We start from the raw sequence: 115343 nt of genomic DNA, 5'->3' as shown, positions 1-115343 counted from the left end.
CCCGGTCAGGCGCTGTCCCGGCAGCAGCTGCTGCGGCTGGTGTGGGAGCACGACTATCTCGGTGACTCGCGGCTCGTGGACGCCTGTGTGCAGCGGCTGCGCGCCAAGGTGGAGGACGTGCCCTCGTCCCCGACCCTGATCCGTACCGTCCGTGGTGTCGGCTACCGCCTGGACGCTCCTCAGTGACCGATACGCAAGGGGGGCTGCGCGGCTGGGCCGCGGGGCGCAAGGGAAATCTGTCACGTCTGCGGTTCACCAGCCTGAGGCTGCGGCTGGTGCTCGTCTTCGGGCTGGTCGCGCTGACCGCCGCGGTGTCCGCGTCGGGCATCGCCTACTGGCTGAACCGGGAGGCGGTGCTCACCCGCGCCCAGGACGCGGTGCTGCGCGACTTCCGGCAGGAGATGCAGAACCGGGCCGGCGCGCTGCCCGCGCACCCCACGCAGGACGAACTGCAGCGCACGGCGGGCCAGATGGCGGGCAGCAGCCAGCGCTTCAGCGTGCTGCTGGTCGGCCAGGACCCCGACGGCAAGACGGTGTACGGCAACTCGGGCGGCATCAACGGCTTCTCGCTGGAGGACGTGCCGAAGTCCTTGCGGGCCGCGGTGGACAAGCGGCAGAAGGTGACCGACGGCAACACGTCGTCGTACCACCTGTACTGGCAGCGGGTCGTCGACCACGGCACGCCCTATCTGGTGGCCGGTACGAAGGTGATCGGCGGTGGTCCGACCGGCTACATGGCCAAGTCGCTGGAGCCGGAGGCGAAGGACCTCAACTCGCTGGCCTGGTCGCTGGGGATCGCCACGGGGCTCGCGCTGATCGGTTCGGCGCTGCTCGCGCAGGCCGCCGCCACAACCGTGCTGAAGCCGGTGCACCGGCTCGGGGTGGCCGCACGACGGCTCGGCGAGGGCAAGCTGGACACCCGGCTCAGGGTGTCCGGGACCGATGAACTCGCCGATCTGTCACGGACGTTCAACAACGCGGCCGAGGCGCTGGAGAAGCGGGTCGCCGACATGGCCGCCCGGGACGACGCCTCCCGCCGCTTCGTGGCCGACATGTCGCACGAGCTGCGTACCCCGCTGACCGCCATCACCGCCGTGACGGAGGTGCTGGAGGAGGAGCTGGAGTCGGAGGCCGGCGGCATCGACCCGATGATCGAGCCGGCGGTCCGGCTGGTGGTCAGCGAGACGCGGCGGCTGAACGACCTGGTCGAGAACCTGATGGAGGTCACCCGCTTCGACGCGGGCACCGCCCGGCTGGTCCTGGACGACGTCGACATCGCCGACCAGATCACCGCCTGCATCGACGCCCGCGCCTGGCTGGACGCCGTCGAACTGGACGCCGAGCGCGGCATCCACGCCCGGCTCGACCCGCGCCGCCTGGACGTCATACTCGCCAACCTGATCGGCAACGCGCTCAAGCACGGCGGGTCGCCGGTGCGGGTGTCGGTGCGCATCGACGGGGAGGACCTGGTGATCGCGGTGCGCGACCATGGGCCCGGCATCCCCGAGGACGTCCTGCCGCACGTCTTCGACCGGTTCTACAAGGCCAGCGCCTCCCGGCCGCGCTCCGAGGGCAGCGGCCTGGGCCTGTCCATCGCGATGGAGAACGCCCATATCCACGGCGGCGGGATCACCGCGGCCAACTCGCCCGACGGTGGCGCGGTGTTCACGCTGCGACTGCCGCGGGACGCCTCACGGCTGACGGAGCCGGAGGGCGGCGCGAACGAGAAGGACGATCCGGCCGGCGGGGCCGGGAGCTGTGGAAAGGAGGGGTCATGAACGCACGGGCGGCACGATGGCTGCTGGCGCTGCCCCTCCTGGGCGCGCTCTTCACCGGATGCGGCATCCGGGCCACCGAGGTGCCGACGGACTTCGGCGCGGCGCCCTCGCGGGTGCCGTGCTCGCTGGCCGGGCCCGATCTGTCGACGCAGTCCTCGCGCGGGGTGCCCGTGCAGGTCTTCCTGCTGTGCGGCGCGTCCCTGGTGACCGTCGACCGCACGGTACGCGTCCCGGAGGGCACCCCGGACGCCAAGCGCCGGGTCATGGTCGCGCAGGGCCTCCTCGACCAGCTCGCCGCCTCACCCTCGGCCCCGGAGCGGGCGGCCGGCTACCGGACGTACGTGCCGGGCGGCATGACCGTCGCCGGTCCGGGCCGCACCGACCCGGAGGAGGCGCTGCGCCTGAGCACCGCTCCGGACCGCCTCACCTCCTACGCCCTCGCCCAGGTCGTGTGCACCCTGTCCGACTCCGCCGCGGCGGAAGGGGACGGCTCGGTCGTCCTCGGCGGCCCCGCCCCCTCCGCTCTGCGCCGCTACGAGTGCACCGACGACGTCCGCACCCGCCCGGGCAGCTCCGAACCGCCCGCCAGTGACATCGGGGCGGCCGGCTGACCCGTCGGGAGGCGATTCCTGTGACGGATGCGGAACCGTTCGTGCACAGGGCCGCGTCTACGACGGCGTGCAGCGTCAAGGCTCCATCGGCGGCAGCGCCGCGATCCGTATCCGGGTGACAGGGGGTGTCCTCCTCGTCGCACACCTCGCGCTCGTCGCCTGGCTGATGCTGCGACCCCTGGACGTGCCCTGGGTGATGCCCGCCAACCTGCACCCGCTGGCCGGCATCCGTGCCGACCTGGCGCTGGGCTGGCCGGCGGCGGCCAGACCCCTCGGTGAGGGGCTGGCGCTGCTCGCGCCGCTGGGCGTGCTGCTGCCGGCGGTGCACGGCAGGCTCGCCGTCTCCCCGCTCGCCTCCCTGGCCCGTACGGCGGCCGCGGGCGCCCTGATCTCGCTGGGCATCGCCCTGCTGCAGACCGGTGTGCCCGGTCGCGTCGTGGACGTCGACTCGCTGCTGCTGAACACCGTGGGCGTGGCCCTGGCCCACGTGGCCGTCGTCCCGGCGGGCCGCGCCTGGCTGCGGCGCCGGGAGGGGCGCGGTGACCTCGAGACCGAGTCGGTCGCCGTGCAGGAGGAGCCCTCTCAGGGGCGGACCCCGACGATTCCCAGGGTCGGGATCGCCCCGTAGAGCGACGCTTCGCCCCCTTCGTCTCCGTACCGTGGACAACAGATGGGGGCCGGCCGCTCGGGCCGCCCCGGACACCGGCTCGGGAGCGAGCCGACGACGACGGAGGAGCCGACATGACCGCCCTTGCCCGCCCCACCCACGGCCGCATGATCGGCGGCGTGTGCGCCGCGCTGGCACGGCGCTTCGGCACGTCCGCGACGACGATGCGGGTGATCTTCCTGCTGTCCTGCCTGCTGCCGGGCCCCCAGTTCCTGATCTACATAGCGCTGTGGATCCTGCTGCCGTCCGAGGACAAGGCCCGCTCCACCGTCTGGTGAGGCGCGAGCGAGCGCGAACGCCGCTGGGGCGCCCCGGACTGTCCGGGGCGCCCCAGCGGCGTCGTACGGAGTGCGGCCTCAGCCGAGCGGGATCCCGTTCACCGGAACGCCGTGCGTGGGCAGGCCCTGCAGCGGCAGCCCGCCGAGCAGTCCGGCGACCGGCGCGGTCGGCCCCTCGGCGAGGACCTTCTGCACGACGGGCTGCGCGGCGGCCACCCCGGTGCCGGCGGCACCCTGACCCTGGGCGAGCGCCTCACCGGCGCCGGGCACCGCGTGGGCCACGTTGGCGGCCGGCAGCGTCGAGGTGACCGTGTCCAGGGCCTGGGTGGCCTGCGTGGCGTCCGGGACGGCCGGGGCCGCGTTGGCCGCGCCCGCGCCGACGGCGGCGAAGGCGGCACCGAGGGCGGCGACACCGAGGGTCTTGGCAGCAGACTGCTTCATCGTGAATGCGTCCTTGAATGCGGAGACGGAGATCAACAACGATCCGAGCGGTCCTCGACCGTAAACATGCCGGACCACCGCCCGCAAACACCGAAATGCGGACGGCTTGTGAAAACGTGTCCGCATTTCGTGCTTTCGAACGAGCCTTCGCTACCCCTCCGAACGGGAAGAACCGCTGGTGGAGGCGGTCTGCCGGAACAGCCATTCGGATTTGAGTTCGGCATATCCGGGTTTGATGACGTCATTGATCATGGCAAGTCGTTCATCGAAAGGAATGAACGCTGATTTCATCGCATTGACGGAGAACCACTGCAGGTCGTCGAGCGTATAACCGAATACCTCGACAAGGTGCTCGAATTCCCGGCTCATGCTGGTGTGTGACATCAGCCGGTTGTCCGTGTTGACCGTCACCCGGAAGTGCAGCCGCCGCAGCAGCCCGATGGGGTGCTCCGCGTACGAGGCGGCGGCCCCGGTCTGCAGATTGGAGCTGGGGCACAGCTCCAGCGGGATGCGCTTGTCCCGGACGTACGACGCCAGCCGGCCGAGCCGCACCGAGCCGTCCTCGGCGACCTCGATGTCGTCGATGATCCGCACCCCGTGCCCCAGCCGGTCGGCCCCGCACCACTGCAGCGCCTGCCAGATGGACGGCAGCCCGAAGGCCTCGCCGGCATGGATGGTGAAGTGGTTGTTCTCGCGCTTGAGGTACTCGAAGGCGTCCAGGTGCCGGGTGGGCGGGTAGCCGGCCTCGGCGCCGGCGATGTCGAAGCCGACCACGCCCGAGTCGCGGTAGCGGTTGGCGAGTTCGGCGATCTCCAGGGCGCGGGCCGCGTGCCGCATCGCGGTCAGCAGGGCGCCGATCCGGATGCGGTGGCCCTTCTCCCGGGCGAGCCGCTCGCCCTCCCGGAAGCCCTCGTTGACCGCCTCGACGACCTCTTCGAGGCTCAGCCCGCCCTCCAGGTGCTGCTCGGGCGCGTACCGCACCTCGGCGTAGACGACCCCGTCCTCGGCGAGGTCCTCGGCGCACTCGCGGGCGACCCGGACGAGGGACTCCCGGGTCTGCATCACGCCGACGGTGTGCGAGAAGGTCTCCAGATACCGCTCCAGCGAGCCGGAATCGGCCGCCTCGCGGAACCAGATGCCCAGCTTCTCGGGGTCGGTCTCGGGGAGGTGGGAGTAGCCCGTCTCCCGGGCGAGGTCGACGACGGTCCCGGGGCGGAGCCCGCCGTCGAGATGATCGTGCAGCAGAACCTTGGGCGCCCGGCGGATCTGGTCCGGCGTCGGTACGGTCACCGCCACATTCGTCTGGACGGTCCCGGTCGGTGCAGTCTGGCTCGTCATTTCCGCACTGTAACGCCTACGCGCGTAGAGAACCGTCGGTATTCCGAGGTGCGGGGTGCACTTTTCCGTCGATACGTAACGGTGACCACGGGGAAGGGTTTCGTACACCATCCCTTCTGACACTGTTCTGCCATGGGACAGCAAGCGACGCCGGTCCGAACGGCCGGGCTGGGCAAGGCAGTCGGCCCCGAGCCGACGGCGGTGAGCGGAGCGGTCCTGCTGCTCCCCGGCGGCGAGGAGGTGTCCGCCCGCCGGCCGTCCCCCGTCCGGGCGACATCCCTCCTCCGCTCCCTCGGCCGCAGGCTCGCGCGCGCGGGCCAGGCGGAGGGGCTGGCCGTGCACACCGTCCGCTACCGCTACCGGGGCTGGAACGGCAGCGAGGCCCATCTGGCCGGGGACGCGACCTGGGCCGCCGAGGAGGTCGTACGACGGTACGGGGATGTTCCCGTGTGCCTGGTGGGGCTGGACATGGGTGGGCGTGCGGCACTGCGGGCGGGCGGGCACGAGGCGGTCAACTCCATTGTCGCGCTCGCCCCTTGGCTGCCCGAGGACGACGTGGCCGCACCCGTTGAGCCGGTCAAGCAGCTGGTCGGCCGGCGGGTGCTGATCGTGCACGGCACGACCGACGAGCGGACCGATCCCGAGCTGTCGTTCCGGCTGGCGGCCCGGGCGAAGAAGGTGAACCGGGAGGTGTGCCGGTTCGAGGTGCACTCCGACGGTCACGGATTGCATCAGCACCGGGACGAAGTGCTGTGTCTCGCGGTGGACTTCGTGATGGGGGCGCTGTTCGGGTGCGTGATGTCGCGGCCGGTCGAGGACGCGCTTGCCGCTCCGCCGCCGATCGGGCTTCGGATGCCGTTGGCCGCGGGGTTCGGCAAGTCGTTGCGGCGGTAGAGCCCCCTAAGCAGGCAGCAGGTTCCCCCTTCTCGACAGGAGGAACTTCTTGAAGGCCGCCACCGGGGGTGTGTCCGGGCGGTCGGCGAGCCAGGCGACGCCGATCTCCCGTACCGCTCTCGGGGCCGTCACCGTCAGTTCCACGACGCCCGGACGCGGGACCGTCGGCGGGGGCAGGAGAGCGACTCCCAGGCCCGCCGCCACCAGGCCCCGCAGTGTCTCCGCCTCCTCGCCCTCGAAGGCGACCCGGGGGCGGAAGCCCGCCTCGCGGCAGAGGTCGTCGGTGATGCGGCGCAGGCCGTAGCCGGGTTCGAGGGTGACGAACGTTTCCTCGGCGGCCTCGGCGAGGCGGATGCGGCGGCGGGAGGCCAGGCGGTGGTCGGCGGGGACGACCAGGCGGAGCTTCTGTTCGTCGAGGCGGCGGGCGACCAGGTCGGGGGCGTCGGGCACGGGGGAGGTCAGGCAGAGGTCGAGTTCGCCCGCGCGCAGCCGCTCCAGCATCGCCTCGCCGTAGTTCTGGACGAGGCTGAAGCGGACGCGCGGGTGGTCGGCGCGGAAGGCGTGCAAGAGGCCGGGCACGGTCTCGGCGCCCATGGTGTGCAGGAAGCCGAAGGCGACCTTGCCGGTGGCCGGGTCGGCGTCGGCGCGGACCTCCTCCACGGCGCGCCCGACCTCGGCGAGGGCACGCTCGACGGAGGCGAGGAAGGTGCGGCCCGCGGTGGTGAGGGAGACCGCGCGGCCGTGCCGGGCGAACAGGTCGACGCCCAGGTCCTGCTCCAGGCGGGCCATCGCGCGGGAGAGGGTGGACTGCGGGACGCTCATCTCGTGCGCGGCCCTGGTGACGTGCTCGGTGCGGGCCACGCCGGCGAAGTACGCGAGGCGGGGCGCGAGCAACAGCGCCATGTCTTCTGTGTCACTGGACGGTGACAGTCGATCCTGTGAGCTTTGCTGATGCGCCATGGGAACGATTATGGCCATTCCATGCATTGGACGGATGAGCGGGCGCGTCCGTAGCGTCGAAGCATGAATCCCGCCAGTACCGGGGCGTCCACTCGCGTGGGCGCCTGCACGCCCGTCCCCCGCTCCGACACCGCCGATTCCCGGATGGCTCCGGGCGGCCCCGGCTACCGCCGGATGAGCTTCGCCCTCTTCCTCGCGGGTGTCGCGACCTTCGCCCTCCTCTACTCGACGCAGGCCCTGCTGCCGCTGATCTCCGGCGAGTTCGGGGTCGCGGCCGGGGAGGCGAGCTGGACGGTGGCGGCCGCGACCGGCGGTCTGGCGCTGTTCGTGCTGCCGATGAGCGCTCTGTCGGAGCGGTTCGGCCGCCGTACGGTGATGACGGCCTCGCTGGCGGTCGCGGTGGGCGTCGGCCTGCTGGTGCCGTTCGCGCCGTCGATCGGCGCGCTGGTGGTGCTGCGCGCGGTGCAGGGCGCCGCGCTGGCCGGGCTTCCGGCCTCGGCGACGGCGTACCTGGCCGAGGAGGTCCGGCCGAAGGCGCTGGTCACCGCGATCGGGCTGTTCGTGGCGGGCAACAGCGTCGGCGGGATGAGCGGCCGGGTGATCACCGGCTGGGTCGCGCAGGAGTGGGGCTGGCGGGTCGCCGTCGGGGCCATCGGCGTGATCGCGGTGGCCTGCGCGGTGGCGTTCCGGCTGCTGCTTCCGGCGCCGCGGCACTTCACGGCGGGCTCCCTGCGCCCTGGTGTCCTGCTCGGCACGGTCCGCGACCACCTCTCCGACCCGCTGCTGCGTCGCCTGTACGCGATCGGCGCGCTGTTCATGACGGTGTTCGGCGGCGTGTACACGGTGATCGGCTACCGCCTGACGGAGGCGCCGTTCTCGCTCCCGCAGGGCATCATCGGCTCGATCTTCCTGGTGTACCTGGTGGGCACGGTGTCCGCGTCCACGGCGGGCCGGCTGGTGGGCCGCCTCGGCCGCCGGGGCGCCCTGTACCTGGCGGGCGGTACGACGGCCGCGGGCCTGCTGCTCTCCCTGGCCGACTCGCTCCCCCTGGTGCTGCTCGGCCTGGTACTGATCACGGCCGGGTTCTTCGCGGGCCACGCGGTCGCCTCCTCGGCGGTCAGCAAGACGGCCACCCACGGCCGCGCCCAGGCCTCGGCCCTGTACCAGTCCGCGTACTACATCGGCTCCAGCGCCGGCAGCACGGCGGGCGCGACCGCCTTCCACGCGGGCGGCTGGGCCGGCACGGTCCTCGTCGGCGTCCTCGCGGTCATCGGTGTCGTCACGATCACGGTGCTCGGCTCGCGAGCGGCCCGGGTGGCGGCCCGCCGGGAGCCGGTGCCCGCGCACTGAGTCCGGCGTTCCCCCTGCTCAGCGCCCGTTGTCAGTGGTCACGGATAGCTTCCGTGGATCAACTGGACGGTCGAGCAGGGGGTTTGCCGAATGGAGTTCCGGATCGAGCGTGGTGATCTCGCCGAGGCGGTGGCGTGGGCGGCGCGGGCGTTGCCGGCCCGGACGCCCGTGCCGGTGCTGGGCGGCCTGCTGCTGACGGCCGAGGCGGGCCGGCTGACGGTGTCGGGGTTCGACTTCGAGACGGCGGCCCGGGTCGAGACGGACGCCGAGGTGGCGGTGGCCGGCCGGGTCCTGGTCCTCGGACGCAGACTGCTGGACATCTGCCGGGTGCTGCCGGACGGGCCGGTGAGCTGCGTGCTGGAGGGGTCGCGGTTCGGCGTGGAGGCCGGGGGCACGCGGTTCGGGCTGTCGACGCTGCCGTACGAGGAGTATCCGGCGCCACCCGAGGCGCCCCCGGTGCACGGGGGTGTGGACGCGGCGGCGTTCGCGACGGCCGTCGGACAGGTGGCCGTCGCGGCGGGCCGGGACGACACGCTGCCGATGCTCACCGGGGTCCAGCTGCGCCTGGACGGCGAGGAGATGACCCTGTCGGCGTGCGACCGGTACCGCTATGCGGTCCGGCGACTGGAGTGGAAGCCGGAGGCGGGGGCCGCGGGAGAGGCGGTGGAGGTGCTGCTGCCCGCGCGGCGGCTGGTGGACGTGGCGCGGTCGCTGGCCCGCTGCGGGACCGTGCGCCTGGGGCTCGATCCGGCCGAGGGGGCCGGTGTGGTCGGGTTCGAGGGCGGGCGGACGTGGACGGTGGTGCGGCGGCTGGAGGGGCGGCTGCCGGGGTACGGGTCGCTGTTCGAGCTGGCGGGGGCGGCGGTCGCCGAGGTGGAGTGCGGGGCGCTGGCGGAGGCGGTGCGCCGGGTCGCGGTGGTGGCGGAGGCGAACAGTCCGGTGCGGCTGGATTTCTCGGCCGGTGAGGGCTCGCTGCTGGTGCGGGCCGGGTACGGGGACGACGTGGCGGCGCAGCGGCTGCCGGTGGTGCTGCGCGGGGCCGAGGAGGTCACGGTCGCCTTCAACCCGGCGTACCTGCTGGACGCGCTGGCCTCCTTCGAGGAGCCCGGGCTTCGGCTGGAGCTGCTGGGGTCGGGGCAGCGGGTGCTGATCGGCGGGGGCGAGGCGGCTGTCGGCGCGGACGGGCCGGCGGTCGGCGGAGGTGGGGCGGCGGCCCGGCACCGGCATTTGCTCATGTCCGTAAAACAACTGGTCTGAGCTGGGCTCTTTCGCACTCCGGGGGCCATTGTCAGTGGGCTGCTGTAGCTTCCGAAGTGCTGGAGCGCGATGGAGCGCGGACGAAACGGCCACAGGGGTGGGTGGACGATGGGCAACGGCACGGCGACGGCGGACCTGGACGTCGCACTGGAGAAGCACCGGACCGAGCTGACCGGGTACTGCTACCGCATGCTGGGTTCCTCCTTCGAGGCCGAGGACGCGGTGCAGGACACCCTGGTGCGGGCCTGGCGGAGCTACGAGAAGTTCGAGGGCCGCTCCAGCCTCCGCTCGTGGCTGTACCGGATCGCGACGAACGTGTGCCTGGACATGCTGACGGCGGGGAACAAGCGGGCGAGGCCGATGGACCTGACCGAGTCGACCCCGCTCGCGCAGGCGGCGCTCTCCCCGCGCCCGGACAACACCTGGCTGGAGCCGGTGCCGGACGGGCGGGTGCTGCCGACGGTCGACGATCCGGCGGAGGCGGCGGTGGCCAAGGAGTCGATCCGGCTGGCGTTCATGGCGGCCCTCCAGCAGTTGCCGCCCAAGCAGCGGGCGGTGCTGATCCTGCGTGAGGTGCTGGCCTGGAAGGCGAGCGAGGTCGCCGAGTTGCTGGGCACCTCGGTCGCCTCGGTCAACAGCGCGCTGCAGCGGGCGCGGGCGACGCTCGCCGAGCGGGAGCAGACCGGCGCCGACGCGGCGGTCTCCGACCCGCTCGACGAGGAGCAGCAGAAGCTCCTGGAGCGCTATGTGCAGGCGTTCGAGGGCTACGACATGACGGCGCTCACGGCGTTGCTGCACGAGGACGCCATCATGACGATGCCGCCGTTCGACCTGTGGCTGACCGGCCACGACGACATCACCGGCTTCATGACCACCTTGGGCGCCTCCTGCGCGGGCTCCCGGCTGGTGCCGGTGCACGCCAACGGCCTGCCGGCCTTCGCGCACTACAAGCCGGACGAGGAGAAGGGCGGTTTCAGCCCCTGGGCGGTGCAGGTGCTGGAGATCTCAGACGGCCGGATCACCGGCTTCCATTTCTTCCTCGACACCCAGCGCTGGTTCCCGCTGTTCGAGCTGCCCCTCCACCTGGAAGCCGAGGCCGACGAGGTCGAGGAGGGCGAGTAGCGAGGGGTCGGGACCCCGCAGCCGTATCCGCCCACCGGCCCGGCGCGCGGCCAGCTCCAGCCGCGCGAGCAGGTCGACGGTCCCGAGCCCCGGGGGTCCCAGTGCACCCACGTCACACACGACGACCCCACCCCCACTGACCTCCAGCAGCGCCCGCACGTCGTCGCACAGCCCCGCCACCTCGTCCCGGGTGACGGGGCCGCGGAGCACGAGCACGGCCGTTGTCTTGTCGTCCACGTGCGATAGACCGGCGGGGCGGCCGTAACTCATCGCGGCCCCGACACGGCGTCGCGGCCCGACGCCCGGCCGCCCCCGGGCGGAGATCACATTGACCGGTTCCCCGTCTCCCCCTGAGGGTTGGACCCTGTGCAGGGGGTACTGAGCGGGTTCGCGGTGATCGCCGTCGTCATCGGGGTGGGCTATCTGCTCGGCAGGCGCGGCTCGCTCGGGGAGCAGGGCCGGGAGGTGCTGACCGCGCTGGCCTTCACCGTGGCCGGCCCCGCCCTCCTGTTCACCACCCTCGCCAAGGCCGATCTTTCGGTCCTCTTCTCCGCCCGCCTGCTGGTGACGGCCCTGAGCACGGCCGCGGCCTGCGGCGTCTTCGTCGCGGTCGGTGCGCTACGGCACTGGGGCGTGGGCCGCACGACCATAGGCGCGCTGGCCTCCGGCTACGTGAACTCGGGCAACCTCGGCATCCCGATCGCCGCGTACGTCCTGGGCGACGCCTCCCTGGTGGCCCCGGTGCTGCTCTTCCAGGTCGTCCTCGTCACCCCCGTCGCCCTGACGATCCTGGACCTGTCCGGCATGGGCGAGAAGGGCCCGGTGTGGCAGCGCCTGCTGACCCCCCTGCGGAACCCGATCGCCGTGGGTTCCCTGTCCGGTGTCGTGGTGTCAGCGGCCGGCTGGCGGATCCCCGGCCCGGTCCTGGAGCCCCTCACCCTGATCGGCCACATGTCCGTCCCGGCGGCCCTGCTCGCCTTCGGTCTGTCCCTGCCCGGCAGCGCACCCCCCGGCCGGGGCCGGGACCGTCACCTGGTGCTGCTGTCGGTCGCGCTGAAAGCACTGGGCCAGCCGGCGGCCGCCTGGGCCCTGGCCCGCTACGTCTTCGGCCTGCACGGCGCACCCCTGCTGGACGTGGTGGTCACGTCGGCCCTCCCCGCCGCCCAGAACCTGTTCACCTACGCCAGCCGCTACCGGGTCGCCGAGACCCTGGCCCGGGAGTCCATCCTGCTGTCGACGGTCGTCTCGGTGCCGGTGCTGGTGGGGGTGGCGGCGGTGCTGGGGTGAACGGCGAACGGGACCGGCGCGGGTGCGCCGGTCCCGTTCGCTCGCAGGGGCCGTGACATCAGCGGCCTCCGGCCGCCGGCTCTGATCAGGCGATGCGCTCCAGCACCACGGGCGACGGCGTGAAGTCCGTGCCCGGGGCCGCGATGTCGTAGGAGCCCTCGACCGCCTGGAGTGCGTACTCGAAGCGTTCGGGGGTGTCCGTGTGGAGGGTCAGGAGGGGCTGGCCCTCGGTGACGGTGTCGCCCGGCTTGGCGTGCATCTCGACGCCCGCCGCCGCCTGCACCGGGTCCTCCTTGCGGGCGCGGCCGGCGCCGAGGCGCCAGGCGGCGATGCCGATGTCGTAGGCGTCGAGGCGGGTGAGGACGCCCGAGGACGGGGCCTTGACGACGTGCTGCTCCTTGGACGTGGGGAGCGCGGCGTCCGGGTCGCCGCCCTGGGCCGCGATCATGCGGCGCCAGACGTCCATCGCCGAACCGTCGGCCAGGGCCTTGGCCGGGTCGGCGTCCTTGATGCCGGCCGCGTCGAGCATCTCACGGGCCAGGGCGAGGGTGAGTTCCACGACGTCCGCGGGGCCGCCACCGGCCAGGACCTCGACCGACTCGCGGACCTCCAGGGCGTTGCCCGCGGTGAGGCCCAGCGGGGTCGACATGTCCGTCAGGAGCGCGACGGTCTTCACGCCGTGGTCGGTGCCGAGGCCGACCATCGTGGCGGCCAGCTCGCGGGCGTCGTCCAGGGTCTTCATGAAGGCGCCCGTGCCGACCTTGACGTCCAGGACGAGCGAGCCGGTGCCCTCGGCGATCTTCTTCGACATGATCGAGGAGGCGATCAGCGGGATCGCCTCGACCGTGCCGGTGACGTCGCGCAGGGCGTAGAGCTTCTTGTCGGCGGGGGCCAGGCCGTCGCCGGCCGCGCAGATGACCGCGCCGGTGGTGTCGAGGACGTGCAGCATCTCCTCGTTGGAGAGCAGGGCGCGCCAGCCGGGGATCGACTCCAGCTTGTCCAGGGTGCCGCCGGTGTGGCCGAGGCCGCGGCCGGACAGCTGGGGGACGGCCGCGCCGCAGGCCGCGACCAGCGGGGCCAGGGGAAGCGTGATCTTGTCGCCGACGCCGCCCGTGGAGTGCTTGTCCGCCGTGGGGCGGGACAGCGAGGAGAAGTCCATGCGCTCCCCGGAGGCGATCATGGCCGCCGTCCAGCGGGCGATCTCGCGGCGGTCCATGCCGTTGAGCAGGATCGCCATGTTGAGCGCGGCCATCTGGTAGTCGGCGACCTCGCCGCGAGTGTACGCGTCGATGACCCAGTCGATCTGCTCGTCGGTCAGCTCACCGCGGTCCCGCTTGGTGCGGATGACGGAGACGGCGTCCATGGCCATGGCTGATGGCTTCCTTCCGGGAGGTGCGAAGTGTGCGGCCCCCCTGCGAGCGGGGCAGGGGGGCCGTACGGGACTTACTTGGTGAGATGGTCCGGGCCGAAGGCCTGGGGCAGCATCTCGGCGAGCGGGAGGACGCCCGCGGGGGTGTCCAGCAGCAGGTCGGGACCGCCGAACTCGTACAGCAGCTGGCGGCAGCGGCCGCACGGCACGAGCAGGTTGCCCGTGCCGTCCACGCAGGTGAAGTGGGTCAGCCGGCCGCCGCCCGTGCGCTGCAGCTGCGAGACCAGCCCGCACTCGGCGCACAGGCCGAGCCCGTACGAGGCGTTCTCGACGTTGCAGCCGGTGACCGTGCGGCCGTCGTCGACCAGCGCGGCCACGCCGACCGGGAATCCCGAGTAGGGGGCGTAGGCGTGGGACATGGCCTCCCGCGCCTCGGCGCGCAGCGCCTCCCAGTCGAAGTCGACGGCCGCGTCGGTCACTTGCCCTGTCCCTTCCGGTACCGCATGCCGTCGGCCTTGGGCATCCGCAGGCGCTGTGCGGACAGCGACAGCACGAGCAGGGTGACGACGTACGGCGTCGCGCCCACGAAGTCGCTCGGGACCTCGTCGGTGAGCAGGTACCAGACCAGCACGAGGCCGGCCATGGCGGCACTGATCACGCCCTGCCACAGGGCCTTCTTGTACAGCTTCCAGCCGGCCAGCAGCGCGAGCAACACGACGAGCAGGAGCAGCAGGGCGTGCACGGTGACGCCGCCGTTGCGCAGCTGGAGCGCGTCGGAGTAGCCGAACAGGCCCGCGCCCATCGCAAGGCCGCCGGGACGCCAGTTGCCGAAGATCATCGCCGCGAGGCCGATGTAGCCGCGGCCTCCGGTCTGGCCCTCCAGGTAGGTGTGCGAGGTGACCAGCGCGAGGAAGGCACCGCCGAGGCCGGCGAGGCCGCCGGAGACGGCGACGGCCGCGTACTTGTAGGTGTACACGTTGACGCCGAGCGACTCCGCGGCGATCGGGTTCTCACCGCAGGAGCGCAGCCGCAGGCCGAACGGGGTGCGCCACAGCAGCCACCAGGTGCCGACGAACAGCAGCACGGCCAGGATCGTGATCACGGACAGGTTGGTGACCAGGCCGCCGATGATGCCGGCGAGGTCGGAGACCAGGAACCAGTGGTGCTTCTCGATCGACGCGAGGCCGTCCGAGAGTCCGGGAATGGTGACGTCGGGCAGCGAGTCCACGGGCGGGGACTGCTTGGGGTTGCCGCCCGCCTCGGCGGCCTTGCCCTCGGCGAAGAACAGCTTGGCGAGGTACTGGGTGGCGCCGAGCGCGAGCAGGTTGACGGCGACACCGGAGACGATGTGGTCGACGCCGAAGGTGATGGTGGCGACGGCGTGCACGAGGCCGCCGAGGACACCGAAGGCGATGCCCATCAGCAGGCCGAGCCAGGGGTTGGTCTGCCAGCCGATCCAGCCGGCGCCGAAGGTGCCGAGGATCATCATGCCTTCGAGGCCGATGTTGACGACACCGGCGCGCTCGGACCACAGACCGGCGAGGCCGGCGAGGCCGATCGGCACGGCGAGGCCGAGGGCGGCGCTGACCTGTCCGGCGGAGTCGAGCTGGTTCGAGCCGGTGATCATGCGGACCGCGGCGACGAGCAGCAGCGCTCCGGCCACGAGCATCAGGATCTGGCCGAGGGAGCGGCCCGTACGCCGGGCTGCCGCGCCCTCCGCCTTGGGCGCCGCGGGCGGCGGCGTGTCGGTCATCGTGGCAGTCATCACGCCACCTCCTGCTTCTTCGTCGTGGCGGCGGCCTGGGCGGCGAGTTCGGCGCCGACCTTCTGCTGCTGGCGCTTGAGGCCGTAGCGGCGCACGATCTCGTAGGCGATCACGACGCAGAGCACGATGACGCCCTGGATGACGCCGAGGATCTCCTTGTCGTAGCCCTGGAACTCCAGGTGGTTGGTGGTGCGCTCCAGGAAGCCCCAGAGCAGGGCGCCGAGCGCGATGCCGACCGGGCTGTTGCGGCCGAGCAGCGCGATGGCGATACCGGTGAAGCCGATGCCCACCGGGAAGTCGTTGCTGAACTGGTGGCTGTCGTTGAGCAGGGTCGGCATGCCGATGAGACCGGCCACCGCACCCGAGATGATCATGCTGGTGGCGACCATCTTCTTCACCGACACACCGCTCGCGGTGGCCGCGCTCTCGGACTGGCCGACCGTGCGCAGGTCGAAGCCGAACCGGGTGCGGCCGAGCACGAACCAGTACGCGATGCCGACGATCACGGCGACGAAGATGAAGCCCCACAGCGTGCCGGCCGGGCCCATGTCGAGCGAGAAGAAGTACGAGGACGACGGCAGCGGCTTGGTGGAGACCAGGGTGCCGCCCTGCTGCAGCTCGGCGAGACGTCCGGGCTGGAGCAGGTAGGCGATGATCGCGGTGGCGATCGAGTTCAGCATGATCGTCGAGATGACCTCGCTGACGCCGCGGGTCACCTTGAGGATGCCCGCGATGGCCGCCCACAGGGCGCCGGTCGCCATGGCGCAGATCAGGATCAGAGGTATCGCGATCCAGCCGGGCACGGTCAGCGCGCCGCCGAGGACGGCGGCCATGAACGCGGCGAGCCGGTACTGGCCGTCGACACCGATGTTGAACAGGTTCATGCGGAAGCCGATGGCCACCGCGACACCCGCGAGGTAGTACGTCGTCGCCTTGTTCAGGATGTAGACCTGGCTGTCGCTGGCGAAGCCGTAGGTCACCATGTCGCTGAACGCGTCACCGGGGTTCTTGCCGGTCGCGAGGATCACCAGGGTGGTGACGACGAGCGCGGCGACGATCGCCAGCAGTGGTGCCGCGATCCCGAGGAGCAGCCGCTCCTTGTCGATGCGTGAGGTCAGCTTGTTCATCGCTCGTCGTCCTCTGTGTGCTCCAGGTGGCCGCTGGCGGCACCCGTCATGGCGGAGCCCAGCTCTTCGGGGGTGATGGTGGCGGGGTCGGCGTCGGCGACCAGGCGGCCGCGGTACATCACCCGCAGGGTGTCGGAGAGCCCGATCAGCTCGTCCAGGTCGGCGGAGATCAGCAGCACGGCCAGGCCCTCGCGGCGGGCCTCGCGGATGTAGTCCCAGATGGCCGCCTGCGCGCCGACGTCCACACCGCGGGTGGGGTGGGCGGCGATGAGCAGCTTGGGGTTGTGGCTCATCTCGCGGCCGACGATCAGCTTCTGCTGGTTGCCGCCGGACAGCGAGGCCGCGGTCACGTCGATGCCGGGGGTGCGGACGTCGTAGGCCTGGACGATGCGCTCGGTGTCGGCGCGGGCCGCCTTGGGGTCGAGCAGTCCGCCGCGCGAGTTCGGCTTCTCGGTGACGTGGCCGAGGATGCGGTTCTCCCACAGCGGCGCTTCCAGGAGCAGGCCGTGGCGGTGGCGGTCCTCGGGGATGTAGCCGATGCCGGCCTCGCGGCGGTGGCGGGTGGGCGCCTGGGAGATGTCGACGTCGTCCAGGGTGACGACACCGACGTCCGGGTGGCGCATGCCCATGATCGCCTCGACCAGCTCGGACTGGCCGTTGCCCTCCACACCGGCGATGCCGAGGACCTCGCCCTTGTGGATGGTGAAGGAGATCTGGTCCAGGATGATCCGCTCGATGCCTTCGAGGTCGGTCTGCGCGAGGTGCAGACCCTCCACCTTCAGCATCGGGACGTCCGTGACGGTGGACTCCTGGGTCTCCGGCGTGGGCAGTTCGCTGCCGACCATCAGCTCGGCGAGCTGCTTGGAGGTCGTCGTGCGCGGCTCGGCCGTGCCGACGGTGGTGCCCCGGCGGATGACGGTGATCTCGTCGGCGACCGACAGCACCTCGCCCAGCTTGTGGGAGATGAAGATGACGGTGAGGCCCTCGGCCTTGAGCTCGCGGAGGTTGTCGAAGAGTGCGTCGACCTCCTGCGGCACGAGCACGGCGGTGGGCTCGTCCAGGATGAGGGTCTTGGCGCCCCGGTAGAGGACCTTGAGGATCTCCACGCGCTGGCGGTCGGCGACGCCGAGCTCCTCGACGAGGACGTCGGGGCGGACGTTCAGGCCGTACGCGTCGGAGATCTCCTTGATCTTCGCGCGGGCCTTGGCGCCGATGCCGTACAGCTTCTCCGCGCCGAGGACGACGTTCTCCAGCACGGTGAGGTTGTCGGCCAGCATGAAGTGCTGGTGCACCATGCCGATGCCGCGGGCGATGGCGTCGGCGGGGTTGTTGAAGGTGACCGTCTCGCCGTTCACGGTGATGGTGCCCTCGTCCGGCTGCTGCATGCCGTAGAGGATCTTCATCAGGGTGGACTTGCCGGCGCCGTTCTCACCGCAGAGGGCGTGGACGGTGCCCGTGCGGACCGTGATGTCGATGTCGCGGTTGGCGACGACGCCGGGGAAACGCTTGGTGATGCCGCGCAGTTCGACGGCAGCGGGAGGGCTGGACGCGTTGATGGCGCACTCTCCTCGGGGAAAGGGGCTGCTAAGGGGAGGGCAGGCGTCGGCGACGCTAGCGCGGCAACTCCATGCTACACGCGTAGAGTTGACACATTGTTATGGCTCGGCGGGGGGTGCGGAGGGCTCCCCCACGCCGAGCCGGGGTCCGACGGGACCCGTCAGGTCACGGGGTGGTCTTGACCTTGACCGAGCCGTCGACGATCTGCTTCTTCGCCGCGTCCAGCTTGGCCTGGATGTCGGCGATGAAGCCACCGCTGGTGGCCAGCGAGACGCCGCCCTTCTCCAGGGAGTAGGTGTTGACGCCGGTCAGCGGCTTGCCGTCGTGCACGGACTTGATGAAGTCGTAGACACCGACGTCGACGTTCTTGACCATCGAGGTCAGGATCGCGTTCTTGTACTTGGACAGACCCGGGATGTTGTACTGGTCCGAGTCCACGCCGATGGCCCAGGTGCCCTTCTTGCCGCTGATGGCCTCGATGGCACCGTTGCCGGAGGAGCCGGCCGCCGAGTAGATCACGTCGGCGCCGTTGTCCAGCATGCCCTGCGCGGCCTCCTTGCCCTTGTCGGGGCTGGCGAAGCCGGAGAAGTCCGAGCCGTGGCTCAGGTACTGGGTGTCGACCTTGATCTTCGGGTCGGTGGCCTTGGCGCCCTGGACGTAACCCGCCTCGAACTTCTTGATCAGCGGGACGTCGACGCCGCCGATGAAGCCGATGTGGTGCGCCTTGGACTTCAGCGCGGCCGCGACACCGGCCAGGTAGGAGCCCTGCTCCTCGGTGAAGGTGATGCTGTCGACGTTCTTGGCGTCCACGACCGAGTCGACGATGCCGAAGCTCGTCTTCGGGTACTTCGCGGCGACCTTGGACATCGACGTGGCGTAGGAGAAGCCGACACCGATGATCGGGTTGTAGCCGGCCTCGGCCAGGTCCGACAGGCGCTGCTCGCGGTCGGCCTCGGTGTCCGAGGTCTTCGCGGTCAGCTCCTTGATGTCGCCGCCGAACTCGCTCTTGGCCTTGTCGGCACCACGCGCGGCGGAGTCGTTGAAGGAACGGTCACCACGGCCGCCGACGTCGAAGGCGAGACCGATCTTGACACCCTTGCCGTCACCCGAGGAGGACGACGAGGCGTTGTTGTCGGAGGAGGTGCTGCCACAGGCAGTGGCAGTGAGGGCGAGTGCCGCGGTCGCGGCACACGCGGCGGAAAGCTTTGCTACCCGGCGCACGGGAGGCTCCTTCACCTGACCTGAGCGCCACCATTGGCGCTTGATGTGAGCACCATGCCAGTGCTCGAGCCGAGACGCCCCGGCGGCGTCGGCTTCGCGGCATCGTAACGCGCGTAGATGTCAGAAAAACACCTCTCGCGAAGCCGTTATCGATTCGAGGCAAACAGTGCTTGAACACGGTCTACCGGCTCCGTCGGAGCCTTGTCGCACACTGCGCACACTTGGCTGGCAAGTATGTTGCGCCGGGCGGGAGGCGGCCCCCTCAGGACCGCCTCCTGTCGCCTACTTCACACCTCGAACGCCTCACACCTCGGGCCCTTGATCGGCCCCTGGTCAGACCTCCACGGCCTCCAGCAGAGCGGCCGCTGTGAACAGTTCGACACCGACCGTGATCGCGTGCTCGTCGGCGTCGAAGTCGCCCTGGTGAAGATCGCGCACCGTGCGGTCGCCGGGCCGGCGGACCCCGAGGCGGGCCATGGCGCCCGAGACGTTCTCCAGGTACCAGGAGAAGTCCTCGCCGCCCAGGCTCTGCTCGGTGCTCTCGACGGAGTCCAGGCCCCGGCGGGCGACCATGGCCCGGCGCAGCAGCTCGGTGGACTCCCGGTCGTTGACGACGGGCGGCACGCCCCGCACGTAGGTGATCTCCGACTTGGCCCGGTGCAGCGTGGCGACCTCGTCGATGGCGGCGTGCACGATGTCGGGCGCCTCCCGCCAGGCGTCCAGGTCCAGGCAGCGGACGGTGCCGGACAGCTCGGCGTGCTGCGGGATCACGTTCGGGGCGTGGCCCGACTCGATCCGGCCCCAGGTCACGGCGAGGCCGCCGCGGGTGTCCACGCGCCGGGCGATCACCGCGGGCACGTCGGCGGCGACACGGGCGACGGCGGTGACCAGGTCGGTGGTCAGGTGCGGGCGGGCGGTGTGACCGCCGGGGCCGTCGAGGGCGATCTCCAGCCGGTCGCAGGCGCTGGTGATGGGCCCGTGCCGCAGCCCGATCCGGCCGGCGTCGACCTTGGGGTCGCAGTGCAGGGCGAGGATCCGCCCGACCCCCTCCAGCACGCCGTCCTCGATGGCGCCGAGGGCACCGCCGGGCATGACCTCCTCGGCGGGCTGGAAGAGCAGCCGCACCGGCCGGGTCAGCAGACCCTTCTCATGCAGGTCGGCGAGGACCAGACCGGCGCCCAGCACCACGCTGGTGTGCACGTCGTGGCCGCAGGCGTGGGCGCGGTCGGGCACGGTCGACCGGTACGGGCAGTCGGTCTTGGTGTCCGGGATGGGCAGGCCGTCGATGTCGGCGCGCAGGGCGAGCAGCGGAATCCGGGGCCGCTCCCCCTCGGCGAGCCCGATGTCACAGACGAGTCCGGTTCCGGTGGCCAGGACGCGGGGGCGCAGCCCCGCCCGCTCCAGCCGCTCCTTGATCGCGGCGGTCGTACGGAACTCCTGGTTGCCCAGCTCGGGGTGCATGTGCAAGTCGCGGCGGAAGGCGACGAGTTCGGCGTGCAGGGGTTCGCTGAGCACGCCGGGGAGCACATCCCCGGGGAGATCGGCCTCGGACTCTCGGGACATCAATCGGTTCACCCTCTGAAGGGTAGGACGCCCACCCGGTCAACTGACCCTCGATCAACAAAAGTTCAGCCCGTTAGGGGAAGAAAATCTGACCGTCGGACGCATGGCGGCTGGCTCTGCTGGGTAGAACCCGTCTTTCTTCTTCTTTCTCCTTCCAACGGATACCACGCCTCCTCGGTTCACGCTCGGCTTGTCCACGGACCGGACCCGTGGCCGGATCCGCGCTCGGGCGCCCGTGAACCGGCCCCGGGGGCCGGTCCGCGCCGATAGGGTGCGGCGGCGTGAGCGACATCGACGCGGACTTCCTGCAGACCACCCGCTCCTCCTACGACACCATCGCCAAGGAGTACACGGCCGCCCATCCGAGCAGCCTCCACCATCCCCTGGACCTGTCGCTGCTCGACGCCTTCGCCGCGCTGGTCACGGCGAACGGCCCGGCCCCCGTGGCCGACCTGGGCAGCGGACCGGGCCATGTCACCGCCCGCCTGAACGAACGGGGCGTCCCGGCCTTCGGGGTGGACGTCTCCCCCGCCATGGTGGGCCTCGCCCGCCAGGCGCACCCCCAACTGCGCTTCCATGTGGGTTCGATGACGGGCCTGGACCTCCCGGACGCCACCCTCGGCGGCATCCTCGCCCTGTACTCCACCATCCACGTCCCCGACGACCACCTGCCGACGGCCTTCGCCGAGTTCCACCGCACCCTGGTCCCCGGCGCCCCCGTCCTGCTCGCCTTCCAGTCCGCCCCCGACCCCGGCCACCTCCATCTGGCGGAACGCTTCGGCCACGAGATCGACCTGCACTACTACTGGCGCACCCCGGACCAGATGACCGCCCTGCTCACGAAGGCGGGCCTGGAACCGACGGCCACGGTCGTCCGCGAACCGGCTGGCGAGGAGAAGTACACCCGCTCGTTCGTCCTGGCCCGCAGGCCGCACTGAGCCCTGCCGGCTAGTTGTCGGTCGCCGGTACGGCGTCACGCCAGACGCTGATGTCCAGGGTGACGTACCGGCTGGCACTGCTGCTCGGCGACTGGCCCTCGAACGTCACGAGGGCAACGATGCCGCTCTCGGTGAACGCGCACAGCTGTCTGCCCTTGGAGAACCGGCTCACCGCGACCTCCTGGGGCAGGTAGCGGGTGTCCTGCTTGCAGGCGTCCAGTGAGCCCTTCACGCCCTGGTCGAGCAGGACGAGTTTGGTGTTGTAGGAGCCGAAGTCGCAGCCGTTGATCATGTCGCAGAGGAAGTACAGGTCGTCGTAGTTGGACTCGTGCGGCACCAGGGGCTGGTCACTGAACTCGAGGTGGAAGCCGTCGCTCAGGTTGAAGTTCTTGTAGACGGTGGGTTTGGGCGCCCTGGGCTTGGGCGTACCACCGGCCTTCGCGCCGCCCGTGGACTGTGCAGCGGAGGTCTTTCCGCCGGAGGCGGCCGCGCCGCCGTCTCCCTTCGCGTCGTCGCCCTTGCCGAGGTAGCCGATGACGGCGGCCACGAGCACGAAGGCTCCTACGACACAGCCGACGACGACCCCGGTCCGGCGGCGCTGGGCGGGCCCTCCGACGCCCGGGTGCGGGGCCACGGGGTACCCCCCGTACCCCCCGGTCACCGGCTGGAAGGGCTGGGCGGGTGAATAGGGCTGAGCGGGTGAATAGGGCTGAGCGGGCCCGGTGGGCTGGATGGGCCCGGTGGGCTGTGTGGGTTGCACCGGCTGGGCGGTCTGCGTCGGCGCGTAAGAGGCGTGCGGGGGCTGCGGCACCGGAGCCTGCGGGGCTGGCGCACCGGGCACGACGGTCGGCTGGTGATGCGCGGCGGGCGTCCCGGACAGGGCCGTCGGCTGGTACTGAGCGGGTCCTCCGGACGCGGCCGTCGGCTGGTACTGAGCCGGTTCCCCGGCCGTCCCCTCCTGGGCCACCGGTGCCTGCTGGGCCGACGCGGGCGACGGCGCGTTGTAGCGGTCGGCGATGGCCGTGGTGACCGCGCCCGGCAGCCAGTCCTCGGGGCGGCGCAGCTGGGTGGCGTCGGAGGCGGCGCTGCACAGGGCGAGGACCTCGGCGAGCGAGGGGCGTGCGTCGGGGTCCTTGGCCAGACACCGCTGCACGAGTTCGGTGAGTTCGGCGGGCAGTCCGGTGAGGTCGGCCTCCTCGTGCACGATCCGGTAGAGCACCGCGTGCGAGGGGCCCTCTCCGTGCGCGGCCCTGCCGAGGGCCGCGAAGGCGGCGACCTGGCCGAGGGCGAACAGGTCGGAGCGGGGACCCACGGGCCGGCCGGCCGCCTGTTCGGGTGACATGAAGGCGGGGGTGCCGACCGTGACCCCGCTGCCGGTCAGCGCGGTGGTGTCGGCGGCGCGGGCGATGCCGAAGTCGATCACGCGCGGGCCGTCGGCGGCCAGCAGCACGTTGGACGGCTTCAGGTCGCGGTGCACGATGCCCGCGCCGTGCACGACCTGGAGGGCCTCGGCCACCCCGGCGGTGAGCAGCAGGACGGTGGAGGCGGGCAGCGGCCCGTGCTCGGCGACCGCGGCGGCGAGCGTGGGGCCGGAGACGTAGGCCGTGGCCAGCCAGGGGTGGGGGCCGTCGGTGTCGCTGTCGATGACCGGGGCCGTGTACAGGCCCTGCACTCGCTCGGCGGCGCGCACCTCCTGCGCGAACCGCCGCCGGAACTCGGGGTCCTCGGCGAACTCGGGCCGGATCACCTTGATGGCGACGGGGCGTCCGCCCGGCGTGTGGGAGAGGTAGACCTTGCCCATGCCTCCGGCGCCGAGCCGGGCGGCCAGACGATATCCGGCGATCTGCCGCGGATCGTCCTCCGCCAGCGGCTGGAAGGCTCCCTCGGGCGTGCCCGTGCCGTTCATCGATCCCCCCGTGTCGTGCAACTCGTCCGCAGTGCGGCTCGGCGCCGGAGGCCCAGCCACGCATCCGTTGCCGCGTGGTCCGCAGGGCGACGGCCCCACGGGTCCGCCCGCGTGCACCGGGCGGACACGGTATCAACTCCGAGGCCCTGTAACCCCTCGGCAGGGGTTACAGGGCCTCGGTATATCAAGAGCCCGGACCGCTCACAACAGCCCCGAGAGGCCTTCGACTCCGAGCGCCAGGAGCGCCGCTACGGCCACCAGCGTCACCAGCGAACCGGCCCACGCGGCGGACTGCCGCTCGCTCACCGGCGCTGGGTCCGCCTGCCCCGGGGCCTCCCGGCGCAGGCGCTCCAGCTCGTCCTTCACCTGGTCGTGGCGGCCCAGCGTCGGCCAGACGCTGAACGCCTCGAGGCAGATGTGAGTGCCGTCGGTGAGCACGACGCTCAGCCGACCGCTCTGCCCGTTCCAGTCGAACCTCTTCACCCGGCCCCAGGGGACGGTGTACTCGGTCCTCGCGTTCCGGACGACGATCCGCTCCCGGTCGCAGTCGACCGAGGGCCGGATCAGCGTCCGGTAGGCGAGGGAGCTCACCACGAGCAGCACCAGGAACACGGGAGCGAGCTGCCAGAACCCGGGGTCGGAGACCCGCGCCATCTCCAGCCCCGCGAACGCGGCGAGACAGGCCATGACGCAGGAGCCCACGACTCTGCGGTCGATCCAGTACCCGGTCACCACCGCATCACCCGCCCGAGGAGAAGAGACTGTTCCAGCCGGACTTGATCCAGCCGCCGGCCGCCTTGGCGCCCTGCCAGGTCTTCACTCCGGCGGTGGCGACGGCCCGGCCGACCTGCGCGTCCTCGATCACCTTAGCGCCGGTCAGGGTACCGAGGACGCCGGTGGTGCAGCTGCCCCAGTCCTTCTGCATGCAGGCGTCGATCGCCACGCCGGCGCTGAGCACCACGCCGATGCCGGTGTACACGGCAGCCGCGCCGCCCATGCAGACCGCGACTCCGGCGCCCGCCGTCTCGGCACCGGTGGCGGCCGAGCAGTACGCCCCGACCGCCAGGGCGGTGTATCCGGCGGCCGTCATGGCCTCCGTCGTGTCGTCGTCGAAGATGCCGCCGTCGTCCTCGTCCTCCTTGGCCTTCTTCGCGGCCGCCTTGGCCTTCGCGAGATCCACCAGGCTGTGTTTGGCCTCGGTGATGCAGCTCTTGATCGTGTCGCCGCCCTTCCAGCAGCCCCAGAACTGCTCGACGACCTTCCGCTGCCCGGGATCGTCGAGGCCCTGCCGCCAGGCCTGGTACTGGCCCTGGTTCAGGTACACGGTGCCGTTGTAGCCGAGGTTCTTGTGCAGCCACTGGTACTGCTTCTTGGTGACCGCCGGCTTCTTCGTGTATTTGCTGCCCTTGATCGAGCAGTCGCCGATCGCACAGCCCCTGTGGTAGTCCGAGGTGCCCGTCTTCGGGTCGTAGCCGACCTGGTCCCACGTCTCCTGGTCGCACAGGGAGATGTCGTACATGCACGTGCCCTGCGTGCCGGGCGGGTCCATGCCCGACGGGTCGCTGAAGTTGACCGGGTTGTTCAGCGAGTACGTGTACGCGTTGAGCGACTGCGGCGAGTACGGGTGGCTCACCGGGTCGGCCGACAGGAACCGGCCGAGCGCCGGGTCGTACATCCGCGCGCCGAGGATGGACAGGCCCGTGGAGTCGTCCTCGGGCTTGCCGAGGAAGCCGCGGTCCGTCGAGGACGGCAGTGCGTCGGCCGTGGAGCGCGGGGCGCCGAACGGGGTGTAGCGGCGCCGGGTCACCGTGCCGCCCACCGCGGCGATCATCAGCTGGGTGGAGGACTGGGCGTCGCTGAACAGCCAGGTCAGGACGCCGTTGCCGCCATTGGCGGTGCGCATCGCCACCGTCGCGCCGTCAGCCGTGTAGTAGCGGGTGGCCAGCACCGACGGCCCGCTCTTACGGACCTCGTGGCCCTCCAGGTACAGCACCGACTCCGTCGGCGACTTGCGTACCAGCACGTTGCCGTCGGGACCGTAGACGTAGTCGGTCGTGTTCGTGCCTGTCTTGACGGAGGTCACGCGGTGCGTCGGCGACCAGGTGAGGTCGGACTTGACGCCGTCGACGGTGCGGGACTTCAGCTGGCCCACGCTGTCGTAGGAGTAGGTGTCCGTGCCGGTCGGCTTGACGATGCTCGCCACCCCGTGCGGCTGAGCCGCGCCCGGCGTGTAGCTCTGCTGGTCGGCCGAGTAGCCGGGGTAGACATAGTCGCGCACGGTCGAGCCGCTCGCCGTGGTGCGGGTCTCCTTCTGCAGGTTACCGATGCCGTCATAGGTGTATGCCAGCTGGTACGGGTCGTTGGCGCTGGTCAGGTCCGGCACGATGGGCCCTTCACAGCTGGCCATCGCGGTGGTCCACGCCTGGGTGAGCCGGTTCAGCTCGTCGTACGTGAAGCACTCGTTCTGCTGCGTCAGGTTGTCGGTGGTCTTGGTGATCTGGCCGCCGGCGTCCCGGGTGAAGGTGTCGTTCTGAACCGTGCTGGTCGCGCCTGCCTTGGTCCGCGTGGTGGTGATGTTCTGCAGCCAGCCGCTTCCGTCGGCGTCCTCGTAGCCGTAGGAACGGCGCGCCGTGTAGGGGGTGTTGGTGGTGTCCGACGTGCTGCCGTAGTTCCGGCCCACCAGCCGGCCCAGGTCGTCGTAGTCCGTGGCGTCGACGTAGGTCGCCAGCGGGCTGCTCAGCTTGTAGAACCGACCGAGGCCGTCGTAGCTGGACGTGACCGTCTCGGCGGGCAGACCGCCGATGGGCGGGTAGTCGACCGCGGTCAGCTTGTCCGCGGTGTTGTAGTGATAGCCGAACTTGTAACTGCCGCCCAGCCCCGCGGCGTCGCCCGCGTCGGGGATGGTCGTCGTGCTGCTCTGCGGCCGACCGTCGGCGTCGTAGCTGTCCACGGCATGTGCGAAGGCGTTGCCCGCACTGTCGTAGGACGTGGCGGAGGCCAGCTGGCCCCTGCCGCCGGGTGCGGTGTCGTACTTGTTCTCACTGAGCAGCGTGCTGCCCTGCTTGACCGTGGTGGCCCGGCCGAGGTTGTCGTAGCCGTAGGTCAGCACCGTGCCGTTGGCGTCGGTGGTGGTGTCGGTCAGGCCGAGCTTGTTGTACGTGGTGGACGAGTTGCCCGTGTCGGGATCATTGCTGGTCATGCGCTGACCGAGCCAGTTGTAGGTGTAGCTGGTCACGTTGCCCTTGGCGTCCGTGATCTTCGACAGCTGGCCGGAACGGGTGTACTCGTACTTCGTGTGGTACGTCGACGGGCCGAACTCCACGACCTCGGTGACCTGTCCGAACACGTCGTAGTAGGTGTTCGTGCGCTCGCCGGAGGGCGGCACCGTGGTGGTGTAGTCGCCGTTGTAGTTGGTCTTCTCCTGCTGCTGCAGCTGGGGATCGCCGTTGACGAGGGTCCGCGACTCGTAGGTGCGGCCCGCGTAGTCGATCAGCAGGTCGGTGTACGACGGAATGGTGTCGACCGTCGGGAGCACCATCCCGGAACCCGCCGCCTGGTCGGTGTGGAAGGCGGAGGAGACGCCAGTGATGTCGCCGGACGTGTCGTAGCGGGTCGAGGTCACGGTCGCGCCGCCGGAGGTGGCGGGCGTCTGCAGTTCACGCACCCGGCCCAGGCCGTCGGCGTACGAGTAGGCCGGGACGTAGAACGAACTGCCCATGAGCATCTTGGTGGTGGTGAGCGGCGGCCCGTTGGCGAGCGTGGGCACACCCTCGGGGTTGGTCCAGGTGGGGATCGTGTAGTCGAACGTCATCGACGCGTTGCCGTCGGGATAGTTCGCGATCTCCGTGGGCTTGAAGACCTGCGAGATGCGGCCCACGGAGTCATCCACGATGCGGGTCGTGTTTCCGTTCGGGTCGACGATCTTGTAGGGGTTGCCCCACAGCCGCGAGTACCAGGTGGTGGTGGTCAGCGGGGTGCCCGAGCCGCCGTCGTCCGGGTCGGGGCTGCTGACGGTGACGCCGTCGGTGGGCCAGGATGCGTTCGGCGAGTTGTACGTCGTCGTGCTGATCTTGCCGTTGGCGTCCTTGGTGGTCTTCACCCGGCCGGCTTCGTCGTACGTGTAGTCCGTCTCGCGTGCGGTGGAGGCGTCCGCGTACCCCAGGACCTTGGTCGCGTTGCCGTCGGTGGGCACGTTGCCCGCCACATCGGTGGCGCCGTCGTACAACGTCACCTCATAACCGTCCTGCTTGCTCTGCAGTGCCTGGTCGGCGCAGTCCGCGGCGTAGTGCTTGGTCTCGTCGGGCAGCACCATCCAGCGCTGGATCGACGTGCCGGGGAAGAGGGCGCTGGTGTTGTAGGCGCGGCCGTAGGTCGTGCACCGGTTGTCGTCGGTGTTGATCTGACCCCAGTCGTTCGTACGCATCGGCAGGCCGTACTTCGTGCTGGCCGCCTGGTCGTTGTCGTACTGGTCCTCGACGACCCGCTCCCGCCACAGGCCGCCGGAGACCAGTTCGTCGGTGGTTGTCTTGGCGTCGCGTACGAACCGGGCGTCGGGCAGGCCCGCGTACTGGGCGGTGTCCCACACCCAGTAGGTGTGGAAGACGCGCTGGTGCGACTGGCCGGACCCGTCGCGCTGGCTGCTCTCGATCACCTTGCCGTTCAGCCAGGCGCTGTCGGGGTACGGGTTGCCCTGGCCGTCGGTGACGCTGACGCTGCGCGTCTGCGAGGGGTTGTCCTTCGACGTGCGGTCGCCGTCCATGCCGCGGTAGAGCCAGTAGTAGGTGGAGGCGGCGTTGGCCTTGGTGCCGGAGTGGATCTCGACCTGCTGGTAGCCGCGCCAGTCGGTCCACGACTCCTTGTCGTCAGGCGTGAGCGGGTCGTTCGGGTAGGCCCAGGCGGGCTTGCCGTTGTAGTCGTACGTGGTGGTCATGACCGGGTCGCCGTCGTCGCTTGCGCCCTTGCCCACGCCCGGGTCCACATCGACCTGCTTGACCAGGTACTTCTTGAACCAGCCCGAGTGCTCGGTGGTGTCGTTCTCCGGTGTCCAGCTCTGCTTGAAGCAGTCCATGTCGTTGTTGGACTCGCTGGGCAGGTTGGTGGAGTCGCAGGCGTTGGCGAAGCCGTAGGTGACGTTGACGAACGAGCCCAGGTCTCCGTGCACCTGGTTGACCCGGCGGAAGTTCAGGATCGAGCTGCCGATCTGGTTGTCCAGCCACTCGCCGTTGAAGTTGATCGTCGGCAGAGTGATGTCGGGGCCGTCGCCGTAGCCCTTGCGCTGCACGTAGTCCAGCCAAAGCTGGTTGCCGATGCTGCCGGAGGGGTCCGGCAGCCCGTACTTCATCTGGTACTGCATCGCCGGATCCCACGTCATCTGCGACTGCACCGTGTTGGTGTCGCTGCCGCGCACGTAGGTCTTGATGTCCCACAGCATGTCGGTGGAGAAGAACGTCGGTGAGGCCGTCTGCCCGGTGATCGACTTGCAGTCGTCACCCGTGTTGCACATCAGGTCCGTCGGCACGTCCGGGTACGAGGACGGCTTGGTCCATATCGAGGGGCAGGCACCGGGGTCATGGGCCAGCGGGTCGTCGGTCATCCGCTCCACGCAGCGGCCGACGTGGGTGAGCTCGACCTTGGCGGGCAACTGGGCGCCGGGAAGCTGTGAGGCCCAGCCGTACTCTATGCGCACCAGGTAGGAGGAGGCGTCGTAGTCGCGGGCCTTGTCGGTGTTGATCCACGAGCGGTAGCGGTTCGCCTGCTTCTCGTAGAAGTACGTCGACTCCACCTCGTTGGCGTCGACGACCCGGTCGAGGTTCCAGCGCCAGGCCTGGTCGCACGGCTCGGGGAACTGGGCGTGGCAGGGCTCGCCCGTGTCGTTGCCCGCGACCGGCACGGTGAGCACGGAGTGGGTGTACACGTCCGAGTTGTTCTGGACCTTGTCGCGCTCGCTGCGGCCCCAGCCGAAGTAGTAGCGGGTGCCGTCCTGGGCGGAGATCACCCAGAACTCGTCGTCGGCGCCGTGTCCGCCGGTCAGGTGCTGCACCCGCCAGCCCGGGTCGTCCTGGAGGTGGTACCAGCCGGTGCCGTCGTTGTCCTGCACCAGGGTCGAGCTGTGGCCGTTGAGGTTGATCGTGTAGATCGCGCCGTCCGGCTCCGTCGTCGAGTTGGGCGAGTCCCAGCACAGGTCGCCGACCGTGGGGATGCCGTCGGAGGCGCAGGGGCGGTAACGGCGCTCGATGAACCCGGCGCTCATGTCCCAGCCGAGGCCCTCCTGGCCCGCCTGGGTGTTCTCCGCCGAGGTCAGCGCGTCGACCGACTGCGAGTTGTAGGTCAGGGACAGGCTCGGTGCGCTGCCCGTCGGCGGCGCGGGCACCTGGATCGGCAGGGAGTACGTGAACGCGCCCGAGCCCTGCGAGACGTTCCACGACCCGGACGGGCGCAGCGGCGTCGCCCGGTAGTCGCCGGCGTCCGAGGAGGAGCCGGCTGCCACCACGTAGGTGCTCGCCGTGTCCGCGGACTGCGCGGAGAGCATCAGCGGGGTGTTCGTCGCAGAGCCCGGGGTGTTCTGCGTCGTGCCGGAGGCGTCGCCGCCGACCGGCACCGTGGCGGTGAGAGTGCCCTTGGCCGGGTCGTTCTTCGCCGCCACGAACTGCGGCTTGCCCGGCTTGCAGTCCTTCGGCCGCGGTGACTCGACGGCGCACGCGGGCACCTTCATCAGCCGAAGCCGCGCACCGAAGTCGCCGCCGTGGGCGTGCTGGAAGCCGGAGTAGTCCAGCGAGACCTGCACCTTGCCCGCGGTGGCGACCTTGTCGGTACGGGTCAGCTGCACACCCAGCCCCACGCCGCCCGCCCGGGCGGCCGCGGACTTGTCCAGGACATGTACGTCCACGCCGGCCGGCGCGGGCGCCAGCCCGACCCAGTCCAGTGCCTTGGCCGGCGCCGGAGCGACGGCGACCACGGCATCCTTGCCCGCCGCGCGTTCGTCGACGACCGTGCCGGAAGGTGTGATCGCCCGGGCCTCGCCCGCTTTGCGGCCGGTCAGGTCCACGACCGCGTGCGCGGCCTTCGGCCACACCACCTTGGCGGGCTTGACCGGGGTCGGGTCGGCCCGGTCTTTCGCCACGGGAGCAGCGTGCTGCGCATGCACCGTCTGCGTGTGCTTGGGCGCCGGGGCCGCGAGCGCCGCCGCGACTGCCGGCGCCGGGCCGGACAGCATCGTCAGCACGAGCGCGCCTGTCGCGGTCGCCGTCACGGTGCGCGCGCGCACCACACCCGAGAACCTCACGAAGTGTCTCCCCACCCAACTGCCCCGCCGGCGCCACCGGCCCTGCGTGCGTCAGACGCTGGCTGTGCCACCGTGACAGTGATCAGGTCGCGGCAGCGACCGAGAGGCAGTGACCAAGTAGCCAGGGGCAGCGGGACAGTAATGGCCGCCCGGTCCGCGCGGATAGCTCGGAGAAACCGGTCAAGTGGAACGCAACAATCCAACTGCCGCTCAAGTTCACCGTGACCTTCGTCACAATTAACCTGGAGTTTCAATCCCTGGCAAATTCCGGGGGGTTGGGTCTGGCGCCGGGGATCACCGGGGTGCTTCAATCCCCCGATTTCACTGGATCTTCCGGAGGGGCGGCCCCGCCATGAACGCCGAGATGCGCGAACCGAGCCGACGGCAGCTGCTGAAGTGGGGCGGCGGCCTCGTCGGCGTCGGCGCGTTCGGCTCTGTGATGCTGACGTCCTCCTCGGCGAGCGCCGCCGCCGTCACCTCCTCCAAGCACTTCGACCTGACCGCCGCCTCCACCATGTTCCTGCGGGAGATCGACCTGCAGGAGACCCGGGTGCTGCAGTCCTTCGCCTTCGACAACACCAACAAGCACCTGTACACGGCGCAGTTGGTGCAGGGCGGTCGCGAGCTGCCCGGAGAGACGCAGTTCTACGACGGCGCCGCGCGCGCCGCGCAGGGCGACCTGTGCATCACCCGGCTCGACTGGGACGGCAACGAGATCGGGCGCATGTACCTGAAGGGCTTCGGGCACGGTGTCTCCATCGCCGTCGAGCCCTCGGGCAACAGCGCGTACCTGTGGACCGAGTGCGATGTCGACATGACGAAGAACCCGGACGGCTCCGGAAATCGCTACGGCACGAAGATCGCCCGGTTCAAGTTCGCCAACGGCGCCGTCCTCACGACCGCCTCCGCGGCGCTCACGAAGTACACCCCCGTCGCCGGCTCCACGAACACCACCGTGGCCATCGACCCGGCCAACAGCCGCATAGCCCACCGCTACAACCTCAACGGCACCTGGAAGTACGCCCTGTACGACCTCGCCACCTTCAAGTCCGGCGGCTCACCCCTGACCACGATCACCCAGGTCTCCGACCTGACCGGGGTCATCTTCCAGGGCTACACGACCTACGGCCAGTACCTGTACACGATCGACGGAACCGCGTACGGCAACCCCGGCAGCGTCGAGGGGACCGGCAACACGTACATCACCTGCGTCGACTGGAACACCGGGACGAAGGTGGACCGCCAGCTGACCAAGGCCGGCGTCAGCCTCTCCTACCGCGAGCCCGAGGGCCTGGCCATCCAGATCCCCGACACGTCCAACATGGCAGCCGTGCGGCTGCACATGGGCTTCGCGTCGGGCGCCGACGCCAGCGCGCCGAAGCAGGCCAGCCTCTACTACAAGGACGTGCTGATCTGACGCACGCCGTGGACTCCACCGGTGGGCTGTCGCCAACGCGCCCTAGATCAGCCCCGCCAACGCGCCCTAGGCCAGCCCCACCGCCGCCAGCCGGTGTACGTCCCTCGCCGTGCCCGTGACGCCCGAGAGGAAGCCCTGGGCGCGGGGGGAGGCGGTTTCGGTGAGCCAGCTGGGGTCGATGTCGCAGACCGCCACCCGAACCCCCGTACCTGCCAGGGCGAGGGGCAGGGTGTGCACGACCGTCGACGGGAAGCTGAGGACGGTGCGGCCGATGGGGCCCCGGCGGGCGATCAGTTCCAGGGGGAGGTCGGGGCGGACGATCTCCAGGCCCGTCTGGGCGGCCAGCCGGTGCAGCTTGTCCGTACTCTCGCGGCGGTGCGCGAAGTAGCGGGTGGCGCCGTGGGTCCTGGCCAGGTGGGCGACGGCTTCCAGGTAGCGGTCGCCGTCCACGACCCCGGTTTCCACCAGGGACGTGCCGACCATGTCGGCGCCCTTGGTGATGCGCGGCGGGCCGAAGCGGGCGCGGGTCCAGGCGAAGTCGTTGGCGGTGACCGTGACGCCCTCGGGGGTCTCCGTCACCGGCATGGAGGAGAAGACCTCGACGCGGCGGCGGGCGCTCGGGGTCAGCCGGCGGCGGGCCGAGGAGGAGACGGGGGCGAAGAGCAGGTCGCGGGCCCCGGGGCGGCCGCCCTTGCGGTGCCAGCGGACCAGGCGTTCGCCGCGGGCCAGTTGGGCGACGAACTCCATCGTCGCGGTGCCGTCGTCGACCACGACGAGGTCACGGGCCCGGGTGATGGTCAGCAGAAGTTGTACGTAGCGGGAGAAGGGGTCGCCCATGACGATGCGGTCGGCCCGGCGGAGCGAGCCCGCCAGGCCGCCGATCGTGTGGAAGGGCGCGGTCGTACCGCCCCGCGCCTCCTCCCAGCGCACCCGGTACCCCTCGTCCCGGGCCAGGTCGGCCATGCGGCGCAGCTGGCCCCGGGTCATGGGGTCGGTCGGGGACAGGACGACGACGGTGAGCTCCGCGTCGGCAGGGCGCCCGGCACCGGCCGGTATCCGCCGGGCCTGCGCGGGCACGGAGAGCCGGGCCGGCTCGGCGGCGCCGCGCAGGCCGTGCAGGTGCGCCCACTCCAGTACGTTCAGCAGCTGTACCGGGCTCTCCACGAAGGCGAGCGTGTGCGCGGGGTGGCCGGCCTGGCCGGCGCGGGGGCTCATCGTCGTACGACCGTCCCGTCGTAAGTGACCTGGAATCACACCGAGACCGGCTCGCCCGCCGCCGCGGCGATCTCCGCCTCGGCGACGACGCCGGCGACGCGGCGCAGCTTCTTCATCGGGCCGAGCTCCGAGTCGTAGACCTTCTTGACGCCGTCACCGAGGGAGGCCTCGATGGTGCGGATGTCGCGCACCAGGCGCTGCAGGCCACCCGGCTCGACGGAGGCGGCCTGGTCGGAGCCCCACATGGCGCGGTCGAGGGTGATGTGGCGCTCGACGAAGGTGGCACCCAGGGCGACGGCGGCCAGCGTGGTCTGCAGGCCCGTCTCGTGGCCGGAGTAGCCGATCGGGACGTTCGGGAACTCCTTCTCCAGCGTGTTGATCACGCGGAGGTTCAGCTCGTCGGCCTTCGCGGGGTACGTCGACGTGGCGTGGCACATCAGGATGTTGTCCGAGCCGAGGACCTCGACCGCGTGGCGGATCTGCTTCGGCGTCGACATGCCGGTGGAGAGGATGACGGCGCGGCCGGTGGCGCGCAGGGCGCGGAGCAGCTCGTCGTCGGTCAGGGAGGCGGAGGCCACCTTGTGGGCGGGGACGTCGAACTTCTCCAGGAAGGCGACGGCCTCGGTGTCCCACGGGGAGGCGAACCAGTCGATCCCCTTCTCCTTGCAGTACTCGTCGATCTGGCGGTACTCGTCCTCACCGAACTCCACGCGGTGGCGGTAGTCGATGTAGGTCATCCGGCCCCAGGGGGTGTCGCGCTCGATGTCCCACTGGTCGCGCGGGGTGCAGATCTCCGGGGTGCGCTTCTGGAACTTGACGGCGTCGCAGCCGGCCTCGGCGGCCACGTCGATCAGCTTGAACGCGTTCTCCAGCTCACCGTTGTGGTTGATGCCGATCTCGCCGCAGATGTAGACGGGACGGCCCGGGCCGACCTCGCGGGAACCGAACGTGCGCAGACGGGAGTTGGTGCTCATCAGGGGGTGTCCTTACTTGGGGAGGGAATCGAGAGAGGGGCCGAGGATCCAGCTGGCGATCTCTCGGATCGCGCCGTCACCGCCGGGGAGGGTGGTGACCGCGCGTGCGGCGCCGCGTACGACGTCGTGGGCGCTCGCGACCGCGACGGGCCAGCCGACGAGGGCGAAGCACGGCAGGTCGTTGACGTCGTTGCCCACGTAGAGCACGCGCTCCGGCGCGATGCCCTGCTCCTCGCACCACTGCTTGAGGGCGAGGTCCTTGCGGTCGATGCCGTGCAGCACCGGGAGCTTGAGCTTCCGGGCGCGGGCGGCGACCACCGGGTTCTGTTCCGTGGACAGGATCAGCATCTTCAGCCCGCTCCTGCGCAGGGCGGCGATGCCGAGCCCGTCTCCGCGGTGCACGGAGACGAACTCCCGTCCGTCGGAGTCGATCAGCACCCGGTCGTCTGTCTGGGTGCCGTCGAAGTCGAGTACGACCGCGTCCACGTCGGCGGCGGTCGGCAGCGCACCGGGGCGGTCCGCGTCGAACAGCGGAGCCAGCGCCCGGGCGCGGGCCAGGTCGTGCGGGTCGTCGATCTCCAGCACGCGGGCCGGGTCGGTGCGGACCAGCTCGGTGTGGCCGAAGAAGCGGTGCCGATGCTCGCGGAAGCCGGCCGCGTCCATCGCGTAGGCGGCGCCGGTCTCCAGGAAGTCCTGGGGGCGGTCCTGGCGGCGCGGGCGGTAGGACTTGTCGTGGTTGACGCCCACCCCGCCCGCGGCCTCCGCGCCGGCTCCGGCGTCGACGTCGGCCTCGCGCCAGACGAAGCCGTGGAAGGGGGCCACCGTCACCGCGGTGTCCGCGCCGTTCTCCACGACCGCGCCGGCCACCCCGTCGATGTCCTCGCGGACGATGAACGGGCTGGTGCACTGGACGAGGAGGACCACGTCGACCGCCGCGCCGTGCAGCGCCTCGTGGGTGTCCATGGCGTGCAGGACCGCGGCCTCGGAGGTCGCCGTGTCCCCGGCGATGGCGGCGGGCCGCAGCACGACCTCGGCGCCGGCCTCCCGGGCGGCGGCGGCGATGGCCTGGTCGTCGGTGGAGACGACGACGTCGGTCACCAGCCGGGTGGCCCGGCACTCGCGGACCGCGCGGGCCACCAGCGGGATGCCGCCGACGGGCGCGAGGTTCTTGGCGGGTACGCCCTTGGAGCCGCCGCGCGCGGGGATCACCGCGAGCACCCGGCGCATCGAGGCGCCCGGGCCCGCTTCCGAGTGGGACATGGGCTCTTCTCCTTGAGGTGGGATCCGGTCGCTCACAGCTCCCCCATGCGTCGGATCACGGGGGCCACGCGCTGCACGCCGTGGCGGTAGGCGCCGCGCGCGGCCCGGCGCACGATCTGGCGGACCGGTCCCGGCTCCTTGTCGGTGGCGGGTGCGCCGGGCAGCGGGGCGCCGTCGGGGCCGAGGTGGTGACGGGCGAGGATGCCGGGCAGGTAGCCGGGCGCGGTCTCGGTCGTGTAGTAGGGGTTCAGGGGCGGCAGGCCGCCGGGGCGGTCCAGCAGCTTCGCGATGCGCTCGCGGGCCGCGTCGAAGGCGGTGGCGTACGAGCCGTCGGCGGCGACGCCCTGCCGGGCCACCCACTCCTCGTTCGGCGCCGGGCGGTGGCCGGCGTCGAGCTGGTCCCAGGAGGCGAGGCACCCGGAGCCGGTGAAGTGGTGGTTGCCGAGCACCTCGCGCACCCCGAGGTCGGTCAGGACGACCGTCGGGACGCGCCGGTGCAGGGCTTCGAGGGCGGCCGTGGAGCTGACCGTGACCAGCAGGTCGGTGCGGTCCAGCACCTCGCCCATGTGGCCGTACACCAGGCGGAAGTTGGCCGGCAGGTCCTTGCCCTGGACCAGCTTCTGGTACGGCAGCTCCTCGATGTGCGTGGTGTGTTCGCCGGGCTTGGAGCGCAGCTTCAGCAGCACCTCGCGCTCGGGGTGCTTACGGGCGTGCTCGATCAGCCGGCCCAGCAGGTACGTACGGTCCTTGCGGCTGTCCGGGACGGACGGCTGGGCCGCGAACACCACGGTGTACGGCTCGTGTTCACCGGTGTACGGCTCCCCGCCGAGGAACGGCAGCGCGACCTCGGTGACCGAGGAGGCGTCGGCGCCCACACCCTCGTACACGGCCCGGAAACGGTCCGCGTCGTGGGCGGAGTTGGCGAGGACGAGGTCCGCGCCGTGCCGCAGCAGCAGGCCGTCGGCGAGCTTCTCGTAGACGACACCGACGTAGCCGGTGACGACGACGGGACGCTTCCCGGAGCCCCAGGCGTTGCGCAGTCCGTGCAGCATCGCCTGCACCCCGCCGCCGACCAGCGCGAGGACGAGGATGTCGTACGACTCCTCGGTCATGGCGCGCAGGAACTCGATGCCGGTGACCTCGCGGAGGGAGTCCGCGCGGACGCCGACTTCCGCGAGCTGGCGGGCGGTGGGGGTGGCTCGTCCCCGCAGGAGGTAGCCGTCGAGCCGGAATCCGGCGCCCGAGGGGGCGACGCGCTGCGCGGTGAGCGCGCCCCACTTCCATCGGGTGTCGGAATCCGCGAGAACGGCGACCCGCAGGGACTTCGTTGCACTGGCTGGCACGTCGAAGACGCTAGGAAGGCATTCCGAGGAACCGCCCAACCCGAATGCAACAAACGGTTAACAGCACATCGCCGAATGGCGAATCGGGCCGCGATCGGGCGCGGAAAAATCCTGGTTCACAGCTTCGCCACGCGTCGTTCACCTGGTATCAAGGAAACGGTCAAGACGAATGACGGGCTGCCCCCTACCGTCCCTGACGTGGTCAAGCTCTCCGTCATCGTGCCGTTCTACAACGTGCAGCAATATGCGCCCGACACGCTCAGGAGCCTGAAGGCGAACGCGCGTGAGGACTTCGAATTCATTCTCGTCGACGACTGTTCCCGCGACGGGACACCAGACATTCTCGCGCGCGCGGAGCGCGAGCTGCCAGGCGCGGTCCTCGTCAGACACGAGGAGAACGGAGGGCTGGCGACGGCCCGCAACACCGGCATCGACCGGGCGCGCGGCGAGTACCTGACCTTCCTGGACGGCGACGACTGGCTCGCCCCCGGCTACTACACCGAGCTGGTCGACGCCATCGAGGCGCTGGGCTGCGACTTCCTGCGCACCGACCACGTCCAGTGCACGGCCCGGGCACGCACCGTGCACCGGGTGCCGGTCGGCCGGCGGAACGTCGTGCTGGATCCGCGCGCGGCGATCCTGCCCGCCCACCGCTCGACCTCGGTGGACTACGCGTACGCCTGGGCGGGCGTCTACCACCGCCGGCTGGTGGACAAGGGGCTGCTGCACTTCACCGACGGACTGCGCACGGCCGAGGACCGGCCGTGGATCTGGAAGCTGCACCGCGAGGCGGAGTCCTTCGCCGCGGTCAGCCTGCTCGGGGTGTTCTACCGGCGCGGAGTCGCCTCGTCCCTCACCCAGATCGGTGATGTGCGCCAGCTCGATTTCATTCGCGCGTTCGACCAGGTCATCGCGGAGGCCGCCGGGGACCAGGAGGCCGACGCCCTGCTGCCGAAGGCTGTCCGCACCTATTGCGCGATCATTTCCCATCACCTGGGATCCATCGAAAGGTTCGAGCCCGCGGTGGCGAAGAAACTGAAATCCATGAGTGCCGCCGCCCTGCGGCGCATGCCGCAGGACGTCCTGGACGAGGCGCTGGACTCCATGGACCTCCAGCGGGCCGGCAAGCTGCGCCGGCTGCGCCGCCGTCCCGCCGCCGCGGGAGCCGCCGCGTGACCACCCAGATCTTCCAGGCGTCGACGCTGTACGGCACGGCCACGCTCGCCGCCGCCCTGGACTCCGGCTGCTTCGACTCCGCCGACCGGCGTGTCCTGCTGGTCTGCAACAACGCCGCCACGCCCGAGACCACGCCCGCCCTGGACGAGATGCCCGGCTTCGAGCGGCTGCGCGACCGCTTCGACGACGTGATCTCGTACAACGAGACGATCTTCCCCTTCCACCCCGGCGGCTGGGCGCCCCGGGTGGAGGACATGCCGCTCTGGGAGCGGTATCTGCGCCACGAGTGGCGGCTGGGCGACGACGACGTGGCGCTGGCGGTCGAGTCGATCCAGGTCAACCCGTCGCTCTCGCTCACCCAGATCTTCACCGGCGCCCCGGTCACGGTCTACGCCGACGGCCTGATGAGCTACGGCCCCACCCGCAACAAGATCGACCCGCTGGTCGGCACACGGGTGGACCGCGTACTCCACCTGGACCTGGTGCCCGGCCTCAAGCCCCTGCTGCTCACCGAGTTCGGTGTGCCGGGCGAGGTCGTGCCGACCCCGGCGTTCACCAAGGTGCTGGCCGAACTGGCGCCCAGCGGGAACGAGTTGCCGGAGATCGACGAACCGGCCCTGCTGCTCGGCCAGTACCTCTCCGCGCTGGACATCCTCACCCCGGAGCAGGAGGAGCAGCTGCACGTCCGGATGCTGAAGGGCGCTGTCGAACTCGGTCACACCAAGGTCGTGTTCAAGCCGCACCCCTCCGCGCCGGCCCGGTTCGCCCGCACCCTGGAGCAGGAGGCCGAGAAGCTCGAGGTCGACCTCACCGTCCTGGACACCACGGTCCTCGCCGAGGTGCTGTACCAGAAGATGCGTCCCGCGCTGGTCGTCGGCTGTTTCTCCACCGCGCTGCTCACCGCGTCCGCGCTGTACGGCCTGCCGGTCGCCCGGATCGGCACCGACACGCTCCTGGACAGGCTCGCCCCGTACGAGAACAGCAACCGCGTCCCGGTCACGGTGGTCGACGCGCTGGTGCCCGCGCTGACGGACCCCAAGGCGGTCGAGGAACAGCGGCAGGGGATGAGCGTCGAGGCGCTCGGCGAGTTGATCCGCGCGGTGGGCTTCGCGATGCAGCCGAAAATCTACCCGGATCTGCGCAAGGAAGCCGAGCGGTACCTCGGCAAGCACTTCAACGACCGCACCAGCCGTTACTTCAAGCGCAAGCGCCTGACATCACTCGGGCTGCCCGGCGGCATCCCGCGGCGGCTGGCCTCCCTCCGCCGCAATGCGACGGCGCGCCGGATGGTCCGCCGGGCGCGGGCCCTGCGGAAGGCCGTCAAGCGGTAGGCCGTCACGCGCTGAGCAGCGGGCCCCGGCAGCCCCTTGTGGATTGGGTGTGAAAACCCTATGACCCACAAGGGGCTGCCTGCTTTCCGGATTCCCTTTTGTCCACCTGCGCCAACCCTGCGCCGCTCAGAGTTCACCTGTGATTCCTCACAGGTTCGAGTCCGTGCAGGACAAGGTCGTATTTCATTCACTCACATGAAGGATCGGGTGGGATCACAGTAAGAAACTGCGACCGCCCAGTGAGGATTGATTACGTCCATGCGTATCGCTGTGTTCGTCGAGAACCGCAACGGTGTCGGTCTCGCCTCGGAGATCATGAAGGCTCCGGGAGCCGAGGCACACTCCTTCCACCTGGTCACGGCAGACCGGGACGGCGATGTCGCCGGATGGATCGAACAGGAGGCGGCGGCCCGCTTCGAGGACTTGAAGGTGCACAACCTGTTCCAGGTCGACGAGCCGCTCAGCGGCGCCGAGTTCCTGGAGGAGGTCGGCCACCGCATCCACGCCTTCACCGACCAGGAGCGCATCGACCGGCTGGTGTTCTTCAACGACCAGTCGCAGCGCGGCCGCCGGGTCGCCGGCGAGCTGGGCCGCACGCTCCCGCTGGTCCTCGTCCAGGACGGGCATCTGGACTTCCACTTCAAGAAGACCGACCCGGGCCTGCGCGACCAGAACTGGTACTACGGCTCCTCCTCCCCCGCCGCCGTCTGCGTCTGGGGACCGGCCACCGCGCACCATCTGATGTTCCGCTCCGCGGACAGCGACGCGCCCGTCCACATCACCGGCGCGCTCGGCCACAGCGACGACCCCCAGCTGCTGCGGGCGGCCCGCTCCACCACCCACCGGCATGCCAAGCGTCCCGGCGAGCCGCTGCGCATCGTCGTCCTCGACCAGCCGCTCGCCGACCAGCGCAAGCTCTCCCGGAACGAGCACCGGGACGCGCTCAAGGAGCTGTGCGAGGCGCTCACCGCCTTCGGCGAGGTGGAGATCAAGCCGCACCCCTCCACGCTCCGCGCCCACCTCGACTGGCTGCACAAGCTGCCCGACGTCACCGTGCTCGACGAGAAGGCGCTTCTGGAGGCCGAGGCCCTCGACGGCTACGACCTCGCGATCACCTTCTTCTCCACCACCTATCTGCAGACGCTGCGGGCCGGCACACCGCTGATCCTGTTCAGCCCGCCCGCGCTGAACATCGTCTTCCCGACGATCAACCACCCGCTGCTGCGCAACGTCGGCACGGTCGGCGAACTCGTCGACGTCGCCGCCGAGTTGCAGCGCACCGGCAAGTTCACGCCCAACGCCCACGGCGAGCCCGTCGAGCACTTCCTCACCTTCCACGACGACGTCCCCTCCCGCGTCCTGCGGCGCATCGAGGACGCGGAGATCCCCGTCGAGCGCCCCGCGCCCCGCTGGTCGGCGCCGGCCGAGGCACAGCCGCACACCGCCCGCGCCGAACGCGCCCTGCGGGACGTCGAGGGACGCCTCAACCGGCCGCGCTCGCTGGCCGTCCTGGGCCTCGGCTTCTCCTACGTCACCGGCGTGGCGATCCCGGTGCTCACCTACACCCAGGCGCTGCTCGCGCAGAGCCCGGTCGACATCCGCTACTTCGACCTCGGCGTCTACTCGCGCTCCGAGGACGTGCTGGCCGACCTGGAGGGCGCCGAGGTCGTCCTGATCAACAGCCTCGCCCCGTTCTGGCGCTCCCCGTTCGCCAACGAACTGGTGGAGGCGCTGCACGCGCTGGGCCGCTCCGTGGTGCTGTACGCCCACGAGACCGAGTACGTGATGAACTTCGAGGGCGAGCAGCACGCGCTCCGGCACAAGGAGATGCTCAAGGTGCTGCCCAAGATGAGGGTGCTGTGCGTCTCCACCGCCCAGGCCGACATGTTCCGTCAGCTCGGCGTGAGCGACCCGGTCGTCGTCTACAACACCGTGCCGCTGGACACCCACCGCGCCCGGGCCCGGCAGACGCCCGGTGAGCGGCCGCGGATCGTGATGGTCGGCTCGATGCAGGACCGCAAGGGCCTCGACCTGTTCTCGCGGGTCGCGGAACTCGCGTACGCGCAGGGCCTGCCGTGGCGGTTCGCGTGGATCGGCCACAAGACCTGGCGGATCGGTCCCTCGACGCTGCTGTCCGACCGCGTCGAGTGGATGGGGGCGCTCTCCCGCGACCGGGTACGCGAGGAGCTCGCCGCGTCCGACGTGTTCTTCCTGTCCAGTGTGGACGACCCGATGCCGCTGTCGGTGGTGGAGGCGGTGCAGCAGCGGCTACGCACGGTCACCTACCACCGGGTGGGCTCCCGCGAGGTGCTGGAGGGGGTGCCCGGCTACCGCTCGTTCGCCGAGTACACGCCCGAGGCGGCGCTGGACGCGCTGCGGCACGTGCTCGACGAGCAGGTGTCGGAGGAGGAGTACCGGGACGTCGAGGAGCTGTTCGACATCTCCGCCTTCACCGCCCGGATGACGACGGCCCTGAACCTGGCGCGCCCCGGCGACATGCCGCGCGCGCTGCCCGCCGACGCTCCGGAGCAGGCTGAGGAGCCGGACGGCGAGACGTCGTACGCCGAGGGGCCGTTCTCGGCGGTGCTCTCCCGGCACGCCAAGTACCTCGCCGAGGACTTCACCCGGCACTTCACCGCGGGCCGGCACGACGAGGCGCTGCGCGTGGGCACGGAGATCCTGCGCCGCAGACAGCCGGTGGACGTGCTCATCGGCATGGCCGAGATACGTGCCGCGCGCGGCGACGCCGACGAGGCGTTCCGGCTGCTGTCGGCCGCCGCCATCGCGGGCGGCGACCGGGGCAGGGTGTGGTCGGAGATCTCCCGCGTGGCGGGGGACCTCGGCGCCCGCGGCAGGGCGATACGACAGCTCGCCCGCAAGGAGAGCATCCGGATCGACCTCGCCAACCGCTCCGCGCGACTGCTGAAGCCGAGCTGAGCCGCCGGATCGAGCAGTAGGCCGCCGGGTGAACGTGTGCCGAACCGCCCACCCGGCGGCCGTGGCGTTTCCTGTGATTCACCCGGGCGATGGCTGAACGCCTCCTCCGAGCCGGGGACCTTCACAGAGGAGCCGAGGTGATCCGCGGAGCTTCGGGTAGGCGCCGAGCACCATGTCTGCTTCCTCCCCCACCCTCGCCACCGCTCCCCCCTCCCCCACCACCTCGTCCGCGCCGGCCCCCGGCCGGTCCACCGCCGCGCCCGCCGCCGCCCCATCACACGACGCCGCATCGCACGACGCCGCGTCCGGCGGGCGTCGGGGACGGCTCCTCGCCCTGGACGGGCTGCGCCTCCTGGCCGCGCTGATGGTCTGCCTGTACCACTACGCCGGACGCGGCGGCACGGTCTCCGAGTCCTGGCACCAGAGCCCGTCCCGCGTCTTCCCGACCCTGTCCCAGGCGGCCGCCTACGGTTGTCTCGGGGTTCAGTTCTTCTTCGTGATCAGCGGTTTCGTCATCTGCATGAGCAGCTGGGGCCGTACCCTCGGCGACTTCTTCCGCTCCCGGGTCGCCCGCCTCTACCCCGCCTACTGGGTCGCCCTGGTGCTGATCACCGGCGCGGCGATCGTCCTGCCGGCCGTCGTGCACCCGGTCCGGGCGGACGAGTTCCTGGTCAACCTGACGATGCTGCAACAGCCCATGGGCGTGCCGCGCGTGCTGGGCGTGTGCTGGACGCTGTGGGTCGAGGTCCGCTTCTACGCGCTCTTCGCCCTGCTCGTCGTCCTGCGCGGGGTCACCTACCGCCGGGTGGTGCTGTTCTGCTGTGTGTGGACCCTGGCGGCGGTGGTGTGCCGCACGTCGGGCAACGCGCTGACGGACCAGCTGGTCATGCCGGACTACGCCCCCTTCTTCATCGGCGGGCTCGCCCTGTACCTCATCCACCGCTTCGGCAGCGACCTGCTGCTGTGGGGCATCGTGGCCGCCTCCTGGCTGCTCGGGCAGAGCAACGCCACGCGGGGGCTGTGGCACGCGGGAGCGCACGGCGACCTCGTGCGCGATCCGTGGATCATCCTGCTGATCGTCACGCTCGCCTTCGCCGCCGTGGCGGCCGTCGCGCTGGGCTGGACCGGCCGAGCCGACTGGCGGTGGCTGGCCACGGCCGGGGCGCTGACGTACCCGTTCTACCTGGTCCACGAGCACCTGGGCTGGTTCGTCATCCGTGTGCTGCACCGGGGCGCCGGGCTGCCCGCGTGGCCGACGCTCGGGCTGACCGTGCTCGGCATGCTGCTGCTCGCGTGGCTGATGCACCGGTTTGTGGAGAAACCGATCGGCCCGCGGCTGAAAAGGGCGCTGAAGAGGTCCCGTACACCCGGATTCTCCACGTGATCCACCTGGTGGCCGGCCTGGAAGAGATCAGGAAAGAGGGCGCGGCCTACCGGACGATCGTTCGGAATTTTGCCATCCGTTCACCTCTGCTTGGGTTTTGAACCACCCCTCGGGGCAGGCACGGTAGTGCCCTTGCAGGCCACCCCCACAGCCTTTCCGCAGGGATCTCACAGACCGCCGACCGAGGGAGCGCCTCCACCGCATGGCCACCACCCAGGAAGCGACGCGACCGCCCCACCGCCTCGAGGACGTGCCGGGCTGGTTCCCGGTGCTCGACCAGATGCTCTTCGACTGGTTCCTGAACCTCCAGGAGACCGCCGGCACCCACGGCGACCTCCTGGAGGTCGGCGTCTACATGGGCAAGAGCGCGATCTTCATCGGCCGGCACCAGCAGCCGGGTGAGAAGTACACCGTGTGCGACCTCTTCGAGGGCGACGCGCCGGACGACGCCAACCGCGCCGAGTCCACCAAGTCGTACAGCGCGCTGACCCGGCGCGTCTTCGAGGAGAACTACCGCTCCTTCCACGACGAGCTCCCCCGCGTCCTCCAGGGGCCCAGCTCCCTGGTGCCCGCCGAGGTCGCGCCGCGCTCCTGCCGGTTCGTGCACATCGACGGCTCGCACCTGTACGAGCACGTGCACGGCGACATAGGCGCGGCCCACGACCTGCTGCTGCCGGACGGCATCGTCGTCCTCGACGACTTCCGCTCCGAGCACACGCCCGGCGTGTCCATAGCCGCCTGGGAGGCCGTGCTCAACCGGGGCCTGCGCCCCGTCTGTCTGAGCACGCAGAAGCTCTACGGGACCTGGGGCGACCCGGAGCCGGTCCAGGAGCGGCTGCTGGCCATGGCGCGGGAGCGGTCCGACTGCCACGTGAGCGTCCAGGAGGCCGCCGGGCACCAGATCGTCCGCCTGAAGTCCCACGGGATGCGGGCGCCGGAATTCCCGCCCTCCCGGCACGCCGGCGAAGCCGCCACGACGGCAGCTGGGACAGCCGGGGCATCCGGAGCATCGGGGGCGGTGTCGGCACCGGCGTCCGCCTCCGCGGCAGCGGGCGCCCGGCCCGCGGCCCGTCGCGGCAGCCGGGTCCGCCGGGTCGCCGTCGACCTGCTGCCGCCGGTCGTCACCCGGGCGATACGCAACGCGCGCGCGGCCCGGAGCTGACCGCTCGCTCAGCCGATCCCGTAGCGGGCCTCGATGCCCGCGATCACCAGCGCCAGCCCTTCCTCGAACTGCCCGTCGTAGTCGTCGAAGAGCACCCTTCCGGCCTCGGCCGCGAGCGGGAAGTCGGCCATGCGCCTGGCGCGTTCCTCGATGTCGTACCCCTCCCGGCGCTCGCCCGGGAGGGGCTGCACGCCCTGCTCCTCGGTGACGAACCCGATGGTGAACATGTTCATGGTCCGCGCCGCGTTGACCGCCTGCACCAGGGTGAAGCCGGCGCCCGTGAGGACGCGCAGGTGCGCCTCCATCTCGCGGGCGTGGTCCGTGCCCGTGAAGCGTGATCCGCTGAAGACCTTGGCGCCGTCGCGGTAGCCGAGCAGGGCGGCGCGCAGCCCGCGACTGGTCCTGAGCAACCGCTCCTGCCAGCTGTCGGCGGGATCGAGCACCGCCCCGGCGACCATCCGCCGGTACATCTCCGTCGCCATCTCGTCGAGCAGCGCCTGCTTGTCCTTGAAGTGCCAGTACAGCGCCGGGGCCTTGACGTCCAGCTCCTTGGCGATGGCGCGCAGGGTCAGCCCGTCCAGGCCGACCTCGTTCAGCAGCCGCAGCGCCGTGTCCGCGACCCGTTTGCGGTCCAGGGGCGCGCGTCGTTCCGTACTCACGCTTGACAGCTTAACAGCGTTAAGGGCACTCTCATGGGCGACGGCACTTAACAGCGTTAAGGAGAATCGTGATGGATGTCCTGATCGTGGGGGCCGGTCCGACCGGCCTCACCCTCGGCATCGACCTCGCCCGGCGTGGCGTGGACGCGCTGGTGGTGGAGCGGGCCGAGGGGCTGTTCCCCGGCTCGCGCGGCAAGGGGATCCAGCCGCGCACCCAGGAGGTCTTCGACGACCTCGGCGTCCTCGACGCGATACGCGCGGCCGGTGGCCCCTATCCGGTGTCGGTGATCTGGAAGGACGGCGAGCGGGTCGGCGAGCGGCCCATGTTCGAGCCCCTGACGGCGGACGAGGGCGCGCCGTACACCGAGCCGCTGATGATCGCGCAGTGGCGCACCCAGGAAGTCCTCTACGCGCGGCTGGTGGAGCTGGGCGGCACGGTCGAGTTCGGGCGCGAGGTGACCGGCCTGGAGCAGGACGCGGAGGGCGTGAGCGCGCGGTTCGCCGACGGTACGGCCGTCCGCGCGCGGTACGTCGTCGCGGCCGACGGCGGGCGCTCGACGGTACGGCGCGCGGTGGGCGTGGGCATGACCGGCGAGGCGGTCGACCCGAGCCCGTTCCTGGTGGCGGACGTGCGGGTGACGGGGCTCGACCGGGAGCACTGGCACGTCTTCCCGGGTGCCGACGGCACCGGCGTCATGCTGTGCCCGCTCGCCGGCACGGACGACTTCCAGCTGGCCGGGAAGCTCCCGGAGGGCACCGAGCTCGACCTCTCCCTCGACGGCATCCGCAAGCTGGTCGCCGCGTACACGCACCTCGACGCCGAGGACGTCACCGAGCTGCGCTGGGCCTCCGACTTCCGGCCGCGGACGGGGCTGGCGGAACGGTTCCGGGCGGGCCGGGTCTTCCTCGCGGGCGACGCGGCCCACGTCCACTCACCGGCCGGCGGACAGGGCCTCAACACCAGCGTCCAGGACGCGTACAACCTGGGCTGGAAGCTGGGCGCGGTGCTGCGGGACGGGGCTCCCGAGGCCCTCCTCGACACCTACGAGGAGGAACGGCGCCCCAACGCGGCGGCCATGCTGGGCCTGTCCACGGGCGTCCACCGCGGCGAGGTGCAGCGGGGGAAGGCGACGGCCCAGCTCGGTCTGGGATACCCGGGCTCCTCCCTGACCGAGGACCACCGCACCGACCCGACCGGACCATGCGCGGGCGACCGCGCCCCGGACGGCACCGTGGCCGGCACCCGCCTCTTCGACGCGTTCCGGGGCCCGCACTGGACCCTGCTGGGCGCGACGGCGCCCGTGGCGGGTCTGCCGGGCGTGGTGGCACTCCCGGCGGCCCCGGAGTCGTACGGCCCCGGTGTGTTCCTGGTCCGCCCGGACGGGTACGTCGGCTGGGCGGGCGACTCGGCGGACGGACTCGGCGCCTACCTCGCCCGAGTCGGCATCCGCTGAACGCCGGGAGCTACGCGCTGGCCAGAGAGAGCTTCACCGCGAACCCGAGGAACAGCGCACCCGCCGCCGACGTGGCCGTCGCGGACAGCCGCTTGCGGCGGCGGAAGGCGGCGGCCAAGCGGGTGCCGCCGAATATCAGGGCGCTGAGGTACAGGAAGCTGGCGAGCTGCGCGAAGGCGCCGAGGACCACGAAGGACAGCGCCGGATAGGCGTACCCCGGGTCGACGAACTGCACGAAGAAGGCGACGAAGAACAGGATCGCCTTGGGGTTGAAGAGGCTGACGACAAGGGCCCGGCGGTAGGGCCGCTCCTCGGCCGCCGCGAGGGGCGCGGCCTCCTCGGCGGACTGCTCCCGCCGGGTCCGCCACATCGTCCACGCGGCCCGCAGCATCCCGATCGCCAGCCACGTCAGATACCCGGCGCCGGCGTACTTCACGATCCCGAACAGCACGGCGTTCGCCTGCAACAGGGAGGCGACCCCGGCCGCCGACAGCGTCATCAGCACGGTGTCCCCGCAGAACACCCCGGCCGCGGCGGTGTAACCGGCCCGCACTCCGCGCCGGGCGGCCACGGAGAGGACGTAGAGCGAGTTGGGGCCTGGCAGCAGGACGATCAGGACGAGACCGGCCAGGTAGGTGGGGAGATCGATGACGCCGAACATGAAAAGGAGTGTCGCACGGAGGTACGACAGTCAGTCGTCGCCGTCCAGGAGGGTGTCCACGGAGAGGTCGAGGGTGACACCTACGGATTCGGGGAGCGGGACGGTCTCGCCTCGCTTGTAGCGGGTGGGGGCAGGGTACTTGCCTTCCTTGGGCTTCTCGTAGAGCAGGACTTCCTCGTGTCGGCGATCGGCCACCATGTACACAGGGATTCCGGCCTCGGCGTAAAGCTCGACCTTGAGGGCCGTGTCATCAGACCAGTTGGAAGAGGTCACTTCCAGCACCATGCGGAAGACATGCGGTGCATAACAGTTCCTCTGGACGAGCGCGTCTGCGATGTCGGCGTCGACCACAGACAGATCCGGGATCGCATAGTCGGCCGGGCCGGTCGGCAGCCACAGGCCAATACCGGGACGGACCTTGAGGCCAGCCTCCTTCGCCCCGGCCTGCCGGATCTCGCAACCGATCTCGAACACGGTCCCCTGGTGCGGCTCATCCGGCGGCGGCGACACGATAAGGCTCCCTCGAAGGATCTCCACGCGGTGTCCGGGCAGCCAGCTGGAGACACGGTCGGCGGCTTCGGCGATCGTCATCTCGCGCTCTATCACAGCCACGGCAACCTCCTTTCGGGAGCACTCTCCACGAGAGTAACGGGGAACGGACGGATTCCGCCCATGATCACCCATATGGAGTAACCGCCCAGCTCAGAACACCTCCGACGGCTCGTACGCTCCCCACACCTCCCTCAGTGCGTTGCACACCTCTCCCACGGTGGCCCGCGCCCGCAGCGCCTCCTTCATCGGGTACAGCACGTTGTCCTCGCCCTCGGCCGCCTTCCTCAGCGCGTCCAGAGCGAGGTCCACGGCCCGCTGGTCCCGCTCGGCGCGCAGCACGGCCAGCCGCTCCACCTGCCGCACCTCGATCGCGGGGTCCACCCGCAGCGGCTCGTACGGCTCCTCCTCGTCCAGCTGGAAGCGGTTGACGCCCACGACCACCCGCTCCCCGGACTCCGTCTCCTGGGCGATGCGGTAGGCGTTGCGCTCGATCTCGGCCTTCTGGAAGCCCCGCTCGATCGCCGCCTCCGCGCCGCCGAGGTCCTCGACCCGGCGCATCAGGTCCAGCGCGGCCGTCTCGACCTCGTCGGTCAGCTTCTCGACCGCGTACGAGCCCGCGAACGGGTCGACCGTCGCCGTCACGTCCGTCTCGTACGCCAGCACCTGCTGTGTCCGCAGCGCGAGCCGCGCGCTCTTGTCCGTCGGCAGGGCGATCGCCTCGTCGAAGGAGTTGGTGTGCAGGGACTGCGTGCCGCCGAGCACCGCGCCCAGGGCCTGGACGGCCACCCGGACCAGGTTCACCTCCGGCTGCTGGGCCGTCAGCTGCACGCCCGCCGTCTGGGTGTGGAAGCGCAGCATCCACGACTTCGGGTTCCTCGCCCCGAAGTCCTCCCGCATCACCCGCGCCCAGATCCGCCGTGCCGCGCGGAACTTGGCGACCTCCTCCAGCAGCGTCGTACGGGCCACGAAGAAGAAGGACAGGCGGGGGGCGAAGTCGTCGACGTCCATGCCGGCCGCGACCGCCGTGCGGACGTACTCGATGCCGTCGGCGAGCGTGAAGGCGATCTCCTGCGCGGGAGACGCGCCCGCCTCGGCCATGTGGTAGCCGGAGATCGAGATGGTGTTCCACTTCGGGATCTCGGCGGTGCAGTACCTGAAGATGTCGGCGGTCAGCCGCAGGGACGGCTTCGGCGGGAAGATGTACGTCCCGCGCGCGATGTACTCCTTCAGGACGTCGTTCTGGATGGTGCCGGTCAGGCGGTCCGCCGATACGCCCTGTTCCTCCGCCACCAGCTGGTACAGGAGCAGCAGCAGCGCGGCCGGCGCGTTGATCGTCATCGACGTCGACACCTGGTCCAGCGGGATGCCGTCGAACAGCACCCGCATGTCCTCGACCGAGTCGATCGCCACGCCCACCTTGCCGACCTCGCCGTGCGCGAGGGGCGCGTCGGAGTCGTGGCCCATCTGGGTGGGCAGGTCGAAGGCGACCGACAGACCGGTGGTGCCGTGCGCGATCAGCTGCCGGTAGCGGGCGTTGGACTCGGCTGCCGTGCCGAACCCGGCGTACTGGCGCATGGTCCAGGGGCGGCCGGTGTACATGGTCGGGTACACCCCCCGGGTGTACGGGTACGCCCCCGGTTCGCCCAGTTTCCCGTCCGGGTCCCAGCCGGTCAGGTCCGCCGGCCCGTACACCGGCTCGATCGGCAGCCCCGACTCCGACTCACGTGCCATGGATGCCTCCGCAGGTCCGTTTCGTCCCTCCTCACCATGCCCCGTAGTTCGCCGGCGGTCACGCGGGGAAACATCCCCGGCATGAGGAATCCGGGGAGACCAGCCGCCGTACTCGTCTCGATCGCCGCCCTCGCCGCGCTCTGCGGCTGCACCGTGCAGCCCCCGGGCGACGACGGCAAGAACCGTTCACCCGTCCATGTCGAGCTGCCCTCCAGCAGGGCTCCCGCCCCCACCCGGACGGCCGAGAGCACGCCCGCCGCCAAGCCCGCCGCGCCCGCGCCCCGGGTGCTGTTCTCGCGCGGGGACAGCGGAGCGGGCGTCCGCGAGCTGCAGGCCCGGCTGCGCCAGGTCGCCTGGCTGTTCGACGGGCCGACGGGGACCTACGACGATCTGACCGAGCAGGCCGTCAAGGGCTTCCAGGGCAAGCGAGGGCTGCCCCGGACCGGCGAGCTGGACACCGTCACCTGGCAGCGGCTGCTGGGCATGACGCACGAGCCCGGCCAGTGGGAGCTGTACCTGATGGGCGGTCAGCCGGCCGCCGCGCCCGACCCGCGCTGTCTGACCGGCCGGGTGCTGTGCATCAGCAAGACCAGCCGGACACTGCGCTGGATGATCGACGGGCGCACCGTGTCGACGGTGTCCGTCCGCTTCGGCGCCCAGTACACCCCGACCCGCGAAGGTGTGTTCCACGTCTACTGGAAGTCACGGCACCATGTGTCGACGCTCTACCACTCCCCGATGCCGTACGCCATGTTCTTCAGCGGCGGCCAGGCGGTGCACTACTCCTACGACTTCGCGGCACGCGGGTACGCGGGCGGTTCGCACGGGTGCGTCAACGTACGGGACGAGGCGGCGATCGCGGAGCTGTTCGCGCAGGTGAGGACCGGCGACAAGGTCGTCGTCTCCTGGTGAGGATGCGGGGCGCGGGCGGGACCGGGGGAACGTGTCCCGCCCGCGCCAAGGTGCACGAGCCGCAGGTACGGGGGGAACCCCGGCTCAGTGCGACGGCCGATGACCAGTCGGCTCACTCAGTACTGCGTCACGCGGGCCAAAAACGTCACAGCTTTCGCGAAAAAAATTTCGCGCCCGCCAAAACCGCAGGTCAGAGGGGTGCCTACGAGGGGCTCGGCGAGGGTGCCGGACGGTTGGTCCCCCGGTGGCCGGGGTGCGCGGGCGCGAGGGCCGTGGCGGCGGGGGAGGGTGCGACGTCGCTCCGGCGGTGCCGGCCGTGGCCCTGGTCATCGCCGTGGCCCCGGTCCTTGCCGTGCCCGTGGCCGTGGTCCCGGCCTTCCCGGCCGTCGTCGTCGCCGCCTCGGCCGCTCCCGTCGCCCTTGCCCTTGTCGTCGTCGCTGCCGCCGTTGCCGTTGCCCTTGCCGCCGTTGTCCTCGCCGGCGTTCGCACCGCCGGAGGAGGTGGTCTCGCCGGCCGCCAGCACGGCCTTGCAGTAGCTCCGCACGCGCGCCGAGCCGCCCGCCAGGTTCTCCAGGGCCCGCTTGCGGTCGTTGCCCAGCTCCTTGCCGTCGCGCAGGGCGCGGCAGTCCGCCGAGGCCTCCCTCCACCACGTGCCGCGAGACCCGGAGTCGCCGCCGGTGCCGGGCTTGGCGCCCTTGTGCTCTCCCGAGGCCTTGTCGGAGGAGGCACCGCCGGGGGAACCGCTCGCGCTGCCGCCGGGCGTGGCCGTGGCGGAGCCGTGGCCCCCCGAGGACCGCGGGGACGGCGAGACGAGCGGCTGCCCCGGGGTCTCGTCGGCGGAGACGGAGGCGCCGGGGGCGGGCCGCTCGTGGTGGAACGGGGTGGGCAGCACCCCGCTGCCCGCGGCCATCGCGACCCCGCCGAGCGTGCCCGCGGCCACCGCCGCGGCGAGCGTCAGCCGGGCCGGGCGGGCCCAACGGGGGCGGCGGGACCGGCGGGAGCGGATTCCGCTACGGATGGGGGCGCCGATGCGGACCACGTCCGCGTCGAGGTCGGACGCGGGCACGCCGGGGCGCCGGTTCGCACCGACGGCACCGAGGGCGTTGCTGGTGCGCTCGGCCTCGGCCGCCTCGCGGGACTTGCGGAACGCGGCCAGCGCGGCCTGCTCGCCCGGGAGTTCGGTGGTCGCGGGAGCCATCTCGGCGGAGAGTGCGCCGAGCGCCTCGGCGAGGCGTTCCGCCTGGTCACGGGCGGCGGCATCGACGGCTTCCAGCGACTCACCGCTCAGCAGGCGTTCCGCCGTCTCACGGTTCAGCCACTTGTTGTGCTCGTCGGCCATCACATGTCCTTCTGCGTCCGCGTACGCGTATGCGTCACACTCGCGGACGTCATCGCGCCACCGCGCGGTTCTCGCTGGGGCGGAAGCGCGTCGAGCACGCCCGCCGATTCCGGATCGTCGCCGAGCAGCTCCGCGAGCCTCTTGAGGCCGCGGTGCGCGGCGGTGCGTACGGCGCCCGCGCGCTTGCCGAGCGTCTCCGCCGCGGACTTGGCGTCGAGGCCGACCACCACGCGCAGCACGACCGCCTCGGCCTGGTCCTGCGGCAGGCGGGCTATGAGCGAGAGGGTGCCGTCGGTGGTCAGGGCCTCGATGGCCTCGCCGGCCGTGTCGGACTCGGCGGCGCGGCCGGCCAGCTCGGTCTCGTCGCCGCCTATCGCGGGGCGGCGGCCGCGCATGCGTATGTGGTCGAGGGCGCGGTTGCGGGCGATCCGCGCGGCCCAGCCGCGGAACCGGTCGGCGTCGCCACTGAACCGGCCGAGGTCCCGGGCGATCTGCAGCCAGGTCTCCGACGCGACGTCCTCCGCGTCCGGGTCGCCGACGAGCGTGCGCACGTAACCGAGCAGCCGGGGATGCACCGCGCGGTACACCGTACGGAACGCGGTCTCGTCCCCGTTCTGTGCCGCACGCACCGCGGCGGTCAGCTCCGCGTCGTCCCCCAGCACCGCACTCCCTTATTGCACCTGTCCTCTTCGGCGCGAAAGGCACGTTACGGCGTCGACCGCTGCTCGTCCATGTCTGTAGAAGATGCAACTAACTCGTGACCGATGAGGTGTGACACAAACCGCACCCTCGACGCTGATGTAAGTACGGGCCGCCGCGCGGCCCGTGCCGCGCGACGGCCGGGGCCTCTCCTGTGGGGGGTGGCGGCCCCGGCCGTTGCCTCGGCGAGCGAGGACGCGGCCGAGAGCGCAATCAGGGCGCGGGGAAACGCAACCATTTGACCCGGTTGGCCACATGGGCCACCGGGTCATCGTCGTTCACTTACTGGTTACTTATTCCCATTGTTCGTTTCGGCACTGTTGTCCGCCTTGCCGCTGTTGTCCGACTTGGAGTCGGTGCCCTTGCCGGCGTTCTGGCCGTTGTTCTCGGTGCCCGTCTGGCCGTTGTTCTGGCCGGCGTTCTCGCTGCCGCCCCGGCTGTCGCGCCGGCTGTCGCCCTGGCCGTTGTCGTGGGTCTCCGCGGCCCGCGCCAACTGGGCGGTGCAGTAGGCCGCGACGTGGTCCTCGCCGCCCGCGGCCTCCAGCAGCCGCTGCCAGGCCGTGGCGTCGAGCGCCTTGCCCCGGTCCTTCACCTGCTCGTACGCCCGGCAGTGCGCCAGGGTGTCCTTGGCGGTGTCCGGGCGGTCCGGGTGCGCCGAGGACCCGGCGGACGACCCGGCCGACGCGTCGGCGCCGGACCGCTCCGGGGCGCTCGTCACCGGGTGCGTGTTTCGCCCGTCGCCATGGGCGCCGTCCGACGAGGAGCCGGCCGCGCCGATCGCCGCCACGGCGACGCCGCCCAGCGTGAGGCTCGCGGCGAACACCGACAGCGTGGTCTTCACCGACAGCCGCAGACGCCACGGCTCCCGGGGCCGCCAGTCGTCCCGGCGCCGGGTCCGCGCCCGCCGCGAGCCGTGCAGGCCCGCGTCCCGGGCGGCGCGGAACGCGGCCACGGCGTGCCGCTCGGCGTCGGAGCCGGGGGTGAGGGGTGTGGTACGGAAGGCGGCGGCGAGGCCCTCCTCCAGCCGGGCGTCCGCGGTGCCGGCGCCGCCGCTCTGCCGTTCACCCATGTCAGTTCCCGTCCCTGTCCGATCCGTGTGTCACGCACTGTGTGCCACACGCTGTCTGTCTCGCGCGGTCCGCCACGCGGGATGCGCCCGGCTTCCCGGACGCGTCGCCCGGTGTCCCGGATTCCTCCGGTGTCCCGGATTCATACGGACCACGGCCGCCGGCGTTCATCCGTGCGGTCGTAGGCGTCGATCCGCCACGGTTCGCCGCACGACTCACCGCCCGGCTCATCGCACGGCTCATGTCGACTCCCCCAGCGTGCGGGAGCCCTCATCCGTCACACCCGCATCAGCGACGTCGTGCGCGCCCAGCCGGCGGGCGAGGCGTTTCAGCCCCCGGTACGCGGCCGTACGCACCGCGCCGGGCCGCTTGCCGAGGACACGTGCGGCCGCCGGACCGTCCAGGCCGACGACGACACGCAGCATCACCGCCTCCGCCTGGTCGCGCGGCAGCTCCTGGACCAGTGCGAGGGCGCGCTCGGTGGACAGGGACTCCAGCGCCTGGTCATAGGTGCTCTGCGGCCCGGGCAGGTCCAGTACGTCCTGTTCGAGGGTGGTCGCCCGGGGCCGTACCCGCTGCCGGCGCAGATGGTCCAGGGCCCGGTGCCGGGCGATGGTGGCCGTCCAGCCGCGGAAGCCGGCACCGTCGCCCTTGAAGCGCCCGAGGTCACGGGCGATCTCCAGCCAGGCGTCGGAGGCCACGTCTTCGGCGTCGTCGCCGACCAGACCGCGCAGATAGCCGAGCAGGCCCGGCTGGACGATGCGGTACGCGACCGCGAAGGCGGCCTCGTCGCCGTCCTGGGCGCGCGCGACGGCCGCCCCCAGTTCACCGTCGTACGCCTGCAGGCGCCGACGTTCCCCTCCGTGGCCCAAGACCGTCCTCGTCCGTACCGAGCACGCGCCCGCCTTCGGACCTGTGCTCGTGCTCGTAGCGAATCAGCACGACGGGACGCGCTTCACCGGTGTCCCGCGTCCCCAGGGACAACAGCGTCGCGGCGCACAGAAGTGTCACAGCTCCCGGTGCCGCCCTGGGGTCCTCCTCACCCGCCCGCGCCGTCAGCCGATGGCGATGCGGGGGTGGGCGCCGGGCCGTATCCACGTCATGATCCGGTCCATCGTGGCGCGCGGCACGGACACACAACCGGCCGTCGCACCCTTGCCGTTGACGTGCAGGAAGATGCCGGCGCCGCGACCGGGCGTGGCGGGCCACCGGTTGAAGTTGATGACCAGCGCCTTGGCGTACTGCGTGGGGTAGTTGATCAGGTGCTCACTGCCCCGGTCGCCGGCCTCGGTGAGCGGGAAGTCGGCGCCCGTCGCGCTGTGCATGGAGTTGTAGAACTTCGACTGCGGGTCCTCCACCCACCAGTCGAAGCTGTTGACGACGTGGTACGGCATGCTCGTCCCGCCCGCCTCGACCCCGAAGCCCTCGGTGATGCCGTACGTCCCCGTAGGCGTGGTGTACGTCCCCTGCTGCCGCGTCGCCCCGTTCGTGACCCCGTTGGAGCCGACCCGGCCGGCACTCGTGCTGAACTGTGCCTTCCAGCCGGAGGTTCCCTTGGCCCAGGCGGTGACGGTGGCGTACGAGCCGCTCGCCTTCACCGTGATGAGCTGGGTGGCGTCGCCCGGGGAGGCGGGGACGGGGAAGTTCGGGGCGGCGTAGGCGGCGGGCGGCGCGGTGGTGGCCCCGCCCGGGGCCGCGCCGGGCGCGGCGGAGGCACCGCCCTGGCCCTCGGCACCATCCTTGGCCTTGGCGGAGGCGGAGCTGGACGCGGACGCGGACTTCGACGGCGATGCCGACGCTGACGTCGAAGCCAAAGCCGACGCCGATGTCGACGCGGAGCCGCTCGGCGCCGCCGTCCCACCCGACGCCCCGACCGCGACACTGTCCGACCCGGCCCCGGCCTTGTCTCCCCCCTCCCCACCTGAGCCTCCACAGGCCGACGCCATCAGCAGAACACCGGCGACGACCGGCGCGGCGACGAAGCACGTACGGGCACGGGAACGCGAAGAGGGCAGCACGAAGAGACCCTTCGATGGGCAGCAGGACGCGAAGAAACGGCCGGGACACGGCACGGCCGACCGGAACGAGGGCCGGTTATACAACAGCGGTGAACCCGGAGGCGACCGAGAAGACGAACCGGACTCTTCCCGGACTCTCCACGCGAACCGCCCATCCGGTACGGCTGTCAGTGCCGCCCCCTACGCTGCTCCGCACCGACCGAAGATCACGCACGGAGGGACATCGACATGGGCGGCAACTGCTGGGTGGACACGCGGCCGTACCAACCGGACCTGGCGGCGGCGTTCCGCCAGGCCCAGGAGGAGGAGCTGGCGAAGGACGACCACGGCTTCCCGGGCCGCACGATCGAGGAGCTGTGGCGGGACCCGGCCTGGCACGAGTACATCTTCACCGGCGGCACGGCCACGGTCCTGGACTTCCCCATGATCATCGACGCGAACGACCCCGACGACGGTCCCTTCATGCGCCCGCTGACGGATGAGGAGATCCGCGCCTGGTGCCCCAACGGCCGTCCCACAGAAGAGGAATGGGACGAGGCGCTGGACACCGAACGCCTGGAGTTCCCGGGCCGAGCACAAGGCAGATGCACGGTCCTCTACACGGACGGCCGTCCCACGCACATCGGGTACTGGGGAGTCACGGCGGACTAGAGCCGGCCGAGATCGCGGCGCGGCCGTCCGTGCAGGGTCAGCCAGAAGGTCTGCAACGACTCCTCAGGACCGCCGCCCACCTCGAAGCGGTTGAGCACCTTGCCGAGCGGGTTCCACACCCGCCCGTCCGGCATGCGTATGCCCACGGGTTGCCCGAAGTAGGCCTGCTGGTCGGCGTCGAAGTCGACCCACACCGCGCCCGCGCGGCGCACCAACACCTCACCGACGTACGCCCCGAGCCCGAAGAAGACCCTCTGTGCCCGCCCCGGATCGCTGCCTCCCTTGCGCATCCCGTCGATCAGGAAGTCCACGACCCGCAGACTGCGCTCGGAGTAGTCCAGCGGCAGCCGACTGCGGGCCGTGGCACGTGCGACGAAGGCCGCCGCGTACGCACGCATCTCGCTCGCGTACGGCCGCACGTCCCGTTCACTCATGAGAACCGTTCCCCCTTCGCCCAGACACAGGGGGGCGCGGAAGGACCCCGTTCCCCCTGATCAACAAGCGGAGTTGGGCTCTCCAACATCACGGGTTGCAGAAGTGTCAATCACCACAGGTGAATTCACACCAGGAATACAACCTTCTTAGCCGACGGTGCGTCGCACGGGTCACTTCGCACCGGACGGCAACGCCACACTCCCGCTGAACACCCCACGGCTGTCGGCCCGCGCCTCCTGGCTCACCGTGATGTCCCCGCCCTGGAACGGCACGAGGAACGTGAACGCGTACCGGTGTGACACGGGCCGATACCCGTGCGCCTCGTCCAACTCCCACGTCTCGCTGAAGCTCTTGAGCGTGATCTGCCCGTCGGCCGCCGTCACCCCGGCCTTGCGCAACTGAGCCAGCGTGGGCTCCACCTCCCGCACCGCCCGTTTCAGTGCGGGTCGGCTCCGGGCGGCCGACAACTGCCATCCGGACGCGCTGACTTGAAGCCGGACGCCCGTCGCCGTACGACTCACCGTCGCACTCTTCGCGTACGCCGCGAACGCGTCCAGCTCGGCGATCGGATCCTCGACGTCGTTGGCGATGTCGGGATCGGACAGCGGGCCGCGCTTCCAACCCTCGGCGCCATCCTTGACGTAACCCGTCCCGTCGACGACGTACACCACCTCGGGCTTGCGCTCACCCTTGCTGGTGGTGACCGTGCCGTTCTGCTGGACCGCGGCGGGGGCGGTGGTGCGGTGCACGGTCGCGGCGTACGTCGCGCTGGACGGCGCCTGCCCCTGCATCACGGCGGACTCACTGCCACGCAGGGCGAACGTCCACCCCTTCTCGGCGCCCAGGGCCTGGCGTGCGCGGGCGACGAACTGCGCGGCGGTCTTCGGCGGCGGGGCGGGCTTGGACGTGCGCGTGGGCCGTGCCGTCCGCGTCGACTCGGTCTTCGACGAAGCATGCCGACCCGCCGGCTTCTTCTTGCCGCCGTGAGCGGAGCATCCGGACGACACGGCCACGGCAGCCGCGACCAACACGACACCGACGGCACGGCGTCCACTCAGACGGACACGTATTCCGGTTCCGGACAGCACGTCACAGCCCTTCGGCGAGGTCGGGACTTCGATGGCGGCGCCGGTTATACAGCAGCCGACGACGCGACAGCGAGCAGCCGGACAAAGGGGGCGCGCAGGGTTATGGGACCAGGGAGAGACGCTCGTCAGAGGACGGCCTGCCCACGAAGAACCGCCCGGACCGCAGCCGCGCCCCGCACGGCGACCTGACCACCGGCCGGGGACGACCCAGCCTCCTCCACAGCCTGTGCGCTATGGCAGTCCCGGCACAGGGACTCGTCCGCGACCGGCCGGAAGAGGAGCGGCTGCGTGTGCCGCCCGCTCTCACACTCCCGCATCTGAGCGACGCGCGGCGGTGGCGGAACGCTGGTGACGGTGGCCGGAGGCAGTGGCGGAATCTCGCGCAGCACGTACCGCACCAGACCCCCGGGCCGATGAATGACCCGCTCCCGCCCGGGCAGGGCCCGCCGCACCTGCTCCCGCACGTCGGCCGCCGTGTGCCCGTACGCCAGCCACTCCGCCGCGAGCGCGGCGAGCTGCGGGAGCATGCCGCGCGGGAAGCGCAGTCGCGGGTCCAAGTCGCTGAGTGATTCGATGACTTGCCGGGCATCAGCAAGCTGTTCGGACGCGACGGAGGGGGTCTGAACCGGATGGAGGGAGGTGTTCTCCCGAACCGGGTTCTCTGGATGACGGCCGACGTCCCGACCCCTCGGCTCACCGGCGGCCGGAGGCCCGCCCGCCGGAGCCACCCCGGCGCCGGACGCCCGCGCCTTCGCCGCTTCCTCCCTCGTCAGCGGCACGTTCGACACGAGCTGCACGGTCGCCCACAGCCCTCGCACCCCCTGCTCCCGCCACTCGTGCAGGTACCCCTCGGCCTTCAGCTCGCGCTTCGCCCGAAGGAAGGCACACTTGCCGATCCCGGCACGCTCGGCGGTACGCGACAAGGAGTCCCTCGCGTCGGCCGGGAGCGACAACTGCCAGGTCAGCAGCCGTACGGCGTCGGAGGAGAGCCGGGGATGGCGGAGGATGTCGTTCGGCACCTGGGTGTAGTGACGGGCAGGCGCGATAGCATGGCGGAGCATTTCCCGGTGGCCTACTTCCACTGGTGATGAAGGCCCTCGCCGCCGGTTGCAGCCAGCGACGGGGGCCGCTTCACGTCCGCACACGACGGACGGATGAAGCAAGCTGTCGCGCACACCGTACCGCAACTTCCGTACACGCTCGGTCACTTCGTGTAATCATGAGTTGGCGACTGCGAAGCCTCATGCGGGAGTTGCACATGGCGATCGAGGACAACCCCGGATCCCGTACCAGCTACGGAGAAGAACTACGGCGCCGACGGGAGGCGGCCGGGCTCACTCAGGAAGAGTTGAGCGTTCGGGCGATCATGTCCCGGACACACATCGCCCACATCGAGGCAGGCCGCCGTAGACCAGCGCTGGAGGACGCCCGGCGCCTGGACCAGGTGCTGGAGACCGGTGGCATCTTCGAGCGATTCCTGCCCACGCAGGGCGAGGGCCGGGTCGCCGAACACTTCGCCGAGGCGTTACGGCTGGAACAGCAGGCGAAGGTCATCAGGGTGTACGCACCAAAGCTGGTACCTGGCCTTCTCCAGACCGAGGCGTACGCATGTGAGGTCCTGCAGTCCGGCTTCCCGCCAAGGACCGACGAGGAGCGTGACCAGCTCCTCGCCACACGGCTCGACCGCGCCCGCATCCTTTCCGAATTCAAGTCCCCCGTGCTCTGGGCTCTGCTCGACGAGGCAGTGCTGCGACGCCCGGTCGGCGGTCCGGCCGTGATGAGCGAACAGCTCCATCACGTTGCCGCGTTGGGCGAGAGCCGCCGCATCCGCGTGCACGTTCTCCCCTACTCCGTGGGGTATCACGCACTGCTGGAAGGCATCGTCACCTTGATGTGGTTCGAGGACCTGCCGCCGGTCGCGTACGTGGAAGGTCTGAAGACGGGCCGCGTGCTCGAAGTGCCGTCCGTGGTAAGGGAATGCCAGGTCGCCTACGATCACGCGCTGGGAGACGCGCTCTCACACCACGACTCCCTGGCGCTGATCCGATCGATCGCGGAGGATTACGAGCATGCAGAGCAGCCGTGAACAGCATCACGCATGGCGCAAGTCGTCGTACAGCGGAGGCGAGAGCGGCGACTGCCTGGAGGTGAACGACTCCCACCCCACCCACGTCCCCGTCCGCGACAGCAAGAACCCCCACGGCCCGGCCGTACTCTTCGCCGCGCCCGCCTGGGCTGCCTTCGTGGCGACAGTGTCCCGATTGGAGGGGTCGGGCGAGGATTGGTAGATCAGAAGGCTCAAGAACGTGGTGCAGATCGAGCGGTTGGCGGACCTGAAGCCCGTCCATCAGCGTCAGGCTGCCGTCCTGGCCCTGTGGCGGTGGCGTGCGCCCGTGTTCGCGTTCGAGCTCGATGCAGAGTGGGGTGTCGATCAGGCTGCGCTGGAGTCGCTGTTCCAATTGGCAGCTTCAGCTGCGAGTGAACAGTCGGATCGTGCAGTCCAGCAAGCGATCGCCGAGCTGTGCATGGCCCCGCTCTTCACGTCTGAAGTCGACCCGGACACGGTCCAGCTCTTCCAGTTGGAGACCATCAGCAGCCTGCTGACCTTCGGCGAGTTGCTGGACAAGCCTGACGTGGACGTAGCAGAGCGAGTGGTCGAGGGCTCAGCCGGCCTGGCGAACTACCTTGATGACCTCATCGAGGGCTCGTTCTACTCGCACCCCTCGGAGGAAGCCCATCGCGACTACCTCGCAAACCTGGTGGACCAGGCGAGCGAGGGGTATTTCGCGTCGCGCAACTTCGCCGTCGAATCCGCCTGCCATGGCGCTCTCCGGGCTCTCCCCGACGCCGCAGGCCTGCTCGACTCGTTAGCGGGTCGCGAGTTGCTCGCGCTGTGCGAAGACCTCGGCGAGGAACTCATCACAACGATGCGGTGGCTCCGCGCGACGGGCCACTAGCGATCGCGTCGTGAGCCGGAGGACGAGTGCGGCAGCCGTGACGTGCGGCTTCATTTCAGCTGCCGATCAGTCGATGCGGTCGTCCAGGCCCAGCACCTCCGGGAAGTCGCTGGGGAAGTTCCTGGGCATGCCCGGCACGTCGATGGTGCGCCCGTACACGCCGGCCAGGAACTCGACGGCACCGAGCGGGAACTCGAACCACTCGGCGTTGTCCGTGCGGACGACCACTGGCCATGCGTCCGGGTCCGCGGGGCTCGTCCTCCAGTAGAAGGTGTCCCCCGAATTGGACGACGCCCAGGAGATCAGGCCTCCCGGCTGCGGGAAGGGAACGTAGTCCTCGGTGTCGCCCATCTCGTACAGATCCTGAAGGATCTCGTCGTCCCTGGACGCGGATCCCCACAACGTCTCGGCACCGGGCGTCGGAGAGGACACCATGAGGAAGTCATCGATGACAAGCACCGGATACGCCTCCGCCAGAGAGCGGAAGTCCGAGGGCAGCGCCGTCCCGAGGGCCGCCTCAAGGGCGGCCCAGTCCACGTTGCGCCCACCAGGCACACGCCACGCCGTCATCGCCGGAAGCGCGGCCTCCAGCTCTTCGATCCTCAGCATGTCGTCCGCCAATCCGGGCTGTTCCTGACCACGGTGTTCTCGGACACTACTCCGTCAGCTCCAGCTCTCCAGTCGGGGCGGCGGAGCTCCGGACTTCGGCGCCCCCGTGAGCTCACGCCCAGGGTCTGCGCCGTCTTACGACGGCGCACCCATCCGCGTTGCACCCGCCGTTCCTCGCGGGGCGGTCCTCGCGACTGGAGGGCACCTCAGTAAATGCATCCGGCGCTCTGCGTTCCCGCCCCGGACTGTGCCTTGAACATGCCGAGGAACAGTATCGCCGTCAACGCCTGGCGTTTCTCCAGACCAGTCGTTGGGAGCCCTTCAGAGTCGGATCAGCTTCCGGGGTGCCTTCAGGGAGGACCGGCGCCAGGGTTTCGAAGACTCTTTCCATCACTTCGTCGTCGTAGTCGGCGAGGTCCTCGCAAGCCTGCAGCAAAACGGCACCCGTGGGGAGCTCCCTGACCCGGAAGAACGCGCCGCTGCGTTCGAGCGCGGCGAAGCCTCCGAGAGTCCGGGCCAGTTCCGAAGGGAGAACTGTCACCCAGGAATAGCCGCGCAGTCGCTCACGGCCCTTTCGGATCGATACGCGGCCCGAGCGGCCGTGGATCGCCCGGTCGAGGGCCGTGTGACCCAGGGTAGGCTGATCGTCGCACACATGCCCGTAGGTCGGATCCACCTTCGCGGCGGCAGCATGGAGAAAGTCGGCCCACCTGCGGGACCTCTCCGCCGTATCGCCTTCTCTTTCAGGAGAGAGGGCCGAAACAACCTGCAACTGCGCCACCCACGGCCAGTCATCGTCCACCGAAAGGCTGACACGAATGAACTCCTCGGCGAGTTCAGGCCCCAGTTCAGGGTCGGCTTCGGCGCCGAGAACACACAGGCGGAGATGCGCCGACGTCGGGTACTCGGCCAGTTCACGGGTCATCCACTCGAGCGACTCTGGAGAGAGCGGGCGCGGGTCACCGAGTCGACGCTCGGGGTTCCAGACATACACCTCGCCCCACAGTGTCCCAGGCCTTCCGAGTGGGCCTCCCGTTTTCTCCCTTTCAGCGAACGGCCAGGCCCGCATCGCCGATTCCCAGAACACCGGTGCCACCGCCCGAACAGCATGGGCAAGCCAATCCGAAGACACCTCTGGAAATCCTGCTCCTCCCGCGGTGTCCACATCCAGCATGGCGTACATCGCGTTGGGCTTCCCCTGCATATCCTTCCCTCTCCACGACGATGGCCGGGCGCCGACCGGAGTCCCGGTCGGCGCCCGGCGTGCGCTCACGCCACCAGCGCGAACGCTTCCTTCAGCATGCCTCCTGCGATGGCCAAGGTCGGTGCGTCGTCAGCGACTCCGAGACCGCCGGTGCCGACGTCCTCGGCGATCGTACCGACGCCGATGGCCAGGCCCAGCAGGCCGAGACCCACGCCCTCCGCGATGTCCGTCGCCGAGTGGCCCTCGTTGTTCTGGTGCTGTTCCTGCTTCTCGTCGTCGTCATCGTCGTAGACCTTGTACCACCTCATTCCCCCGAATCCGTCCTTGGGATTTCCGGACCAGGCTCGGATCGTCTTCTGCTTCCCATTGGCGTCCGGAGCCGTCCGCAGGACGGAAGACGGCAGGCCGAACCCTTCCTTGACGTCGACGTTCCGTCCTGCCTGCGCGTATTCCTCCTGCAGTTTGTCCATATAGCGGTGGAGCTGCTTCGGCCCCATCACCCTGTGGCTTTCCTTCTCACCGTCGAAGGTGGACGAACCGCCGATGGACTTGACCTCCCAGATCCAGACCTTGTCCTTGTTCCGCCCCTTGCCGGTGAGAATGATGTCGGCGTATCCGATGTCCTCGCCGTTCTTGCCTGCGTAGGGAATGACGTTGTCGTGGTCCCGAATGGTGATCGTTCCACTGATTCCGAGGTTCTTCATCTCCGCCCGGATGAGCTTCACGGTGTTGGTCACCACACGGTCGTGCGTGGACCCCAGGGACGTGGAGGTGGTCCAACCGCCTCCCGGGTCGAGCATGTGCCCGTCGAGCTCGATGAACGTGGTCGGATTACCGCCCGCGAAGGCGTACCGATTGCTCGTGTACGGGTCCGTGCCGAGCCCCATGTCCGACAGCGCGCCGTTGTACATGTCCCGGCTCGTGAAGCGGTTCAGCCCGGGGTTGTAGTCGCGGAAGCCCATGTCGTACGTGCCCGACTGGGCGTCCCAGCGCTTGGCGTTGTAACGGTAGGGGTTGTACGCCTCCTTCGTCGGGTCGGCCGTGTCGGGCTTGTCGATGCCGGTGAACTCGGACGTGTCGTCGGAGCCGTAGGCGGTGTAGCCGTATGTCGCCTTCGTGTCGCCGTTCTTGTCCGTGAGGGTTTCGACGTCGGAGTGGCTGTTGTAGCCGTAGTAGCCGTCCTCGGTCGTGCCGTCGGTGTTGTACTTGATCTGCGACAGGCGCTCGCCCCACGGGCTGTACTGGTACGACTTCGTCAGCGTGCCGGCGACCTTCTCGTCCAGGACCTCGGAGGACAGGCCCAGGTACTCGAAGTCCGTGGTCTTGCCGTCCGCCGTCTTCGACACGGTACGGTCGAACGGGTCGAAGGTGTACGTGGTCGACTTCATCGCACCCGTGTCGTCCATCTTCTGGGACTCGACGACGTGGTCGAAACCGTCGTAGACGCTCCGGGAGATGACCTTCCCGTCCGAGGCGGATGTCACCGACTCCTGGCGGCCGAAGGGATCGTAGTTGTACTTGGCGGTGGCACCCCCGACGGTGGCGCTCAGCAGACGGTTACGGTCGTAGTCGTAGGTGGTGGTGACGTTCTTGACGGTCTGGCTGATGACATTGGCGTTGTTGTCGTGAACGTACGTCTCCGTCCCGGCACCGTTGCCGGTCTTCACCGCCTGCTTCAGCCGGTCGGCCGGGTCGTAGGTGTAGTCCGTCGTCGAGGACAGGTACGCCGAGTGGTTGTCGGCGTTCATCTTCTGTGCGACGTCCTGCGACTTGTTGCCGTTCGGGTCGTAGGCGTAGGCGTGGGAGTCGACGAGGGTGCCGTTGGGCTTCTTCTCCGTCGACGTCTTCAGCGCCGCGTCCAAGTAGTACGTGTAGTCGATCGTGTTGCCGTTGGCCTTCGTCTCCTGGAGCTTCTGACCACGATCGGTGTACGTGTACGACGTCACCTTCGGTGAGGCGTCCGTGGCCGACTTGCCCACGGATACGGTCTTCACCAAGTTGCGAAGGTCGTACGTGTACTTGGAGAACTGGTCCGGGTGCGTGACCGTGTCCACAAGGCCGTTCGGGTCATACGCGTACGACGTGGACTTCTTCTCCGTCCCCGACAGCGACTCGGTGACCTTCTGTACCTGGTTGAGGCCGGTGTAGGCAACCGTGTACGCGTCGATCTTCGCGGTCGAGGACGTGTCGTCGATCTCGGTCGTGTTGCCGTTGAGGTCGTAGGCGTAGGTGAAGTTCGCCTTCTCCGTGTCCGCCGGGTCGCCGCTGGTGTCACGGACGAGCTTGACGGCGTCCGCGACGACCGTGCCGCCGCTGTTCTGGAACAGCTGGAGCTTGGCCGCGTTGCCCTGCTTGAAGGCGAAGGAGCCGAGCGAGACCCAGGTGCCCTGGTTGGCGGTGGCGTTCTGGTCGATCGTCTTGTCGGCCGTGCCGCCGTCGTAGGTCACGGTGTACTTGGCCGTGGTCGCGGCGCCCGTCACCTGCGGGAACTTCACGTACGCCGTGTACGTGCCGTCCTTGGGGATGTTGAGCGTCCACGTGTAGGCGTCCGTGCCGGTGCCGGCCGCGTGGGTCTCGTGGTTGTAGCCCTGCTGGCCGGTGACGTCTGCCTTGGTCCAGGTGCCGGTCTTGGAGGTGTTCTGAGTGTCGGAGTTGTCCACCAGGACGACCGACTTGCCCGCCGGGACGCCGTCGTCCGCGCGGGACTTCAGCGAGCCGTCGGGGTAGTACGACCACGTCATCGTGCGGTCCGAGGAGCCGCCCGCCGAGGTCAGGGTCCGCTTGGTCTGCTGACCCAGCTCGTTGTACTCGTACGTGGTGACGATGTCCCACGGGTCCGTGGAGGACCTCACCCAGCCGTTGTCGAAGTAGCTGTAGGTGGTGTCGTTGCGGACCGTCTCACCGTCCGACGGAGGCAGCGAGGTCTTGGCGACCCGGCCGACCTTGTCGTAGGTCGTCTCCGTGTAGACATTCGGGTCGTTGTATCGGGAGTCCGCCGGGTCGTAGGGCTGGTACTGCTTGACCGGGCGGTTCAGCGCGTCGTACGAGGTGCGGGCAGTGAAGGCGTCGGTGGAACCGGCCGCCGTCGCCCGCGGCGTGAGCACCTTGGTGGTGTTGCCGACCTGGTCGTACTCGTACTTCGTCGAGCGGTAGGTGATGGTCGACGTGCCGTCGTGCGGAACCTTGACCTCGGTCTGCTTGCCGCGCTCGTCGTAGGTGATCGTGGTGGTGTTGTTCTCGGCGTCCGTGGCCGAGGTGACCAGGCCGTCCTTGTCGTAGCCCTTCTTGGCGGTCTTGCCGGCCGCGTCCGTGACGACGGTGACCCGGTGGTCCAGGTCGTAGTCGGTCTTGGTGGTGTAGTCGGTCGTGTCGGCGGTGGCGTTCTTCTTCGGGTCGATGACCTTGGTGACGTTGCCGACGTTGTCGTACTCGTAGGAGACCTTGTCACTGTTCGCGTTGACCACGGACGTGAGCTGGTAGATCTCGTCGTAGTTGTTCGTCGTGACGAAGTCGGTCGCGTCCGTCGTCGTCGCCGTGCCCTTGGGCTCGGTCGTCGTCTTCAGGTTGCCGACCTTGTCGTAGGTGTAGGACGTGGTGCGCGGGCTGGTCTGGTTGTTCGCCGGCGCCGTCGCCGACGTGACCTGGTCCGCGTTGTCGTACACCGCCGTCGAGACGGCCCCGTTCGGCGCCGTCGACTTCGTGACATTGTTGTTCTCGTCGTACACCGGCGCCGGGGTCGTGATCACGACGCCGGTGTCCTTGGGCACGGTGTTGACCAGCGGACGCCCGAACGTGTCGTACGTCTGCGTGGTTACCTTGCTGTTGGCGTCGGTGACCTGGGTGACCTGGCCCCGCTCGTCATAGACGAACTGGGTCGCGAAACTCTTCGCGTCCGTGATCGTCGCCGGGTAACCGGTCGGCCCGAAGCCGCTGTACGTGGTCGGGTTGCCGTTGGCGTCGGTCGCCTTGGTCAGCTCACCGTAGGCGTCGTAGTCGTACTTCGTGGTGTAGTCGTCCGGCACCGATGTGGTCGCGACGCCCTTGGGGTCCGTGACCGTCTTCAGGTTGCCGAAGCTGTCGTAGCCGAACTGCCAGGCGCGGCCCTCGGGCGACGTCTTGCGGAACAGGTCCGCCGAGTAGCCGTCGGCGCGGGTCTGGTACTCGTACTTCGAGGCGTTCGCCGGCCACTTGGTTGTGTCGGCAACGCAGGTGGCCGTCTGGTCCGGCACGCCTGCCTTGTTGTTCTCCGCGTCGCGCTGCCAGAGCGGGTAGCCCGTCTTCTGGTCGTAGCAGTACGCGGTTTTCGCCCCGTTGTCCTCCTCCACATACGTGACGTTGTTGTCCGCGTCCCACGACATCTTCGATGTCTGGGACTTGGCGTTGGTCGTCTGGACCGGACGGCCGAAGTCGTCGGTGACGTACTTCGTGGCGTGGGTCTCGGCGTCCGTGACCGTCGTGTCCGTGAACTTGGTGTTCACGGTGTCGGCCGCGTACGCGAAGGCGGTGTCACCGTTCAGACGGTCGGTGATCGTCTTCGTCGACCAGTGGTACTTCGGGTCGTCACCGGTCTGCGGGGCGTAGTACGCCAGCTGGGTGGCGTGGCCGCGCGGGTCGGTGGCCGTGACCAGCTTGACGTTCTTGTTGCCCTGGGTTGCGTCGTAGGTGAACTTGAAGTTCTTCGGCTGGCTGGAGCCGTCGCCGTCGGTGAACTGACCGAGCAGACCCTGCACCGTGTAGTAGAAGGAGATCTTGCGGCCCGAGATGTCCGTGATGGACTTCACGTGGTCGTAGATGTCCGGGTCGGTCAGGCTGGTGCCGGTGACCTTGGCGCCCGTGCCGTCGATGTAGTCGTAGGACGCGTCGCCCTTCTTGTAGTAGTCGACCGTCAGGGACTGCCGGCCCGCCGGGTCGGTGACGTAGGCGAGGAACTTGGCCGCCTTGCCCTGGGTCTTGTGCTGCTCGTAGGTGTAGGTCTGCGTGTTGCCGTTCTTGTCGACCGCCGACGTCAGGTAACCGTCACAGCCGAAGTAGAAGCGGGTTCCGTCCGGGCGCAGCAGGGTCCAGGCGTCCGGGACCGGGTCCTTCGTCGGGGTGCAGTCCAGGCCCGCCTTCATGGTGATGCGGTAGTGGACGCCCGCGGGGGCCTTCCAGCTGCCGTCCGGCTGCTTGGTGAAGGTGTGCGTGGTGCCGTCACCGTCGGGCAGGCGGATCTCGGTGGCGTTCTGCACCGGGTTGGGGTGGAAGTCCAGCTGTGCGCCGAGCCGGATGGGCCCGCCCAGCTGTGCCGACCAGCCCGCGCCCGCGCCACCGGTGGTGTTGTCGGTGTCCTGCGAGTTGTACGCGAACCTGGCGAACGTCGTCAGACCACGCCCCGGGTTGCTGAACGCGTTGTACGACCACACGGTGTTGCCATAGGCGAGGTTGTTCATCACCGTCGAGCCGGCACCGGTGTTCTTACCCGTGTACGAGTAGAACTTCTCCAGGCCGAGCGTGTTGGAGGTGGGGTCTTCCACCGCCACGTTCTGCTTCAGCGTGGGTATGCCACCCGTGCCCGCCGACAGCCAGGAGCCGTCGGAGACCTTCTTGACGTCCCAGCCGAGCACGTACTGGGTGCGCTTGCTGCCCGTATCCGAGTTGATCGGGGTCTTGACCTGCGCCTGGATCGTCGCCGACTGACCGGGCGAGAGTGCCGGGATGGCGGTGGAGAGCTGGTTGCCGCCGTTGGTCACGTCCGTGCCGTCGGGGAGCTTCCAGGTGTACGACAGGACCCGCTCACCCGTCGCCCACGCGCTGGAGGTGGTGTTGGTGACCGTGAAGTCCACCGTGTAGGTGGAGTTGGGGGTCATCCGTGCCGGGGTCTGCGGCGCGTAGTACGTGTCGTCCGTCGTGGAGTCGACGTAGATCACCCGCAGCAGCGGGCCGAGCTGGTAGTCGGAGGCCTCCGAGGCCAGGAACAGGGTGCGCTCCTGCGGGCCGGTGGTGGTCTCGTCCTTCAGCTTCACCAGTGCGCCGTGGTTGGAGGTCGGCGTCTTGATCCAGCCCTGGGTCAGCGACGTGGCGTCCCACCAGTGGCGGCCCACCTCGGAGACCTGGGCGACGGTGTCGGAGACAGTGCCGGAGTAGTCACCGCCGGCCGTGGTCCACGGCGTGGTGGAGGTGGCGTTGTTCCAGGTGGCCTGGGTCTCGTTGAAGTCCTTGTTCAGGCCGTGGAGTTCGTAGATCGCACCATTCGTGCCGGTGGTGGTCTCCGCGCCCCACATGAACAGCCGCGACTCCAGCACCGTGGCCGTGGTCGGGATGCTGGACGTGGTGAACTTCATCACCGCACGGGCCTTGCCGTAGGTGGTGGAGTTGTTGCCGACCTCCAGCCACTTCTGGCCCACGCCGAAGGAGGAGATGGTGTCCTCGTTCGTGGTCGGCTGCCCGGAGGACAGGGTGGTGTCCGTGACCCCGGAGGTGCCCTGGATCAGCCGCATGGTGCGGCCCGCCTTCGGGACGCCGACGATGCGGGTCGGGGAGCCCAGCAGCTGGCCGTCCTTGGTCTTCACCGCGAGCTGGTAGTAGTACGAGCGGCCGATCTCCACCGAGGAGGAGTCCGGGGTCGGGGTCGCGGTGGTGTCCGTGTACGCCGTCGCCGACTTGTCGATCGGGGCCACGAGCGTGGCGGCGGACGGGGTGAACGCCTGCTGCGTGGAGCGGTGCAGCTGGTACTCGACGATGTCCAGGTTCGGGTCGCCGGTGGTGTTGCTGTACGCCTTCCAGGAGAGCTCCGGTCCCGTGGAATGGACGACCGTCGGCGAGTCCAGGGTCGTGCCGACCTTGCCGTAGGTGACCGTCAGCCGCGGGATCGTCGCGGTCTCGCCGCCGTAGTCGCCGTCACCGGACTCGTAGCGCGGGCCGCCGGTCGGCGCCGTCGACGACTCGTCCGTGGCCTTGAGCACGAACCCGTAGTTGGTCGCCGTGCCGTTCACCCACTGCTGAACGGTGTCGGTGACCGGGAACTTGTGCCACTGGTTGTACTCGCCGGTGTTCTTCACGATCGACGCCGGGTTCACCCAGCGCACCGCGTCCGCGATCACCGCCGTCGTGCTGCTGGTGTCCTTCAGGACGACCTTGCCGGCGGTTCCCTTGGCGAAGTTGATCTGCGAGCCGCCGTTCAGGGAGGCCCACACCCCGTTCGTACCGGCCGTCTGGTCCACCGTGTAGGTGGCGGTCGGGTCACTGCTGGTCACCGTGTACGGGGCAGCCGTGGACCGGTCGGTGTACTGCACATAGTGCGCGTCCACCCGGTACGAGGCCGTCTCCGGCAGGTTCGGCTGCCAGGTGTAGGTGTCCCCGAGGATGGCGTCCTTGTTGTACAGGTAGTCGCCGTCGATCCCGTAGGTCGTCGACCCCGGCTTCCACGAGCCGACCGCCGCCGTCGTGCCAGGATCCCCGTCGTCCACCTGGACCGTGGTGCCCGACAGCTCACCCACCAGGTTGCTGGTGTTGGACCAGGTCGCCGTCGCCTCGTCCCACGCCCCCGTCGCCCGGTAGGCGCCGATGGTGACGTCGTTGGCGTTGGTGGTGTGCGCCTGGTCGAAGTACATCTCCAACCGGGCAGAGTCGATCTTCGTGCCCGACGGGATCTCACTCAGCGGGAACTTGATCAGCGAGCGGGAGGTACCCGTGTCGGTCTTGCCCGCCGACAGCTTCCAGGTGGTGTTGAAGTTCGTCGACGCCTGGTCCGACAGGACCATCGTGTCCTGCGAATCCGTCGGCGACGGCGCGATCGTGATCGTCGGATCGATCACCACCGGATAGTGCCGGTCCTTCGACGCCAGCCACTTCGCATCCGGCGTGACCGACAGCTTCCAGGACTTGCCGTCCCGGACCAGCTTCTGCCGTACGGCCGTGCTGTAGGTCCTGCCGAAGACCGACTTGTCCGCCTTCTTCGCGTCCGTCATGAACGGCGCCGGAATCACCATCACCGGCGTGTGCGGCAACTCCCCGAACAGCGCGATCGAGCCGTCCTTACGCGCCCTCGGCGTCAGCCCCTGTGTGTCCAGAGTGAACGTGAACGTCAGGGGACCGGTGGGGCGTTCGGCGAGGGTGATGTTCTCCTTCACCCGGCCACGGCCGACGCCGTACTCCAGGTCCGCGCCGTTGACCGCGTCCTTGTACGTGACCGTCGAACCCTTCACCGACGGCTTCAGCGAACCGTCCGCGCCCTCCAGGCCCAGCGTGACCGAACGGCCATCCGGCGACCGGAAGCGCACCAGGTGGTCCGCGTCCGAGCCGAACCAACTCCGGCCCTCATTGGTCGTGTTGGCGAAGTCGAAGCCCTTGGCGTCCGTCGGGTGGACGGCGGTGTCGATCGGCTTCCAGGTCGCCTTCCGGCCCGTACCCGAGCGATACGACGTCGGCACGGCCGACAGCTCCGCCTCAACCCGGCCGTCCGACATCTGCCAGAAACGCGCCGTCGACGTGCGCCGGCTCTTCAGCTCCCTGACCCGCTTGGCCTTCGGAGCCTTCTTGCCCTTCGGCAGCTTCTGCCGGTCGGCCACGTCCAGCTCGTCGTGGGACGGCGGGTCGGCGAGCGGGTGATCGTCGTCATCGTCGCTGAACCAGCCCTTGACGGTGTCGACTATCCCCTTTCCGCCGCCGCCGTCGTCCGAATCAGACGCCGCATAAGCGACCTGTGGCAGCGCGGTACTCACCACCGCGGACACCACAAGGCACGCAATAAGCCTGCCCAATCTGGGTTTCACCGCAACCCTTTCCTTGTGTTGAACGTCATAAACATCGACCGCAGACATCCGGCCGTCCCGCATCAGCGGATGGCCAGACGTAGCGGCGCCGCGGTTGTAACCATGCAGGTGACGGCATGTCAAACGACTTCTCAGATCACGACAGTTCACCCATCACAGGAAATCGACGCCCGGTTTGTCCCCTCACTGGCGGCCCGCGTCCGGCGTCGTGTATAAGAGCCCGGTTCCGGGAATTCCGGCGCAGGCATGCGAATTCCGAGAGGCCGATCCAAAAGGGACTTTTCATGAGCGACGAAGAGCGGGAAATCGCGGCGGGTGCCACCGAATCCGAGGCCCCCGAATCTCGGGAGAACGGCGGGAATTCCGGGACCGATGCCTCCTCGCGCTCCCTTCGCCCCGATCGCACCGGCCTTCTCATCGGCGGCGCCCTGCTGGCCGCCTGCGGCGGGCTCGTCCTCTACGGCGTGCTCGACACCGGGGACAAGCCGGCGGCCGAGCACCGCGCGCCGACCGCCGCCGTGACGTACGAGGTCACCGGGAAGGGCACCGCCGACATCGCGTACCAGGGCCGCAGCGAGGCCGGGACCGCGGTCGTCGACCATGCCGTCGCGCTGCCGTGGAAGAAGACCGTGCAAGTGCCGCTCGGCAAGCCGCCGTTGGTCTCGATCACCCTCGGCGAGAAGGGCGGGCAGGCCAGCTGCTCCCTCGCCGTGCGCGGCGAGCACGTCCAGACCGCCTCCGCGTACGGCAGGTTCGGCCGCGCCACCTGCCAGGCCGAGCTGCCCTCGGCGACGCCAAAGGAATGAGCTCCGTGTGGCATGAGTGACGATTGAGGCCACTGATGCGCTGTACAAGTACCGCCTGTGTGACCGGCGGTGTCATCGTGTTCTTTTTCTAGGGGTGGGACAATTGAGTCCACGCAGGACCCATGCGTACAAACCGCTCAGCCTCCGACGGCGAACGTGGCTGACGCTCGGTGCGGTGGTGCTGGGCGGCGGGGGTGTTGTGACGTACGCCGTCGCCAGCCCGTCCTCCGGCGACGGGGCCGGACAGCCCAAGCGGCCGGTGAAGGTCTATGACCTGGCACTGAAGAGTGCCGCGGGCGGCAAGCGGGAGCTGCCGCGGACGGAGACCAAGCAGTTCTCGATGCTCGGCGTCTCCTGGACGGGGTCGACCCAGCGGCTGCACGGCACGGCCCAGGTGCGCACCCACAGCCTGAAGACCGGCGAGTGGACCGCCTGGCAGGACCTCGAGGCGAACGTCGACCCGCTGGAGGACCCGACGGCCCGCGCCCACGCCCGCGGCGCATCCGAGCCGCTGTGGGTCGGCCCCTCCGACGGCGTCGAGGTCCAGGTCGTCCACAAGGACGGCTCCACCAGCTCCGGCCTGCCCAAGGGACTGGAGGTCAACCTGGTCGACCCAGGGGTGGCCACCGCCGCCGAGCAGAAGACCGAGCCGGCCGCGTACGCGGTCGATGCGACCGCGAGCGACAGCGCCTCGCCCACCGACTCGACCGCGCCGACCGACTCGGCCTCCCCGAGCGACAGCACGTCCGCCTCGCCGGCGGACAGCACCTCCGCGTCCCCGAGCGACTCGGCGTCCACATCCGCGTCCCCGTCGACGTCGGCTTCGACGTCAGCTTCGGCTTCGGCTTCGGCTTCGGCGAGCCCGTCGGCCACCAAGCCCACCGCCCCGCCCTCCACCGTCCCCGAGCCGCCCATCATCTCGCGCGCCGACTGGGGCGCCGACGAGTCGCTCAGCCCGGACCCCTCGGAGTACAACACCGATGTGAAGGCCGTCTTCGTCCACCACACGGACGGGACGAACGACTACTCCTGCGCCGACTCCGCCGCGATCGTGCGGGGCATCTACGCGTACCACACGCAGACCAACGGCTGGAACGACATCGGCTACAACTTCCTGGTCGACAAGTGCGGCACGATCTTCGAGGGCCGCAAGGGCGGCGTCGACCTGCCGGTGCTCGGCGCGCACACCTACGGCTGGAACCGTGAGTCGGCCGGCATCGCGGTGCTCGGCGACTACACCTCCACCGCCGCCACCGACGCGGCCCTGACCTCGATCGCCCGCGTCGCGGCCTGGAAGCTCGGCCAGTACAAGGCCGACCCGTCCACGACCGTGCAGCTCAAGGCGGGCGCGGCCCAGACGAACTACGCCGGTACGAGCTTCACCGCGGGCAGCTCCTACACCTTCAACCGCGTCTCCGGCCACCGCGACGGCTACAACACCCAGTGCCCCGGCGGCTCCCTCTACGCCCAGCTGCCGACCATCCGTGCCTGGGCGTCCGGCCCGGTGCAGGGCCTGAAGCTGACCTCGCTCTCCGGCACGGGCCTGTCCGGGTCGACGTACTACACCAAGGGCGCGATCACGGCGAAGTGGTCGACGACCACGCCCGGTTCGCTGATCTCCAAGTTCGAGCTGCTGGTGGACGGCAAGGTCGCCGCCACGGCCTCCGGTACGGCGACCTCGGCGAGCGCCACCCTGGCCACGGGCAGCCACAGCGTCGCCGTACGAGCCGTGCACCAGTCCGGCAAGACCACGACGACCGCCGCGGTGACCGTCGTGACGGACACGACCGTGCCCACCTTCACGACGACCCCGAAGCTCTCCCTGCGCACGGGCACCGTCAACACCACCGCCGTTCCGGTCACCCTCGGCTGGAAGGCCACCGACACGCAGGCCCTGAAGTCGGTGAGCCTGCTGACCCCGACGACGGCCACCTTCGGCCCGACCACCACAAGCTCCAGCCGTACCGCCAACTCCGGTTCGGCGAGCACCTGGTCGATGAAGGCGTACGACTACGCGGGCAACACCGGCACCTCCTCCGCCTCCTTCACGCCGATGATCCTGCAGGAGACCTCGGCCACGAAGACCGGTACCTGGACGTCCCGTTCGTCCACCAGCTATCTCGGCGGCAAGTCGTACTCCAGCGGTTCCAAGGGCGCGAGCCTGAGCTGGACCTTCACCGGCCGCTCGGCGTCCTGGGTGGTCTCCCGGGCGTCGACCTCCGGTCAGGTGTACGTGTACGTCGACGGCGTCAAGGTCTCGACGGTCGACCTGAAGTCGTCGACCACCCAGTACCGCCAGGCGATCTGGACGAAGACCTGGTCCAGCAGCGCCAAGCACACGGTCAAGATCGTCGTGGTCGGCACCAGCGGCCGCCCGACGATCACCACGGACGGCCTCGTCTACATCAAGTAGCCCCCGAGGGGCGGGTCAACTGACTCGCCCCCGTTCCGTGCAGCGACCGGCTCGGGCGTCCGCTCTCCCGCACCTCGGGGCGTGGGCGCCCGATCCGCGTCACGACCAGCCCGCGATCAGCGCGCCCCTCCACAGCGCGCCCGATTCACGGTCTCTCCGCCGAGGCGGTGGCGTCCCGGCACAGCAGGCGCAGCGAGCCGTTGCCCTCGTAAGCGCGCCGGGCCTCCTCGAAGGGGTCCCACAGCCGGCCGTCGGGCGTGCGGATCCAGTGGTCGCCGCCGGTCGCCCACCACTCGGCGCCGGTCTGGCGGACGACGACCTCACCGGCGTAGGCGCCGAATCCGCGCAGCACGTTCTCGACCGCCGCGTACGGAGGCCCCTCGCGCCGGATCTCCTCGATCATGCGGTCCACCCGCCACAGGCTCTGTGCCGAGTAGTCGAGCCGCAGCCGGGCGCCCTCGCGCATGGCGGCCACCGCGTCCGCGGCCCATCGCACGGGCTTCGCCGCGGCAGGCGGCCTGGTCTCCGTCTGTGCTGTCACGTGGTGCGCTGTCACATAGGGAAGAGCGGGCCTGACCTGGCATCCGTCACCCTGACAGGGCGCGGGCCGCCGACCGGCGCAGGACCGCCCCACCGCGCTCGCAGGACGCGCACAGGACTCCCCCAGGAAACCGGGTTTGAGGCACCGCCGACCTGAAAATCGGGGCCCCCGCCGACTGCCTCGACTGTCTCGGCTACGCCAGCCGTTCCCGCCGCGACACCACCGCGCGCAGCACCCGGCGGCCCTCGACCGAGACGTCCAGGGCGCGGCGCAGGCCCTGATTGCCGTGCTCGGCGAGGAGTTCCAGGACCAGGATCTGGCGCCGCAGTTCGGCGGCGACCAGCGGGGACGCGCTCTCCGGGCCGCCGGCGCGCTCGGCGTCCACGTCGTCGGCCGGGGTGTTCTCGTCGACGGCGGGGTCGAGGAGCCGGTGGATGAGCAGGGAGGCGACGGAGCAGGCGTCGGCCCAGGCCCGTATCGCCTCGGGCGTGCGCTCGGCCGGGGCGGCCTCCAGCATCCGGCGGGCGAGCCGGGCGGCCTCGTCCTCGTCGGGGCCCGCCGCGGTGAGCGTGCCCCGGGCCTTCTCCAGGCTCACCGACCAGTCGGACCCGTCGGCGAGGTGTGACCACAGCGGGCGCAGCAGTTCGTCGTCGCCGCCCAGCAGGGGGACGCACCGATCGGAACAGGCCAGCCCACTGGCGGCCAGTCCGCGTTCGTCCGCCTGCGCGATCAGTTCCACCAGGCTCATGGAAGCCTCCCAGACCTGGGCGCCGCCTTTACGGAGCCCGCACTTCCCCTTACTGCGTGCGACGGCCCGATCCTGTCACAGGCGGAAGTTTTCAGCCAAGGGCCGGGCCCCCGAGGGCCCTGCGGTGCTGCATGCGGGTGATCTTGAGGACGACCAGGATGGCGAGGGCGGCGGCCGTGAGGTCGACCAGGTCGGAGGCGAGCATCAGGCGTGCGGCGTCGCGGAGTTCGAGCGCGCCGTCGGCATGGTCGTACTGCGTGCCGGCGGCCCGGTCGGCGAACAGGGAGAGGATCCACATCGTCCACCAGCCGTTGACCAGGGCATGGCCGGGGCGCTCGGCCCAGGGGGCGCTGGAGTCCCAGATGTCGAGGGTGACCCGGCGCGGGAACCACAGGTTCACGACCGGGACGAACCAGCCGGCGATCGTCCAGCCCCGCGCCTTGCTCTGCCCGCCGGCGTTGAACACCTCGGCGTTGGCCCGCACCCGCCACAGCCAGCACAGGTACACGACCATCGTCGCCAGCAGGGCGACCACCTGGGCGACGCCGGAGGCGGAGTAGAGCGTGTCGGCCCGGTCGGCCCGGTGGACGACGTCGGCGCCGCCGGCCCCGCCGACCAGATCGTCGGTGACGTTCATCGTCACCACGTCGGCCACGACGGCGAACAGGTCGGCGGCGATGACCAGACCGAGCAGCGCGGCGGTGGCGCGGCCGAGCCCGACGGGAGAGCGGAGCACGGCGGTGGGCATCCCGGCGAACGGCGGGGCGGGCACGGCGCACTGGGCGCACAGGGTGCCGCCGGGAACGACGGCGAACCGCCGGCAACGGGCACAGGTCATGAAGGAGTCCCCCCGAAACGATGTGGAAGCGCGTCGCTCTCCCCCGAGTCGGGATGGTCCGAGGCGACGAACACCGGAAGATCGAACACCGGAACATACGGTTCGCGACCTTCGTACGTCCACTCGAATCCGATGCGGCCCGGCTCCGTGCCCGGGCTCGACTCCTGGTCCGGCTCAGCCCAGCCGGTCCGCCAGACTCTGAAACTCGGCCCAGGACAAAGCCGGTGTGCGCGGGTCCCACAGTTTCTGCACGGTGGCCCGCAGCGGCATCCGGATGCCCGCGGCGACCTGGGCCTCGGTCTGCGCGTCGGGGACGTCGGACCACACCGCGAACGTCCCGCCGAGGATCTGCCCGTCGTAGCTCGCCGGCACGGCGGTGGTGCCGCGCACCACCCGCGGGGTCCACTGCTCGTAGATCCGCTGCCCGGTCGGGTACACGAAGGTCTGCGGCTGCCCGAGGACGTAATAGAGGAACTCGTCGTTGTAGTTGATGAGCTTCCGTCCCGCGCTCAGGTACTCCGCCGGCGGCCGGGCGCCGATCTCCTTGCCGGTCCAGTAGGCGACCTGGAGATCGTTGGCCGCCTGCACGGAGGTGCCCCGGTAGAACCCGTCGTTCCACGCCCGCATGGTCCGGTGGTGGGCCCGTACGGTGGCGGCGCGGTCGTTGAGCCAGCCGGTGGCGAGGTCGGCGACGGTCGCCCCGGCGCCGTACTTCTGCTGGGCGGCGGCCGCGAGCTGTGGGAAGGAGGCCGCCGGATCGGTGACGGTGAGGGCCTGGTACTCGTCGCCGCCCAGGTGCCACTGGCCGCCGGTGAAGAGGCCCGTGTACTCGTTCAGCAGGTCGTCGATGAGGTTCGCGGAGGCGGGGTTGGAGATGTCGATCGCGCCCCGGGTGGGCACCCCGTTCACATTGCGCAGCTGGAGGTCGGGGTGGGCGGCGAGCGCCGCGCCCAGATGGCCCGGTGAGTCGAGCTCGGGCACGACGGTGATGTGCCGGGAGGCCGCCAGGTCGACGATCTTCTTGACCTGCGCCTTCGTCAGATGGACCGGGGAGACGATCTCGGGATGGGTGCTGGACTCGATCCGGAAGGCCTGGTCGTCGGAGAAGTGCAGCCCCAGCTCGTTGAACTTCAGGTCCCCCAGCTCGCGTATCCGGTCCTCGATCCAGGTCTCGCTGAACGGCTTGCGCGCGATGTCGAGCATGAAGCCGCGCACCGGCTTGGCGGGTTCGTCGCGTACGACGCCTTCCGGGGCCGTACCGGCGCCGTGGACCGTCTGTTTCAGGGTGCGGGTGCCGTAGAAGACGCCTGCTTCGCCCGGCCCGCTGATGTCGACCCGCCCGCCGCGCACGGTCATGGTGTACGACTCCGGGTTGCCGCCCCCGCCGCCGAGCCCGAGCTTGACGTCCCCGGCCCGCGTGTCGTTCTTCTGCCCCGCGTAGGTGAGCCCCAGCTCGCCGGCGATCAGCCGCCCCTCGTCGGCCAGCTTCGGGTCGCTCACCACCACCCGGTCCGCCTTCTGCGGCCGCCAGCCGGGGCCGCGTTCCGGGGTGTGGGAGCGCACCGCCGGTATGGTGCGCGGCGCCTGGGACAGCGGGTAGGACCGGCTGGGCGTCGGGCTCGGCGAGGGTGTGGCGGCGGCGTCGTGATCCGACGTGCCGACGGCCCCGCCGTCCGACGACGCCCGCGCGGTCGCGCCCCCGGGCGGCGGGCGTCCCCCGCCCTCCGAGGCCCACACGCCGACGCCCACACCGACCGCCACGGCCCCGACGACCGCGCCGGCGACCACCGCCCGCTTCCGTTTCACCTGCTGCGCCGAGGGCCGGCGCCTGTGCTGGCTCACCCAGCCAACGTACGACCGGTCGGGCGCGCACACGTCATCGAGCGGTTCCGAAACTCTCCCATCCGAGTGAAATTCAGGCATCGCTCGGACACACCCTGACCACTCTCGATAACGTGGAGGTCACACCATTCACAAGATCCCCTGCCACATCACCCGCGACGCGAGGACCCACGCTGCCTGCGCACCGTCTGCCGTATCTCCCCACGCCGCTCGACGCCTTCAACGCCGCCCACGCCGACGAGGCCCGCGCCCTCCTGCTGCGCTGCCTGCGCAGCCTGCGCTGGTCCCGCCGGATCGCCGCCCACCGCCCCTACCCCGACGTGGACTCCCTCCTGGCGGCGGCGGACGAGGCGGCCTACGACCTCTCCCCCGGCGACCTCGCCGAGGCCCTGGCGGGCGAGTGCCTCCCCGAGCTGCCCGAGGGCACGTACTCGGCGGCCCACACGGCCCTCGGCGCCGCCCACGCGGCCTACGAGGCGAGATTCGGACACGCGTTCGTCATCTATCTGGGCGACACTCACCCGGACGAGGCCCTCGACCGCATCCTCGAAGCCATCCGGTCACGATTGACAAACGATCCGGAGGAGGAACGGGTGATAGCGGCGGACGAACTCCGGCGCGTCGCGGGCGAGCGCCTGGGACAGCTCCTCAGCGGCGCGACGCTGTGCACGTCAGCGGCACCGCCGCGAGGGGGGTACCCGCGCTCGAACGCGTACGAAAGCGGGGGCGCGACCGGCCACAACGGCTCCGCGCCCGGCAAATAGCGGGACACCCCACCCCAGGAGCCGCATCTCTAGCCCGTCCGGTGCCACTTTGATCACACAAGGTAGGCCCCCCGTAAAGCACAGCGCGGCGCATCGCTACGATGCTGGGGGCCGGTGGACCGTACCCGGCCGGGCCCGACCGACAGTGAAGCCGGCGCGGCCCTAGTCCCCGCTCCCCGGAGGGAACTTCCGTGCCGGCTGGAACGCTGTACCGCGGCCGGGAAGGCATGTGGTCCTGGGTGGCTCATCGAGTCACCGGTGTCCTCATTTTCTTCTTCCTGTTCGTCCATGTGCTGGACACCGCTCTCGTCCGTGTCAGCCCCGAGGACTACGACAAGGTCGTAGCCACGTACAAGACGCCGATCGTCGCGCTGCTGGAGTACGGCCTCGTCGCCGCCATCCTCTTCCACGCGCTCAACGGCCTGCGGGTCATCGCCGTCGACTTCTGGTCGAAGGGCCCGCGCTACCAGAAGCAGATGCTCTGGACCGTCGTCGGCGTCTGGGTCGTCCTGATGGCCGGGGCCATTTACCCCGTTCTCGGCCACGCCGCTCGTGTTCTGTTCGGGAGCTGACGCCCATGTCCACCACTGAAACCACCGCGTCCGGCATCGGCCCCGTCGAGGGCGCGTCCGTGTACAACGTCGACAACCCGGCCCCCCTGATCGAGGCGCCGCGCAAGCGCACCAAGAAGACCCCGAAGTCCACCCGGGGCAACTTCGAGATGGCCGCCTGGCTGTTCATGCGCCTGTCCGGCGTCGTCCTGGTCGTCCTGGTCCTCGGCCACCTGCTGATCCAGCTCTTCCTGGACGGCGGCGTCTCCAAGATCGGCTTCGCCTTCGTGGCCGGCCGCTGGGCGTCCCCGTTCTGGCAGGTCTGGGACCTGCTGATGCTGTGGCTGGCGATGCTGCACGGCGCCAACGGCCTGCGCACGGTCATCAACGACTACGCGGAGCGCGCGAACACCCGGCTGTGGCTGAAGGGCCTGCTCTACACCGCCACGGTGTTCACCATCCTGCTGGGCACGCTGGTGATCTTCACCTTCGACCCGAACATCCGCTAGGCACGGGGCTGCGAGAATCATGAAGATCCACAAGTACGACACCGTCATCGTCGGCGCCGGCGGCGCGGGCATGCGCGCGGCCATCGAGTCCACGAAGCGCAGCCGCACCGCGGTCCTGACCAAGCTCTACCCGACCCGCTCCCACACGGGCGCCGCGCAGGGCGGCATGGCCGCCGCGCTGGCCAACGTGGAGGAGGACAACTGGGAGTGGCACACCTTCGACACGGTCAAGGGCGGTGACTACCTGGTCGACCAGGACGCCGCCGAGATCCTGGCGAAGGAGGCCATCGACGCCGTCCTCGACCTGGAGAAGATGGGCCTGCCGTTCAACCGGACGCCCAACGGGACGATCGACCAGCGCCGTTTCGGCGGTCACAGCCGTAACCACGGCGAGGCGCCCGTCCGCCGCTCCTGCTACGCGGCCGACCGCACCGGCCACATGATCCTCCAGACGCTGTACCAGAACTGCGTCAAGGAGGGCGTGGAGTTCTTCAACGAGTTCTACGTCCTGGACCAGCTGATCACCGAGGTCGACGGCGTCAAGCACTCCGCCGGTGTGGTCGCCTACGAGCTGGCCACCGGTGAGATCCACGTCTTCCAGGCCAAGTCGGTCATCTACGCCTCCGGCGGCACCGGCAAGTTCTTCAAGGTGACCTCCAACGCGCACACCCTGACCGGTGACGGCCAGGCCGCGTGCTACCGCCGGGGCATCCCGCTGGAGGACATGGAGTTCTTCCAGTTCCACCCGACCGGCATCTGGCGCATGGGCATCCTGCTGACGGAGGGCGCCCGCGGTGAGGGCGGCATCCTCCGCAACAAGGACGGCGAGCGCTTCATGGAGAAGTACGCGCCGGTCATGAAGGACCTCGCGTCACGTGACGTCGTCTCCCGCTCCATCTACACCGAGATCCGCGAGGGTCGCGGCTGCGGTCCCGAGGGCGACCACGTCTACCTGGACCTCACCCACCTCCCGCCGGAGCAGCTGGACGCCAAGCTCCCGGACATCACCGAGTTCGCGCGCACCTACCTCGGTATCGAGCCGTACACGGACCCGATCCCGATCCAGCCGACCGCGCACTACGCGATGGGCGGCATCCCGACGAACGTCGAGGGCGAGGTCCTGTCGGACAACACCACCGTCGTCCCGGGTCTGTACGCGGCCGGCGAGGTCGCCTGTGTCTCCGTGCACGGCGCCAACCGCCTCGGCACCAACTCGCTGCTGGACATCAACGTGTTCGGCCGCCGCGCGGGCATCGCCGCCGCCGACTACGCCCACACCGTGGACTTCGTCGAGCTGCCGGAGAACCCCGAGGCGTTCGTCGTCGAGCAGATCGAGCGGCTGCGCACCTCCACCGGCAACGAGCGGGTCGCCCAGATCCGCCGTGAGCTGCAGGAGACCATGGACGCCAACGTCATGGTGTTCCGCACCGAGCAGACGATCAAGACGGCCGTCGAGAAGATCGCCGAGCTGCGCGAGCGCTACAAGAACGTGGCCATCCAGGACAAGGGCAAGCGGTTCAACACCGACCTGCTGGAGGCCATCGAGCTGGGCAACCTGCTCGAGCTGGCCGAGGTCATGGCGGTCTCCGCCCTCGCCCGCAAGGAGTCCCGCGGCGGTCACTACCGCGAGGACTACCCGAACCGCGACGACGTCAACTTCATGCGCCACACGATGGCGTACCGCGAGGTGGGCGACGACGGCTCGGAAACCGTCCGTCTCGACTACAAGCCGGTCGTCCAGACCCGCTACCAGCCGATGGAGCGTAAGTACTGATGGCTACCCCTGTTCTGGACAAGGCCGAGGCCGAGGCTCAGGCGTCCCCCTACATCACCGTCACCTTCCGGATCCGCCGGTTCAACCCCGAGGTCTCGGCTGAGGCCTCCTGGGAGGACTTCCAGCTGGAGATGGACCCGAAGGAGCGCGTCCTCGACGGTCTCAACAAGATCAAGTGGGACCTGGACGGCACGCTGACCTACCGCCGCTCCTGCGCCCACGGCATCTGCGGCTCGGACGCGATGCGGATCAACGGCAAGAACCGTCTCGCCTGCAAGACGCTCATCAAGGACGTCAGCCCCGAGAAGCCCATCACCGTCGAGCCCATAAAGGGTCTGACGGCCCTGAAGGACCTCGTGGTCGACATGGAGCCGTTCTTCCAGGCGTACCGGGACGTCATGCCGTTCCTGGTCACCAAGGAGACGAACGAGCCGACGCGCGAGCGTCTGCAGTCCGCCGAGGACCGCGAGCGCTTCGACGACACGACGAAGTGCATCCTGTGCGCGGCCTGCACCTCCTCCTGCCCGGTGTTCTGGAACGACGGCCAGTACTTCGGTCCGGCCGCGATCGTGAACGCCCACCGCTTCATCTTCGACAGCCGTGACGAGGCGGGCGAGCAGCGCCTGGAGATCCTCAACGACCGTGACGGCGTCTGGCGTTGCCGCACGACCTTCAACTGCACGGACGCCTGCCCGCGCGGTATCGAGGTCACGAAGGCGATCGCCGAGGTGAAGAAGGCACTCATCACCCGCCGCTACTGATCGCCTCGCGCCTTTGCTCTCAGGCGAGTTGGACCCCGCCCCCGGTTCCGCACCGGGGGCGGGGTCCTTTGCGTGTCCCGGGCCGGGAACTGGCAGGATGATCCTTCCATCCGACGTTGCGGCCAGCAGGGGGACGAGACAGCATGACCGAGCCGAATCCGCAGTGGGGCCCCGGGCAGCCCCCGGCAGCACCCGCACAACCCCCGGCCTTCCCGCCGCAGCCGCCGGGGACCCCGGCCTACGGCTTCCCGGCCCAGCCCAAGGGCGCGCCCGGATACGGCTATCCCGCGCCCGTGGAACAGGGCTACGGCTTCCCGCCCCAGCAGGGGGCACTCCCGGCCGTTCCCGGCGCTCCCGCACCGATGGCCGCCGGGGGTGCACCGCTGCTGACCATCGGGGACATCACGGTGACGGGCGACCAGATCGTCACCCCTGCCGGGCCGTTGCCGCTGCGGGGCGCGGTGTGGAACGCCACGGACATGTCGCACACCGAGGAGAAGATCCCGACACACGCCGTCGTCCTGGCGATCGTCTTCTTCCTCTTCTGCCTCCTCGGGCTCCTCTTCCTCCTGATGAAGGAGAAGAAGACCGTGGGCTACATCCAGGTCACCGTGACCAGCGCGGGCCGGCACCACTCCACGATGATCCCGGCACACGGCCCGGGCACTTTCCCGGCGGTCATGGGCCAGATCAACTACGCCCGCTCGCTGAGCGCCATGTAGGCCGCAGCCCTGGAGACGCCTTCCGTGGGATCCCCACCGAGCCCACTTCGGTGGGGCTCCTCGCATCCGGACGAGTTCCGCTTAATCTGACGACATGTCAGACAGATCGGACAAAGAGTCGTACGAGCTGCTCGGCTTCGACAACGTGCTGCTGCCCGTCGGCGACCTCGCCGACGCGGTGGCCTTCTACGAGCGCGCCGGCTTCACCGTGGGCTTCCGCTTCGACGAAGGCGGGATCGCCCTGCTGAGAGTCGGCGGCGAGACCCCCGGCATCCTCCTCCGCACCGAGGACGAACTGGGCCACCGCCCGCCCCCCTGGCCCTCCCCCCGCATCTGGCTGGAAGTCCCGGACGCCCGCGCGGCCGCCCGCGACCTGACCGCGGCCGGCATCACCCCCCTGGACGACCCCTTCTCGACCGCCACCGGCTGGACCGTCGAAATCGCCGACCCCTGGGGCAACGTCCTGGGCTTCACGGACTACACCAAACGCCCGGAGCTGGCGCGCAGGGGCTGATGCGTCCGCTGCGGCCGTGAAGCCGATGAAGGACCCCGACTTCGTGCGGCCGTGAAGTAGATGAAGTACCGCGACTTCGTCACGAAACCGGCCCCGAGCTGCGCCTTTCGTCCGGTCGGGTGGCGTCTCTCGTCCCGGGTTGGTCCGACTGATCGTATTTTCCAGTGGCTTGCGCCGGGACGCTCCGGGCGACGGCGGAGCCGAGGTTATGAATGCATCACCTGACCATCCGTGAGCATCAACCTCAGGAGCCACACGATGCGACCCATCAGAGCAGCCTGCCTCGGCACGGCCACTGCGCTGGTCACCCTTCTCACCTGCGCCCCTGTCGGGGCCGCTGAGACGGCCGCTGATGCCGCCCACGCCAAGGGCGGAGACAAGGTCATCACACTCATCGGCACCCTCGCGCAGCAGTCACGCTTCTCCGTCAGCTCCGACGGCACGCCCGCCCAGGGCGACCGGACCGTCTTCCGCTCGATCCTCAAAGACAAGGACGAGAAAAACGAGGTCGGTGAAACCGACGGCACCTGCACCACCACAACCACAACCGCACACGGCGGAGCGGAGGTGTGCGTCGTGACCTACGTCCTCCCGGGCGGCCAGCTCACCGTACAGGGGATGGTCTTCGGCATCATCACCGACAACAAGCCGACGGTCCCACCCCCTCCGTTCGACAACGCGATCACCGGCGGCACCGGGGTATACGACCAGGCTCGCGGCCAGGTCCACGCCGAAACGATCGGGTCGGGCAAGAGGCGCTTCACGATCGACCTCGACCGCTGACCGACCCTGTCCGCGCCCGGTGAGAAGGCCGGCCCGTCCACGGGCCGGCCCACTGGCTCGATTGGTCCCACTGGCAACGGGGCCGCCGACGACCCATCCGACGCAGCCGTTGTCCGCTGACGTTGCCGTCAGAGCCTGGGTGTGGCGTGGCGCTACTCCAGGCGCTCATTGGGGTGGTCTACGGTCCAGTCGGCCCGGCGAGGGATGGAGCGGAGGGTGCACCGGAGAGGCCCGTGGGGACGGCGGGGCTCATGCGACGCGTACCTCGACGGGGGCAGTGATCACGTCGGTGACCTCGGGGGCGGGGGCGTCCTCGAAGTACAGCTCCAGCGCCTCACGCAGGTTTTCCAGGGATTCTTCAATGGTCTCGCCCTGGGACGTGACCTCGACCTGGAGGCAGCATGCCACGTACCACTCGCCTTCATGAGTGATCGCAGCGGTCAGGTGCAGTGAGCCAACCGTCATGCCGCCACTCTGGCACGCACCACCCCCGGCGGACAGCGGCTTTCCCCACCGTCACCCCCGCCCGCACTCACGTTGACCGGCTGGAAGCTGCCCGTTGCCGGAGCCCCTGTCCGTCCCGCTGGTCACCGCCGGGTGTATCGGGTCACGCCGCCCCATCCACGGGTGCACGAGCGGGCTCACCGGCCAGATCCCGGTTTCTTCGGTACTGCGAGGTGAGGAGATCGGGCTGGTCCGCCCGTACCTGGTCGCGCACGAGCGCCGGGAACAACAGCGCCGACGGGCACGTCGACGCGTGGTGCGGCTGGCCGTGTACGGCATCGACATCGACACTGAGCTGGTCGGCGCAGCGGAGGTACGGGCATGGTGAGCCCGTCGGGTCAGCTGCGACTCCTGCCCTGGGCCGGGCCGGAGGGCAAGCCGTGCTATCTCGCAGGCAACGGGCCCGGATACCTGTCCCGGCTCGCGGACAACATGGAGTCCGCCCAGCTCAGCTTGGCCGGTGAACTCCTCCAGGAGGCATATCGTGTCCTGGATGGACGCCAGTGGACTCAGAGTGAACTACACCTGCTTGCGGTCCAGTTGACCGAGGCCCTGACCAATGTCCACCGGGTCGCGATCAGCCGGGGGGAGCGCCTGCCTGCACCGGCCGATGCCTACGAGGACCTTGACGTCATCGACGACGAGGACGACCAGCTGGACGCCCCACGGCCCACGCAGCTCACCTGACCTGCACACCGCCACACGCATCCCCGTTCCGGCCGGACGGCCCGTCGCGTCCCGGCCGGAAGGGGCTACGTATCCGCCACCCAGTCAGGCGTGCCCACCTATTCCTTGGGGTCGACAATCCTCACGTCCACCTTCCCGGAAAGACTGTTCAGCTCCTGACGTTCGGCATCGCTGAGCCGGCACTCCAAGAGTCTCACTTCTCGCAGCCTGGGGAGTTCCTTCAGGATGTCGAAGCCCTCCAGCACCGTCGGGTTCGAGATCCACACTTTCACCAGACTCGGGCTCGCAATATCGGAAAACCTGATGATTCCATGGGGAGCGGTCGGCGACGCGGCGAGCAGTTTCACTTCCCGGAGCCCGTTCAGAGAACGTAGGGGAAGCGAATCGGCGACCGAGTAGTTGATCGATACGAACTCCTCCACGGCGGAGCATGATTCGACTCCCGTCAGGGTTCCCGCCTGGCGGCCCCCTTCGAGATACACCGACGTAAGGTGCTCCGCTCCGAGGATCATCTCGAGGTCGGTTCCCCGCCATGTCCCGACGCGCAGTCGCTCCAGTCGCGGAAACCGGCTGGCCACTTCGACTCCGGGCCGATCGGTGAGGCAGAGGGCCCGCAGATGCGGCTGCAGCGTGTCCGGGACCTTGCGGCGCGAGCCCGTCACCAGGGTGAGATCCTCAAGGCCTTCGATGCGGAACGCCTCTAGGTCATCCGAGACTCTGGCGGTCAGGCTCAGGTAGCGCAAGCCCGGGAGATCACGGACGAACTCAAGGCTCCGAGGAGCCCAGTCAGCACCCGGGACCAGACTGAGACCGTCGAATCCACCCCTCCGATACCGCTCGACTGCCACTTCCCCCCAGGGACCGTCGAAGCCCCCGTGCCATCGCATGACTTTGAATTCGCCGGTACTCACTGAACCTGCCCCATCTCACCGCGCTCCCGGAGAGTTGATCCTGTTGGCTAGATTACCGATGCCTCCCTCATATTCGATCCACTGATTCTCCATTTCGTACAACTTGGCATCCGTCGCATCGGGCATCTCCATCCAGTCCAGAGCGCGTACGTCTCGCGAACGGTAACCCGCGTCGTGAAGCACTCCACCCTTCCTGATCGCGCCGTGGAAGCGGTTATGGATATCCGTCGCCTTTCCGACGTAGATCGTTCCGTCATCCATTTCGATCCGATACACGCCAGACGTGTTCGGAAGGTCCATTCGACCGCTGGGCGACAGGTGCCCGAATGTTCTGCAGCTTGTGTTGTGAACCCATACCGGCGTGTCACCGGCCAGCACATAGTACGTGTGCTACGCGAAGCTTTCGACCTGTTTTTTCGCAGGTCAGGTACGGTTTGCTGGTCCGGTGAGGTGCGTGGGTGTCCGTGGTTGTGCGGGGTTATTGCCGTCGCTACTACCGTCAGGCGGTTCAGCCCAGGTACGGCTTCTCGCGCTGTTCCAGGAAGTGCTGGAGCCTTAGTCTTTGGGTGTGGTGCATCGGCAACTGTTCGATCTCTTCCGGCGGTACAAACCGGAGTTCGGTGGACTCGTCGGAGATCTCCAGTTGGCCGCTGGTGATGCGGGCGGTGAAGCAGATGTTGAACTGGCGGCGGACCTCGCCGTCGGTGTAGGCGATGATGTGTTTCGGGTCGGTGTAGGTGCCGACCAGGCCGGTGATCTCGACGTCGAGGCCGGTTTCTTCCTTGACCTCGCGGACGGCCGTGCCTGGCAGGGAGTCGGTGAGGTCCATTCCGCCTCCGGGCAGGGCCCATAGGTCGTTGTCGCGGCGGCGCTGGAGGAGGATGCGCCCGTGGTCGTCGGTGACGACGGCGGAGGCGGCGACGACCATGCTGTTCGGCTTGGGCGCGTTCGGGTCGTCGTAGTACTCGGTGCGGGCCACGGTCAGCCTTCCTCTCGTACGGGGGTTGCTGTCGTCCACACGGCGTCGAAGCTCTCCGCGTAGGTGTCGAACATGCCGCCTGCCTCGTGTCGGCGAAGATGCCAAACGGGGGCGGCGTACGCGTTGACGCCCCAGACATGGGCGTTGACGAGTTGCTGGTCGTCGGCGCGGTAGAGGGAGTTGTAGAGCGTAGTTTCGTGGGTGCGGACTTCGATGCCCGGGGTGCTGGCGAGCGGTCTGTAGTGCATGAGCGCGAGGCGGCAGCGGGATTCGATGCCGTGGCCGAACCGCTCCTCTTGGCCGCGGGCTTGGACGTTGTCGCTGTCGGCGTCCCCGATCGCGATGCGGACGGTGCAGCCTTCGGCGGCACGTTCGGAGAGGAGTTCGTTCAGCCGCGGGTACGCCTCGTGGAGGAAGACGGCCGCGTAGACGAGGATGTCGATCCGTTCCCGGGCCTGGGCCATCAGGTCGGTGAACGCCGAGACGGGGAGGTCGGCCCGCTGCTCGTAGAGCGCCACCAACTCAGGGCTGATGGCGCGGGCGGGGCGGGCCTGGCGGAGCGCCGGCCAGAGTGCGTGCACATCTTCTCCCAGGGCCTTGGCCGCCTGGAGGGCGGTGGCACGACGTGGGATACGCCCGAGGTTCACCCAGCGCTCGACCGACTTGGGGTCGACCTCGACCTGCTGAGCGAGTGCGGCGTACGTCCAGCCTCCCGCCGCCATGACGGCTCGTAGTCTCTCGTTCGGCACGAGTCTCCCCCTCGTCTCAGGACGGCACTAGGGACGTTCTACACGGTGCAGGACGTCCCTAAGTTGGGTTTGGTGGAGGTTCCTTCGTCCCGGTGACCGGCGTGAGGATCGGTGCCGACCCTGCGGCACCAACAGGCCCAGGGGCACGCATCAACGCCGCCGAGGAGCGTCACCGTGCGAATGAGCGCCAACCCATGTGTTCCCGCCCTGCGACTGGACGCCCGGTCGCGCGCTGCCTCGCCGGGGTGGTCACGATGACGGCCCCCACCCCTGATGCCTACGGGCACACCGTCTCGCCTGATACCGGCGCCCTGGTGGTCGACCGGCGGAGCGGCAAGGTGGGCGTGGTGATGGGGCATGTGGGGCCGTACGTGCAGCTTCGACCTCCACGCGGTGGCCTGGAGTGGGACGTGCCGCCCGAGGACGTTCGCCCACCGACTCCGACGGAGGAGTTAAGCGCGAAGGTGGCCGTGGCCAACCGGAGGTGGGGACGGTGATCCCTCGCTCGGTCCTGCGCTACGAGACCTGGACTCTCCAGCCCGACCGCGAACCGGACGCGGAGCCGGTCCTGTACGCGATGCAGTGCGCCGTGGACGGAGAGACCTCACCGACAAGCAAGGACTTCGCCGAACCGCAGAACTGGGTGCTGCGGCACTGCGGCCAGAACCCGTCCCACCACACCTACCGGGAGATCATCACCCGGCCCTGGCGGGCCTGGCGGCAGACGTGACCAATCCCGCTCAACGTCGCCCGCAACGTCCGCACCGGGCAACTCGGTCACGCCCACATCGGCGTCACCGCCACCGTCTACGCCCACGTCCGACTCCGCCTCCAGCGCGACGCCATCGACACCCTCAGCATCGCCCTTGACGGCCCCGCCAACGACGAGTCGACCCGCGACGACGGCGATGACCCGCCGCTGTACGGAGCCACCGTCCACTGACGTTGCCGTCAACTACTGCCGTCACCCACCGCAGAAGCCCCGCCAGGACGTACCTGACGGGGCTTCAAGTGCTGCCGCTATCCAGCGTGAAGGTTGCGAGATCGGGCAGCAAGGCTACACCTCACCCTCCAACCAACGCTCGAATGGTGCGACCTCCGAAAGTTCGGAATTAATCGCCTTCAACCCTCTGGCGAAGTCTTCGGCCAATTTCGAGAGCATCGCGACTAGCTCACTCTGTGCAATGCTCTCGCGCTCCGGGTTCGGAACCCAATTGGTCCGCGACTCGCAGTGAATCATCACGAGATCCCCGCTTGGGCGGAAGGTCAAAGTCCTCTCGACGCCCTGCGAGTAGAGATCTACCTCGACTTCGCGACGGTCACGCACACCCACCAGAAGCGACGGGAGCTGCTCCATGAAGGCAGACAAGTCATACGCGACATCGAGCGGCCACTCATCACTCCCGAAGCCGCCCAGGTGGAATGTGCTGCCTCCAGCGTCAGAGAGGACGCTACACGCCTCCATGACCAGGGTTTCGTAATCGTCACCCGGCTCCACACCCGCTGAAGCAGGAGACACAGCACCTGACGGCACGGCCGGATTGAACGATACAGAGAAGCTCATCTCTCCAGCCTCCTAGTTCGGACCAATGATCGGGAATCCCGTCTTGTACAGCCCATTTGGACTCGGGACGATGGTAGCCGCCCGCGCTTGGACGATACTCCCATCCGGCATAATCACCTGACCCAACCCGTCCGGAATGCGTACCGACCTGGGCCCGGCTCCTTCAACATGGAGTCCCTTCAAGAACTCTGCAGCGGCATCATTATCCAGCCACTGACCTTGCTGATTCCCGGTGCTACGAGCGCGGTCGATCAGAGCCTTCGTGTTCTTCGCTCCGGCGCCATGAGTCTTGAAAGTGTGACCCCACGTTTTAACGCTGTTGGAGGCCCAATTTATACATCCATTGCTGTTGTGAACGAGTACCGGCGTCTGCCCCGCCAGCACATAGTACGTGTGCAGTTCTTCGACCGTCAGGTTGTACATGTCCGCGGCGCCTGGGCGGGTCCGGACGGACACGATGCGGACGTGGTGGTCGGTCGCGGTCTCCAGGTTGTGGCCCGGCGTGAGCCGGCCGGCGGGTACCCAAGCGTGGAGTGTGTCGTCCCAGAAGGGATGGCGAGAGGTGGTGTGCAGGACGCTGGAGTGCTGGCGCCCCGTTTGGATCGTCAGGTCGACGAGATCATCGTCGTGATGTATGTGTGTGGCGGTGACTGGGCGAGAACCTTGGTGACGACCGGTGGCAGGGTCTGCGGACTCGACCTTGTCGCCAGGCTTGATCTTTCCAATGGGCTTGGACTTCCGTCCGCTCACGAGCACGCGGGTACTCGGGGTAAAGCTGCACTCTCCGAGCGCGCCTCCCTTGACACCCGAGCGTGACCCGCCGCGCCTTCCCAGCGCGCCTTCACCCCAGCCGAATGCGAAGAGGCCGCCAGCAACAACCTGCATGAAGCTCGACGTGGTGCCCTTCGGGCAAGCCTTTCCACCCCTGCAGGCGTTCCACAGCCACAGCTCCACCTGGGCATGCTGGTCCGGGTTGAGCGGATCCTCGAGGTACTGAGGCGTGTACCCGTTGGTGCTCATGGTGGTCAACCAGAGCTGGTAAAAATGGTCTCTGACCTTCTGCCAGCCCTTGAAGTGGGCAGGTATCACAACGCCGGGAAAGATCTGACGCTTTCCAGTGCCCGGTATGGTGACGTCATACGGAAGAGCCTGATAAACCGGGCTTGAATGGGCCACCTTGGTCACTTCGCCGTTGGTGGCACCGCCCTTTCCTTCGCCTCCGCCGCAAAGGTCAACCGGGCACAGGCCGGTCGGGTCGCTCTTGCTGACGGGGCTGTTGTTGCTGTAGGCGTACCCATTCATCTGCAGCGGGTCTGCCAAGTCGATGACCGGGTCGGCGGAGAGGAAGCGGCCGGAGTTCTGGTCGTATTCGCGGGCGCCGATGTGGGTCAGGCCGGTGGCGGTGTCGTCGATGCCCACGCCGAGGTAGCTGCGTTTGTTGGGCCACGTCGTCGGCTTGGGGCCGCGGGTTTCGCCGTACGGCTTGAAGGCGCGGCGGGTGACCGGCTGGGTGGAGGACAGTTCGACGCTGGTGGTCGCCGTGCCCACCTGGTCGGCGATCAGGACGTTCAGCTTGTGACCGGTCGTGGAGCCGTTCGTCGTGGAGCGGACCACCGCGGGTGCGCCGGCCTGGCTGTAGGTGCGCGAGGCGCGGGTGATCGTGCCCGTCGCGTCCGTCGTCAGTTCCGTCTCGCCGAGGTACAGCGTCGAGCCCGAAGACGAGTTCTCCAGCAGGCGGTTGCCGTCGGCGTCGTAGACGTACGTCGTCTTCTTGCCGTCGGCCGTGATGGTGTCGAGCCGGCTGTCCGACGTCCAGGTGAGGTTCTGGGTGGTGTCGGCGAGGTCCCGTAGCTTCGTGTTGCCCGTGTCGTAGTAGGTGTAGAGGCTGCCCTTGCCGGATGGGGTTGAGGTGATGCTCGTGACCGTGTGCGGCTGCGTCACGTAAGACGGCGTGGTTCCGTTTCCGGTGACCGTCTTGCCATAGCGGTAGGTGTAGCCAACGGTCTTCGTCGCGTCGGCCGTGTCGTAGTCGGTCATCGCGGCGCGGTTGCCGAGCCAGTCGAAGGTGAACGACTGGCGGTAGGCGGTGGCACCGGTCGAGACCGTGGTGGTGTCCGGCGCCGCGTTCGCGAGGGTGGTGGACAGCGAGGTGTCGGGGCTGGTGGTGTCGCCGGCTTCGTCGGCCGTGTCGGCGACTGGCCCGGAGGAGGCCGCGTAGTCGCCGCGGTAACCCCAGGCGGCGCCGCTGGAGGCCTTGCAGCCCGTGCCGTTGAGGCCAGGCGTGATCGTCGACGTCCAGGCGTGGACGAGTTCGCCCAGGACGTCATAGGTGAAGCACTGGTTGTCCCAGGTGTAGCCGCTCGCGTCGCCCAGCTTGCGGGCGTTGGACGTGATGGCGCCGGAGACGTCGTAGGAGTAGTAGCTGTCGGTGGTGTGCCGGGGGCCGGTGCTCTCCAGGTCGGCGACTGTCCGCTGAAGACGACCCGTATGGGGGTCGACGAAGTTGGTCGTCCAGACGCGGGAGGGCTGGGAGCCGGAGACGACACGCAGGGGCTCACCGTACGGCGAGTACGTGACGTCGGACGTGTACCACGTCTGTCCGGAAGTGGACTCGGGAAGGCCGTCGGAGTCGTAGCGGGTGACGACCTTTTCCTTCGCCAGTCCGCCGACGGCGGGCAGCGTGACCGATTGCGGCTTGCCGGTGAGCGTGTAGTCGTAGGAGTAGAGGTACGTCCCGGACAGGCCGGTGGTCATCGAGTTGGCCGGGATGACCGTTTCACTGGCGATCGGGTTGTAGTCGGCGTCGTAGCCGACGACGCGGTTGATGTAGTCGCCGCTGTCGGTGTGCCGGATGGAGCTTCCTGGTTGGCCGAGGCCGCTGCGCGCGTCGTCGTACGTGTACTCCTTGACCGGGGTGGACGTGGCCGAGCCGAACCGGACGTACTTCACGCGGCCGAGCAGGTCGTACTCGGTGAATATCTCCTGCTGTTCCGCGTTCTTCGTGTGGGTGGGGCGGTCCGCGTCGTCGTACCAGGTGTACGTGGTGCCGGTGTCGGGATCGGTCGAGGAGCTGACCCGGCCACGGGCGTCGTAGGTGTACGACCAGACGTTGCCCCCGGGATCGGTGATCTTGCTGCGGTTGCCGCGCGCATCGTACGTGTAGCGCGTCGTTCGACCGTACGAGCCGATGACGTTCCTCGTGTAGTGCTTCACGGAGGTGACTCGGCCGAGCGCGTCGTAGGAGGTGAGGGTGGTGGGAGCCGTCGAGCCCGGCGGGTTCACCCAGGTACTGGTGAAGTTGTAGTCGGTGTAGGTGGCGTACTTGTAGGAGCCGGACTGGTAGACGGCGGCACGTACATCGCGCTCCATGCCGTCGTACGTGTGCCGGACAGAACTGGGGATCAGCGAGTTGGAGCGCGGGGCGAACAGCTGGGTTTCCGGTTCGCCCTTGGCCAGGTATGGGCTGGTCTGCTCGAAGACCAGGCCATGGTCGTCATACGTGGTGTCGACGACGATCCGGCCAGGACCACCGTGTGCCTCGCTCTGGCTTTGGACCTCACGTGACAAGCCGTCGTAGAGGGTGACCTGGCGGGAGTAGGTACCGTCGTCTTTGAGCGTCTTGACCGTGACGGCGGCAGGCCGGTTCTCCTTGCCCGTAGCGATGGCCGGCTGATAGTCGATCACGACGTTCGGCGACTGGCCGCCGGAGGAGCGGGACGCCGACCAGCCCTGGACCAGGCGACCGAGAGCATCGTATTCACTGCGGGTGACACGGCCGTTGGCGTCGGTGACGGTGAGCGGGAGGCCACGACCGGGATCGAAGGTCGTCTTCGTGGCTTGCTCCTTGGCGTTGATCGCCGTCACCTCGGTGACAGGACCGCCCGCCGCGGGGGTGTACTGCGTCCTGGCCGTTCCCGCGCCCGGTTGCGTGACCGAGAGCACACGGCCCAGGTCGTCGTACGTCGTGTCGGTGACGACGGAGTACGAGGTGCCCGCTCCGCCGATCTCGGCCACGGATGTGGGACGGCCCTTGGTCGGTGTCGCACCGTTGGCGAGGTTGTCGTAGCTGATCTGCTGCGCCGACTTCAGCTCAGTGCCGGGGTCGGCGGTGGAGTAGTCGGCGCACGACGTGCCGGTGGTGCGCTGTTCCTTGGGCAGGCCGATCAGCCAGGCGGTCGTGTTGTGGACGTACGACGTCACCGTGCAGGTCTGGTCGGAGAATGTCTCGCCAGTGCCGTTGGGCTTGACGACGGCCGTCTCGACCTGGACGGGCAGGCCATAGGTGTCGTCGACGGTGGTGAGGGTGCGAACGGATCGCGTGCCGCCGTTGTCGTCAGTGGTCTGGATGTCGTCCGTGCGCTTGACGCCCATACGGTAGGCGACGAGCGGGTCCGCATCGGTCCCGTCCTCGTTCTCCCGGGCGCGGGACGCGGTCTGCTTGGACCAGGGATAGTTCAGCGTGCGTTTGAGGACCGGACCCGCAGAGTCACCGTAGGTGATCGTCTCCGCGGTCATCCCCGCGAACTGCGGGGCGTCGTCGGCGAGCAGTGTGCGCTCGTTCTTGGAGTCCTTGACCTCGCCGCCGGTGCCCTGGAAGTAGCGGGTGACCGAGTACGACTGTGGGTTGACCTTGCCCGGTCCCATGGACACGCTGCCCTTGGTGACCGAGACCTGCCGGTATCCGCGCCAGTCGCTGTACGTGCGCAGGGAAGGCCGGGTGAACTCGTCGTCGCTCTTGGACCAGGCCGGGCCGTCGTATGCGTACTTGGTGACAATCGGCTTGCCGTGTGAGGTGACCTTGTCGGTCTCGATGACGAGATCGACGACGTACTTGTTGAACCACGCCTTCGCGGGGGTCTTTTCGTCGCCGTCCGGTGACCAGCGGACGGGGTAGCAGGTGCCGTTGGCCTTGCCCTTGTCCTCCGCGGGCTCGGTCTGACAACCGCCTTTGTACTCGACCTCGATGTCGCCGCCGTACTCGGTGGACACGGTGCCGATGCGGGGGCGGGTGAAGGCGGGGCGTTGGTCGTTCTTGCCCGACCTCACCAGGTTGGGCAACTGCCGGTCCTTGAGCCAGCTGTAGAGCTTTGAGCGGGAACCCACGGTGTAGGGGGCGAAGCTGACGCCGTCCGCCGACTGAAGGGTGCCGGTGGTGTCACCGGGGCCATAGCCGGTGCGGGTGATCGAGTTCAGCCACAGGCCGGGCGCGGTGTCGTACCAGTCCGCCGGGAAGGACTGGTGCAGGGTGTAGGTGTCCACCTTGCCCAGGCCCTGCTGCCCGGCGCGGGCGGCCTTCGTGGTCACCGTGTCCAGGCGCATCTGCGTCCAGAAGGACGGGAAGGGAGGGCACAGTTTGGACGTGGACTTGCAATTGAGGTTGCCCGGGGTGTCCCACCACGGCCGGTAGGCGCCCGGGTCGCTGGTCTTGTCGAAGTTGCTCGGGTCGCAGGCGGTCGTGGACTTCAGGCAGCGCTGTTTGGCACCGAACTCGACGACGGCGGACGGCTGGGTGAGGCTGTCCGGACGCATGCCGTACTCGATCGTGGTCGGGTACTGCGCACGGTCGTACTGCTCGGGCGACTTGAACTTCTTGCGGACGGCGTAGTAGTTCGTCTCCTGCTTGTAGTTGACGATCAACGTGTTGCCGTTGACGTCGACCACCTTGTCCAGGCCCCAGCGCCACGCCTGCTGCTTGCCCGAACCGCAGCGCGAGTCCGCGAAGGAGTCGGCGTGGCAGGGCTCGCCGGGATGGTTGCCGAAAACCGGGACCGTGGAGACGGAGTTGGTGTTGGCGTGGCCACCGCCGACCTGGTTGACGCCGTAGTAGTACTGGGTGCCGTCGCGCGTGGTGACCACCCAGTATTCGCCGTTGTTGTCGTCGTTGCCGCCACCGACGCGGTGCTCGACACGGGTGCCGTCGTCCTGCTGGAGCCGGTAGAACTCGCTGTCCTTCTCCGGGTCGCTACCGGAGCCGGCGTCGCGGACCAGTTCCGTGGTCTTTCCGGCGAGCGACATCACGGCGTTGTACGAGACCCAGCACAGGTCGGACGTCTTGTCCTTCTTGGCCGTGTTGTTGGGGGTGCCGGCCTTCAGCTGTTTCCGGTCGTCCTGGCAGGAGCGGTAGCGGCGCTCGATGTATCCGGGGTCGTACGACCACCCCTCACCGATCCACGAGGACTGCCCGGAGGACACGGCCGTACGCCCGTCCACCGACTGTGAGTTGTAGTTGAACGAGATCGCGGGTGCGGGACCGGCGGGCGGGCTGGGCACGGTGAACGGGTAGGACCACGTGAACGCACCCGAGGAACCTCCAGCCTCCCACTTGCCGTCCGAGGCGAGCGGCGTCGCCTTGAAGGTGCCGCCCGCACCCCGACCGGAGTCGACGGCTCCGACGACCGCGGTACTCGGCCCGGTGGCCACGGGAGTCGCCGACGCGGTCTTGTGGTAGGCCGCCTGGAACACTCCCGAGCTCGCGAACGGTGCGGGCTGCGCCGAGGCCGGGGTCACCGTGGCGTCGGCCGCCGGATCGATGGTGGCGGTCAGGGACTGCGATGCCGTGTCGTTGGCTGTGTCCAGTTCCTCGTACTGCTGACATGCCTCGTCATCCGGGGTCGTCAGATAGCAGTCGGGGAACTGAACGAGCCGAAGCCGTGAGGCCCAGTCGGCACCATAGAGGCTCTTGAACCTCGAATAGTCCAGCTTCACCGACACCGGGACCGAACCGGTGTCGGGGCCCTGCACCACCATGACCGCCCCGTCGACGCCTTGGCTCACCGGCGCCGCGCGATCGGGAATCGTGACCTGCCAGGTGCCGGTCGGGGTCGGCTGGTCCGGAGCCTGGCCCAGGCTCACCGGCAGGGTGCCGACAGGACTCAGCGCGGTCTGGTCGACCGACGTGGCGGTGGCGCGGGCGGATGCGGGCGTGGTTGTGGAGCCGAAGGTGACCGATCCCGACACGTTCGACGGTGGAGCCACGGTGTTCGTCGGAGCGGAAAGCAGTTCCTTGGGAATGTCTGCCCTGAGGCTGTCCACCTTCGGCCTGACCTTCAGGCCAGGCACCGGCACATCCTTCTCCAGCGCCTCGAGGTCCACCGTCTCACGCCCGACTTCCGCCGTCTTCGGATCCGGCGGCAGCGCCAACGCCTGGGCGGGCAGCAGCCCGACCAGGAGCGCCGCGGCGGTCAGCGGGCCAGCCATACGCGTGTGGCGGCGCGTGCGGGTCAGGAAGAGTCGATCGAACACGGCGAGGTCCCCCCGGACCACTGGAAGCGGGACCGGAGACAGGCCACGCGTGACGATGTATCAAACAACGGGGATTCTGTGATCAACCCGTGAATGAATGCCAGGGATGAGTGGACGATGTGAATATCGTCACGGTGCGTAATGACTCGCTACGCATCGAATCTGAGCGAACCTGCGGGAATTGCCGCGGGATGGGATTGGCCGGACCCTTAAGAGTTATTGGGCATAGCATTGCTCGGCCCCGCATATGCAGCGTCAACTTGCCGTCATAAGCGGGCATTTGGCCGGTGTGTAGCCGCTCAGTACTCGTCCGGCATTCTGCGTCCGGCCCCGCACCAGGGCAGGGACGGCGGCGGGCGACTCCTCGAACGCACCTCGTCCGTCAGGTGACGACAGGTTGCTCATAGGTCATCATCGGCGGGCCCGAGCCGAGCTCTTCATGCGCCGGCGACAAGGGGGAGCGTAGGGGGAAGGGGAACTCGGTCGATGACACCCAACTGGCGCCACAGACCCGGCCGTCGGACCGGCGCCGTACTGCTTGCGAGCACACTGGCCGCAACCGGCATCGTCTACGCGGGGCTGCGGCTGGACAGCGGCACAGCCCCTGCGGACAGCCATCACCGACCGTACGCCAAAGCCGTCACCGAGAGCGCCGCTCTCACGCAAGCGGCGCGGACGGGCAAGAACGTCGAGGTGACCGCGGCTCGCACCGCTTCCTCCACCACCTGGGCCCGCCCGGACGGGCTCATGCAGAAGCGGCTCTACTCCTCCCCCGTCCGTGCGAAGGTGGGTGGCGAGTGGAAGAGGATCGACCCCGGTCTGCACCGGACCAAGGCGGGTTGGGAGCCGAAGGCGACCAACACCCGCGTGATCTTCTCGGCAGGCTCCCGCGCAACCGGTCAACAGCACGCCGACCGCTCGACCGTGCGCCGCGTCTCGCTGCTGAAGGGCGAGGCGGCCGGCTCGGGAACGCCGCTGGTCACCCTGCACGTCGGTGACCACGACATCCAGCTCACCTGGCCCGGCCCGGTGCCCAGCCCGATCATCGACGGCAACCGCGCCCTGTACCCGGACATCTTTCCGGGCGGCGATCTCGTACTCACCGCCGACGACGACGGCTTCGCCCAGCTGGTCGTGCTGAAGAACCGCCAGGCCGCATCGGACCCGCATGTGCAGCAGCTGGCCTACGGTCTGAACTCCGCCGACCTGTCCTTCCGGCTCAACCCAGTCACAGGCATCGTCAGCGCCGAGGACGCGAACGGTGACGAGGTCGCCATGTCCCCCACACCGCTGATGTGGGACAGCAGCGGCACACCTGCCATCACCGACGGCACCGTGGGTGCGAGTGCTCAGCCGACCGAGCCCGAAACACCCGACCCGACGGACACCACCAGCCCGACGCCCAGCGACAGCGCCAGCCCCACTGCCGACGACCCGGTCGTGTCCGACGAGCAGAAGAACACCGACACCGAGGTCCTGCCCACGGCCACTGACGGCCCCGAGCCTTCGATATCCGAGTCCCCGCTGCCCCCAGCGCCGGCAGAACCGACGCCTGACCCGACCCAGACAGGCTCGGCGGCCACTCTGAGCCTGCCCCTGCTGGACGGCCCCTCGCCCGACTCGCGCGGATCCCTGGTCGACGCCAACCTGTCTGCCGGGAACTGGACCCTCACACCGGACCAGGAGTTCCTGACCGACCCGGACACCACATTCCCGGTGTTCATCGACCCCTCGGTCAAGAAGCACATCCAGCACTGGACCACCGCGTACAACCGCTTCCCCAAGGCGACGTTCTACGACGGCAAGGGCTTCAACAAGGGCGGCACGCACGAAGCCCGCGTCGGCTTCGAATCAGACACCTGGGGCACGTCCCGGTCCTATTTCAACATGGACTTCGACCCGGACCTGAAGGGTACGAAGATCATCAGCGCGAAGCTGAGCATGCTGGAGACCTACGCCTGGTCGTGCAGTGAACGTTCCATGAGTGTGCACCTGACCGGAGCGATCAACGCGCACACCAACTGGAGCAACGCGCCCAAGCTCCACGACGGCAACAAGCTGACCACCAAGAGTTTCGCGCACGGGTGGAAAGCATCCAGCTGCCACGACGCCCACGAGACCTTCGACGTCAAGAGCGGGGCGCAGGAGACAGCCGACGACGGCGACGACACCATCACCTTCGGGCTGCGCGCCCGGGACGAGGACTCCCAGTACGCGTGGAAGAAGTTCCAGGCCGACGGCGACTACGCCCCCGCCCTCGAACTCGTCTACAACCGCAGGCCAGCCATCGTCTCCAACTCCCTCGACCTCGGACCCGATGGCAAGTGCACCACCGCCAAGCCGTTCGTCACCATGGGGTCCGCCGATCTGACCTTCACCGCCAAGGCCACCGACAAGGACAAGAACCTCGACTATTTCCAGTTCGCCCTGTGGGAGACGGGGAAGTGGGACACCGTCGGCGACCTGCTGAAATCGACGGGCAAGGTCTCCGCGGGCGGCGACACCGACACCGCACTGCGCACCACGAAGGGGTTCTCCACCAGCGGTCTGAAGAGTGGCGTCAGCTACTCCTGGCGGGTACGGGCGGTGGACGACGCGGGCTCCACGTCGTCCTGGTACCCGACGGCAGCACCGTGCCAGTTCGTGCTGGACACCAATCGGCCCCGTCCGCCGGTGGTCAGCTCCACCGACTTCCCCGACGCCGACCGCGACGACAACGGCTTCGGCAGCGCCTCCGAGGACGCCGGCTGGTCCGCCAAGAAGTTCGGCACACCAGGCTCCTTCACGGTGCGTGCCCTGAACAGCGATGTCGTGCGGTACGAGTACGGGTTCAACTCGGCCTTGTACACCGGCAGTCTGTCCCGGGTCAGCGGCACGGCCACCACCGTCAGTGCCACCATCAGCGGCGCCAAGCCGCCGACCGCCGGTCCCAACGTGCTCTACGTTCGCGCCGTGGACGGCGCGGGCAATGCCTCCGATCCGGCGAGGTACTTCTTCTACGTCCCCCCGCGCGATCAGGCGGACACCCCCGGCGACTTCACGGGTGACAAGCTGCCCGACATGATGGTGGTCACGGAGGGGGGCAACCTCGCCCTGTACCCATCACAGTCCACGCCGGACCTGGCCAAGGGCTCCGGTGACCTTGACTACTCGATGCCGGGCGCCTATCGAGCCAACCCCGACAAGGATCCGAACGGTGACGACCTTGCCCCGTATGTGTCCGCGCCCAGCGGTCACTTCAAGGGCGCGCTGATCACCCACAACGGTGACATCTACGGCGGCGACGGCCTCCAGGACCTGGTCGTCCGTGTCGAGGGCAAGCTCTGGGTCTACCCCGGTGACGGCTACGGGGCCGTCAACATCGACCGCCGGCGGGAGATCCTGCTCCCGCCGGGCGCCCCCAGCCCTTCGGCCATGACTCAGATCGTGGCGGCGGGCGACGTGACCGGCGACGGGCGCACCGACTTCTTCGCCACAGTCAGGAACAGCGCCGGAACGGACGACGAACTGTGGGCCCTCACCGGATACCACGGTGCGACCGTCGACCAGGCGATCAGGTTGTCTGCTACCGCCTGGAAGGTTCGCGACCTGGTGAGCGTCCTGGACGTCACTGGTGACGGCGTCACCGACATCATCTTCCGCACCGACTCCTCCTCACGCCTGATGCTCCGCAAGGGCATCGCGGCGGGCTCCGGCGGCGGAACGGACCTGAACTCCCTGGCCACCGGCGCGAACTCCGCCGGTGGGGTGGACACCGAGTACGGCGCCTCCGGCTGGTCCAGCACCGACATACCGCTACTGATGGGCACGCCCGACGCCAACGGAGATACCGTCCCCGACATATGGACCGTACGCTCCGATGGCTCTGTGCGGTTCTACGCGGGCAGCAAGACCGTGCTGCTCGGCTCAGGCACGGAGATCGTCGGCCCGGCGAGTTACTGGAAGACACGCATCGCCATCGGGTGACACCCGAAGCGCCTGAAGGGCGCCCGCTCCCCCAGGGGGCGGGCGCCCTTCGGCGTCAGAGGGGTCGAGGCCCGATCAGCAGGGAGCGGTTGAACGCGTTCAAAAACAGGGCTACAGTCTTCCATGCCAGCGTTTTTGAACGCGTTCAAGAAGGGGTGGGGGCATGGACCGTACGGTCATCGCCTATGTCATCTACCTGGCCGTCAGCATCGCGCTGACGGTCTGGGTGGCTCGCACGCTCAGCCGGAACGGGCGGATCTTTCTCGCCGACGTGCTGCGCGGCAACGAGAAGCTCGCCGACGCCGTGAACCACCTTCTGGTGGTCGGCTTCTATCTGGTCAACCTCGGATTCGTGGCGCTGTACCTGAACGACAGCGGGGACATCGAGAACACCCGCGGCATCTTCGAGGCCCTGTCGGCCAAGCTGGGCGTGGTGCTGCTGGTGCTCGGCGTGATGCACCTCGGCAATGTGTACGTGCTCAACAAGATCCGCCGGCGCGGGATCATGGAGCGCGAGCAGCAGCCTCCGGTGGCCCCGCAGGGCTGGGTCCCGCCGACCGTCGGGGCGTGACCGCCGTGACCACCACGGAGGACCGGGGCGCCGACGGCGTCCCGGTCCGCGGGCTCACCGTCCTGTACGACGCCGAGTGCGCCCTGTGCACCCACCTGCGCGACTGGCTCGGGCGCCAGTCCCAGCTGGTGCCGCTGGAGCTGGTGCCGGCCGGGTCGGCCGAGGCGCGCCTGCGCTACCCGGGGCTCGATCACGCCGCCACCCTCGACGAGGTCACCGTGGTCGGGGACAGCGGGCAGGTCTACCAGGGCTCCCATGCGTGGATCGTCGTGCTGTGGGCGCTGCGCGAACACCGCCCGCTGGCCCACAAGCTGAGCACTCCGGCCGGGGCGAAGCTGGCCCGGGGCGCGGTGCTCGCGGCCGCGAAGTGGCGGGGCGCGCAGTGGGGCGGTACGCCGGGGAACGGTGCGCAGTGGGGCGGGCAGGTGTACCGGAGGGCGGACGGCTGGTCGTACCACCCGAGTACGGGCTGGAGCCACAACTCGCCCTCCTGCTCCGGCGGCCCCCGCGCCACTCGTTAGGCTCTTCTACCGTGCCCGTGAAGAACGACGGCCCCGAGGCGGCCGACCCCAAGTCCAAGTCCGAGCAGACCCGTGCGCTGATCCTGGAGACCGCGATGCGGCTGTTCCAGGAGCGGGGCTACGACAAGACGACGATGCGGGCCATCGCCACGGAGGCCGGGGTGTCCGTGGGCAACGCGTACTACTACTTCGCGGGCAAGGAGCACCTGATCCAGGGCTTCTACGACCGGATCGCCGCCGAGCACCAGGTGGCGGTCCGGGAGGTCCTGGCCCGGGAGACCGACCTGGAGGCGCGGCTCGCCGGCGTGCTGACCGCGTGGCTGGACATCGCCCGGCCGTACCACGAGTTCGCGGTCCAGTTCTTCAAGAACGCCGCCGACCCCGACAGCCCGCTCAGCCCCTTCTCCCCGGAGAGCGAGCACGCCCGCGAGCAGGCCATCAGCGTGCACCGCGAGGTGCTGGCCGGCTCCAAGTCCAAGGTCGCGCCCGAACTGCGGGACGTGCTGCCCGAGTTGATGTGGCTCTCACAGATGGGGCTCGTCCTCTACTGGGTCTTCGACCGCACCGAGGGGTACGAGCGCAGCTACCGGCTGGCGCGGCGCGGGGCACGACTGACCGCCCGCGGGGTCGCCCTGGCCCGGTTCCGGGTGCTGCGCCCGCTCGTGCTCGAAGTCCACGAGCTGTTCACGGACTTCCTGCCCGGCATGACGAAGATGCTCCCGGACCCGGAGGCCAGGGCGCGGACGGATCAACAGCCGCGCCCCGGCCGGGGATGAGCCACTCCGGGCGCGCCGGTCAGATCCACTCCAGACGCCACAGGCGGAAGACGCCCGTGCCGTCCGAGAGGTACTGGCCGCCGCCGACGTCCTCGGTGCTGACCACGTACTCCTTGCGCTGCCACAGCGGGATCAGCGGCACGTCGGCGGCCACGTCGCCCTGGATGGTGCGGAAGTCCTTGGCGGCACGGCTGCGGTCGGCGTACTGCTGGCTGTCCAGGATGAGGTCGTCGACGGCCTTGTTGCTGTAGCCGGTGCTCATGGTGGAGCCGGTGCCGACGAGCGGGGAGCCGAAGGTGTCCGGGTCGGGGTAGTCGGCCACCCAGCCGACCGCCCAGGCGTCCATCTTCCCGGCGGCCCAGCGCTTCTGGAAGTCGGTCCACTCGTAGCCCTGGACGTCGACCTTGAACAGGCCGTCGGCCTCCAGCTGCTTCTTCAGCTGCGCGGACTCCTCCTCGCTCGCGCCCCGGCCCTTGCCGTAGCCGAGGGTGAAGCGCACCGGCAGGCTCACCCCGGCCTGGGTGAGCAGTTCCCGCGCCTTGGTGGCGTTCTGCGTCGGGTAGGCGTCGAAGAAGGACGTGGTGTGACCGGTGATGCCGGTCGGGATCAGCGAGTACAGCGGGTCGACCGTGCCCTTGTACACGGTGGCGGCCAGCTTCTCGCGGTTGACCAGCCAGGCCAGCGCGCGGCGCACGCGCACGTCGTGCAGCGGGGAACTGGCCCGGGTGTTGAGGTACAGGTTGCGGGTCTCGGCGCTGTCGGACTCGCTGACGCGGTTCTTCGGGTCGCTCGGGTTGAGCTCGGAGAGCATGTCCGGCGGCAGCGTGCGGGTGGCGACGTCGACCTGCCGCTGGTTCCAGGCGCTGGCGAGCGCCTTGGAATCGGCGTAGTAGTGCAGCTCGATCGGGCGGCCGGTGCCGTCGAGGTAGCCCCGGTAGCTCTTGTACGGGGTGAGGACGGCTTTCGAGTCCTTGCTGTACGAGGTCAGCGTGTAGGGGCCGGTGCCGTCGACGCCGGAGTCCGAGCGCAGCTTGTGGGCCGGGTACTTGTCCTTGTCGACGATGGCGCCGGCGCCCGTGGCGACCTTCTGCGGGAAGGTGGCGTCCGGGGAGGACAGGTGGAAGGTGACCGTCGTCTCGTCGTCGGCGGTCACCGAGCCGAGGGTGGAGAAGAGGGACGCCGGGCCGACCTCGGAGTTGATCTTCTTGACCCGCTCGAAGGAGTACTTCACGTCCTCGGCGGTCATCTTCCGTCCGCTCGGGAACGTGATGTCGTCGCGCAGCGTGCACTGGTAGGCCTTCAGGCCGCCGGCCTCGAAGTGGCAGCTCTTGGCCGCGTCCGGGACCGGCGCGGCGCCGCCCGGCTCGAAGGTCAGCAGGGTCTGGAAGACGTTGCTGAACAACGCCCAGGAACCGGCGTCATAGGCGCCGGCCGGGTCCAGCGACGTGACCGCGTCCGTCGTACCGACTTTGATCGTCTTGCCCTTGTCCTCCTGCGACGGCAGCAACTGCCATGCGCCGACGCCCACGACGGCGAGTACGACGAGTGTGACAAGAATGCGCATGCGAACCGAGCGCATGGTGGTGCCCCTCCCAGGCCTCCAAGGCCCTACCCCTGGCCAGCACAATTTCGCCACTCCCCTAGTGGCGCGGCTCACCTAATCACACGTCTTTCACCTGGGGGAAGGGCTATCTGTCCAGATGAGCAAGAACTTACCGAGGTGTTGTTTTCGCCGGGCTTCACAGCGTCTTCACAGGAACGGGAAGCGGTTTCTGTCCGAGGCCCTGGCCTGCGGCTACGCGCGCGTGGCGGCCAGTTCGATCACCGTGACGTCCGAGGGCGCCCCCACGCGCGTGGGCGGCCCCCAGGCGCCCGCGCCGCGACTGACGTACAACTGGGTGTCGCCGTAGCGTTCCAGACCGGCCACGGTCGGGTTGGCGGCGGCCGCGATCAGGTTGCCGGGCCAGAGCTGGCCGCCGTGGGTGTGGCCGGAGAGCTGGAGGTCGACGCCGTGCCGGACGGCCTCGTGGATCTGCACGGGCTGGTGGGCGAGGAGCACGCACGCGCGTGCCGGGTCCCGGTCGCCGAGCGCCTTGCCGAAGTCCGGGCCCTGTCCCTCGCTCTCGCCCTGGAGGTCGTTGACCCCGGCCAGGTTGAAGTACGGCAGCTCGGTGCGGGCGTTCTCCAGCGGGTGCAGGCCGAGGGTGCGGACCTCGGCGACCCACTGTTCGGCGCCGGAGAAGTACTCGTGGTTGCCGGTGACGAAGTAGGCGCCGTGCCGGGCGGTGAGCCGGGCGAGGGGTGCGGCGGCCGGGCCGAGGTCCTTGACGCTGCCGTCCACCAGGTCGCCGACGACCGCGATCAGGTCGGGCTGGGTCGCGTTGACCGTGTCGACGACCTTCTGCGCGAAGTCCCGGCCCAGGATCGGGCCGAGGTGGATGTCGCTGACGACCGCGATCCGGAACCCGTGTGCCGCGCGCGGCAGTTTGGCGAGCGGCACGGTGACTCTCTTGACCCGGGGGCCGCGTAGGACGCCATAGGTGCCATAGCCGACGGTCGCCACGGCGGCGGTGGCCGCGGCTCCGCCGACCACGCGGGAGACGAAGAGGCGCCGGGTGGGGGCGGCCGAGGGCACAGAGGTGCGCGCGGCGTCCGGCTCGGGTGGGGTGGGCGTGGTGTCCGGCTCGGGTGAGGCGGGGGCGGCCCGTTCGGGTGCGGCGGGGGCAGTGCGTTCGGGTGGGGCGGGGGCGGCCGGTGTCGGCGTCGGCACGGGTGTCCGTTCCGGCAGGGGCTCCCGCGTCCCGCGCTCCAGTGCGCGCCGCAGCAGCGGCCGTACGACCTCCCCCGCCACCACCGCCAGCAGCAGGTACAGGGCGAGGGCCGTCCACAGGAAGCCGGGCCAGGCGAGGGTGCGCTGGAGCCAGAAGGGGGCGCCGGCGCGTTCGGCTACCAGGGCCGCGACCATCAGCACCGGGCCCGCCACGAACACCGCCGTGCCGGCGCGGCGGGCGGGGCCCGGGCCGCGCGTCGTGTCGCGGACCAGACGGCGCCACACGTACCAGTGCCCCAGCGCCAGGACGGCCAGGACGATCAGCGCGACGAGCACGAAGACGATGACCACGCTGCCCCGTCCCCCGCTATGAATTCCGGCGCAGTGCGCGCAGTCCGCGCAACCCGATGACCCCGATGACCGTCCCCAATACGAAGGAAACGACCGCCAGCAGCAGGTGCACCCAGAAGTACGCGGTCGGGTGGCCGTCGTCGAAGGCCAGACCGCTGCTGTCCTTGACCAGGTTCTTGACGAAAGTGATCCAGATGACCCAGCTCCACACCCCGAAGGCGAGCAGGAACCAGGAGACCGGGCGGCTCAGTTTCACAGGGACTGACCTTTCAGCACAACGCCGGACACCCGCAGGCGGCCGGGGGTCCGGGGGTTGTCCCCCGGATGAGCACAGCATGGGCCCAGTATCGCCGTCCCGCATCGGGTTCGGTGTCCGGGGTGGGGCGGGGCGGCGCGGGACTTCGGGACCCCTGACATGTACGTTCTCGATCGTGCCCGCACCGAAGAAGACCGCCAGGCGATCACTGTTGATCACCTCGGCCACGCTGCTGTCCCTTTCCGTCACCGCCGCTGTCACCGCCGCCGTCGCCGCGCCGGCCGCCCTCGCGGCCCCGAGCACCCCCTCGGAGAGCCCGACGGCCACTCCCCCGGCGCAGATGTCGCAGGTGGGCGGCGCCCGGCTCGGGCAGCCCGGGACACAGGTGAACCTGGCCCCGGGCGTGCCCGTCCTGCCCAAGGACCTCACCGCCCGCTCCTGGATCGTCTCCGACGCCGAGTCCGGCGAGGTGCTCGCCGCGCACAACGCGCACTGGCAACTGCCCCCGGCGAGCACGCTGAAGATGCTGTTCGCGGACACCCTGCTGCCCCGGTTCCCGAGGACGATGCAGCACCGGGTCGCGCCGACGGACCTGGCCGGCATCGGGGCCGGTTCCAGCCTGGTCGGGATAAAGGAGAACCAGACCTACACGGTCCACGACCTGTGGCTCGGCGTCTTCCTGCGCTCCGGCAACGACGCCGTCCACGTGCTGTCCGCCATGAACGGCGGCGTCGCGCAGACCGTCCAGGACATGCGGGACCACGCCACCGAACTCCAGGCCCTCGACACCCACGTGGTCAGTCCCGACGGCTACGACGCCAAGGGCCAGGTGTCCTCCGCCTACGACCTGACCCTGTTCGCCCGCTCCGGGCTGCAGAAGAAGGACTTCCGGGAGTACTGCTCGACCGTGCGGGCCAAGTTCCCGGGCGCCATGTCGAAGAACGGCAAGGGCAAGCCGGTTCGCGAGTCCTTCGAGATCCAGAACACCAACCGGCTGCTGAGCGGCGACTCCGACGTGCCCGTCTACCAGGGCATCGCCGGGGTGAAGAACGGCAACACCACCAACGCGGGCGCCACCTTCACCGGCGTCGCCGAGCGGAACGGCAAGGTGCTGCTGGTCACGGTGATGAACCCGGAGAAGCACGAGCACAACGAGGTCTACAAGGAGACCGCGAAGCTGTTCGACTGGGGCTTCCAGGCGGCCGGGAAGGTCACGCCGGTGGGCGAGCTGGTCCCGCCGAAGAGCGCCCAGCCCTCCGCCGGGCCCAGCGCCTCCGCGTCCGCCGGGTCGGCGCACAGCACCGGCGGCTCCGGCTCGAAGCCGGTGGCGAGTTCCACCGCGGCGGGCGGCTCCAGCGGCATGGGGGTCGCCCTGGGCATCGCCGGCGGCCTGGTGGTGCTGCTGGGCGGCGGGGCCTATCTGGTCAACCGCCGTTGGCCGCTGCCGGACCTGATCCGTCGTCGGACCCGCCCCTGACCCCGCCCTCCTGGCCCTCCTCGCCCTCGGCCGCCTTGCCCTCGGCCTTCTCGGCCTCTTCGGCGGCCTCGGTCTCGGCCTCCTCGGCCGCCTCGCTCTGCGTCGCCGTCCAGGCGGCGCAGTACAGGACCAGCTTCGAGGTGAAGTTGATCCACAGCAGCAGCGCCACGGGCACGCCGAACGCGCCGTACATGCTCTTCGCCGCGACGCCCTGGATGTAGCCGCTGAGCAGCAGCTTGAGCAGTTCGAAGCCGACCGCGCCGATGAGCGCGGCCACCACCAGGCGGCGGCGCGGCGGCTCGACCCCGGGCAGCAGGGTCAGGACGTAGAGCAGCACCAGGAAGTCGGCGAGCACGGCGACGGCGAACGCGGCGATCCGCAACAGCAGGGTGCCCCAGCCGTGTTCGGCCAGGCCCATCAGGCGCGAGAGCCAGCCGACGGCGGCCGAGGCCAGCGTGGAGGCGGCCAGCGTCACCAGCAGGGCGCCGCCCAGACCGATCAGGATCCCGGCGTCCTTGAGCTTGGCGACGATCGGGTTCTGCTCGCGGTCCGGCAACTCCCACACCGCGCGCAGACAGTCCCGCACCTGGCTGACCCAGCCCATGCCGGTGAACAGCAGCAGGGCACCCGCGATGACACCGACGGTGCCGGCGTTGTGCACCAGGGAGCTGAGGTCCAACTGCTTCGAAAGGCCCGGGAACTGCTCGGCGATCTTGTTCTGGACGGTCTGCTGCCGGGACGGGCTGAGCGTGCCCGCAGTGACTGCGGCGGCCAGGGTGAGCAACGGGAACAGCGCCACGAAGCTGACGAACGTCATGGCGGCGGCCAGCCGCGTCCACTTCACCCGGTCCAGCCGCTCGTACGCCTGCCAGGCGTGCGTGCCCATCAGCCAGGTGACGATCGGCCCGATCACGGGCAGCTTCTTCAGCCAGTCCATGCTCCTAATTAATCACCCATTGCGGGGAGCGCGGCGATGCCTTGTGACCCGCCACCCATATGTGGACGACAGCGGACGATACGGTCACGGGCATGTCTGCTGCGTTCGGTCCTCCCCAGTCCCTGCTCGTCCTCGGCGGCACGTCCGAGATCGCGCTGGCCACCGCCCGCCGGCTGATCGCCCGCCGCACCCGCACCGTCTGGCTCGCGGGGCGCCCCTCCCCCGCCCTGGAGCAGGCCGCCGAGTCCCTGCGCACCCTCGGCGCGGACGTCCGGACCGTCGCCTTCGACGCCCTCGACCCCGTCTCCCACGACACGGTCCTCGGGAAGGTCTTCGCCGAGGGCGCCGTCGACATGGTGCTGCTGGCCTTCGGCATCCTCGGCGACCAGGCCCACGACGAGCGCGAGCCGCTGCGCGCGGTCCAGGTCGCCCAGACCAACTACACCGGGGCGGTCTCGGCCGGCCTGGTCAGCGCCCGCGCGCTGCAGAACCAGGGCCACGGGTCCCTCGTGGTGCTCTCCTCGGCCGCCGGCGAGCGGGTGCGCCGCGCCGACTTCATCTACGGCTCCAGCAAGGCCGGCCTGGACGCCTTCGCCCAGGGCCTCGGGGACGCGCTGTACGGCACGGGCGTGCACGTCATGGTCGTACGCCCCGGGTTCGTCCGTACGAGGATGACGGCCGGACTGCCCCCGGCCCCGCTCGCCACCACCCCGGAGGCGGTCGCCACCGCCATCGAACTGGGCCTGCGCCGCCGCTCGGAGACGGTGTGGGTGCCGGGGGCGCTGCGCCTGGTGATGTCGGCGCTGCGGCACGCACCGCGCGCGCTGTTCCGGAGACTGCCGGTCTGAGGCGGGCTATCGCCTGGCGATGGTGTCGTGCTCGACGTGGTCGACGTGCTCGATGTGCTCGATGTGCTCGACGTGTCCGGCCTGCGGCGGCACCACGGATCCCCCGAAGGCGTACTCCCGCAGCTTGCGCCACACCCCGTCGGAACCCTGCTCGTAGAGCGCGAAGCCCGTGCAGGGCCACTCCGCCTCGAACCCGGCCAGCTCCTCGAAGGCGCGGTCCATCGCCGCCTCCTCGATGCCGTGCGCCACGGTGACATGCGGGTGGTACGGGAACTGCAGCTCGCGCGCGACCGGCCCGGAGGCGTCGCGCACCCGCTGCTGGAGCAGGGCGCAGTCCTCGGCGCCCTGGACGACGCGCACGTAGACGACCGGCGACAGGGGACGGAAGGTGCCGGTCCCGGACAGCCGCATCGGGAACGGCCGGCCCGTCGCCGCGACCTCGGTGAGGTACGCATCGACGGCCGGCAGTTCCGTGCCGTCCAGCTCGGTCGGCGGCAGCAGGGTGACGTGCGTGGGGATGCCGTGAGCCGCGGCGTCGCCGAAGCCCGCGCGCAGCTCCTGGAGCAGGCTGCCGTGAGGCTCCGGGACCGCGATCGACACGCCGATCGTTACGGTCCCCACGTCGTCTCCTGTCGTCGCGTGATGTCTGCGATGTCTGCCATCTCTGCGGTATCCCCGCGGCCGTCGTCGTCCCGGCCGCCGGATATCGACTGTACGGCCACGGCGGTCCTGTGGGCAGGCGCAGCGAAAGTGATGTGCAGCGCTCTGCCCGCCCGGACAGGTGTGCGGCCGTACGCCTCGGGGCCCCGGCGTGCTCCGGAGCGCCGGTCAGTGCTTCGCCGGCAGGAAACCCACCCGGTCGTACGCCTGCGCGAGCGTCTCCGCGGCGACGGCACGCGCCTTCTCGGCACCCTTGGCCAGGACCGAGTCCAGCGTCTCGGGGTCGTCCAGGTACTGCTGGGTGCGCTCGCGGAACGGCGTCACGAACTCGACCATGACCTCGGCGAGGTCGGTCTTGAGCGCGCCGTACATCTTGCCCTCGTAGTCCCGCTCCAGCTCGGCGATCGACCTGCCGGTGAGCGTGGAGTAGATGGTGAGGAGGTTCGAGATGCCCGGCTTGTTCTCCGCGTCGTAGCGGATCACGGTGTCGGTGTCGGTGACGGCGCTCTTGACCTTCTTGGCCGTCGTCTTCGGCTCGTCGAGCAGGTTGACGAGGCCCTTCGGCGTGGACGCCGACTTGCTCATCTTGATCGACGGGTCCTGGAGGTCGTAGATCTTCGCCGTCTCCTTGAGGATGTACGGCGACGGGATCGTGAACGTGTCCCCGAACCGGCCGTTGAAACGCTCGGCGAGGTCGCGGGTCAGCTCGATGTGCTGGCGCTGGTCCTCACCGACCGGCACCTCGTTGGCCTGGTAGAGGAGGATGTCGGCGACCTGGAGGATCGGGTACGTGAACAGGCCGACGCTGGCCCGCTCGGCGCCCTGCTTGGCGGCCTTGTCCTTGAACTGGGTCATGCGACCGGCCTCGCCGAAGCCGGTGAGGCAGTTCATGATCCAGGCGAGCTGGGCGTGCTCGGAGACGTGGCTCTGCACGAAGAGGGTGCAGCGGTCCGGGTCCAGACCGGCCGCGAGGAGCTGGGCGGCGGCCAGGCGGGTGTTGGCGCGCAGGTCCTTCGGGTCCTGGGGGACCGTGATCGCGTGCAGGTCGACGACCATGTAGAAGGCGTCGTGGGACTCCTGCAGGGCCACCCACTGGCGGACGGCGCCGAGGTAGTTGCCGAGGTGGAACGAGCCGGCGGTGGGCTGGATGCCGGAGAGCACGCGGGGTCGATCAGAGGCCATGTTCACCATTCTCTCAGGTGTGGAGAGTGGTGACGGCACCGATACGACCCCGCGCTCCCGGTCACGTTCAGCCCAGGTCGATCTCCGGGTAGAGCGGGAAGGCCGCGACCAGGTCCGTGGCCCGCTGGGCGATCTCCTCGGCGACCTTCTCGTCCAGGACGTGGGCGGCCTTGGAGGGGGCGCCCGACTTGGTCGTGCCCGGCTCCGTCGTGGTCAGGACGCGGTCGATCAGGCCCGCGACCTCGTCCATCTCGGCCTTGCCCAGGCCCCGGGTGGTCAGGGCGGGGGTGCCGATGCGGATGCCGGAGGTGTACCAGGCGCCGTTCGGGTCGGCCGGGATGGCGTTGCGGTTGGTGACGATGCCGGAGTCGAGGAGCGCGGCCTCGGCCTGGCGGCCGGTGAGGCCGTAGGAGGTGGCGACGTCGATCAGGTTGAGGTGGTTGTCGGTGCCGCCGGTGACCAGGGTGGCGCCGCGCCGCATCAGGCCCTCGGCGAGGGCGCGGGAGTTGTCGACGATGCGCTGGGCGTAGTCCTGGAAGGAGGGCTGCCGGGCCTCGGCCAGGGCGACGGCCTTGGCGGCCATGACGTGCGGGAGCGGGCCGCCGAGGACCATCGGGCAGCCGCGGTCGACCTGGTCCTTGAGCGAGTCGTCGCACAGGACCATGCCGCCGCGCGGGCCACGCAGCGACTTGTGGGTCGTCGTGGTGACGATCTGGGCGTGCGGGACCGGGTCGAAGTCGCCGGTCAGGACCTTGCCGGCGACCAGGCCCGCGAAGTGGGCCATGTCGACCATCAGGGTCGCGCCGACCTCGTCGGCGATCTCGCGCATGATCCGGAAGTTCACCAGGCGGGGGTACGCCGAGTAGCCAGCCACGATGATCAGCGGCTTGAAGTCGCGGGCCTGGGCGCGCAGGGCCTCGTAGTCGATCAGGCCCGTGGCCGGGTCGGTGCCGTAGGAGCGCTGGTCGAACATCTTGCCGGAGATGTTCGGGCGGAAGCCGTGGGTGAGGTGGCCGCCGGCGTCCAGGGACATGCCGAGCATGCGCTGGTTGCCGAAGGCCTGGCGCAGCTCGGCCCAGTCGGCCTCGGACAGCTCGTTGACCTGGCGGGCGCCGGTCTTCTCCAGGAACGGCGCCTCGACGCGGTCGGCGAGTACGGCCCAGAAGGCGACGAGGTTGGCGTCGATGCCGGAGTGCGGCTGAACGTAGGCGTGCCGGGCGCCGAAGAGCGCCTTCGCGTGCTCGGCGGCCAGGGACTCGACGGTGTCGACGTTGCGGCAGCCGGCGTAGAAGCGGCGGCCGATGGTGCCCTCGGCGTACTTGTCGCTGAACCAGTTGCCCATCGCCAGCAGGGTGGCCGGGGAGGCGTAGTTCTCGGAGGCGATCAGCTTGAGCATCTCGCGCTGGTCGTGCACCTCCTGGCCGATCGCGTCGGCGACGCGCGGCTCGACGGCGCGGATGACGTCGAGGGCGGCGCGGAAGGCCGTGGACTCGCTGGAGAGAGGCTGCTGCTCTGGCATGGGGACCTCCGGACGGTGTGCGTACAGCGTTCACGTTCGGCCCAGGCGCACGGCACTGTTTCCCACTCGGGCCGCTCCCCGATGGTCCGTCCCATCCCAGCGCGCCAGTCACGGCCCGCGGCCAGCCTACCGGCCACCCCCGCCGGAATCGGCCGGACGTCCACCATGCGGGCGACCTGCGGTGCGCACTGCAGACTTCGCGTGTCCCTGCGGAGAGCCGGCGGCAGGGGACCGCTCAGGTGAATCGATGGTGTGTCAGATCGGTTGCCGGTTGGGGGCTGGACTGCCTGATCCAGACTGGTGGAAGGCGATTCCCTGCCGAGAGACCTCCCCGCCGCCTTCTGGGAGTGCACCGTGACTTTCACACCGTCGGTCGCTGCCGGTCAGCCGGGCTCAGGTGTGAGCGGGTACGTTGCCCATGCGGCGGGCCGCCGTAGACGTGCGCTGAACGCTGCGGCCGGCGTGCTCTGCGTTGCCGGTATCACCCCGGTGGTGCTGTCCGGGACCGCCCACGCGCAGGGCAGTTGCACGACGTCAGGCTCCACCACGACCTGTACGTTCGCCTTCACCGGCGCCGAGCAGACGTTCACCGTCCCCAGCGGCGTCACGCAGGTCGACGTCACGGCGATCGGCGCCGCCGGCGGCTACGAGGGGCTCAACAACATGCCCGGCGGCCGTGGCGCTCAGGTTTCGGGCACTCTTACCGGACTGTCCGGCGGACAGACTTTCTATGTCGAAGTAGGCGGCAGCGCCACCAACGACGGATCCTGCTACCCGGCCTCGCTGTGCACCGGCGGCTTCAACGGTGGCGGCAGCACCTACTTCGGCGGCGGCGGAGGCGGAGCCTCCGACATCCGCACCCAACCCCGCACTGTTCCCCTCACCACCACCGACTCCCGCCTCATCGTGGCGGCGGGCGGCGGTGGAGCCGGTGAGGGATTCAGCTCCGGGTGCCCGGGAAGCCAGGGCGGGGACGCCGGCCAGCCGGGCGTGAACGGGGGGTGCGGCGGAGGAACCGGCGGCGGAGCAGGAACCGCCACCCAGGGCGGGCCCGGCGGTACACCGGAAGGTGGACCCGGCACGCTCGGGACCGGCGGCAACGGCGGCGCGGATACGGGTGGCGGAGGCGGTGGCGGCTACTACGGCGGAGGCGGAGGCGGAGACCTCAACTTCTCGGTCGATCCAGAAGGGAACGCGGGCGGTGGGGGCGGTGGCTCCTCCCTCGTACCCGCCGGCGGCACCGGCCCCACGCCGACCAGCGCTGCTGCGAGTGTCACCATCAGCTACACCTCAGTGAATCCCACAGGCCCCACCGGCCCCACAGGTCCGACCGGCGCGACGGGTGCGACGGGTGCAACCGGTCCCACAGGTCCGATCGGCGAAACTGGTCCGACCGGCGCTGCGGGTGTGCAGGGCCTGACGGGTGCCACCGGCCCGACCGGGGCAACCGGTCCCACAGGTCCGACCGGTGCTGCGGGCGTGAACGGCCTGACGGGTGCCACCGGCCCGACCGGCGCTGCGGGCGTGAACGGCCTGACGGGTGCCACCGGCCCGACCGGCGCTGCGGGCGTGAACGGCCTGACGGGTGCCACCGGCCCGACCGGCGCTGCG

Annotated in this window: 95 protein-coding genes and 1 riboswitch (1 of these 96 only partly in view); of the genes, 44 read left to right on the top strand and 51 right to left on the bottom strand. The window is 69.7% G+C overall.

What is annotated here, in order from left to right; all coding sequences use genetic code 11:
- The 5 genes from afsQ1 to ABZ865_RS12660 form a co-directional block, all read left to right on the top strand.
- Nucleotides 1-186, top strand: partial view of a two-component system response regulator AfsQ1 gene (gene afsQ1, locus ABZ865_RS12680; protein ID WP_107069296.1) — the final stretch only. The gene continues 492 nt to the left of window position 1, outside the view; 186 of the gene's 678 nt are visible here — the last part of the coding sequence; its start codon lies off the left edge, out of view; its stop codon occupies nt 184-186.
- Entirely contained in the window at nt 183-1778 is a 1596-nt protein-coding gene (locus tag ABZ865_RS12675; protein ID WP_361228141.1) for a HAMP domain-containing sensor histidine kinase, read from the top strand. The genes afsQ1 and ABZ865_RS12675 overlap by 4 nt, the downstream gene beginning before the upstream one ends.
- Complete coding sequence (locus ABZ865_RS12670) at nt 1775-2389, top strand: hypothetical protein (RefSeq protein WP_361228139.1); 615 nt, start codon at nt 1775-1777, stop codon at nt 2387-2389. The genes ABZ865_RS12675 and ABZ865_RS12670 overlap by 4 nt, the downstream gene beginning before the upstream one ends.
- Nucleotides 2390-2456: 67 nt before the next feature.
- Nucleotides 2457-3017 carry a VanZ family protein gene (locus ABZ865_RS12665; RefSeq protein WP_361228136.1) on the top strand — a complete coding sequence of 187 codons (561 nt, stop codon included), beginning with the start codon at nt 2457-2459 and terminating at the stop codon, nt 3015-3017.
- Between the two features lie 113 nt (nt 3018-3130).
- Nucleotides 3131-3334 carry a PspC domain-containing protein gene (locus ABZ865_RS12660; protein WP_100827903.1) on the top strand — a complete coding sequence of 68 codons (204 nt, stop codon included), beginning with the start codon at nt 3131-3133 and terminating at the stop codon, nt 3332-3334.
- A gap of 78 nt (nt 3335-3412) precedes the next feature.
- Here the strand turns inward: ABZ865_RS12660 and ABZ865_RS12655 are convergent, their stop codons facing one another.
- The gene (locus ABZ865_RS12655) at nt 3413-3775 is read right to left on the bottom strand and encodes an ATP-binding protein (RefSeq protein ID WP_361228133.1); all 363 of its coding nucleotides are present in this window, start codon (nt 3773-3775) and stop codon (nt 3413-3415) included.
- 150 nt (nt 3776-3925) lie between these two features.
- On the bottom strand, nt 3926-5113 hold the full coding sequence (locus tag ABZ865_RS12650) for an adenosine deaminase (RefSeq protein WP_361228130.1): 1188 nt from the start codon (nt 5111-5113) through the stop codon (nt 3926-3928).
- Between the two features lie 132 nt (nt 5114-5245).
- Here ABZ865_RS12650 and ABZ865_RS12645 point away from each other — a divergent pair, with 132 nt between their 5' ends.
- Nucleotides 5246-6007, top strand: coding sequence for an alpha/beta hydrolase (locus tag ABZ865_RS12645; protein ID WP_361228127.1), 762 nt, complete (start codon nt 5246-5248; stop codon nt 6005-6007).
- 6 nt (nt 6008-6013) lie between these two features.
- On the opposite strand, the gene ABZ865_RS12640 is transcribed toward ABZ865_RS12645, so the two are convergent.
- On the bottom strand, nt 6014-6967 hold the full coding sequence (locus tag ABZ865_RS12640) for a LysR substrate-binding domain-containing protein (RefSeq protein WP_361228124.1): 954 nt from the start codon (nt 6965-6967) through the stop codon (nt 6014-6016).
- Between the two features lie 63 nt (nt 6968-7030).
- Here ABZ865_RS12640 and ABZ865_RS12635 point away from each other — a divergent pair, with 63 nt between their 5' ends.
- The 3 genes from ABZ865_RS12635 to ABZ865_RS12625 all read left to right on the top strand — a co-directional run bounded on the left by ABZ865_RS12635 (nt 7031) and on the right by ABZ865_RS12625 (nt 10696).
- The gene (locus tag ABZ865_RS12635) at nt 7031-8317 is read left to right on the top strand and encodes an MFS transporter (protein ID WP_361228121.1); all 1287 of its coding nucleotides are present in this window, start codon (nt 7031-7033) and stop codon (nt 8315-8317) included.
- A gap of 90 nt (nt 8318-8407) precedes the next feature.
- Complete coding sequence (dnaN, locus tag ABZ865_RS12630) at nt 8408-9574, top strand: DNA polymerase III subunit beta (RefSeq protein ID WP_361228118.1); 1167 nt, start codon at nt 8408-8410, stop codon at nt 9572-9574.
- A gap of 108 nt (nt 9575-9682) precedes the next feature.
- Nucleotides 9683-10696 carry a sigma-70 family RNA polymerase sigma factor gene (locus tag ABZ865_RS12625; RefSeq protein WP_361228115.1) on the top strand — a complete coding sequence of 338 codons (1014 nt, stop codon included), beginning with the start codon at nt 9683-9685 and terminating at the stop codon, nt 10694-10696.
- Here ABZ865_RS12625 and ABZ865_RS12620 read toward each other — a convergent pair.
- Nucleotides 10580-10966 (bottom strand): STAS domain-containing protein, encoded by a 387-nt coding sequence (locus ABZ865_RS12620; RefSeq protein WP_361228112.1) that lies wholly within the window; start codon nt 10964-10966, stop codon nt 10580-10582. The genes ABZ865_RS12625 and ABZ865_RS12620 overlap by 117 nt on opposite strands.
- 96 nt (nt 10967-11062) lie before the next feature.
- Here ABZ865_RS12620 and ABZ865_RS12615 point away from each other — a divergent pair, with 96 nt between their 5' ends.
- Nucleotides 11063-11983, top strand: coding sequence for an AEC family transporter (locus ABZ865_RS12615; RefSeq protein ID WP_361228109.1), 921 nt, complete (start codon nt 11063-11065; stop codon nt 11981-11983).
- A gap of 85 nt (nt 11984-12068) precedes the next feature.
- Here the strand turns inward: ABZ865_RS12615 and ABZ865_RS12610 are convergent, their stop codons facing one another.
- The 7 genes from ABZ865_RS12610 to ABZ865_RS12580 all read right to left on the bottom strand — a co-directional run bounded on the left by ABZ865_RS12610 (nt 12069) and on the right by ABZ865_RS12580 (nt 20585).
- Complete coding sequence (locus tag ABZ865_RS12610; RefSeq protein ID WP_361228106.1) at nt 12069-13352, bottom strand: thymidine phosphorylase; 1284 nt, start codon at nt 13350-13352, stop codon at nt 12069-12071.
- A gap of 74 nt (nt 13353-13426) precedes the next feature.
- Nucleotides 13427-13831 (bottom strand): cytidine deaminase, encoded by a 405-nt coding sequence (locus tag ABZ865_RS12605; RefSeq protein WP_361228103.1) that lies wholly within the window; start codon nt 13829-13831, stop codon nt 13427-13429.
- A complete protein-coding gene (locus tag ABZ865_RS12600; protein ID WP_361228100.1) occupies nt 13828-15117 on the bottom strand; it encodes an ABC transporter permease in 1290 nt (429 codons plus the stop codon). The genes ABZ865_RS12605 and ABZ865_RS12600 overlap by 4 nt, the downstream gene beginning before the upstream one ends.
- Nucleotides 15117-16244 carry an ABC transporter permease gene (locus ABZ865_RS12595; RefSeq protein ID WP_361228098.1) on the bottom strand — a complete coding sequence of 376 codons (1128 nt, stop codon included), beginning with the start codon at nt 16242-16244 and terminating at the stop codon, nt 15117-15119. Before ABZ865_RS12595 ends, ABZ865_RS12600 begins: the two co-directional genes overlap by 1 nt.
- Nucleotides 16241-17800 carry an ABC transporter ATP-binding protein gene (locus ABZ865_RS12590; RefSeq protein WP_361229656.1) on the bottom strand — a complete coding sequence of 520 codons (1560 nt, stop codon included), beginning with the start codon at nt 17798-17800 and terminating at the stop codon, nt 16241-16243. Before ABZ865_RS12590 ends, ABZ865_RS12595 begins: the two co-directional genes overlap by 4 nt.
- 166 nt (nt 17801-17966) lie before the next feature.
- Complete coding sequence (locus ABZ865_RS12585) at nt 17967-19022, bottom strand: BMP family ABC transporter substrate-binding protein (protein ID WP_361228095.1); 1056 nt, start codon at nt 19020-19022, stop codon at nt 17967-17969.
- A 333-nt stretch (nt 19023-19355) separates the two neighbouring features.
- A complete protein-coding gene (locus ABZ865_RS12580; RefSeq protein WP_361228092.1) occupies nt 19356-20585 on the bottom strand; it encodes an amidohydrolase in 1230 nt (409 codons plus the stop codon).
- A gap of 281 nt (nt 20586-20866) precedes the next feature.
- Between ABZ865_RS12580 and ABZ865_RS12575 the strand changes: the two genes are divergently transcribed.
- Nucleotides 20867-21523 carry a class I SAM-dependent methyltransferase gene (locus ABZ865_RS12575; RefSeq protein ID WP_361228089.1) on the top strand — a complete coding sequence of 219 codons (657 nt, stop codon included), beginning with the start codon at nt 20867-20869 and terminating at the stop codon, nt 21521-21523.
- A 10-nt stretch (nt 21524-21533) separates the two neighbouring features.
- On the opposite strand, the gene ABZ865_RS12570 is transcribed toward ABZ865_RS12575, so the two are convergent.
- From ABZ865_RS12570 to ABZ865_RS12560, 3 genes are all read right to left on the bottom strand, one after another.
- Nucleotides 21534-23429 (bottom strand): protein kinase, encoded by a 1896-nt coding sequence (locus ABZ865_RS12570; RefSeq protein WP_361228086.1) that lies wholly within the window; start codon nt 23427-23429, stop codon nt 21534-21536.
- A gap of 201 nt (nt 23430-23630) precedes the next feature.
- Complete coding sequence (locus tag ABZ865_RS12565) at nt 23631-24161, bottom strand: hypothetical protein (protein ID WP_361228083.1); 531 nt, start codon at nt 24159-24161, stop codon at nt 23631-23633.
- Nucleotides 24162-24168: 7 nt separating this feature from the next.
- Nucleotides 24169-30711, bottom strand: coding sequence for an RHS repeat-associated core domain-containing protein (locus ABZ865_RS12560; protein WP_361228080.1), 6543 nt, complete (start codon nt 30709-30711; stop codon nt 24169-24171).
- Nucleotides 30712-31063: 352 nt separating this feature from the next.
- On the opposite strand from ABZ865_RS12560, the gene ABZ865_RS12555 reads away from it, so the two are divergent.
- On the top strand, nt 31064-32128 hold the full coding sequence (locus tag ABZ865_RS12555) for a Tat pathway signal sequence domain protein (protein ID WP_361228077.1): 1065 nt from the start codon (nt 31064-31066) through the stop codon (nt 32126-32128).
- 66 nt (nt 32129-32194) lie between these two features.
- On the opposite strand, the gene ABZ865_RS12550 is transcribed toward ABZ865_RS12555, so the two are convergent.
- The 4 genes from ABZ865_RS12550 to ABZ865_RS12535 are packed head-to-tail and all read right to left on the bottom strand — an operon-like array spanning nt 32195 to nt 36920.
- Nucleotides 32195-33343 carry a hypothetical protein gene (locus ABZ865_RS12550; protein ID WP_361228074.1) on the bottom strand — a complete coding sequence of 383 codons (1149 nt, stop codon included), beginning with the start codon at nt 33341-33343 and terminating at the stop codon, nt 32195-32197.
- 35 nt (nt 33344-33378) lie between these two features.
- Entirely contained in the window at nt 33379-34317 is a 939-nt protein-coding gene (locus ABZ865_RS12545) for an N-acetylneuraminate synthase family protein (protein WP_361228071.1), read from the bottom strand.
- Nucleotides 34318-34329: 12 nt separating this feature from the next.
- Nucleotides 34330-35577 (bottom strand): N-acylneuraminate cytidylyltransferase, encoded by a 1248-nt coding sequence (locus ABZ865_RS12540; protein WP_361228069.1) that lies wholly within the window; start codon nt 35575-35577, stop codon nt 34330-34332.
- A 32-nt stretch (nt 35578-35609) separates the two neighbouring features.
- Entirely contained in the window at nt 35610-36920 is a 1311-nt protein-coding gene (locus tag ABZ865_RS12535) for a DUF6716 putative glycosyltransferase (RefSeq protein WP_361228066.1), read from the bottom strand.
- Nucleotides 36921-37118: 198 nt separating this feature from the next.
- Here ABZ865_RS12535 and ABZ865_RS12530 point away from each other — a divergent pair, with 198 nt between their 5' ends.
- From ABZ865_RS12530 to ABZ865_RS12510, 5 genes are all read left to right on the top strand, one after another.
- Complete coding sequence (locus ABZ865_RS12530) at nt 37119-38096, top strand: glycosyltransferase family 2 protein (RefSeq protein ID WP_361228064.1); 978 nt, start codon at nt 37119-37121, stop codon at nt 38094-38096.
- Complete coding sequence (locus ABZ865_RS12525) at nt 38093-39427, top strand: alpha-2,8-polysialyltransferase family protein (protein ID WP_361228062.1); 1335 nt, start codon at nt 38093-38095, stop codon at nt 39425-39427. The genes ABZ865_RS12530 and ABZ865_RS12525 overlap by 4 nt, the downstream gene beginning before the upstream one ends.
- Before the next feature lie 258 nt (nt 39428-39685).
- Nucleotides 39686-42364, top strand: coding sequence for a glycosyltransferase family 4 protein (locus tag ABZ865_RS12520; protein WP_361228059.1), 2679 nt, complete (start codon nt 39686-39688; stop codon nt 42362-42364).
- 172 nt (nt 42365-42536) lie between these two features.
- Complete coding sequence (locus tag ABZ865_RS12515) at nt 42537-43748, top strand: acyltransferase (protein ID WP_361228056.1); 1212 nt, start codon at nt 42537-42539, stop codon at nt 43746-43748.
- Between the two features lie 202 nt (nt 43749-43950).
- On the top strand, nt 43951-44910 hold the full coding sequence (locus ABZ865_RS12510; protein ID WP_361228053.1) for a class I SAM-dependent methyltransferase: 960 nt from the start codon (nt 43951-43953) through the stop codon (nt 44908-44910).
- 8 nt (nt 44911-44918) lie between these two features.
- On the opposite strand, the gene ABZ865_RS12505 is transcribed toward ABZ865_RS12510, so the two are convergent.
- Nucleotides 44919-45569, bottom strand: a complete 651-nt coding sequence (locus ABZ865_RS12505) for a TetR/AcrR family transcriptional regulator C-terminal domain-containing protein (protein ID WP_361228050.1) — start codon at nt 45567-45569, stop codon at nt 44919-44921.
- A 71-nt stretch (nt 45570-45640) separates the two neighbouring features.
- Here ABZ865_RS12505 and ABZ865_RS12500 point away from each other — a divergent pair, with 71 nt between their 5' ends.
- Nucleotides 45641-47023 carry an FAD-dependent oxidoreductase gene (locus tag ABZ865_RS12500; RefSeq protein WP_361228048.1) on the top strand — a complete coding sequence of 461 codons (1383 nt, stop codon included), beginning with the start codon at nt 45641-45643 and terminating at the stop codon, nt 47021-47023.
- A gap of 10 nt (nt 47024-47033) precedes the next feature.
- On the opposite strand, the gene leuE is transcribed toward ABZ865_RS12500, so the two are convergent.
- The 3 genes from leuE to ABZ865_RS12485 all read right to left on the bottom strand — a co-directional run bounded on the left by leuE (nt 47034) and on the right by ABZ865_RS12485 (nt 49967).
- On the bottom strand, nt 47034-47684 hold the full coding sequence (leuE, locus tag ABZ865_RS12495; protein ID WP_361228043.1) for a leucine efflux protein LeuE: 651 nt from the start codon (nt 47682-47684) through the stop codon (nt 47034-47036).
- 30 nt (nt 47685-47714) lie between these two features.
- Entirely contained in the window at nt 47715-48296 is a 582-nt protein-coding gene (locus tag ABZ865_RS12490; protein ID WP_361228040.1) for a Uma2 family endonuclease, read from the bottom strand.
- A 90-nt stretch (nt 48297-48386) separates the two neighbouring features.
- Complete coding sequence (locus ABZ865_RS12485; protein WP_361228038.1) at nt 48387-49967, bottom strand: methylmalonyl-CoA mutase family protein; 1581 nt, start codon at nt 49965-49967, stop codon at nt 48387-48389.
- An 81-nt stretch (nt 49968-50048) separates the two neighbouring features.
- Here ABZ865_RS12485 and ABZ865_RS12480 point away from each other — a divergent pair, with 81 nt between their 5' ends.
- Nucleotides 50049-50879: a L,D-transpeptidase family protein gene (locus tag ABZ865_RS12480; RefSeq protein WP_361228035.1), complete on the top strand. Its 831-nt coding sequence runs from the start codon at nt 50049-50051 to the stop codon at nt 50877-50879.
- Between the two features lie 202 nt (nt 50880-51081).
- Here ABZ865_RS12480 and ABZ865_RS12475 read toward each other — a convergent pair whose 3' ends face one another.
- From ABZ865_RS12475 to ABZ865_RS12455, 5 genes are all read right to left on the bottom strand, one after another.
- The gene (locus tag ABZ865_RS12475; protein WP_361228032.1) at nt 51082-52218 is read right to left on the bottom strand and encodes a hypothetical protein; all 1137 of its coding nucleotides are present in this window, start codon (nt 52216-52218) and stop codon (nt 51082-51084) included.
- Nucleotides 52218-52880, bottom strand: a complete 663-nt coding sequence (locus tag ABZ865_RS12470) for an RNA polymerase sigma factor (protein WP_361228029.1) — start codon at nt 52878-52880, stop codon at nt 52218-52220. Before ABZ865_RS12470 ends, ABZ865_RS12475 begins: the two co-directional genes overlap by 1 nt.
- 326 nt (nt 52881-53206) lie before the next feature.
- A complete protein-coding gene (locus ABZ865_RS12465; RefSeq protein WP_361228027.1) occupies nt 53207-53986 on the bottom strand; it encodes a hypothetical protein in 780 nt (259 codons plus the stop codon).
- Between the two features lie 237 nt (nt 53987-54223).
- Nucleotides 54224-54856 carry an RNA polymerase sigma factor gene (locus tag ABZ865_RS12460; protein ID WP_361228024.1) on the bottom strand — a complete coding sequence of 211 codons (633 nt, stop codon included), beginning with the start codon at nt 54854-54856 and terminating at the stop codon, nt 54224-54226.
- Nucleotides 54857-55039: 183 nt separating this feature from the next.
- Nucleotides 55040-55798: a L,D-transpeptidase family protein gene (locus tag ABZ865_RS12455; protein WP_361228021.1), complete on the bottom strand. Its 759-nt coding sequence runs from the start codon at nt 55796-55798 to the stop codon at nt 55040-55042.
- Nucleotides 55799-56230: 432 nt separating this feature from the next.
- Between ABZ865_RS12455 and ABZ865_RS12450 the strand changes: the two genes are divergently transcribed.
- Nucleotides 56231-56653, top strand: a complete 423-nt coding sequence (locus ABZ865_RS12450) for a hypothetical protein (RefSeq protein WP_361228018.1) — start codon at nt 56231-56233, stop codon at nt 56651-56653.
- On the opposite strand, the gene ABZ865_RS12445 is transcribed toward ABZ865_RS12450, so the two are convergent.
- The 3 genes from ABZ865_RS12445 to ABZ865_RS12435 all read right to left on the bottom strand — a co-directional run bounded on the left by ABZ865_RS12445 (nt 56650) and on the right by ABZ865_RS12435 (nt 59237).
- Nucleotides 56650-57087 carry a hypothetical protein gene (locus ABZ865_RS12445; RefSeq protein WP_361228015.1) on the bottom strand — a complete coding sequence of 146 codons (438 nt, stop codon included), beginning with the start codon at nt 57085-57087 and terminating at the stop codon, nt 56650-56652. The genes ABZ865_RS12450 and ABZ865_RS12445 overlap by 4 nt on opposite strands.
- Before the next feature lie 171 nt (nt 57088-57258).
- The gene (locus tag ABZ865_RS12440) at nt 57259-58119 is read right to left on the bottom strand and encodes a hypothetical protein (RefSeq protein ID WP_361228012.1); all 861 of its coding nucleotides are present in this window, start codon (nt 58117-58119) and stop codon (nt 57259-57261) included.
- Nucleotides 58120-58301: 182 nt separating this feature from the next.
- Nucleotides 58302-59237, bottom strand: a complete 936-nt coding sequence (locus ABZ865_RS12435; protein WP_361228010.1) for a hypothetical protein — start codon at nt 59235-59237, stop codon at nt 58302-58304.
- A gap of 197 nt (nt 59238-59434) precedes the next feature.
- Here ABZ865_RS12435 and ABZ865_RS12430 point away from each other — a divergent pair, with 197 nt between their 5' ends.
- Genes ABZ865_RS12430 through ABZ865_RS12420 form a run of 3 tightly spaced genes read left to right on the top strand, consistent with a single transcriptional unit; the run spans nt 59435 to nt 61133 of the window.
- Entirely contained in the window at nt 59435-60262 is an 828-nt protein-coding gene (locus ABZ865_RS12430; protein WP_361228007.1) for a helix-turn-helix transcriptional regulator, read from the top strand.
- Entirely contained in the window at nt 60246-60464 is a 219-nt protein-coding gene (locus ABZ865_RS12425; protein WP_361228004.1) for a DUF397 domain-containing protein, read from the top strand. The genes ABZ865_RS12430 and ABZ865_RS12425 overlap by 17 nt, the downstream gene beginning before the upstream one ends.
- 18 nt (nt 60465-60482) lie before the next feature.
- Nucleotides 60483-61133 (top strand): hypothetical protein, encoded by a 651-nt coding sequence (locus tag ABZ865_RS12420; protein WP_361228001.1) that lies wholly within the window; start codon nt 60483-60485, stop codon nt 61131-61133.
- A gap of 66 nt (nt 61134-61199) precedes the next feature.
- Here ABZ865_RS12420 and ABZ865_RS12415 read toward each other — a convergent pair whose 3' ends face one another.
- The 3 genes from ABZ865_RS12415 to ABZ865_RS12405 form a co-directional block, all read right to left on the bottom strand.
- Nucleotides 61200-61742 carry an SMI1/KNR4 family protein gene (locus tag ABZ865_RS12415; protein WP_361227998.1) on the bottom strand — a complete coding sequence of 181 codons (543 nt, stop codon included), beginning with the start codon at nt 61740-61742 and terminating at the stop codon, nt 61200-61202.
- 280 nt (nt 61743-62022) lie between these two features.
- Entirely contained in the window at nt 62023-62925 is a 903-nt protein-coding gene (locus ABZ865_RS12410; protein ID WP_361227995.1) for a hypothetical protein, read from the bottom strand.
- Nucleotides 62926-63011: 86 nt separating this feature from the next.
- Complete coding sequence (locus ABZ865_RS12405) at nt 63012-70685, bottom strand: DNRLRE domain-containing protein (RefSeq protein WP_361229653.1); 7674 nt, start codon at nt 70683-70685, stop codon at nt 63012-63014.
- Between the two features lie 1295 nt (nt 70686-71980).
- On the opposite strand from ABZ865_RS12405, the gene ABZ865_RS12400 reads away from it, so the two are divergent.
- Nucleotides 71981-72502, top strand: a complete 522-nt coding sequence (locus ABZ865_RS12400; protein ID WP_361227992.1) for a hypothetical protein — start codon at nt 71981-71983, stop codon at nt 72500-72502.
- Nucleotides 72503-72677: 175 nt separating this feature from the next.
- The gene (locus ABZ865_RS12395) at nt 72678-74915 is read left to right on the top strand and encodes a peptidoglycan recognition protein (protein WP_361227989.1); all 2238 of its coding nucleotides are present in this window, start codon (nt 72678-72680) and stop codon (nt 74913-74915) included.
- Between the two features lie 145 nt (nt 74916-75060).
- On the opposite strand, the gene ABZ865_RS12390 is transcribed toward ABZ865_RS12395, so the two are convergent.
- From ABZ865_RS12390 to ABZ865_RS12375, 4 genes are all read right to left on the bottom strand, one after another.
- The gene (locus ABZ865_RS12390; RefSeq protein ID WP_361227986.1) at nt 75061-75456 is read right to left on the bottom strand and encodes a hypothetical protein; all 396 of its coding nucleotides are present in this window, start codon (nt 75454-75456) and stop codon (nt 75061-75063) included.
- Nucleotides 75457-75649: 193 nt separating this feature from the next.
- Nucleotides 75650-76204, bottom strand: coding sequence for a hypothetical protein (locus ABZ865_RS12385; protein WP_361227983.1), 555 nt, complete (start codon nt 76202-76204; stop codon nt 75650-75652).
- A gap of 91 nt (nt 76205-76295) precedes the next feature.
- Nucleotides 76296-77042, bottom strand: a complete 747-nt coding sequence (locus ABZ865_RS12380) for a DUF4328 domain-containing protein (RefSeq protein ID WP_361227981.1) — start codon at nt 77040-77042, stop codon at nt 76296-76298.
- A 174-nt stretch (nt 77043-77216) separates the two neighbouring features.
- Complete coding sequence (locus ABZ865_RS12375) at nt 77217-78884, bottom strand: glycoside hydrolase family 20 protein (RefSeq protein WP_361227978.1); 1668 nt, start codon at nt 78882-78884, stop codon at nt 77217-77219.
- A gap of 113 nt (nt 78885-78997) precedes the next feature.
- Between ABZ865_RS12375 and ABZ865_RS12370 the strand changes: the two genes are divergently transcribed.
- From ABZ865_RS12370 to ABZ865_RS12335, 8 genes are all read left to right on the top strand, one after another.
- Nucleotides 78998-79648 (top strand): 2-oxo-4-hydroxy-4-carboxy-5-ureidoimidazoline decarboxylase, encoded by a 651-nt coding sequence (locus ABZ865_RS12370; protein WP_361227975.1) that lies wholly within the window; start codon nt 78998-79000, stop codon nt 79646-79648.
- Between the two features lie 191 nt (nt 79649-79839).
- Nucleotides 79840-80220: a succinate dehydrogenase, cytochrome b556 subunit gene (gene sdhC, locus ABZ865_RS12365; protein WP_043406142.1), complete on the top strand. Its 381-nt coding sequence runs from the start codon at nt 79840-79842 to the stop codon at nt 80218-80220.
- A gap of 5 nt (nt 80221-80225) precedes the next feature.
- Nucleotides 80226-80708, top strand: coding sequence for a succinate dehydrogenase hydrophobic membrane anchor subunit (locus ABZ865_RS12360; protein ID WP_100827858.1), 483 nt, complete (start codon nt 80226-80228; stop codon nt 80706-80708).
- A 19-nt stretch (nt 80709-80727) separates the two neighbouring features.
- Nucleotides 80728-82482 (top strand): succinate dehydrogenase flavoprotein subunit, encoded by a 1755-nt coding sequence (gene sdhA / locus ABZ865_RS12355; RefSeq protein WP_361227970.1) that lies wholly within the window; start codon nt 80728-80730, stop codon nt 82480-82482.
- Entirely contained in the window at nt 82482-83243 is a 762-nt protein-coding gene (locus ABZ865_RS12350; protein ID WP_361227967.1) for a succinate dehydrogenase iron-sulfur subunit, read from the top strand. Before sdhA ends, ABZ865_RS12350 begins: the two co-directional genes overlap by 1 nt.
- Before the next feature lie 143 nt (nt 83244-83386).
- On the top strand, nt 83387-83965 hold the full coding sequence (locus ABZ865_RS12345) for a hypothetical protein (protein WP_361227964.1): 579 nt from the start codon (nt 83387-83389) through the stop codon (nt 83963-83965).
- 94 nt (nt 83966-84059) lie between these two features.
- Nucleotides 84060-84479: a VOC family protein gene (locus ABZ865_RS12340; RefSeq protein ID WP_361227961.1), complete on the top strand. Its 420-nt coding sequence runs from the start codon at nt 84060-84062 to the stop codon at nt 84477-84479.
- A gap of 258 nt (nt 84480-84737) precedes the next feature.
- Entirely contained in the window at nt 84738-85262 is a 525-nt protein-coding gene (locus ABZ865_RS12335) for a hypothetical protein (protein WP_361227958.1), read from the top strand.
- Nucleotides 85263-85511: 249 nt separating this feature from the next.
- Here the strand turns inward: ABZ865_RS12335 and ABZ865_RS12330 are convergent, their stop codons facing one another.
- The gene (locus ABZ865_RS12330) at nt 85512-85727 is read right to left on the bottom strand and encodes a type II toxin-antitoxin system HicB family antitoxin (protein ID WP_361227955.1); all 216 of its coding nucleotides are present in this window, start codon (nt 85725-85727) and stop codon (nt 85512-85514) included.
- Nucleotides 85728-85821: 94 nt separating this feature from the next.
- Here ABZ865_RS12330 and ABZ865_RS12325 point away from each other — a divergent pair, with 94 nt between their 5' ends.
- On the top strand, nt 85822-86094 hold the full coding sequence (locus ABZ865_RS12325; RefSeq protein ID WP_361227952.1) for a hypothetical protein: 273 nt from the start codon (nt 85822-85824) through the stop codon (nt 86092-86094).
- Nucleotides 86088-86453 (top strand): hypothetical protein, encoded by a 366-nt coding sequence (locus tag ABZ865_RS12320; protein WP_361227949.1) that lies wholly within the window; start codon nt 86088-86090, stop codon nt 86451-86453. Before ABZ865_RS12325 ends, ABZ865_RS12320 begins: the two co-directional genes overlap by 7 nt.
- Before the next feature lie 98 nt (nt 86454-86551).
- Here ABZ865_RS12320 and ABZ865_RS12315 read toward each other — a convergent pair whose 3' ends face one another.
- The 4 genes from ABZ865_RS12315 to ABZ865_RS12300 all read right to left on the bottom strand — a co-directional run bounded on the left by ABZ865_RS12315 (nt 86552) and on the right by ABZ865_RS12300 (nt 89065).
- Nucleotides 86552-87364: a hypothetical protein gene (locus ABZ865_RS12315; protein ID WP_361227946.1), complete on the bottom strand. Its 813-nt coding sequence runs from the start codon at nt 87362-87364 to the stop codon at nt 86552-86554.
- Nucleotides 87365-87379: 15 nt separating this feature from the next.
- Nucleotides 87380-87664, bottom strand: a complete 285-nt coding sequence (locus ABZ865_RS12310; protein WP_361227943.1) for a GIY-YIG nuclease family protein — start codon at nt 87662-87664, stop codon at nt 87380-87382.
- Between the two features lie 208 nt (nt 87665-87872).
- Entirely contained in the window at nt 87873-88343 is a 471-nt protein-coding gene (locus ABZ865_RS12305; RefSeq protein ID WP_361227940.1) for an NUDIX domain-containing protein, read from the bottom strand.
- A 2-nt stretch (nt 88344-88345) separates the two neighbouring features.
- Nucleotides 88346-89065: an XRE family transcriptional regulator gene (locus tag ABZ865_RS12300; RefSeq protein ID WP_361229650.1), complete on the bottom strand. Its 720-nt coding sequence runs from the start codon at nt 89063-89065 to the stop codon at nt 88346-88348.
- Nucleotides 89066-89337: 272 nt separating this feature from the next.
- Between ABZ865_RS12300 and ABZ865_RS12295 the strand changes: the two genes are divergently transcribed.
- Both ABZ865_RS12295 and ABZ865_RS12290 read left to right on the top strand, forming a co-directional pair.
- Nucleotides 89338-89589, top strand: coding sequence for a hypothetical protein (locus ABZ865_RS12295; RefSeq protein WP_361227937.1), 252 nt, complete (start codon nt 89338-89340; stop codon nt 89587-89589).
- Nucleotides 89577-89822, top strand: coding sequence for a hypothetical protein (locus ABZ865_RS12290; RefSeq protein ID WP_361227934.1), 246 nt, complete (start codon nt 89577-89579; stop codon nt 89820-89822). Before ABZ865_RS12295 ends, ABZ865_RS12290 begins: the two co-directional genes overlap by 13 nt.
- A 327-nt stretch (nt 89823-90149) precedes the next feature.
- On the opposite strand, the gene ABZ865_RS12285 is transcribed toward ABZ865_RS12290, so the two are convergent.
- Both ABZ865_RS12285 and ABZ865_RS12280 read right to left on the bottom strand, forming a co-directional pair.
- Complete coding sequence (locus ABZ865_RS12285; protein ID WP_361227931.1) at nt 90150-90656, bottom strand: hypothetical protein; 507 nt, start codon at nt 90654-90656, stop codon at nt 90150-90152.
- Between the two features lie 12 nt (nt 90657-90668).
- Nucleotides 90669-97853 (bottom strand): polymorphic toxin-type HINT domain-containing protein, encoded by a 7185-nt coding sequence (locus ABZ865_RS12280; RefSeq protein ID WP_361229647.1) that lies wholly within the window; start codon nt 97851-97853, stop codon nt 90669-90671.
- A 531-nt stretch (nt 97854-98384) separates the two neighbouring features.
- Here ABZ865_RS12280 and ABZ865_RS12275 point away from each other — a divergent pair.
- The 4 genes from ABZ865_RS12275 to ABZ865_RS12260 all read left to right on the top strand — a co-directional run bounded on the left by ABZ865_RS12275 (nt 98385) and on the right by ABZ865_RS12260 (nt 103732).
- Complete coding sequence (locus ABZ865_RS12275; protein WP_361227928.1) at nt 98385-101864, top strand: DNRLRE domain-containing protein; 3480 nt, start codon at nt 98385-98387, stop codon at nt 101862-101864.
- 163 nt (nt 101865-102027) lie between these two features.
- Nucleotides 102028-102435, top strand: a complete 408-nt coding sequence (locus ABZ865_RS12270; protein WP_361227925.1) for a hypothetical protein — start codon at nt 102028-102030, stop codon at nt 102433-102435.
- Nucleotides 102432-102956 carry a DUF393 domain-containing protein gene (locus ABZ865_RS12265; RefSeq protein ID WP_361227923.1) on the top strand — a complete coding sequence of 175 codons (525 nt, stop codon included), beginning with the start codon at nt 102432-102434 and terminating at the stop codon, nt 102954-102956. The genes ABZ865_RS12270 and ABZ865_RS12265 overlap by 4 nt, the downstream gene beginning before the upstream one ends.
- Before the next feature lie 11 nt (nt 102957-102967).
- On the top strand, nt 102968-103732 hold the full coding sequence (locus ABZ865_RS12260) for a TetR family transcriptional regulator (protein ID WP_361227920.1): 765 nt from the start codon (nt 102968-102970) through the stop codon (nt 103730-103732).
- 19 nt (nt 103733-103751) lie between these two features.
- Here the strand turns inward: ABZ865_RS12260 and ABZ865_RS12255 are convergent, their stop codons facing one another.
- From ABZ865_RS12255 to ABZ865_RS12245, 3 genes are all read right to left on the bottom strand, one after another.
- Nucleotides 103752-105311 (bottom strand): ABC transporter substrate-binding protein, encoded by a 1560-nt coding sequence (locus ABZ865_RS12255; protein WP_361227917.1) that lies wholly within the window; start codon nt 105309-105311, stop codon nt 103752-103754.
- A 216-nt stretch (nt 105312-105527) separates the two neighbouring features.
- Complete coding sequence (locus tag ABZ865_RS12250; protein WP_361227914.1) at nt 105528-106853, bottom strand: metallophosphoesterase; 1326 nt, start codon at nt 106851-106853, stop codon at nt 105528-105530.
- A gap of 16 nt (nt 106854-106869) precedes the next feature.
- Nucleotides 106870-107109 carry a hypothetical protein gene (locus ABZ865_RS12245; protein ID WP_361227912.1) on the bottom strand — a complete coding sequence of 80 codons (240 nt, stop codon included), beginning with the start codon at nt 107107-107109 and terminating at the stop codon, nt 106870-106872.
- A 175-nt stretch (nt 107110-107284) separates the two neighbouring features.
- Here ABZ865_RS12245 and ABZ865_RS12240 point away from each other — a divergent pair, with 175 nt between their 5' ends.
- Nucleotides 107285-108586: a D-alanyl-D-alanine carboxypeptidase gene (locus ABZ865_RS12240; RefSeq protein ID WP_361227909.1), complete on the top strand. Its 1302-nt coding sequence runs from the start codon at nt 107285-107287 to the stop codon at nt 108584-108586.
- Here the strand turns inward: ABZ865_RS12240 and ABZ865_RS12235 are convergent.
- Nucleotides 108534-109523: a YihY/virulence factor BrkB family protein gene (locus ABZ865_RS12235; protein WP_361227906.1), complete on the bottom strand. Its 990-nt coding sequence runs from the start codon at nt 109521-109523 to the stop codon at nt 108534-108536. The genes ABZ865_RS12240 and ABZ865_RS12235 overlap by 53 nt on opposite strands.
- A 92-nt stretch (nt 109524-109615) precedes the next feature.
- On the opposite strand from ABZ865_RS12235, the gene ABZ865_RS12230 reads away from it, so the two are divergent.
- Entirely contained in the window at nt 109616-110371 is a 756-nt protein-coding gene (locus ABZ865_RS12230) for a decaprenylphospho-beta-D-erythro-pentofuranosid-2-ulose 2-reductase (protein ID WP_361227903.1), read from the top strand.
- 6 nt (nt 110372-110377) lie between these two features.
- Here ABZ865_RS12230 and ABZ865_RS12225 read toward each other — a convergent pair whose 3' ends face one another.
- The 3 genes from ABZ865_RS12225 to ABZ865_RS12215 all read right to left on the bottom strand — a co-directional run bounded on the left by ABZ865_RS12225 (nt 110378) and on the right by ABZ865_RS12215 (nt 113732).
- Nucleotides 110378-110992 (bottom strand): 2'-5' RNA ligase family protein, encoded by a 615-nt coding sequence (locus tag ABZ865_RS12225; RefSeq protein WP_361227900.1) that lies wholly within the window; start codon nt 110990-110992, stop codon nt 110378-110380.
- Between the two features lie 207 nt (nt 110993-111199).
- A complete protein-coding gene (gene trpS, locus ABZ865_RS12220; protein ID WP_361227897.1) occupies nt 111200-112213 on the bottom strand; it encodes a tryptophan--tRNA ligase in 1014 nt (337 codons plus the stop codon).
- A gap of 67 nt (nt 112214-112280) precedes the next feature.
- Complete coding sequence (locus tag ABZ865_RS12215; RefSeq protein ID WP_361227894.1) at nt 112281-113732, bottom strand: glycine hydroxymethyltransferase; 1452 nt, start codon at nt 113730-113732, stop codon at nt 112281-112283.
- Nucleotides 113733-113764: 32 nt separating this feature from the next.
- A riboswitch (ZMP/ZTP riboswitch) is annotated at nt 113765-113854 on the bottom strand.
- Nucleotides 113855-114224: 370 nt separating this feature from the next.
- On the opposite strand from ABZ865_RS12215, the gene ABZ865_RS12210 reads away from it, so the two are divergent.
- Nucleotides 114225-115343, top strand: a 1119-nt coding sequence (locus ABZ865_RS12210; protein ID WP_361227891.1) for a glycine-rich protein, incomplete at its 3' end; no start/stop codon positions are given.

Source organism: Streptomyces sp. NPDC047085 (assembly GCF_040643735.1).
Taxonomy (GTDB): domain Bacteria; phylum Actinomycetota; class Actinomycetes; order Streptomycetales; family Streptomycetaceae; genus Streptomyces.
The sequence above is the reverse complement of the archived record's forward strand: the minus strand, read 5'-3'. Positions and strand labels throughout refer to the sequence as shown.

Coding starts and splice junctions, on each gene's coding strand:
- ABZ865_RS12515 (WP_361228056.1), top strand. CDS start 42,537: ATGTCTGCTTCCTCCCCCACCCTCGCCACCGCTCCCCCCTCCCCCACC.
- ABZ865_RS12660 (WP_100827903.1), top strand. CDS start 3,131: ATGACCGCCCTTGCCCGCCCCACCCACGGCCGCATGATCGGCGGCGTG.
- ABZ865_RS12320 (WP_361227949.1), top strand. CDS start 86,088: ATGGTGAGCCCGTCGGGTCAGCTGCGACTCCTGCCCTGGGCCGGGCCG.
- ABZ865_RS12510 (WP_361228053.1), top strand. CDS start 43,951: ATGGCCACCACCCAGGAAGCGACGCGACCGCCCCACCGCCTCGAGGAC.
- ABZ865_RS12500 (WP_361228048.1), top strand. CDS start 45,641: ATGGATGTCCTGATCGTGGGGGCCGGTCCGACCGGCCTCACCCTCGGC.
- ABZ865_RS12635 (WP_361228121.1), top strand. CDS start 7,031: ATGAATCCCGCCAGTACCGGGGCGTCCACTCGCGTGGGCGCCTGCACG.
- trpS (WP_361227897.1), bottom strand. CDS start 112,213: ATGGCCTCTGATCGACCCCGCGTGCTCTCCGGCATCCAGCCCACCGCC.
- ABZ865_RS12230 (WP_361227903.1), top strand. CDS start 109,616: ATGTCTGCTGCGTTCGGTCCTCCCCAGTCCCTGCTCGTCCTCGGCGGC.
- ABZ865_RS12520 (WP_361228059.1), top strand. CDS start 39,686: ATGCGTATCGCTGTGTTCGTCGAGAACCGCAACGGTGTCGGTCTCGCC.
- ABZ865_RS12570 (WP_361228086.1), bottom strand. CDS start 23,429: ATGAACGGCACGGGCACGCCCGAGGGAGCCTTCCAGCCGCTGGCGGAG.
- leuE (WP_361228043.1), bottom strand. CDS start 47,684: ATGTTCGGCGTCATCGATCTCCCCACCTACCTGGCCGGTCTCGTCCTG.
- ABZ865_RS12345 (WP_361227964.1), top strand. CDS start 83,387: ATGACCGAGCCGAATCCGCAGTGGGGCCCCGGGCAGCCCCCGGCAGCA.
- ABZ865_RS12445 (WP_361228015.1), bottom strand. CDS start 57,087: ATGAGTGAACGGGACGTGCGGCCGTACGCGAGCGAGATGCGTGCGTAC.
- ABZ865_RS12415 (WP_361227998.1), bottom strand. CDS start 61,742: ATGCTGAGGATCGAAGAGCTGGAGGCCGCGCTTCCGGCGATGACGGCG.
- ABZ865_RS12655 (WP_361228133.1), bottom strand. CDS start 3,775: ATGAAGCAGTCTGCTGCCAAGACCCTCGGTGTCGCCGCCCTCGGTGCC.
- ABZ865_RS12380 (WP_361227981.1), bottom strand. CDS start 77,042: ATGACCTGTGCCCGTTGCCGGCGGTTCGCCGTCGTTCCCGGCGGCACC.
- ABZ865_RS12475 (WP_361228032.1), bottom strand. CDS start 52,218: ATGGCCGACGAGCACAACAAGTGGCTGAACCGTGAGACGGCGGAACGC.
- ABZ865_RS12215 (WP_361227894.1), bottom strand. CDS start 113,732: ATGCCAGAGCAGCAGCCTCTCTCCAGCGAGTCCACGGCCTTCCGCGCC.
- ABZ865_RS12545 (WP_361228071.1), bottom strand. CDS start 34,317: ATGAGCACCAACTCCCGTCTGCGCACGTTCGGTTCCCGCGAGGTCGGC.
- ABZ865_RS12555 (WP_361228077.1), top strand. CDS start 31,064: ATGAACGCCGAGATGCGCGAACCGAGCCGACGGCAGCTGCTGAAGTGG.
- ABZ865_RS12360 (WP_100827858.1), top strand. CDS start 80,226: ATGTCCACCACTGAAACCACCGCGTCCGGCATCGGCCCCGTCGAGGGC.
- ABZ865_RS12340 (WP_361227961.1), top strand. CDS start 84,060: ATGTCAGACAGATCGGACAAAGAGTCGTACGAGCTGCTCGGCTTCGAC.
- ABZ865_RS12580 (WP_361228092.1), bottom strand. CDS start 20,585: ATGTCCCGAGAGTCCGAGGCCGATCTCCCCGGGGATGTGCTCCCCGGC.
- ABZ865_RS12285 (WP_361227931.1), bottom strand. CDS start 90,656: ATGAGCTTCTCTGTATCGTTCAATCCGGCCGTGCCGTCAGGTGCTGTG.
- ABZ865_RS12485 (WP_361228038.1), bottom strand. CDS start 49,967: ATGGCACGTGAGTCGGAGTCGGGGCTGCCGATCGAGCCGGTGTACGGG.
- ABZ865_RS12350 (WP_361227967.1), top strand. CDS start 82,482: ATGGCTACCCCTGTTCTGGACAAGGCCGAGGCCGAGGCTCAGGCGTCC.
- ABZ865_RS12385 (WP_361227983.1), bottom strand. CDS start 76,204: ATGAGCCTGGTGGAACTGATCGCGCAGGCGGACGAACGCGGACTGGCC.
- ABZ865_RS12480 (WP_361228035.1), top strand. CDS start 50,049: ATGAGGAATCCGGGGAGACCAGCCGCCGTACTCGTCTCGATCGCCGCC.
- ABZ865_RS12450 (WP_361228018.1), top strand. CDS start 56,231: ATGGGCGGCAACTGCTGGGTGGACACGCGGCCGTACCAACCGGACCTG.
- ABZ865_RS12465 (WP_361228027.1), bottom strand. CDS start 53,986: ATGGGTGAACGGCAGAGCGGCGGCGCCGGCACCGCGGACGCCCGGCTG.
- ABZ865_RS12410 (WP_361227995.1), bottom strand. CDS start 62,925: ATGTACGCCATGCTGGATGTGGACACCGCGGGAGGAGCAGGATTTCCA.
- ABZ865_RS12275 (WP_361227928.1), top strand. CDS start 98,385: ATGACACCCAACTGGCGCCACAGACCCGGCCGTCGGACCGGCGCCGTA.
- ABZ865_RS12640 (WP_361228124.1), bottom strand. CDS start 6,967: ATGGCGCATCAGCAAAGCTCACAGGATCGACTGTCACCGTCCAGTGAC.
- ABZ865_RS12400 (WP_361227992.1), top strand. CDS start 71,981: ATGAGCGACGAAGAGCGGGAAATCGCGGCGGGTGCCACCGAATCCGAG.
- ABZ865_RS12670 (WP_361228139.1), top strand. CDS start 1,775: ATGAACGCACGGGCGGCACGATGGCTGCTGGCGCTGCCCCTCCTGGGC.
- ABZ865_RS12330 (WP_361227955.1), bottom strand. CDS start 85,727: ATGACGGTTGGCTCACTGCACCTGACCGCTGCGATCACTCATGAAGGC.
- ABZ865_RS12600 (WP_361228100.1), bottom strand. CDS start 15,117: ATGACTGCCACGATGACCGACACGCCGCCGCCCGCGGCGCCCAAGGCG.
- ABZ865_RS12620 (WP_361228112.1), bottom strand. CDS start 10,966: ATGAGTTACGGCCGCCCCGCCGGTCTATCGCACGTGGACGACAAGACA.
- ABZ865_RS12310 (WP_361227943.1), bottom strand. CDS start 87,664: ATGGACCTTCCGAACACGTCTGGCGTGTATCGGATCGAAATGGATGAC.
- dnaN (WP_361228118.1), top strand. CDS start 8,408: ATGGAGTTCCGGATCGAGCGTGGTGATCTCGCCGAGGCGGTGGCGTGG.
- ABZ865_RS12255 (WP_361227917.1), bottom strand. CDS start 105,311: ATGCGCTCGGTTCGCATGCGCATTCTTGTCACACTCGTCGTACTCGCC.
- ABZ865_RS12625 (WP_361228115.1), top strand. CDS start 9,683: ATGGGCAACGGCACGGCGACGGCGGACCTGGACGTCGCACTGGAGAAG.
- ABZ865_RS12430 (WP_361228007.1), top strand. CDS start 59,435: ATGGCGATCGAGGACAACCCCGGATCCCGTACCAGCTACGGAGAAGAA.
- ABZ865_RS12645 (WP_361228127.1), top strand. CDS start 5,246: ATGGGACAGCAAGCGACGCCGGTCCGAACGGCCGGGCTGGGCAAGGCA.
- ABZ865_RS12280 (WP_361229647.1), bottom strand. CDS start 97,853: ATGGCTGGCCCGCTGACCGCCGCGGCGCTCCTGGTCGGGCTGCTGCCC.
- ABZ865_RS12550 (WP_361228074.1), bottom strand. CDS start 33,343: ATGAGCCCCCGCGCCGGCCAGGCCGGCCACCCCGCGCACACGCTCGCC.
- ABZ865_RS12425 (WP_361228004.1), top strand. CDS start 60,246: ATGCAGAGCAGCCGTGAACAGCATCACGCATGGCGCAAGTCGTCGTAC.
- ABZ865_RS12595 (WP_361228098.1), bottom strand. CDS start 16,244: ATGAACAAGCTGACCTCACGCATCGACAAGGAGCGGCTGCTCCTCGGG.
- ABZ865_RS12435 (WP_361228010.1), bottom strand. CDS start 59,237: ATGCTCCGCCATGCTATCGCGCCTGCCCGTCACTACACCCAGGTGCCG.
- sdhA (WP_361227970.1), top strand. CDS start 80,728: ATGAAGATCCACAAGTACGACACCGTCATCGTCGGCGCCGGCGGCGCG.
- ABZ865_RS12270 (WP_361227925.1), top strand. CDS start 102,028: ATGGACCGTACGGTCATCGCCTATGTCATCTACCTGGCCGTCAGCATC.
- ABZ865_RS12300 (WP_361229650.1), bottom strand. CDS start 89,065: ATGGCGGCGGGAGGCTGGACGTACGCCGCACTCGCTCAGCAGGTCGAG.
- ABZ865_RS12540 (WP_361228069.1), bottom strand. CDS start 35,577: ATGTCCCACTCGGAAGCGGGCCCGGGCGCCTCGATGCGCCGGGTGCTC.
- ABZ865_RS12235 (WP_361227906.1), bottom strand. CDS start 109,523: ATGGACTGGCTGAAGAAGCTGCCCGTGATCGGGCCGATCGTCACCTGG.
- ABZ865_RS12335 (WP_361227958.1), top strand. CDS start 84,738: ATGCGACCCATCAGAGCAGCCTGCCTCGGCACGGCCACTGCGCTGGTC.
- ABZ865_RS12650 (WP_361228130.1), bottom strand. CDS start 5,113: ATGACGAGCCAGACTGCACCGACCGGGACCGTCCAGACGAATGTGGCG.
- ABZ865_RS12405 (WP_361229653.1), bottom strand. CDS start 70,685: ATGGTCCTGTCGGACCAGGCGTCGACGAACTTCAACACCACCTGGAAG.
- ABZ865_RS12610 (WP_361228106.1), bottom strand. CDS start 13,352: ATGGCCATGGACGCCGTCTCCGTCATCCGCACCAAGCGGGACCGCGGT.